The organism is Hydrotalea lipotrueae (genome assembly GCF_019249625.1).
Classification (GTDB): Bacteria; Bacteroidota; Bacteroidia; order Chitinophagales; family Chitinophagaceae; genus Hydrotalea; species Hydrotalea flava.
Genome location: NZ_JAESDL010000001.1, coordinates 288,357 through 403,699, shown reverse-complemented (window position 1 = coordinate 403,699; position 115,343 = coordinate 288,357). Strand labels below are relative to the sequence as shown.

107 protein-coding genes and 1 pseudogene (2 of these 108 cut by a window edge) are annotated in these 115,343 nt (G+C 36.2%); 58 read left to right on the top strand and 50 right to left on the bottom strand.

The window, feature by feature from the left end; translation table 11 throughout:
* Positions 1 to 132: the start of an ornithine--oxo-acid transaminase gene (gene rocD / locus JK139_RS01840; RefSeq protein WP_218330436.1), read on the bottom strand. It extends 1,101 nt beyond the left edge of the window; 132 of the gene's 1,233 nt are visible here — the first part of the coding sequence; it begins with the start codon at positions 130 to 132; the stop codon falls past the left edge of the window.
* 436 nt (positions 133 to 568) lie between these two features.
* Between rocD and rpmB the strand changes: the two genes are divergently transcribed.
* The 4 genes from rpmB to ftsY all read left to right on the top strand — a co-directional run bounded on the left by rpmB (position 569) and on the right by ftsY (position 2,351).
* Positions 569 to 805 carry a 50S ribosomal protein L28 gene (gene rpmB, locus JK139_RS01835; RefSeq protein WP_068248283.1) on the top strand — a complete coding sequence of 79 codons (237 nt, stop codon included), beginning with the start codon at positions 569 to 571 and terminating at the stop codon, positions 803 to 805.
* A 25-nt stretch (positions 806 to 830) separates the two neighbouring features.
* Entirely contained in the window at positions 831 to 1,013 is a 183-nt protein-coding gene (rpmG, locus tag JK139_RS01830) for a 50S ribosomal protein L33 (RefSeq protein WP_068248002.1), read from the top strand.
* 2 nt (positions 1,014 to 1,015) lie between these two features.
* Positions 1,016 to 1,186: a DUF4295 family protein gene (locus JK139_RS01825; protein WP_074417709.1), complete on the top strand. Its 171-nt coding sequence runs from the start codon at positions 1,016 to 1,018 to the stop codon at positions 1,184 to 1,186.
* A gap of 202 nt (positions 1,187 to 1,388) precedes the next feature.
* Positions 1,389 to 2,351 (top strand): signal recognition particle-docking protein FtsY, encoded by a 963-nt coding sequence (gene ftsY / locus JK139_RS01820; protein WP_218330435.1) that lies wholly within the window; start codon positions 1,389 to 1,391, stop codon positions 2,349 to 2,351.
* Between the two features lie 87 nt (positions 2,352 to 2,438).
* Here ftsY and JK139_RS01815 read toward each other — a convergent pair whose 3' ends face one another.
* Positions 2,439 to 2,921: a hypothetical protein gene (locus tag JK139_RS01815; protein ID WP_074419179.1), complete on the bottom strand. Its 483-nt coding sequence runs from the start codon at positions 2,919 to 2,921 to the stop codon at positions 2,439 to 2,441.
* 103 nt (positions 2,922 to 3,024) lie between these two features.
* Here JK139_RS01815 and JK139_RS01810 point away from each other — a divergent pair, with 103 nt between their 5' ends.
* Both JK139_RS01810 and JK139_RS01805 read left to right on the top strand, forming a co-directional pair.
* Complete coding sequence (locus JK139_RS01810) at positions 3,025 to 3,990, top strand: polyprenyl synthetase family protein (RefSeq protein WP_074419178.1); 966 nt, start codon at positions 3,025 to 3,027, stop codon at positions 3,988 to 3,990.
* 41 nt (positions 3,991 to 4,031) lie between these two features.
* Positions 4,032 to 5,720, top strand: a complete 1,689-nt coding sequence (locus JK139_RS01805) for an amino acid permease (RefSeq protein ID WP_074419177.1) — start codon at positions 4,032 to 4,034, stop codon at positions 5,718 to 5,720.
* On the opposite strand, the gene JK139_RS01800 is transcribed toward JK139_RS01805, so the two are convergent.
* Positions 5,721 to 7,391: a M1 family metallopeptidase gene (locus tag JK139_RS01800; protein ID WP_218330434.1), complete on the bottom strand. Its 1,671-nt coding sequence runs from the start codon at positions 7,389 to 7,391 to the stop codon at positions 5,721 to 5,723. It abuts the gene before it with no gap.
* A gap of 109 nt (positions 7,392 to 7,500) precedes the next feature.
* On the opposite strand from JK139_RS01800, the gene JK139_RS01795 reads away from it, so the two are divergent.
* On the top strand, positions 7,501 to 9,075 hold the full coding sequence (locus tag JK139_RS01795; protein ID WP_228733077.1) for an ABC transporter substrate-binding protein: 1,575 nt from the start codon (positions 7,501 to 7,503) through the stop codon (positions 9,073 to 9,075).
* Between the two features lie 36 nt (positions 9,076 to 9,111).
* On the opposite strand, the gene msrA is transcribed toward JK139_RS01795, so the two are convergent.
* A complete protein-coding gene (gene msrA, locus JK139_RS01790) occupies positions 9,112 to 9,789 on the bottom strand; it encodes a peptide-methionine (S)-S-oxide reductase MsrA (RefSeq protein WP_228733076.1) in 678 nt (225 codons plus the stop codon).
* 168 nt (positions 9,790 to 9,957) lie between these two features.
* On the opposite strand from msrA, the gene JK139_RS01785 reads away from it, so the two are divergent.
* Positions 9,958 to 12,099, top strand: a complete 2,142-nt coding sequence (locus tag JK139_RS01785) for an endonuclease MutS2 (RefSeq protein WP_074419185.1) — start codon at positions 9,958 to 9,960, stop codon at positions 12,097 to 12,099.
* Here JK139_RS01785 and JK139_RS01780 read toward each other — a convergent pair.
* The 3 genes from JK139_RS01780 to JK139_RS01770 are packed head-to-tail and all read right to left on the bottom strand — an operon-like array spanning position 12,094 to position 15,303.
* On the bottom strand, positions 12,094 to 12,582 hold the full coding sequence (locus JK139_RS01780) for a GNAT family N-acetyltransferase (RefSeq protein ID WP_074419174.1): 489 nt from the start codon (positions 12,580 to 12,582) through the stop codon (positions 12,094 to 12,096). The two genes, JK139_RS01785 and JK139_RS01780, sit on opposite strands and share 6 nt — an antisense overlap.
* A gap of 3 nt (positions 12,583 to 12,585) precedes the next feature.
* Positions 12,586 to 14,241, bottom strand: coding sequence for a glucose-6-phosphate isomerase (gene pgi, locus JK139_RS01775; protein WP_218330432.1), 1,656 nt, complete (start codon positions 14,239 to 14,241; stop codon positions 12,586 to 12,588).
* Between the two features lie 39 nt (positions 14,242 to 14,280).
* Entirely contained in the window at positions 14,281 to 15,303 is a 1,023-nt protein-coding gene (locus tag JK139_RS01770; RefSeq protein ID WP_074419172.1) for a threonine aldolase family protein, read from the bottom strand.
* A gap of 226 nt (positions 15,304 to 15,529) precedes the next feature.
* On the opposite strand from JK139_RS01770, the gene JK139_RS01765 reads away from it, so the two are divergent.
* The 4 genes from JK139_RS01765 to JK139_RS01750 all read left to right on the top strand — a co-directional run bounded on the left by JK139_RS01765 (position 15,530) and on the right by JK139_RS01750 (position 18,669).
* Complete coding sequence (locus JK139_RS01765) at positions 15,530 to 16,387, top strand: sigma-70 family RNA polymerase sigma factor (RefSeq protein ID WP_068247969.1); 858 nt, start codon at positions 15,530 to 15,532, stop codon at positions 16,385 to 16,387.
* Positions 16,388 to 16,510: 123 nt separating this feature from the next.
* Positions 16,511 to 17,458, top strand: a complete 948-nt coding sequence (trxB, locus tag JK139_RS01760) for a thioredoxin-disulfide reductase (protein ID WP_074419171.1) — start codon at positions 16,511 to 16,513, stop codon at positions 17,456 to 17,458.
* 9 nt (positions 17,459 to 17,467) lie between these two features.
* Positions 17,468 to 17,845 carry a dihydroneopterin aldolase gene (folB, locus tag JK139_RS01755; RefSeq protein ID WP_074419170.1) on the top strand — a complete coding sequence of 126 codons (378 nt, stop codon included), beginning with the start codon at positions 17,468 to 17,470 and terminating at the stop codon, positions 17,843 to 17,845.
* 50 nt (positions 17,846 to 17,895) lie between these two features.
* Positions 17,896 to 18,669 carry a tetratricopeptide repeat protein gene (locus tag JK139_RS01750; RefSeq protein ID WP_074419169.1) on the top strand — a complete coding sequence of 258 codons (774 nt, stop codon included), beginning with the start codon at positions 17,896 to 17,898 and terminating at the stop codon, positions 18,667 to 18,669.
* A gap of 16 nt (positions 18,670 to 18,685) precedes the next feature.
* Here JK139_RS01750 and JK139_RS01745 read toward each other — a convergent pair whose 3' ends face one another.
* The gene (locus tag JK139_RS01745; RefSeq protein ID WP_081298644.1) at positions 18,686 to 20,053 is read right to left on the bottom strand and encodes an MATE family efflux transporter; all 1,368 of its coding nucleotides are present in this window, start codon (positions 20,051 to 20,053) and stop codon (positions 18,686 to 18,688) included.
* A gap of 81 nt (positions 20,054 to 20,134) precedes the next feature.
* Here JK139_RS01745 and JK139_RS01740 point away from each other — a divergent pair, with 81 nt between their 5' ends.
* The 7 genes from JK139_RS01740 to JK139_RS01710 all read left to right on the top strand — a co-directional run bounded on the left by JK139_RS01740 (position 20,135) and on the right by JK139_RS01710 (position 26,707).
* Complete coding sequence (locus tag JK139_RS01740; RefSeq protein WP_074419167.1) at positions 20,135 to 20,980, top strand: DUF3822 family protein; 846 nt, start codon at positions 20,135 to 20,137, stop codon at positions 20,978 to 20,980.
* The gene (locus tag JK139_RS01735; RefSeq protein WP_074419166.1) at positions 20,977 to 21,531 is read left to right on the top strand and encodes an RsmD family RNA methyltransferase; all 555 of its coding nucleotides are present in this window, start codon (positions 20,977 to 20,979) and stop codon (positions 21,529 to 21,531) included. Before JK139_RS01740 ends, JK139_RS01735 begins: the two co-directional genes overlap by 4 nt.
* Before the next feature lie 75 nt (positions 21,532 to 21,606).
* Complete coding sequence (bioD, locus tag JK139_RS01730) at positions 21,607 to 22,245, top strand: dethiobiotin synthase (protein ID WP_074419165.1); 639 nt, start codon at positions 21,607 to 21,609, stop codon at positions 22,243 to 22,245.
* A complete protein-coding gene (locus JK139_RS01725) occupies positions 22,242 to 22,811 on the top strand; it encodes a 5-formyltetrahydrofolate cyclo-ligase (RefSeq protein WP_074419164.1) in 570 nt (189 codons plus the stop codon). The genes bioD and JK139_RS01725 overlap by 4 nt, the downstream gene beginning before the upstream one ends.
* A complete protein-coding gene (gene lpxK / locus JK139_RS01720) occupies positions 22,801 to 23,886 on the top strand; it encodes a tetraacyldisaccharide 4'-kinase (RefSeq protein ID WP_074419163.1) in 1,086 nt (361 codons plus the stop codon). The genes JK139_RS01725 and lpxK overlap by 11 nt, the downstream gene beginning before the upstream one ends.
* Positions 23,879 to 25,900, top strand: coding sequence for a ribonuclease R (rnr, locus tag JK139_RS01715; protein ID WP_074419162.1), 2,022 nt, complete (start codon positions 23,879 to 23,881; stop codon positions 25,898 to 25,900). Before lpxK ends, rnr begins: the two co-directional genes overlap by 8 nt.
* A 33-nt stretch (positions 25,901 to 25,933) precedes the next feature.
* Positions 25,934 to 26,707, top strand: coding sequence for a 3-keto-disaccharide hydrolase (locus JK139_RS01710; RefSeq protein WP_074418457.1), 774 nt, complete (start codon positions 25,934 to 25,936; stop codon positions 26,705 to 26,707).
* Positions 26,708 to 26,730: 23 nt separating this feature from the next.
* Here JK139_RS01710 and JK139_RS01705 read toward each other — a convergent pair whose 3' ends face one another.
* Complete coding sequence (locus JK139_RS01705) at positions 26,731 to 28,521, bottom strand: MutS-related protein (RefSeq protein ID WP_218330431.1); 1,791 nt, start codon at positions 28,519 to 28,521, stop codon at positions 26,731 to 26,733.
* A gap of 5 nt (positions 28,522 to 28,526) precedes the next feature.
* Positions 28,527 to 29,843: a saccharopine dehydrogenase C-terminal domain-containing protein gene (locus tag JK139_RS01700; RefSeq protein ID WP_074419159.1), complete on the bottom strand. Its 1,317-nt coding sequence runs from the start codon at positions 29,841 to 29,843 to the stop codon at positions 28,527 to 28,529.
* A 385-nt stretch (positions 29,844 to 30,228) separates the two neighbouring features.
* Between JK139_RS01700 and gyrA the strand changes: the two genes are divergently transcribed.
* A complete protein-coding gene (gyrA, locus tag JK139_RS01695) occupies positions 30,229 to 32,934 on the top strand; it encodes a DNA gyrase subunit A (RefSeq protein WP_218330430.1) in 2,706 nt (901 codons plus the stop codon).
* A 101-nt stretch (positions 32,935 to 33,035) separates the two neighbouring features.
* Positions 33,036 to 34,412: a hypothetical protein gene (locus JK139_RS01690; RefSeq protein WP_074419501.1), complete on the top strand. Its 1,377-nt coding sequence runs from the start codon at positions 33,036 to 33,038 to the stop codon at positions 34,410 to 34,412.
* Positions 34,413 to 34,713: 301 nt separating this feature from the next.
* On the opposite strand, the pseudogene JK139_RS15940 reads toward JK139_RS01690, so the two are convergent.
* From JK139_RS15940 to JK139_RS01670, 4 genes and pseudogenes are all read right to left on the bottom strand, one after another.
* A pseudogene (locus JK139_RS15940) lies at positions 34,714 to 35,165 on the bottom strand (IS1634 family transposase); the annotation flags it as partial.
* Between the two features lie 304 nt (positions 35,166 to 35,469).
* Complete coding sequence (locus JK139_RS01680; protein WP_218330428.1) at positions 35,470 to 37,917, bottom strand: outer membrane beta-barrel family protein; 2,448 nt, start codon at positions 37,915 to 37,917, stop codon at positions 35,470 to 35,472.
* Between the two features lie 279 nt (positions 37,918 to 38,196).
* Positions 38,197 to 39,483: a prolipoprotein diacylglyceryl transferase gene (locus tag JK139_RS01675; protein ID WP_074419505.1), complete on the bottom strand. Its 1,287-nt coding sequence runs from the start codon at positions 39,481 to 39,483 to the stop codon at positions 38,197 to 38,199.
* A 147-nt stretch (positions 39,484 to 39,630) separates the two neighbouring features.
* A complete protein-coding gene (locus JK139_RS01670) occupies positions 39,631 to 40,047 on the bottom strand; it encodes a BrxA/BrxB family bacilliredoxin (RefSeq protein WP_074419506.1) in 417 nt (138 codons plus the stop codon).
* A 192-nt stretch (positions 40,048 to 40,239) separates the two neighbouring features.
* On the opposite strand from JK139_RS01670, the gene JK139_RS01665 reads away from it, so the two are divergent.
* On the top strand, positions 40,240 to 40,641 hold the full coding sequence (locus JK139_RS01665; RefSeq protein WP_074419507.1) for an Hsp20/alpha crystallin family protein: 402 nt from the start codon (positions 40,240 to 40,242) through the stop codon (positions 40,639 to 40,641).
* A 61-nt stretch (positions 40,642 to 40,702) separates the two neighbouring features.
* Here the strand turns inward: JK139_RS01665 and hutU are convergent, their stop codons facing one another.
* Together hutU and JK139_RS01655 are read right to left on the bottom strand one after the other, a co-directional pair.
* Positions 40,703 to 42,382 (bottom strand): urocanate hydratase, encoded by a 1,680-nt coding sequence (hutU, locus tag JK139_RS01660; protein WP_074418118.1) that lies wholly within the window; start codon positions 42,380 to 42,382, stop codon positions 40,703 to 40,705.
* A 59-nt stretch (positions 42,383 to 42,441) separates the two neighbouring features.
* A complete protein-coding gene (locus JK139_RS01655) occupies positions 42,442 to 42,753 on the bottom strand; it encodes a tetratricopeptide repeat protein (protein ID WP_074418129.1) in 312 nt (103 codons plus the stop codon).
* A gap of 208 nt (positions 42,754 to 42,961) precedes the next feature.
* Between JK139_RS01655 and JK139_RS01650 the strand changes: the two genes are divergently transcribed.
* Positions 42,962 to 43,705 (top strand): electron transfer flavoprotein subunit beta/FixA family protein, encoded by a 744-nt coding sequence (locus JK139_RS01650; protein ID WP_074418119.1) that lies wholly within the window; start codon positions 42,962 to 42,964, stop codon positions 43,703 to 43,705.
* A gap of 74 nt (positions 43,706 to 43,779) precedes the next feature.
* Positions 43,780 to 44,742 carry an electron transfer flavoprotein subunit alpha/FixB family protein gene (locus JK139_RS01645; protein ID WP_074420345.1) on the top strand — a complete coding sequence of 321 codons (963 nt, stop codon included), beginning with the start codon at positions 43,780 to 43,782 and terminating at the stop codon, positions 44,740 to 44,742.
* Between the two features lie 58 nt (positions 44,743 to 44,800).
* On the opposite strand, the gene JK139_RS01640 is transcribed toward JK139_RS01645, so the two are convergent.
* Positions 44,801 to 45,148, bottom strand: a complete 348-nt coding sequence (locus tag JK139_RS01640) for a HesB/IscA family protein (protein WP_074418121.1) — start codon at positions 45,146 to 45,148, stop codon at positions 44,801 to 44,803.
* 150 nt (positions 45,149 to 45,298) lie between these two features.
* Here JK139_RS01640 and JK139_RS01635 point away from each other — a divergent pair, with 150 nt between their 5' ends.
* From JK139_RS01635 to nhaA, 5 genes are all read left to right on the top strand, one after another.
* Positions 45,299 to 45,811, top strand: coding sequence for a DUF7935 family protein (locus JK139_RS01635; RefSeq protein WP_074420339.1), 513 nt, complete (start codon positions 45,299 to 45,301; stop codon positions 45,809 to 45,811).
* Between the two features lie 13 nt (positions 45,812 to 45,824).
* A complete protein-coding gene (locus tag JK139_RS01630) occupies positions 45,825 to 47,396 on the top strand; it encodes an acyl-CoA mutase large subunit family protein (protein WP_074420346.1) in 1,572 nt (523 codons plus the stop codon).
* A gap of 218 nt (positions 47,397 to 47,614) precedes the next feature.
* A complete protein-coding gene (locus JK139_RS01625) occupies positions 47,615 to 47,935 on the top strand; it encodes a Dabb family protein (protein ID WP_074418123.1) in 321 nt (106 codons plus the stop codon).
* 121 nt (positions 47,936 to 48,056) lie between these two features.
* A complete protein-coding gene (locus tag JK139_RS01620) occupies positions 48,057 to 48,785 on the top strand; it encodes a ThuA domain-containing protein (RefSeq protein WP_074420340.1) in 729 nt (242 codons plus the stop codon).
* A 95-nt stretch (positions 48,786 to 48,880) separates the two neighbouring features.
* Complete coding sequence (gene nhaA / locus JK139_RS01615; RefSeq protein ID WP_074420341.1) at positions 48,881 to 50,092, top strand: Na+/H+ antiporter NhaA; 1,212 nt, start codon at positions 48,881 to 48,883, stop codon at positions 50,090 to 50,092.
* Positions 50,093 to 50,134: 42 nt separating this feature from the next.
* On the opposite strand, the gene hisB is transcribed toward nhaA, so the two are convergent.
* The 6 genes from hisB to hisG form a co-directional block, all read right to left on the bottom strand.
* On the bottom strand, positions 50,135 to 51,277 hold the full coding sequence (hisB, locus tag JK139_RS01610; protein WP_074420342.1) for a bifunctional histidinol-phosphatase/imidazoleglycerol-phosphate dehydratase HisB: 1,143 nt from the start codon (positions 51,275 to 51,277) through the stop codon (positions 50,135 to 50,137).
* A 37-nt stretch (positions 51,278 to 51,314) separates the two neighbouring features.
* Positions 51,315 to 51,740, bottom strand: a complete 426-nt coding sequence (locus tag JK139_RS01605) for a c-type cytochrome (protein WP_074418127.1) — start codon at positions 51,738 to 51,740, stop codon at positions 51,315 to 51,317.
* A 112-nt stretch (positions 51,741 to 51,852) separates the two neighbouring features.
* Positions 51,853 to 53,154, bottom strand: a complete 1,302-nt coding sequence (locus JK139_RS01600; RefSeq protein WP_074420347.1) for a PQQ-dependent sugar dehydrogenase — start codon at positions 53,152 to 53,154, stop codon at positions 51,853 to 51,855.
* A gap of 130 nt (positions 53,155 to 53,284) precedes the next feature.
* Positions 53,285 to 54,334, bottom strand: a complete 1,050-nt coding sequence (hisC, locus tag JK139_RS01595) for a histidinol-phosphate transaminase (RefSeq protein WP_074420343.1) — start codon at positions 54,332 to 54,334, stop codon at positions 53,285 to 53,287.
* 31 nt (positions 54,335 to 54,365) lie between these two features.
* Positions 54,366 to 55,649, bottom strand: coding sequence for a histidinol dehydrogenase (hisD, locus tag JK139_RS01590; protein ID WP_074420344.1), 1,284 nt, complete (start codon positions 55,647 to 55,649; stop codon positions 54,366 to 54,368).
* A 12-nt stretch (positions 55,650 to 55,661) separates the two neighbouring features.
* Entirely contained in the window at positions 55,662 to 56,525 is an 864-nt protein-coding gene (gene hisG / locus JK139_RS01585; RefSeq protein ID WP_074420348.1) for an ATP phosphoribosyltransferase, read from the bottom strand.
* 351 nt (positions 56,526 to 56,876) lie between these two features.
* Between hisG and JK139_RS01580 the strand changes: the two genes are divergently transcribed.
* Entirely contained in the window at positions 56,877 to 57,347 is a 471-nt protein-coding gene (locus tag JK139_RS01580; protein WP_074420856.1) for a Dps family protein, read from the top strand.
* A 57-nt stretch (positions 57,348 to 57,404) separates the two neighbouring features.
* Here JK139_RS01580 and JK139_RS01575 read toward each other — a convergent pair whose 3' ends face one another.
* The 3 genes from JK139_RS01575 to JK139_RS01565 form a co-directional block, all read right to left on the bottom strand.
* Positions 57,405 to 57,869 carry a hypothetical protein gene (locus JK139_RS01575; RefSeq protein ID WP_074420857.1) on the bottom strand — a complete coding sequence of 155 codons (465 nt, stop codon included), beginning with the start codon at positions 57,867 to 57,869 and terminating at the stop codon, positions 57,405 to 57,407.
* A 116-nt stretch (positions 57,870 to 57,985) separates the two neighbouring features.
* A complete protein-coding gene (locus JK139_RS01570) occupies positions 57,986 to 59,230 on the bottom strand; it encodes a peroxiredoxin family protein (RefSeq protein ID WP_074420864.1) in 1,245 nt (414 codons plus the stop codon).
* Positions 59,231 to 59,253: 23 nt separating this feature from the next.
* On the bottom strand, positions 59,254 to 60,621 hold the full coding sequence (locus JK139_RS01565) for a GH1 family beta-glucosidase (RefSeq protein ID WP_074420858.1): 1,368 nt from the start codon (positions 60,619 to 60,621) through the stop codon (positions 59,254 to 59,256).
* Between the two features lie 124 nt (positions 60,622 to 60,745).
* Here JK139_RS01565 and JK139_RS01560 point away from each other — a divergent pair, with 124 nt between their 5' ends.
* From JK139_RS01560 to JK139_RS01545, 4 genes are read left to right on the top strand one after another with little or no spacing between them, the layout of a single operon-like run.
* A complete protein-coding gene (locus JK139_RS01560; protein WP_074420859.1) occupies positions 60,746 to 61,372 on the top strand; it encodes a TetR/AcrR family transcriptional regulator in 627 nt (208 codons plus the stop codon).
* A gap of 20 nt (positions 61,373 to 61,392) precedes the next feature.
* Positions 61,393 to 62,439, top strand: coding sequence for an HlyD family secretion protein (locus tag JK139_RS01555; RefSeq protein ID WP_074420860.1), 1,047 nt, complete (start codon positions 61,393 to 61,395; stop codon positions 62,437 to 62,439).
* Between the two features lie 9 nt (positions 62,440 to 62,448).
* A complete protein-coding gene (locus JK139_RS01550) occupies positions 62,449 to 64,035 on the top strand; it encodes a DHA2 family efflux MFS transporter permease subunit (RefSeq protein WP_074420861.1) in 1,587 nt (528 codons plus the stop codon).
* A 56-nt stretch (positions 64,036 to 64,091) separates the two neighbouring features.
* A complete protein-coding gene (locus JK139_RS01545; protein WP_074420862.1) occupies positions 64,092 to 65,375 on the top strand; it encodes a TolC family protein in 1,284 nt (427 codons plus the stop codon).
* A 71-nt stretch (positions 65,376 to 65,446) separates the two neighbouring features.
* Here the strand turns inward: JK139_RS01545 and JK139_RS01540 are convergent, their stop codons facing one another.
* A complete protein-coding gene (locus JK139_RS01540) occupies positions 65,447 to 65,830 on the bottom strand; it encodes an SET domain-containing protein (RefSeq protein ID WP_068244815.1) in 384 nt (127 codons plus the stop codon).
* Positions 65,831 to 65,913: 83 nt separating this feature from the next.
* Between JK139_RS01540 and mgtE the strand changes: the two genes are divergently transcribed.
* A complete protein-coding gene (gene mgtE / locus JK139_RS01535; RefSeq protein WP_218330427.1) occupies positions 65,914 to 67,323 on the top strand; it encodes a magnesium transporter in 1,410 nt (469 codons plus the stop codon).
* A gap of 4 nt (positions 67,324 to 67,327) precedes the next feature.
* On the opposite strand, the gene JK139_RS01530 is transcribed toward mgtE, so the two are convergent.
* On the bottom strand, positions 67,328 to 69,166 hold the full coding sequence (locus tag JK139_RS01530; protein ID WP_218330426.1) for a UbiD family decarboxylase: 1,839 nt from the start codon (positions 69,164 to 69,166) through the stop codon (positions 67,328 to 67,330).
* Positions 69,167 to 69,344: 178 nt separating this feature from the next.
* On the opposite strand from JK139_RS01530, the gene JK139_RS01525 reads away from it, so the two are divergent.
* Positions 69,345 to 70,076, top strand: coding sequence for a pyridoxine 5'-phosphate synthase (locus JK139_RS01525; RefSeq protein ID WP_218330425.1), 732 nt, complete (start codon positions 69,345 to 69,347; stop codon positions 70,074 to 70,076).
* Positions 70,077 to 70,086: 10 nt separating this feature from the next.
* On the top strand, positions 70,087 to 70,608 hold the full coding sequence (gene purE / locus JK139_RS01520; protein ID WP_218330424.1) for a 5-(carboxyamino)imidazole ribonucleotide mutase: 522 nt from the start codon (positions 70,087 to 70,089) through the stop codon (positions 70,606 to 70,608).
* Here purE and bshC read toward each other — a convergent pair.
* Both bshC and rimO read right to left on the bottom strand, forming a co-directional pair.
* On the bottom strand, positions 70,605 to 72,203 hold the full coding sequence (bshC, locus tag JK139_RS01515) for a bacillithiol biosynthesis cysteine-adding enzyme BshC (protein WP_218330423.1): 1,599 nt from the start codon (positions 72,201 to 72,203) through the stop codon (positions 70,605 to 70,607). The two genes, purE and bshC, sit on opposite strands and share 4 nt — an antisense overlap.
* A gap of 66 nt (positions 72,204 to 72,269) precedes the next feature.
* Positions 72,270 to 73,580 (bottom strand): 30S ribosomal protein S12 methylthiotransferase RimO, encoded by a 1,311-nt coding sequence (gene rimO / locus JK139_RS01510; protein ID WP_218330422.1) that lies wholly within the window; start codon positions 73,578 to 73,580, stop codon positions 72,270 to 72,272.
* A gap of 166 nt (positions 73,581 to 73,746) precedes the next feature.
* Between rimO and JK139_RS01505 the strand changes: the two genes are divergently transcribed.
* Both JK139_RS01505 and JK139_RS01500 read left to right on the top strand, forming a co-directional pair.
* Positions 73,747 to 74,751, top strand: coding sequence for a class I SAM-dependent methyltransferase (locus JK139_RS01505; RefSeq protein WP_228733074.1), 1,005 nt, complete (start codon positions 73,747 to 73,749; stop codon positions 74,749 to 74,751).
* Between the two features lie 95 nt (positions 74,752 to 74,846).
* Entirely contained in the window at positions 74,847 to 75,278 is a 432-nt protein-coding gene (locus tag JK139_RS01500) for a hypothetical protein (RefSeq protein WP_218330421.1), read from the top strand.
* 30 nt (positions 75,279 to 75,308) lie between these two features.
* On the opposite strand, the gene coaE is transcribed toward JK139_RS01500, so the two are convergent.
* From coaE to JK139_RS01470, 6 genes are all read right to left on the bottom strand, one after another.
* Positions 75,309 to 75,905, bottom strand: a complete 597-nt coding sequence (coaE, locus tag JK139_RS01495) for a dephospho-CoA kinase (protein WP_218330420.1) — start codon at positions 75,903 to 75,905, stop codon at positions 75,309 to 75,311.
* Positions 75,906 to 75,991: 86 nt separating this feature from the next.
* Positions 75,992 to 76,330, bottom strand: coding sequence for a preprotein translocase subunit YajC (gene yajC, locus JK139_RS01490; protein ID WP_068244790.1), 339 nt, complete (start codon positions 76,328 to 76,330; stop codon positions 75,992 to 75,994).
* A 43-nt stretch (positions 76,331 to 76,373) separates the two neighbouring features.
* Positions 76,374 to 76,823 (bottom strand): DUF1573 domain-containing protein, encoded by a 450-nt coding sequence (locus JK139_RS01485; RefSeq protein ID WP_218330419.1) that lies wholly within the window; start codon positions 76,821 to 76,823, stop codon positions 76,374 to 76,376.
* A 13-nt stretch (positions 76,824 to 76,836) separates the two neighbouring features.
* Positions 76,837 to 77,766, bottom strand: a complete 930-nt coding sequence (nusB, locus tag JK139_RS01480) for a transcription antitermination factor NusB (protein ID WP_218330418.1) — start codon at positions 77,764 to 77,766, stop codon at positions 76,837 to 76,839.
* A gap of 187 nt (positions 77,767 to 77,953) precedes the next feature.
* Complete coding sequence (locus JK139_RS01475; RefSeq protein WP_218330417.1) at positions 77,954 to 78,517, bottom strand: globin family protein; 564 nt, start codon at positions 78,515 to 78,517, stop codon at positions 77,954 to 77,956.
* A 29-nt stretch (positions 78,518 to 78,546) separates the two neighbouring features.
* A complete protein-coding gene (locus tag JK139_RS01470) occupies positions 78,547 to 78,966 on the bottom strand; it encodes a hypothetical protein (RefSeq protein WP_218330416.1) in 420 nt (139 codons plus the stop codon).
* Between the two features lie 290 nt (positions 78,967 to 79,256).
* On the opposite strand from JK139_RS01470, the gene JK139_RS01465 reads away from it, so the two are divergent.
* Together JK139_RS01465 and groL are read left to right on the top strand one after the other, a co-directional pair.
* Positions 79,257 to 79,538 carry a co-chaperone GroES gene (locus JK139_RS01465; RefSeq protein ID WP_068244777.1) on the top strand — a complete coding sequence of 94 codons (282 nt, stop codon included), beginning with the start codon at positions 79,257 to 79,259 and terminating at the stop codon, positions 79,536 to 79,538.
* Positions 79,539 to 79,647: 109 nt separating this feature from the next.
* On the top strand, positions 79,648 to 81,282 hold the full coding sequence (gene groL / locus JK139_RS01460) for a chaperonin GroEL (protein ID WP_218330415.1): 1,635 nt from the start codon (positions 79,648 to 79,650) through the stop codon (positions 81,280 to 81,282).
* Positions 81,283 to 81,490: 208 nt separating this feature from the next.
* On the opposite strand, the gene JK139_RS01455 is transcribed toward groL, so the two are convergent.
* Positions 81,491 to 81,955, bottom strand: a complete 465-nt coding sequence (locus tag JK139_RS01455) for a lysoplasmalogenase (protein WP_262900153.1) — start codon at positions 81,953 to 81,955, stop codon at positions 81,491 to 81,493.
* 417 nt (positions 81,956 to 82,372) lie between these two features.
* Between JK139_RS01455 and JK139_RS01450 the strand changes: the two genes are divergently transcribed.
* From JK139_RS01450 to JK139_RS01395, 12 genes are all read left to right on the top strand, one after another.
* A complete protein-coding gene (locus JK139_RS01450) occupies positions 82,373 to 82,738 on the top strand; it encodes a hypothetical protein (RefSeq protein ID WP_218330413.1) in 366 nt (121 codons plus the stop codon).
* Between the two features lie 10 nt (positions 82,739 to 82,748).
* Positions 82,749 to 83,231: an FKBP-type peptidyl-prolyl cis-trans isomerase gene (locus JK139_RS01445; RefSeq protein WP_218330412.1), complete on the top strand. Its 483-nt coding sequence runs from the start codon at positions 82,749 to 82,751 to the stop codon at positions 83,229 to 83,231.
* Between the two features lie 98 nt (positions 83,232 to 83,329).
* Positions 83,330 to 86,428 (top strand): protein translocase subunit SecDF, encoded by a 3,099-nt coding sequence (gene secDF, locus JK139_RS01440; protein WP_218330411.1) that lies wholly within the window; start codon positions 83,330 to 83,332, stop codon positions 86,426 to 86,428.
* A 163-nt stretch (positions 86,429 to 86,591) separates the two neighbouring features.
* A complete protein-coding gene (locus JK139_RS01435) occupies positions 86,592 to 86,996 on the top strand; it encodes a hypothetical protein (protein WP_074418396.1) in 405 nt (134 codons plus the stop codon).
* Positions 86,997 to 87,095: 99 nt separating this feature from the next.
* A complete protein-coding gene (locus JK139_RS01430) occupies positions 87,096 to 88,376 on the top strand; it encodes a TolC family protein (RefSeq protein ID WP_218330410.1) in 1,281 nt (426 codons plus the stop codon).
* 18 nt (positions 88,377 to 88,394) lie between these two features.
* Positions 88,395 to 89,501, top strand: coding sequence for an efflux RND transporter periplasmic adaptor subunit (locus JK139_RS01425; RefSeq protein ID WP_074418394.1), 1,107 nt, complete (start codon positions 88,395 to 88,397; stop codon positions 89,499 to 89,501).
* A 25-nt stretch (positions 89,502 to 89,526) separates the two neighbouring features.
* Positions 89,527 to 92,718, top strand: coding sequence for an efflux RND transporter permease subunit (locus tag JK139_RS01420; RefSeq protein ID WP_074418393.1), 3,192 nt, complete (start codon positions 89,527 to 89,529; stop codon positions 92,716 to 92,718).
* A gap of 97 nt (positions 92,719 to 92,815) precedes the next feature.
* Positions 92,816 to 93,682, top strand: a complete 867-nt coding sequence (locus JK139_RS01415; RefSeq protein ID WP_218330409.1) for a TraB/GumN family protein — start codon at positions 92,816 to 92,818, stop codon at positions 93,680 to 93,682.
* Positions 93,683 to 93,781: 99 nt separating this feature from the next.
* Positions 93,782 to 95,305 carry a serine hydrolase gene (locus tag JK139_RS01410; RefSeq protein ID WP_218330408.1) on the top strand — a complete coding sequence of 508 codons (1,524 nt, stop codon included), beginning with the start codon at positions 93,782 to 93,784 and terminating at the stop codon, positions 95,303 to 95,305.
* A gap of 71 nt (positions 95,306 to 95,376) precedes the next feature.
* The gene (locus JK139_RS01405) at positions 95,377 to 96,669 is read left to right on the top strand and encodes an amidohydrolase (RefSeq protein WP_218330407.1); all 1,293 of its coding nucleotides are present in this window, start codon (positions 95,377 to 95,379) and stop codon (positions 96,667 to 96,669) included.
* A gap of 12 nt (positions 96,670 to 96,681) precedes the next feature.
* Positions 96,682 to 97,251 (top strand): hypothetical protein, encoded by a 570-nt coding sequence (locus tag JK139_RS01400; RefSeq protein WP_218330406.1) that lies wholly within the window; start codon positions 96,682 to 96,684, stop codon positions 97,249 to 97,251.
* A 302-nt stretch (positions 97,252 to 97,553) separates the two neighbouring features.
* Positions 97,554 to 97,778 carry a hypothetical protein gene (locus JK139_RS01395; protein ID WP_218330405.1) on the top strand — a complete coding sequence of 75 codons (225 nt, stop codon included), beginning with the start codon at positions 97,554 to 97,556 and terminating at the stop codon, positions 97,776 to 97,778.
* On the opposite strand, the gene JK139_RS01390 is transcribed toward JK139_RS01395, so the two are convergent.
* The 5 genes from JK139_RS01390 to JK139_RS01370 form a co-directional block, all read right to left on the bottom strand.
* On the bottom strand, positions 97,775 to 98,443 hold the full coding sequence (locus JK139_RS01390; RefSeq protein WP_218330404.1) for a YggS family pyridoxal phosphate-dependent enzyme: 669 nt from the start codon (positions 98,441 to 98,443) through the stop codon (positions 97,775 to 97,777). The genes JK139_RS01395 and JK139_RS01390 overlap by 4 nt on opposite strands.
* 9 nt (positions 98,444 to 98,452) lie before the next feature.
* Positions 98,453 to 99,577 (bottom strand): hypothetical protein, encoded by a 1,125-nt coding sequence (locus JK139_RS01385; protein ID WP_218330403.1) that lies wholly within the window; start codon positions 99,575 to 99,577, stop codon positions 98,453 to 98,455.
* Positions 99,578 to 99,684: 107 nt separating this feature from the next.
* Complete coding sequence (locus JK139_RS01380; RefSeq protein ID WP_218330402.1) at positions 99,685 to 100,839, bottom strand: acyl-CoA dehydrogenase; 1,155 nt, start codon at positions 100,837 to 100,839, stop codon at positions 99,685 to 99,687.
* An 82-nt stretch (positions 100,840 to 100,921) separates the two neighbouring features.
* Positions 100,922 to 101,734 (bottom strand): N-acetylmuramoyl-L-alanine amidase, encoded by an 813-nt coding sequence (locus JK139_RS01375; RefSeq protein WP_074418623.1) that lies wholly within the window; start codon positions 101,732 to 101,734, stop codon positions 100,922 to 100,924.
* 6 nt (positions 101,735 to 101,740) lie between these two features.
* Positions 101,741 to 102,817 (bottom strand): 3-oxoacyl-ACP synthase III family protein, encoded by a 1,077-nt coding sequence (locus JK139_RS01370; protein WP_074418624.1) that lies wholly within the window; start codon positions 102,815 to 102,817, stop codon positions 101,741 to 101,743.
* Between the two features lie 103 nt (positions 102,818 to 102,920).
* Between JK139_RS01370 and JK139_RS01365 the strand changes: the two genes are divergently transcribed.
* The gene (locus tag JK139_RS01365; protein WP_218330401.1) at positions 102,921 to 103,526 is read left to right on the top strand and encodes an HD domain-containing protein; all 606 of its coding nucleotides are present in this window, start codon (positions 102,921 to 102,923) and stop codon (positions 103,524 to 103,526) included.
* Positions 103,527 to 103,539: 13 nt separating this feature from the next.
* On the opposite strand, the gene bshB1 is transcribed toward JK139_RS01365, so the two are convergent.
* The 5 genes from bshB1 to JK139_RS01340 all read right to left on the bottom strand — a co-directional run bounded on the left by bshB1 (position 103,540) and on the right by JK139_RS01340 (position 107,762).
* On the bottom strand, positions 103,540 to 104,274 hold the full coding sequence (bshB1, locus tag JK139_RS01360; RefSeq protein ID WP_218330400.1) for a bacillithiol biosynthesis deacetylase BshB1: 735 nt from the start codon (positions 104,272 to 104,274) through the stop codon (positions 103,540 to 103,542).
* Between the two features lie 163 nt (positions 104,275 to 104,437).
* Entirely contained in the window at positions 104,438 to 104,689 is a 252-nt protein-coding gene (locus JK139_RS01355; protein WP_068244709.1) for a type B 50S ribosomal protein L31, read from the bottom strand.
* Between the two features lie 190 nt (positions 104,690 to 104,879).
* Positions 104,880 to 105,371, bottom strand: coding sequence for a YajQ family cyclic di-GMP-binding protein (locus tag JK139_RS01350; RefSeq protein WP_074418578.1), 492 nt, complete (start codon positions 105,369 to 105,371; stop codon positions 104,880 to 104,882).
* 71 nt (positions 105,372 to 105,442) lie between these two features.
* Positions 105,443 to 106,504 carry a phosphotransferase enzyme family protein gene (locus JK139_RS01345; protein ID WP_081300521.1) on the bottom strand — a complete coding sequence of 354 codons (1,062 nt, stop codon included), beginning with the start codon at positions 106,502 to 106,504 and terminating at the stop codon, positions 105,443 to 105,445.
* Positions 106,461 to 107,762: an NAD(P)/FAD-dependent oxidoreductase gene (locus JK139_RS01340; protein WP_074419854.1), complete on the bottom strand. Its 1,302-nt coding sequence runs from the start codon at positions 107,760 to 107,762 to the stop codon at positions 106,461 to 106,463. The genes JK139_RS01345 and JK139_RS01340 overlap by 44 nt, the downstream gene beginning before the upstream one ends.
* Before the next feature lie 123 nt (positions 107,763 to 107,885).
* On the opposite strand from JK139_RS01340, the gene JK139_RS01335 reads away from it, so the two are divergent.
* Together JK139_RS01335 and JK139_RS01330 are read left to right on the top strand one after the other, a co-directional pair.
* Entirely contained in the window at positions 107,886 to 109,007 is a 1,122-nt protein-coding gene (locus JK139_RS01335; RefSeq protein ID WP_081301261.1) for a N(4)-(beta-N-acetylglucosaminyl)-L-asparaginase, read from the top strand.
* On the top strand, positions 109,008 to 109,730 hold the full coding sequence (locus tag JK139_RS01330) for a copper homeostasis protein CutC (RefSeq protein WP_074419855.1): 723 nt from the start codon (positions 109,008 to 109,010) through the stop codon (positions 109,728 to 109,730).
* A gap of 17 nt (positions 109,731 to 109,747) precedes the next feature.
* Here JK139_RS01330 and JK139_RS01325 read toward each other — a convergent pair whose 3' ends face one another.
* Positions 109,748 to 110,932: a carboxypeptidase-like regulatory domain-containing protein gene (locus JK139_RS01325; protein ID WP_074417903.1), complete on the bottom strand. Its 1,185-nt coding sequence runs from the start codon at positions 110,930 to 110,932 to the stop codon at positions 109,748 to 109,750.
* A 93-nt stretch (positions 110,933 to 111,025) separates the two neighbouring features.
* On the bottom strand, positions 111,026 to 112,270 hold the full coding sequence (serA, locus tag JK139_RS01320; protein WP_074417902.1) for a phosphoglycerate dehydrogenase: 1,245 nt from the start codon (positions 112,268 to 112,270) through the stop codon (positions 111,026 to 111,028).
* A gap of 119 nt (positions 112,271 to 112,389) precedes the next feature.
* Between serA and JK139_RS01315 the strand changes: the two genes are divergently transcribed.
* Positions 112,390 to 113,613, top strand: coding sequence for a serine hydrolase domain-containing protein (locus tag JK139_RS01315; protein ID WP_218330399.1), 1,224 nt, complete (start codon positions 112,390 to 112,392; stop codon positions 113,611 to 113,613).
* Positions 113,614 to 113,710: 97 nt separating this feature from the next.
* Positions 113,711 to 114,733, top strand: coding sequence for a PorP/SprF family type IX secretion system membrane protein (locus JK139_RS01310; protein WP_218330398.1), 1,023 nt, complete (start codon positions 113,711 to 113,713; stop codon positions 114,731 to 114,733).
* A 20-nt stretch (positions 114,734 to 114,753) separates the two neighbouring features.
* Here JK139_RS01310 and JK139_RS01305 read toward each other — a convergent pair whose 3' ends face one another.
* On the bottom strand, positions 114,754 to 115,343 hold the end of the coding sequence (locus JK139_RS01305) for a M56 family metallopeptidase (RefSeq protein WP_218330397.1). 1,246 nt of this gene lie beyond the right edge of the window; only the last 590 of its 1,836 coding nucleotides appear in the window; the start codon falls outside the window, past its right edge; the stop codon is at positions 114,754 to 114,756.

Sequence of the window (115,343 nt, the reverse complement as noted above, 5' to 3'; positions counted from 1 at the left end):
GTCAACATCGTATACAAATACACCTTCGCCTTTTTCTAAAACTACCGGTAAGGGATGATAGTTGTGTGCACCGTATTTTTCTTCTAAAGAAAGATAGTAAGCACTTTTATGGGATAATTGTTGCGTTAACATAAAATTCTTTTTAAAATTTGAGGAAATCACATAAACCTGTTACATGGTAAAAAATACCAGAACAATAGCTTATAATAAATAACAATAAGATTTGAGAATAATTAGATAGAAGGTTACCCCAAGGGATGATCTAAAAAATCGAGGTTATATTGCAGAAAGTGTTTCATGATTTATTGCTTGCAAGTTACGAATAATTGGTACAGCTCAAAAAAATTTAGTAAATTTCTCTGCAATATTTGTTTTGGTTCTTTGCAAAATTTTTACTGAAAGCGGATAGATTGAATGAAATGAGTAGTAATGTGTATAATTTAGCTTGATTATTACGGCAAAATCTATATTTCCACGGCATGTGTATATTTTCTCTAAAAAAGATGTGATTAATATGGATATTTCATTTGTGTTCCTTACCTTTGCCGTCCCGAAAAAAAATAGCATCATGGCAAGAGTATGTCAGGTTACAGGAAAAAAACCATTAACAGGTAACAGCGTTTCACATTCTAACATTAAAACAAAACGCCGTTTTCTGCCGAATTTACAAACAAAACGTTTCTTTTTTGCAGAAGAAGACCGTTGGGTTACTTTAAAAGTATCTTCAGATGCCATTCGTACCATTAATAAAAATGGTTTGGCCTCTGTTATTAAACAATTGAGAGCTGACGGAGTAAAAATTTAATTAAACCAGTAAATTACCCATTACAATGGCAAAGAAAGGTAATAGAGTACAAGTAATATTAGAGTGTACCGAGCATAAAACATCAGGAATGCCCGGCACCAGTCGTTACATCTCTGTAAAAAACAAAAAAAATACTCCTGAAAGACTGGAGCTGAAAAAGTACAACCCTATTTTGAAAAAAGTAACTGTTCATAAAGAAATCAAATAACCATGGCAAAAGCAGCAAAAACAGCGATTAAGACTAAAGACCAAAAAGCCGCCGCTGAAGCAAAGAACTGGACAAAAGTGATTAAACCCATCCGCAGCCCTAAAACCGGCGCTTATACATTTAAAGAAGCCATTGTGCACAAGGATAAGGTGAAAGATTTTTTGGCCAAATAGTTTGATTGCTATAATATAATTTCTTGTAAAGCTTTCCTTTTAGGAAGGCTTTTTTGTTGTGCTGCCAGAAAACAATCAATACTTTTTTATAAAATACCATTGTACAATATGTTATTGATTTCTTTTAATGCAATTGCACAAAAAATGATTTTTAATCTTACTTTGTGCCTTTAAACATTTTTTGATATTTATTCTATTAACCATGGGATTTTTTGATAAATTATTTGGCAAGAAGGAAAAAGAAAGCTTAGATCAGGGATTGCAAAAAACCAAAGAAGGGTTTTTGTCAAAAATTTCTAAAGCAATAGCAGGAAAAAGTACCATTGATGCATCTGTTTTAGACAATTTAGAAGAGGCATTAATTAATGCCGATGTTGGTATTGATACTACACTTCAAATTATTGAACGAATTGAAGAAAGGGTTAAAAAAGAGAAATATGTGGGTACATCTGAATTGAATCATTTGTTAAAGGATGAAATTCAAAATGTATTACAGGATGCTGATGAAACGTATAAAAATTTTGAAATTCCTGCCGATAAAAAGCCTTATGTAATTTTGGTAGTTGGGGTGAATGGGGTTGGTAAAACAACCACTATCGGAAAATTAGCACACAATTATACCAAAGCAGGTTATTCTGTTTTATTAGGGGCAGCAGATACATTCAGGGCAGCTGCTGTTGATCAGCTTACCATTTGGAGCGAAAGAGTAGGTGTTCCCATTGTAAAACAAGCCATGGGCAGCGATCCCGGTGCGGTAGCATTTGATGCGGTAAAAAGTGCGGTGGCAAAAGGGGTTGATATTGTGATGATTGATACAGCGGGAAGGTTGCATAATAAAACTCATTTAATGGATGAACTTTCAAAAATTAAGCGGGTTATTCAAAAAGTAATACCAAATGCTCCACATGAGGTAATGTTGGTTTTAGATGGCTCAACAGGACAAAATGCAGTAGAGCAAGCCAAACAATTCACCGTTGCAACTGAAGTGAGTGCAATCACCATTACTAAGTTAGATGGCACTGCAAAAGGTGGAGTAGTATTGGCCATTGCCAATCAATTTAAAATACCGGTAAAATTTATTGGTGTGGGTGAGCAGATAAATGATTTATTGGTATTTGATAAAAAAGAATTTGTAGATAGCCTTTTTACTTTGCAGGATGCATAGCCAATAGCATTCAGTAAACTTAAACTATAAAAAAAGTTTGAGGTTAAAACTAACCCCAAACTTTTTGATTAAATGAATAAATTTAAGTTAAAAGGCATAACGAATACCGAGTCCGCCCCAGCCTCCTTCAAAATAAGAATACCCAACCAAATTAAATGAAGGCTGCCAGTCGAAACTAACGTTGATGGGAGCACCTTTAATTTTATAATCCAAACCCAAAACGCCATCAATACCAATGGCTACTGAATTATCACGGTATGGATAGTCTCTTTTCCAGTTATCATTATATGAACCAATATGTGCGCCGGGACCAACATACCATTTTAAACCCGGTGCGCCATTAATATCACCATGTATTTCATACAAACCGGTTAATCTAAAACCATACTGCCAAAAATAACCCAATCCCTCAATAGCATTATTGCCATTTACGAAATGTTTTACAGAAACAGCACCCGGATAAATTTTTAAACCTACTGCTGTTTGATAAGAACTGCTTAAATTTTGGGCTTCTGTTTTAGCAATACCCAGTGTTAAAATAATCAGGCTCAGGATGAATATTTTTTTCATAAATAATATTTTAGCAAAATTATAAAAAAATCGTGCCAAAATTTTGTGCATAAAACTTTGATTCTTACAAGTTTATTTGAATTTTTTCCTGTTAGTTTGCGGTATGCATACATTTGAACAACTTACTGAACAATTTGGTAAATATTTTTCAGTGCATCATTTTCCAAAAACGCCTGAAACATTATATGAGCCCTGCCACTATTTTTTACAAATTGGCGGCAAAAGAATCAGGCCGGTTTTTTGCTTAATGGGTAACGAACTTTTTGGCGAAATTCATGAAGATGCATACCGTGTTGCTACGGCTATTGAACTGTTTCACAATTTTACTTTAGTGCATGATGATATTATGGATGAAGCAGATTTACGCAGAGGAATGGCCACTGTACATGCTAAATATGGTAATAACACGGCTTTGCTGGCAGGTGATGTAATGGTAATTAAAGCCTATCAATATTTAGAGCATATTCAAAATGATTTTCTGAAACACATTTTGTATATTTTTAATAAAACAGCAGTTGAAGTTTGCGAGGGGCAACAATTAGATATGGATTATGCGCATGCAGCACACATTGAATTAACCGATTATTTAAAAATGATTGAATTAAAAACCTCTGTTTTGCTGGCGGCAAGTTTAGAAATGGGGGCCATTATTGGTGGTGCAAGCGAAGGCAGTTGTAAACATTTATATGCTTTTGGAAAAAATTTAGGTATCGCCTTTCAAATTCAGGATGACTATCTGGATGCTTTCGGGAATCCTGAAAAATTTGGCAAAGCGGTAGGTGGCGATATTAAACAAAATAAAAAAACTTTTTTATTGTTACATGCATTAGAAGTAGCATCACCTGCACAAAAAACAGCATTGATGCAACACATGCTGGGTAATGAACCTGATAAAGTTGAAAAAGTTTTAGCCATATTTAAAGATTGCAATGTGCACGAATGGGCCAATGCTTTAAAAGAACAATACTTCAATATAGCACTGCATCATTTAGAAGAAGTTGCTGTGCAAAGTGTGCGCAAAAAACATTTAAAAGAGGTTGCGGCTTTCCTCATACAAAGAGATTACTAATTTAATGCTTATCTTACCTTTTTTATAAAACAGACAATTGCATGTCTACATTGTTTAGAAAAAAATCAATTGAAAAAATTGTTGCTGATTCAGAAGCAGGAATTAAGGATGGTCATCAACATTCACTGAATAAGGTACTAACGGTTAAGGATTTAACATTTATGGGCATTGCTGCCATTATTGGTGCAGGTATCTTTTCAACAATAGGAACAGCAGCTTATAACGGTGGGCCCGGTATAGCATTTCTTTTTATTATTACTGCGGTTACTTGTGGCTTTAGTGCTTTATGTTATGCTGAATTTGCCAGTAGAGTACCCATTGCAGGAAGTGCATACACGTATGCCTATGTTAGTTTTGGTGAATTAGTTGCATGGATTATTGGTTGGGCACTTATTTTAGAATATGCTATTGGAAATATAGTTGTTGCCATTAGCTGGAGTGGCTATTTTAATAATTTATTGGTGGGTTTGGGTATTCATTTGCCTGGTTGGCTGTTAACAGATCCTTTCACAGCAGCTAAAGATTTTCAGGAAGCAACTATTTTAACAGCATCGCATCAACCTTTACCACAACATTTATTGTCTGCAACAGATACCTGGATGCAGGCTCCTGTTCTGTTTGGTAAACACCTGCTCATAAATCTTCCTGCATTTATCATTGTAGTGTTAATTACAACGTTGGCATATATAGGTATAAAAGAGAGTAAAAAATCAACCAATTTTATGGTGATTTTTAAAATCATCGTCATCCTATTTGTAATTGCACTCGGATTTTTTTATGTGAAAACAGATAACTGGGTGCCCTTTCTGCCAAATGGATTTGGTGGTGTGTTAGCAGGGGTATCTGCTGTTTTTTATGCCTATATTGGCTTTGATGCTATTTCTACCACTGCTGAAGAATGTAAAAATCCTCAACGCGATTTACCACGGGGGATGATTTATTCTTTAATTATTTGTACGGTACTCTATATTTTAATAGCATTGGTATTAACCGGTATGGTACATTATTCTGAACTGAAGGTAAATGACCCATTGGCATTTGTGTTTAGTAAAATCAGCTTAAAATGGGTGAGTTATATTATTTCAATTAGTGCAGTAGTGGCAACTACAAGTGTAATGCTGGTTTTTCAGTTAGGTCAGCCGCGTATTTGGATGAGTATGAGCCGTGATGGATTGTTGCCCAAAAAGTTTTCTCAAATTCATCCAAAATTTCAAACACCGGCCTTTGCAACCATTATTACAGGATTATTGGTTTCTATCCCTTCATTATTTTTACCGAGTAGTTTAATGACCGATTTAACCAGTATTGGAACTTTGTTTGCTTTTGTGTTGGTTTGTTTTGGTGTATTGGTATTGCCACGAATGCAAAATACTACACAGGGCCGATTTAAATTACCTTACATCAATGGAAAGTATATTATCCCAATACTGTCCATGATATTTATTATCGGATTTCATGAACGCTTTACTGATGCATTTCAACATCTTAACTCAGAAAGTTATCAGGAAATATTATTTATCGTTTTTGTTTCTATCACAGTAATTGTTTCCGTGTTAAGCTTTATCAGAAATTATTCAGTTATTCCTGTTTTAGGTGCATTATTTTGTTTGTATTTAATGATTGAAATTCCTGCCATTAGCTGGTTGTGGTTTTTTGTATGGATGGGTATTGGTTTATGCCTGTATTTCTTTTATGGAAGAAAACACAGTAAGTTAAGAACCGAAATTTAACTAATGCAGCAATTTCGTTTTTACATAATACAACCGCTCAACTAATGCTGAACGAAATAAGTCGGTCTGATTTTTTTGAATGGAGATTGTTTTCCAATTCGTTGTTGGATATATTTTAATATGTTCACCTGGTGGATTCCATAAACTCAATGGCAAATTGAATGTAGGCAAACAATTACTCCATCTGCAACGAATGGAATGATTTACTGAATCCATCTGATATTCCAAAACAGGTATTTGCGTGGTTCGTAAATATTGATCGAAAACATATTGATAATTAAACCCTGCATGCTGATTGATGTAATTTTCAATTTGAGCCGAGGTAACCGTTTGATGGTAAAAAACTTTATTTAACCCGTGCAGTATTTTCCGAAATAGAACATCATTATGCACAGAGTGGCGAATAGAATGTATTAATGCACTGCCTTTATAATACATATCGCTACTGCCTTCTTTGTTTACCCCATAGGGGCCAATAATGGGTTTATCATTCAAAATATTTTTTCTGCTGCCTACATTATAATCGGTACCTGCTTCTTTTCCGTAATAATATTCGGTAAACAATGTTTCGCTGTAATTGGTAAATCCTTCGTGTACCCACATATCGGCCACATCTTTGGTAGTAATATTATTTCCAAACCATTCGTGCCCGCTTTCGTGTACAATAATAAAATCCCAACGCAAACCCCATCCCGTTCCACTTAAATCGCGCCCTAAATAACCGTTTTTAAAATGATTGCCGTAAGCAACAGCGCTTTGGTGTTCCATACCTAAATGCGGCGCCTGTACCAACTGATACCCATCTTCATAAAATGGATAAGGCCCAAACCAATACTCAAATGCCCGTAACATTGGTTTTACCTGTTTAAATTGCTGCCAGGCAATACTGCTATCATAATCCAAAACCCAATATTGAAGCGTTAATAATCCTTTTGCCCCCAACAGCGTATCTCGTTTGTTTACGTATTTGCCTATATAGGGAATAATGTCATAGTTATTAATAGGATTCACCACTTGCCAGGTATATATTTTTTTGTTGAACGAAGTGTTTCCTGTAAAGATTAATCTTCCATTCCCCACTGCCATTAATGTATCCGGAGCAATGATAGTCAATGTGGCTCCATTATCGGGTTCATCTCCCTGATAATCTTTACACGGATACCAAACACTGGCGCCTAAACCCTGACAGGCAACACTCATCCACGGCCTGTTCAATGAATCTTTCTTCCAAATCCATCCACCATCCCAGGGTGGACGAACGGCTTCCCGAGGCCGGCCATGATAATACACGGTAATTGAATCATGGAATCCCATACGATGCGGAATAGTGTTTTTAATGAAAATTACATTATTGGTTCTTGTAAAATAAAGAATGCGTTTGTGCTGTACAATACTGTCTACTTCCAAAGGCTGTTGTAAATCAATCTGCATGGTGGTAACCGGCTTTACTACAGCATATTGAATGGTAACTTTACCCTGAATGGTTTTCGTTTCAAAATCAGGATTCACTGAAATGGAATAATGTAAAACATTCCACCAGTTTCGTTGTGCATTATCACTGCCTCTTAATGTATCGGCATGGGTAAAATTATTTTTAGCTTGTAATAATTGTCCAAAACCCAATACTGGAAATACGATAATTAGCGTGGCTAATAAAAATTTATTGTGCATCTTTATTATTTAAAAATTTGAAACGCCTATGCGGGCATTAAAGTTCATACAAAAATACGGTTTCACAGAGTGCAGATTTGTATGTTGGATTGCTCTATGTATTTTCCTATTGTCATGCAATGCAGCACATTTAACCAATCAACAGGTTTTTGAATACAATGAAAGTACCGGAATAGCCACTTTAGATCCTGCATTTTCCAAAAACCAATCCATTATCTGGGCAGTACATCAGTTATACAATACATTGGTTGAATTAGATAGCAATCTGCATGTAAAACCATCTGTTGCTAAAAGCTGGGAAATAAGTACCAACGGTTTGGTATATACCTTTCATTTACGAACTGACGTTTATTTTCAAGACAATCCGGTTTTCTCTGGCGGAAAAGGACGTTTATGTACAGCCGATGATGTGGCATTTAGTTTCAATAGAATTATTGATAAAAATACTGCCAGCAGTGGTGCCTGGATATTTAATGGACATGTGGCAGATGAACATCCATTTATGGCATTGAACGATAGTACCTTTCAGCTTACTTTAACACATCCTTTTCATCCAATTTTGGAAATTTTAACCATGCAGTATTGCAGTATTGTGCCCAAAGATGTGGTATTACATGAGGGTAAAAACTTTGGAAGAAATCCCTGTGGTACCGGACCGTTTCAATTGTTTTTATGGCAGGAAGGAGTGGCTTTGGTACTTCATAAGCATCCACATTATTGGGAGAAAGATGCAAACGGAAAGGCATTACCGTACTTAGATGCTGTTAAAATTAGTTTTTATCAGAACAAGGCTACCGAATTTTTACAATTCAGACAGGGAACCCTTTCATTTATCAACGATATAGATCCTGCATTTAAAGATGAAGTATTAACCAAATCAGGTACATTAAGAAAAGAATGGGAGGGTAAAATGCAACTGCAAAAACATCCTTATCTCAATACAGAATATTTAGGAATTTTAATGGATACCGCCAATCCACTGGTAAAACAATCGCCCCTGCGATTTAAGAAAATAAGACAAGCCATTAATTATGCTATTAACAAAGAACAAATGATGCTCTATTTGCGCAACTCCATTGGTTATGCTGCCAATGCAGGGTTTTGCCCCAAAGGGCTGCCTTCCAATAATACCAAATTTGTACATGGCTACACTTACCAACCTGAAAAAGCAAGGCAATTGATAAGTGAAGCGGGCTTTGCAGGCAAAGATTTTCCCGCAATCAAATTACTCACCATTCCAACCTATGCAGACCTTGCCAGTTTTGTTGCAAAGCAATGTGAAGAAGTGGGCATTAACATCCAGGTTGAAGTGGTTCAGAAAAGTGTTTTGCTGGAACAAACAGCATTATCAAAGGTATTATTTTTTAGAGGTAGCTGGATGGCCGATTACCCGGATGCAGAAAATTACATGGCAGTATTTTATGGAAACAATCCTGCACCGCCCAATTACACCCGTTATAAAAATAAATTATTCGATACATTATACACAAAAGCAATAGCCACTGTGAATGATTCAGTACGTTATCAGTTATACCGGCGAATGGATCAAATGGTAATAGATGATGCGCTGGTAGTACCACTATTTTATGACATGGTGATACATCTTGTACAAAATAACATAGCCGGTTTTATGCCCAATGCATTGAATTTGTTGGAATTAAGAAGTACCAGAATACTACCATAAAGCAATTCTAAAAACTTTGCGTTCACAGCAATGCAACTATTCAACCCCTTTTTTTAATTTGTTTTTAAACACTTTTTCAAATTTTTCCAACTTGGGTCTGATTACAAAACGACAATAAGCTGCATCACCATTATTGTTATAATAGTTCTGATGATACTGTTCTGCTCTGTAAAAATTTTTAAAGGGATCAATTGCAGTAACAATCGGTTTATTAAATGCACCACTTTTATCTAAAGCAGCTTTGTATTGTTCTGCTTTTTCACGTTGCATTTCATTGGTATAAAAAATCACGCTTCTGTATTGTGGGCCAACATCTGCACCCTGTTGATTTAAAGTTGTGGGATCGTGGGTTTTCCAAAAAACTTCTAATAATTCATCAAAAGAAACCTCATTAGGATCATAAATAATTTGAGCCAATTCCACATGGCCTGTATTTTTATCACATACCTGTTCATAGGTTGGGTTGGCTACATGACCGCCGCCGTAACCACTATTAACTTCATATACCCCTTTTAATCGTTGAAAAAAAGCTTCGGTACACCAAAAACAACCTTCCCCAAAATAAGCGGTATCGGTTATTATACCGGTTGGTATTTGTTTATTATCCATATTATGTTGTGGATTTACGGTTTTATTCTTTTCTACCGGCTGTGCGCAAGATAGCAGATAGCAGGAAAAGAAAAAACAACTGAATATATATTTCTCGTAATGCATAATCAAATTAATTCATTTTTAGAACAGTATTCACGAAGAATTGTTTGCAAGAGATGTTTATAACCCTGTAAGACAGAAAATTTTTGCTCAAAGTATTCAAAAAATAGCGCTTCGCATTGTATGCACTACCTAATTAACTTTGCTTTATACTATTTGTTTTCCAATATTATGCGATTATACCCCGATTCAGCAGCATTTCAATTAGAGTTTGAAGCAATCCAGCAATTACTGGTTCATTTCTGTAAAACAGCATATGCCGGCCAAAAAGCAGCAGCATTACGTATTCATACAAAAAAAGATTTTATTGTGTTAGAACTGCAACAGGCTTATGAATTTAAATTACTGTTGCAACAAAACCAATATTTCCCTATTGATTGTACGGCCAATTTGCAAAGGGAAATAAAATTATTGGGCATTAGCGGGGCTACTTTATCGGGAGAAGAATTGATACAAATTAAACTGCTGGCTCAAAATATACAATCTGTTTTTCGCTGGTTCGATACAGAACGAAGAGTAGCTTATCCGGGTTTGGCGAAAGTAATTGAACAAAGCTATTTTGAAAAAAACATCATTGAATATATTGATGAAATTTTAGATGATGCAGGTAACGTAAAAGACAATGCCAGCGATGATTTACAAAGTATTCGACTACGATTATATAAAAAAAGAAACGAATTGCGAAGAGTGTTTGATAAAGTGCTGCAAAAACTATCAAAAGCAGGATATACGGCTGATATTGAAGAAAGTTTTAGCAGTGGCAGAAGGGTAGTGGCTATATTTTCAGAACATAAGCGCCAAATAAAAGGTATTTTACATGGCGAAAGTGACAGCAGAAAAACCACTTTTATTGAGCCCGAAGAAACCATTGAATTAAACAATGAAGTATACAGTTTAGAAAATGATGAGCGGGCAGAGGTACAACGTATCTTAAAAGCTTTAACTGCTAAACTAAGTACATATGCACCCTTGCTTTCCAATTACCTGCATCTGATAGGAATGTTTGATTTTATTAGAGCCAAAGCATTATTAGCAATGGATATAAAAGGTGAAATGCCTGATATTGTTGATAAATCAATGCTGGATTTGAAAGCAGCCTATCATCCTATTTTGTTTTTAAACAATCAAAAAAATAAAAAAAACACCATACCGGTTTCTATACAATTAAATGATGAAAACAGAATTTTAATTATCAGCGGGCCAAATGCCGGCGGTAAAACCGTTACTATGAAAACGGTTGGACTGATACAGCTAATGGTACAAAGTGGTTTATTGGTTCCGGTACACCCACATTCACAAATTGGTATTTTTAAACAATTGTTTATTCACATTGGCGATACGCAAAGTATTGAATTTGAGCTGAGTACCTATTCATCCCACCTAATACACATGAAGCATTTCATTGAAATGGGGAATGGGCGTACTTTATTTTTTATTGATGAATTGGGCAGCGGCAGTGATCCCAATTTAGGTGGTGCATTTGCTGAGGTAATTATGGAAGAGCTTTGCCGCAAACATGCTATTGGAATTGTAACTACCCATTATCTGAATTTAAAAATAATGGGGAATAAAACGCCGGGCATCATCAATGGTGCAATGGCATTTGATGAAAAAAAATTGCAACCACTATATCAGTTAATGATAGGAAAACCCGGAAGTTCATACACCTTTTCAATTGCAGAAAGAATTGGTTTGCCTACTGCTTTAATAAACAGGGCAAGAAAATTGGTAGATCAACAACATTTTAAATTAGATAAACTGCTCAACAATACCGAGCAGCATTTACAGCAATTACATTCAGAAAAAAATGAATTGAAACAATTGATGAAAGAAAATGTTGTACTCAAAAAAGAATTGGAAACCACCATTAACAGAGAAAAACACCGGCAACAAATTGAGTTACTTAAACACCAAAACAAACTTTCGGAAGAGAAATTAGAATATCTCAAAAACATGGAACGCAAGTTAAAGCAGATTGTGCTTGACTATAAAAAAGCAGAAGATAAAAACGAGGTAATCCGCAATTTGAAACATTTGTTATTTCATAAAAACGAAGTAGCACAAACCAAACAAGTAAAAAAAATAACCCACCAGTATAAAGAAATTGAAACCAACATTTCTGAAGGCATGTTGGTAAAACTGAAAAAAAATTATCAGGTAGGAACGGTTAAAGAAATCAGGGGAAAAAGAGCCATTGTTCAGGTTGGACTTTTACCCATGAATATAGAACTGTCTGATTTGGTGCCCGTTGAAAAGCAGGCAGAACAGGAAAAAGATAAACCGGCAATAACACAAAAACAGCCAAAATTATAAATCTTTCAGCATCCAGATAGTACAATCCGTATGGCCGGATGCCCCCATTGCAGCATCTAAATACTTAAAGCCAAATTTTTCGTACACTGAAACTGCTTTGCTTAACTCAGGCATGGTTTCTAAATATACCTGATGGTAGCCCATTTCCTTTGCCTTCTGCAAACAGGTTCCAATCAAAAAACGTCCTGTGCCTTTACCTCTGGCATTTTTGTGTAAATACATTTTCACTAATTCACAAACACCTTCAGGTAATCCATTCGTTGGATAAATACCTGCACCTCCTAATATTTCGCCATTACTTTCTGCCACATAATAAATTGCATCTTTATTGGCAGTAAACATTTCGTATAAGTGATCGGTACTCTCATCAAAATAAACCGTTCCGGGTTTATTGGCATTAAACTCTTCTAAAGCATTTCTAATAATTTTTGCAAGTGCAACATTATCTTTTGGCTGAATAAAACGAATTATAATGTCCTGCATTTGTTATTTTCTCATTTGTTTAAAGAGGTTAATTAATGCATTGGTAGAGGAATCATGTGAAGCAACCGGTTTGTCATCTTTTAACTCCGGTAAAATTTTTCCTGCCAACTGTTTGCCCAATTCAACGCCCCATTGGTCAAAACTGAAAATATTCCAGATTACCCCCTGCACAAAAATTTTATGTTCATATAAAGCAATTAAACTTCCTAATGAGTAAGGTGTAATTTCTTTCAATAAGAACGAATTGGTGGGCTTATTTCCGGCAAAAACTTTAAAAGGCACTAACTTTTTAACTTCTTCTTCATTGGGTATTACTTTCATCAGTTCTTCTTTCACTTCAGCTTCGGTTTTACCATTCATTAAAGCTTCGGTTTGGGCAAAAAAGTTAGAAAGCAATTTTGTATGATGATCGCCCAAAGGGTTATGGCTAATGGCCGGTGCAATAAAATCGCAGGGAATAAGCGGTGTACCCTGGTGAATGAGCTGGTAAAAAGCATGCTGACCATTGGTGCCCGGTTCACCCCAAATTACAGGGCCGGTAGCATAATTTACAGGATTGCCCATTCTGTCTACACTCTTACCATTGCTTTCCATATTGCCTTGCTGAAAATATGCCGGAAACCGATGCATGTATTGATCATATGGTAATATTGCTTCGCTTTGCGAACCAAAAAAATTGGTATACCAAATACCTAGCAAAGCCATAATAACAGGAATATTTTTTTCGAATTTTTCTGTTTTAAAATGCTCATCTACTGCAAAAGCACCTTTTAATAATTGTTCAAAATTTTCATAACCAACAGTAAGGGCAATCGATAATCCAATTGCGCTCCATAAAGAATATCGGCCGCCTACCCAATCCCAAAATTCAAACATATTGGCTTTATCAATACCGAATTGCATTACTTCTTTTTCATTGGTACTTAAAGCCACAAAATGTTTGGCTATATGCGCTTCATCTTTTGCATGTTGTAAAAACCAATCTCTTGCCGAATGAGCATTGGTCATGGTTTCCTGTGTAGTGAACGTTTTAGATGCAATTAAAAACAGGGTTTCATCGGGTGTTACATTTTTCAAAATTTCTACCAGCTGGGTAGCATCTACATTACTTACAAAATAGGCTTGAATACCCGCTATCCAATAAGGCTTTAATGCTTCTGTTACCATCACCGGACCTAAATCGCTGCCTCCAATGCCTATATTGACAATATATTTAATTTTTTTGCCGGAATAACCTTTCCAGTCACCACTATGTATTTGTTGACAGAAAGTTTTCATGTGATTCAATACCTTTCTTACTAAAGGCATTACATCTTTCCCATCCACCAAAATGGGTGTATCAGAAAAGTTACGAAGGGCAGTATGTAAAACAGACCGATGTTCTGTTTCATTAATTTTTAACCCGGCAAACATGGCATGAATGGCTTCTTTCAAATGGCATTCTTCTGCCAGTTGCAGCAATAGCTGCTGTGTTTTTTGGTTGATGATGTTTTTAGAATAGTCAAATAAAATATCTTGAAAACGGATTGAAAATTTTTCAAACCTTTCCTTATCGGCCGTAAATAAATCACGCATATGCCTACGATTCATTTCTTCATCGTGATGTTTTTTAAGCAAGAACCAGGCTTGGGTATTGGTAGGGTTTATTTTAGGTAACATAACGGTTAAATTTTATTCAGCAATATTGATTCTCTTCGATTACAATGAATTGATAACATCCATAGTTAATTGTACCATGGATGGATGGATATCTAAATGCAATACCATTCTTACCTGTGTTGGTGAAATGGCCATTACTTTAATATGGTGTTTTTCCATTATTTCAGCAAATGCCTTTGGTGTAAACCGGCCTTTTACTTCAAAAATGATAATATTGGTTTCAACCGGCATTATTTGCCCAACGAAATCTTTCCTCTGCAGGCAAGTGGCAATAGCCTGGGCATGTTCATGATCCTGAGCCATTCTTTTCACATGATGGTCAAGTGCATAAATTCCCGCAGCAGCCAGATAGCCGGCCTGGCGCATTCCGCCACCAAAAACTTTTCTTACCCGTCTTGCTTTTTGAATGAAAGCATTGGTTCCTAATAAAACACTACCCACCGGTGTTCCTAAACCTTTGCTCAGGCAAATAGAGATGGAATCGAATAGCATACCATAGGTAGTGGGTACTTCATTGGTAGCCACCAAAGCATTAAACAAACGTGCTCCATCTAAATGAAGTGTAAGATGGTTGGATTCACAAATCCGTTTTATAGCGATAATTTCCTCTACTGAGTAACAGGCTCCACCGCCTCTGTTGCTGGTATTTTCAAGACTTACCAGCGTACTGACCGGTTTATGCACATCATTGGAATTAATGGCATCGGCAACCTGTTGCGCTGTTATTCTTCCTCTGTTTCCCTGTAATAACCGAACAGAAGCACCGCTATTGAATGCAATTCCGCCCCCTTCATACAGGTAAATGTGCGATAATGCATCGCATATTACCTCATCACCGGGTTGGGTGTGTACTTTAATGGCAATTTGGTTGGTCATGGTGCCACTGGGGCAAAATAATCCGGCTTCCATACCAAAAAGGGCTGCTGCTTTTTGTTCAAGCTCGTTAATGGAAGGGTCTTCTCCAAAAACATCATCTCCAACTTTGGCCGAAAACATGGCTTCTAACATAGCGGGAGTAGGCCGGGTAACCGTATCTGAGCGAAAATCAATAATAGATGGCATAGAATTGCGAAGATAAATGGGTTCAGATAAATTTTGATATTGGGCAGGGAGATTTAATTTTTTTTAAAAAAGCATTTTTTTCAGAAAACATTCGTTCAATAAGATGTTTTAACGTAAATTTGCACACTTTTGAAATTTATGAGGATAACTTTAACGCTACTATTGCAACCAAAATGCAACTTTTAGCGTCTATATGTCGTTAGTAAATAAATTGTAACTATATACTATGAGGCAGCTCAAAATTGCAACCCAGATTACCAACAGAGATTCTCAGGCCGTAGAAAAGTATCTGCAGGAAATTTCTAAAATTCCAATGATTACTCCCGAAGAGGAAACAACACTGGCCCAGAAAATTAAAATGGGTAATCAGAGAGCGCTCGACAAATTGGTGCAGGCCAATTTACGTTTTGTGGTATCTGTAGCTAAGCAGTACCAGCACCAAGGCCTATCACTTAGCGATTTGATTAACGAGGGTAACCTCGGCTTAATAAAAGCGGCGCAACGCTTTGATGAAACAAAAGGTTTCAAATTTATTTCTTATGCTGTGTGGTGGATTCGCCAATCGATACTACAGGCATTGGCAGAGCAGGGCAGATTAGTCCGCTTGCCTCAAAACAAAATTGGCACATACAATAAAGCCAATAAGGCTTATATGGCTTTTGAACAAGAGCATGAACGCGAACCTTCCACCGAAGAGCTGAGTGAAATTTTGGAAATGAGTGAAACTGAAATCAACAACATTTTCCAAAGCAACACCCGTCATACTTCGTTAGATGCACCGGTTCATGAAGCTGAAGATGTAGCAATGGGCGATTTACTGGAGGGTAGTGATGATACCGATGATGATGTGATGAAAGATTCTTTAAGAGAAGAAATCAGAAGGGTATTAAAATCACTCAGTCCACGTGAGGCTGAAATTGTGAACGCTTACTTTGGTTTAGATGGTGAAAATGGTGTAACTATTGAACAAATAGGCCAGAAATACGATCTTACCAAAGAACGCATCCGGCAAATTAAAGAAAGAGCGATTAAACGTTTACAAAAAGCCAGGTATAGCAATGCATTAAAAGCATACCTCGGTTAATCTCTCATAGCGTATTAAAAAAAACTCCCCCTGTTACTATGCAGGGGTTTTTTATTGGTTAACATTTCTCTGCTCTCACATTTCAACACTATCATTCCTTAACTTTGCAAAAATTTTTTAAGTATGGATAACGCACAATCAGAAAAAGTTCATGTATTAATAATAGGATCAGGTCCAGCCGGTTATACTGCTGCCATTTATGCAGCAAGGGCAAATATGAAACCCGTTTTATATCAGGGCATACAACCAGGAGGTCAGTTAACCATTACTACAGAAGTTGAAAACTATCCGGGGTATCCGAATGGTGTACAGGGGCCGGATATGATGATTGATTTTGAAAAACAAGCCACTAGAATGGGTGCCGATATTCGTTATGGTATTGCCACCAAAGTTGATTTTGGTGTACAACCTTATAAAGTATGGATTGATGATGAAAAACTAATAGAAGCTGATGCAGTAATCATTTCAACCGGTGCCTCTGCAAAATGGTTGGGTTTGGAAAGCGAACAACGCTTAAATGGATACGGCGTAAGTGCCTGCGCAGTTTGTGATGGATTTTTCTTCAAAGGTAAAGAAGTAGCTATTGTAGGTGCGGGCGATACAGCAGCCGAAGAAGCATTGTATTTATCTAAACTTTGCACAACCGTACATATGATTGTACGCAGAGATCAGATGCGTGCCAGCAAAATAATGCAGGAAAGAGTTTTGAATACCACTAATATCAAAATTTACTGGAATAGTGAAACAGACGAGATATTAGGCGATAAAAAAGTAGAAGCCGTTCGTATTAAAAACCGTATTAACAATACAGCAGAAACTGTTCCCATCAATGGTTTCTTCGTTGCAATTGGTCACCAGCCAAATAGTGACATTTTTAAACCCTGGATTCATATGGATGAAACAGGCTATATTCAAACCATTCCCGGTACTACCAAAACCAATTTGGAAGGCGTATTTGCTGCAGGTGATGTGCAGGATAAAAATTATCGCCAGGCAGTTACGGCTGCAGGTTCAGGTTGCATGGCTGCATTGGATGCAGAGCGTTATTTAAGTGCAAAAGGCCTTGTTTAAACATAAAATATGCTGTCAATTTACCTGAATAATGTGGTTTTCTGGGCATACCACGGTTTATACAAAGAAGAAAAGATAACTGGAAATGAGTTTGAAGTAAACCTTAGGGTTGATTATAATGCATCCAGACCGGCTTCATTTCAAAGTATTCATGATACCATTAACTATGTTGCATTATTTAAAATAGTGCAACATAGAATGGAAAAAGCCACACCCTTATTAGAAGCTATTGCATTGGACATTGCAACGGATATTTTATCTGAATTTGCAATGGCAGAGCGAGTTATAATTTCTATTAAAAAGTTAAATCCACCCATACCTGATTTTAAAGGTTCTGTAAGTGTTAGTTTTGAAATGGATCGCAACCACTTTAATCAGGCATCATAGCATGGCTTGAAAAAACTTACATATCGGAACCAATACATTCATTAGCAGATATGAAAAAAATTAGAATATTTTCAACAGCTATCTTTCTTTTGGCTGCACTGTTTGTTCAATATGCCGCTGCTCAGAATCTCCCATTATTATTTAAACAAGCCACCAATGCAGAAATTAATTTAAATGAACAGCAGGCTTTAGATATTTATAAGAAAATTCTGGTGATTGCTCCTGACAATCTCAATGCTTTGGTAAAAGCCACCGAGCTAAGTTGTTCTACCGGCGAACGATTACCTATTGCGAATGATAAACGCATTACCTTTCAATCGGCACTAGCATATGCTCAACGCGCTGTTGCAACACATCCGGAAGCTGCAGAAAGCTATTATGCACTTGCTTTGGCTTCCGCTAAAATGACGGAAGTAGAAAAAGATCGAAAACTTTTAGTTCAATATGTAAAAGACATAAAAACCAATGCCGATAAAGCATTAAACATCAATCCCAATTTAGGTATGGCCAATTTTGTAGAAGGCCGTTGGCATTATGAAATGAATAATTTGAACTGGGCTAAAAAATTAGCATTAAAAACCATGTATCCGGGTGGTATTCCACCCACCAGCTACGATTCAGCCATTGTATATTTGGAAAAATGCAGACAAACACAGCCCTACTATGTTATGAATTATCTCATACTGGCGAAGAGTTATCAGGCCAATAATAATCCCTCCAAAGCCATTGAAGTGTTAAAGCAATTGGTAAAATTGCCTGTTAGAACGCCGGATGATGCTGCTCTGAAAACAGAAGGCCAAAAAATATTGGATTCGCTGGAATAATAAGAAGGTTGCTCAACTAAAATTGCTTTTGCTGCCAGCTGCCTTTTTTAATGTACCAATAAGAGGGGATAAACAGTAATATCCAGTACACCCATTCACTTCCCCAACCAACGGTAATGGGTAAATGCCATTTTTCCAATATAAAATAACTGTACAGACAATACATGATGATGGCAAAAAACTCAATCAGCAGATTTACCTGGGTACTACCGGTTCCGGTAACGGCATTTAACCAAATAGTAGATACCGACATCAGTACCAATGCAGTAGAAACCACCCGTAAAACAGGAATGGCATGCGTAATAAAATCATTACCCTGGCCATAAAATGATAAAAATAATGTGGGAAAAATATTGATGATAATGCAAATACTACCTGCAAACAAAACAGACAGTTTCATAATTTTAATGATTAAGCCTTCTACTTTTATGTGCAAACCCTGGCCAATAATGTTACTAACCATTGTATTGGCAGCTGCTGCAAAAGCCCAGGTAAAGCATCCAAAAAAGCCAAAAATGTTGCGCATAATATTTGAAATAGCCAAATCCATTGAGCCATGGTGTTCAATTAAAATATAAAAAAACTCCCAGCTTACAATACTTAAACAGAATTGGGCTATAAGTGGTGCAGATAATCGTAAAATTAATGTAATATTATTTTTGTCAAATTCCCACGATTTAAAAAGTTGCAACTGCCTGTCAATTCCTTTTTTCCGAATAACAAAATAAATAGCCATTAATCCGGTAAACTCAGCAATAATGGAAGAGTAGGCGGCTCCATCAAACCCTAAATTGGGGAATCCCCATTTTCCATAAATCAAAACATAATCAAAAAATACATTGGCAATCGATTCTGCAGCAGTGCCAATAATTAAATATTTACTTTGATTGGTGCCCACCAATACAGCATTTCGTAATTGGTATAGGTATAAAAAAATAAGCCCGAAAATCCGGATACGCAAAAATTTTACAGCCATGCTAACATGCAGTGGATTGCTAAGTGTATGCTCTAAAATTACCGGTACCAAAAACCAGGTAATTAATATTCCTAAAAAGGCTAAAACAAATGAAATTCTAACACCTTGAGCAAATAAATTACCAATGGCTTCAATTTTATTTTCGCCGGCACGTCTGGCAATAATGGCCTGCATTCCATTATTTAAACCAATGCCTATTACTGCAAAAATTAAGTAATATACACCTGTAATACCAGCTACAGCAAGCGGCTGTTCGCCCAAATGCCCTAAAAATACATTGTTGATAATAAAATTTAACTGCGGTACCAAAGTGGCGGCAGCAATGGGTAATGCAATTTTTAATATTTGTTGATTAGAAGTTGTTACCCGATAATCGGCAGTAACAATAGCAGGCTCACTCATATTCATTGCAAATCTACAGTTTTGTTGATATTCGATTTAGACATTCTGAATGTATTCTTTTTTAAACAGTAATTGTATATTTGAACAATGGTTGAAAAAGAAATCAGTCAATACAGCCTTAACAGAGGGGAGCAGCCGGCTATAGAAAAGCAGCTCACTATTGAAGTAGGTTTGCATTATATCGCTTTAACTGAAACATCAATTGAATCTGCCTCTATTAGTGCGTTGGAATTATTTACTTTTCAAAAAATAGAAAGCGACTGGTATTTTATTTTTCAGGAAGTTCGCTTACAATCCATTTTATTTGATTTGCCCTACCACACCAAACAAATATTTTTAAATGGATTTGAGCAAACCATTATTCCTGAAAATTTGTATTCTGAATCTGCTGCTCAATCTTCATTAGAGTTGTTGTTTGGATGGAGTAATATGGAGATGAATACCGATGCCATAACATTACCTGAAACCAACTTGTATATTGCCTGTCAAATTCCGCAAAGTCTGCAACAAATGCTGGCAGGTACCTTTTCAGATACACCTGTTTACAATAGTTTGGGTAAACAAATTCAGCTTGCATTTCAAAGGGCAACCAGCTTTTCAAATTATTGGCTCATTTATTTTTATCCGGGTAGTTTTTCGATTGTAAGTATACAACAGCAACAATTGCAAACGGCAGCGCATTTCAGTTATACCTGTGCTGATGATGTGGTTTATCAAATTGTTGCTTTAGTGAATACCTATTCCAAACCCGAATTTGAACTGAAAGTAGAAATAAGTGGCATTATTAATGAAACAGATGAGGTTTATACTTCGTTACAAAAAATAATTCCTGACATGCAATGGCAGTGTGGTTTACCTGAACAGAAAATTTTAATTGAAAAAAACTATTATCCGTTACATTATTTACTACCTTTTTTTAATATTATTTTATGAGGATCATTTCAGGCCAATGGGGAGGAAGAAAAATTAAACCGCCTGCAAAAATGCCTTTTACCCGACCCACTACCGATATTGCCAAAGAAGGGCTTTTCAATATTTTACAAAACCGCATTAGTTTTGAGGGCATTCATACCTTAGATTTGTTTGGCGGTACCGGAGCCATTAGTTACGAACTGGCCAGCAGAGGTGCTGCATTGCTAACCATTATTGAAAAAGATCCTACAATGGCTGCTTTTATTGAAACAAACATGCAACAATTGGGAGCCCTACCCAATCAGTTTCAAATATTTAAACAAGATGTTTTTAGTTTTTTAAGTACCTGCACCGAACAATATCATTTTATTTTTGCAGGGCCGCCTTATGCTTTAGGCAATATCGATGATTTGCCGGCCATTATTGTAGCAAAAAAAATGATTCTGCCGGAAGGATATTTTGTGTTAGAACATACACCGCGTAATAACTATCAACATTTTAAAGGATACAGGTTTGAACGCAATTACGGCACCACCATTTTTTCTTTTTTTTCAATGGATGATGCAGATTGAGTAGTTGCTGTAAAAGAATTATTGATTCCGCAACATCTTCAAATACATTTTTTGAGTATAGTGTAGTTTTCATTTATGCAAACAAAATCAATTTTTATAACCGGTATTGGTACCGGGGTTGGTAAATCGGTAGTAAGTGCTATTGTAACAGAAGCATTACAGGCAGATTATTGGAAACCCATACAGGCAGGCCTTGACGATGGTACCGATGCAGCTACCATTCAACAATTAATTTCAAATACAGCTACTCAAATTCATAAAGAGGCCTATGTATTAAAAATGCCGGCTTCACCTCATATTGCTGCAGCTGCCGAAAATAAAATTCTGGAAATAAATAACATCCAAAATGCCATGCCCAAAACCAATAATCCATACCTGATTATTGAAGGAGCCGGCGGATTAATGGTTCCCATTAATCACCATCAATTTATGGCAGATGTTATAAAAGCACTTAAGGAACCGGTAATTTTAGTAAGTAGAAATTATTTAGGCAGTATTAATCACTCCTTATTAACGGCACTGGTGTGTAAACAATATAACCTGCCTGTTGTAGGCTGGGTTTTTAACGATCATTATTTGCAATATGAACAGGAAATTGTAAACTGGTCAGGTTTTCCTTATATTGGCAGTATCCCATTTACAGAAAAACCCAACCGGCAGTTTGTATTGGAGCAGGCAACAAAAATTAAAGAGCGATTGATTGAATTATTATGACCAAGTTAGAACTAAGAAATTTGTATTTACAAAAACGAAAATCAATTCCTGAAAAAGAGAAATTGATTGGAGAAGATTTAATGTTGCTGCAATTACAACAACTAAATTTTAACCACATACATTATGTATTGAGTTATTGGCCATTAGCAACCACCAATGAGCCCAATACACATTTATTTACGGGATATCTGAAACATTTTTATCCCAATATACGCATTGCCTATCCGGTTACCAATACAACCAACCACACCATGCAGGCAATATTAACAAATGAACATACCCAATTTGCCACAAACAAGTGGGGTATTTATGAACCAACGGAAGGGGATTTGTTAGTACCGGAAAGGATTGATTTAGTTTTTGTTCCACTAATTATCTGCGATAGGGCGGGTTACAGAGTAGGTTACGGCAAAGGATTTTACGACAGATTTTTAACAGATTGCCGCAAAAATGTTGTTACAATTGGCTTTTCTTATTTTGATCCCATAACTAAAATAAGCGATACCCAATCTTTTGATGTACCTTTAAATTATTGTATTACTCCCCAGAACAGATATGAATTTTAATGCTTTCTTTCTAAAATCATTCAGGGTATTGCTTTTACCCTTTGCTATTGTGTATGGTGCAGTTGTTTTTATCAGAAACAGAATGTATGATAAAGGAATTTTTCAGGAAACAACATTTAATTTTCCGATCATTTGTATTGGCAATATTGCAGTAGGTGGTACCGGTAAATCGCCAATGGTTGAATATTTGCTTACATTTTTGCAACCCCGCTTTAAAATAGCTACGCTAAGTCGCGGCTACAAACGTAAAACCAAGGGTTATGCTTTAGCCAATGAAAACACAACTGCATTAGAAATTGGAGATGAGCCGATGCAGTTTCATTTAAAATTTCCAAACGTGCCTGTAGCAGTAGGCGAGGAGCGTTTGATAGCTATTCCACAATTACTGCATGATGTACCCGATTTGCAAGCCATCATTCTGGATGATGCTTTTCAACACAGAGCTGTGAAAGCAGGTATAAACATTGTATTAACTGAATATAATAATCTGTACATATACGACTTTTTTTTACCTACCGGCGATTTGCGAGATGAATGGGGTTCGGTTAAACGTGCGGATATTATTATTGTAACAAAATGTCCTTCTGATTTGTCGGTTGAAAAAAAACAAAAATTATTACGTAACCTGCATCCATTACCCAAACAACAGGTATACTTTACTGCTATTGAATATGGAATTCCTTATCATATTTCACAGCACACAAAAAGGTCTATAACAGATAAAGATGAAATATTGTTGGTTTGTGGAATTGCCAATCCAAAACCGTTAAAAGACTATTTGGTGCAACGAGCCGCCACCTATTATCAAAAAAACTATACCGATCATCATATTTTTACCATCGATGATCTAAGGGAAATTATCGAAAAATTCAAATCAATTGATGTTCCTCAAAAAATGATTCTAACAACAGAGAAAGATGCAGTACGCCTCACTAAATTCAAACAAGAATTAGTAGATTTACCATTATATGTACTTCCCATCCGTCATCAATTTTTGTTTCATGAAGCCGCATTATTCGAATCTGCCATTGTGAATTACATTATAAATTTTAGCAACAACAAAAAAAATGAGTAAACAAAAAAATAAGAAACATAGTACCACAAAACATACCCATAAAGCATTATTAGAAACAGGCGTTTTAGAAATAACCAGAAGCGGTATTGGTTATGTGGTAATTGCAAACGGAACCGGTGATATATTAGTACGGCAAGGAAATTTTAACACAGCGCTTCATGGAGATACTGTAACAGTAAAAGTGATTAAAGAAAGTAGTACTACGAAAAAAAAAGAAGGAAGAATTGTGGATGTTTTAGAAAGGAGGCAAACAGAATTTGTAGGTCACCTGCAATTATCAACTAATTTTGCTTTTTTTATCCCGGATACAGAAAGGCCAATGCCCGATATTTTTATACCATTAGATAAGCTAAACGGAGCAAAACATAAAGAAAAAGTAATTGCCCGATTAGTAAAATGGGATAAAGACGATAGAAAGCCGGTTGGTGAAATTGTCAGTATTCTATCATCGGAAGATGAAAACGATGCTGCCATGAAAGATATTCTGGCACAGTCGGGCTTCCCTCTTTCATTTGATAAAACTGTATTGCAAGAAGCAGCCAGTCTTCCGGTAGTATTAGATAAAAAAGAAATTGAAAGTAGACGAGATTGTAGAGATATTTTAACCTTCACCATCGATCCCGTTGATGCAAAAGATTTTGATGATGCCATATCTATCAAAAAAATAAAAAATAATCTTTATGAAATTGGTATACACATTGCCGATGTAAGTTATTATGTAGTGCCTGAAAGTATTTTAGATGAAGAGGCTTATAAAAGAGCTACCTCCGTTTATCTGCCCGATAGAGTAAACCCAATGTTACCCGAAAAAATTTCGAATGAATTGTGTTCACTCCGTCCGCATGAAGATAAATTTACTTTTTCTGCAATTTTTGAAATTACTGCTGCAGGTGAAGTAAAAAACCATTGGATTGGCAGAACAGTTATCCATTCTAACCATCGCTTTACTTATGAAGATGTTCAAAGTATTATTGAAAATGAAGAGGGATTGTATGCAGAACAAATTTTATTACTAAATACCATAGCTCAAAAATGGCGAAAACAAAGGTTTCAAAAAGGCGCCATTAATTTTTCATCACAAGAAGTGCGTTTTATTTTAGACGAAAAAGGGAAACCCATCGGTATTACAGTTAAAGAAAGTAAAGAAGCCCATCAGTTGGTAGAAGAATGTATGTTATTGGCGAATAAAACAGTAGCTGAATTTGTTGCCCACACAAAAGTAAAAGATGATAAAGAAATTCCGTTTCCTTATCGCGTACACGACAAACCTAATGAAGATAAATTAACACCTTTTATCGCCTTTGCAAGAAAATATGGTCACCAATTCAATACTTCAACTCCCGAAAAAATAGCACAGAGTTTTAACGATATGCTAAAGGCAGTGCAAGGCTTACCTGAACAACATGTATTAGAGCAACTGGGTATTAGAACGATGTCGAAAGCTATTTACACCGAAAACAATATTGGCCATTACGGATTAGGCTTTACGTATTATTGCCATTTCACTTCTCCCATACGCCGTTATCCCGATGTGTTGGTACATAGAGTAGTAGCATCCATACTAAGAAAAAAACCATTACTGGATAAAAAAATGGAAGAAAAATGCAAACATTGCAGTGAAAGAGAACGAGCTGCAATGGATTGCGAAAGAGCCGGCAATAAATACAAACAGGTTGAATTTATGAAAGAACGATTGGGTGAAACTTTTGAGGGGATAGTGAGTGGTGTAGCCGGTTTTGGTTTCTGGGTAGAAACAGTTGAACACAAATGCGAAGGTTTGGTAACCATAGTAAGTTTGAATGATTATGATGAATTTAGACTGGTTGAAGCAGATTATGCTTTAGTGGGTAGAAGAAGTGGCCGGCAATTTAGAATGGGGGATAAAGTAACAATTAAAGTAGTAGCTGCTAATTTAGAAAAAAGACAATTAGATTATGAGTGGGTACCAGGTAGTGAGGTAAAAGCAGGCAAGGGTTTGGGAAGAAAAGTAGTAAAAGCCAAAAAAAGGAAATAGAAATATATTGTATCATCCTCAAAAACAACCAACATGCTTAACAAAAAAACAATACTGTCGGCGCTGGCTTTGTGTACCGCCTTCAGTTTATTTGCCCAAACCGATCCCAAAGAAACCGAACAATGGTCGCCTGTGCCGCCCATTGTTACGCCAGGTATGTCTGCATTTACCAACCCACCTTCAGATGCCATTATTTTATTTGATGGCAAAAATTTAAATGCATGGGAAAATGCCAATAACCCATCACAACCGGCTGATTGGATGGTATCGAAAGGCATACTTACTGTAAACAAAAAAGCAGGCAATATTCAAACCAAAGAAACTTTTACTGATTATCAGTTGCATATTGAATGGCGAATACCTGCCGATATTGAGGGGGAAGGACAGGCCAGAGGAAATAGCGGTTTATTTCTGGCTTCAACCGGACCGGGTGATGCAGGTTATGAATTACAAATTTTAGATAACTATAAAAATACTACTTATGTAAACGGACAAGCAGGTAGTATTTATAAACAATTTCCTCCGTTGGTAAATGCTTGTCGCAAACCTGGAGAATGGCAGTCGTATGATGTAGTTTGGACCGCACCACGTTTTAATGAAGATGGTTCGCTTGCATCTCCTGCACGGGTAACGGTTTTTCAAAACGGAGTGTTAATACAAAACAATACTGTTTTAAAAGGTCAAACTTTATACATTGGTAAACCTTTTTATAAAGCACATGGACCTGCCCCCATTAAATTGCAGGCACATGGTGATAAAAGTAAACCCATTAGTTTTAAAAATATATGGATTCGTAAGCTGAATTAGCTAATTTTAATTTGAAAAAATAGTTAAATAATGCCCATTTTTTTCATTAAAAATGTGGCATTTTTGTTTTGTGCAATGCCCTTACGCAATACATAATCAAAACTTAAATGGTTGTTTTCTATGGTGCTTTCAAAACAATAATTGGTAATGTTGTTTGGATACATTTCCTCCAATGAACTCAATTTTAAATCGTGTGTAGCAAATAAAACAATACAAGGTTGCTGTATTAACTGCAAAATAAATTGTGCTGAACCTTCATATTTATCACATGAGTTGGTGCCTCTTAATATTTCATCAATTAAAATTAATGCAGAATGACGGGTTGATAATTGTGTTTTAATATCAGCCAATTTTTGAAGCTCAGCCATAAAATAGGAAGTATTTTCCTGCAATGAGTCTGAAATTCTGATACAGGTAAACAAATACATGGGCGTAAATGAAAATTGCGTAGCACAAATCGGCGCGCCTATTTCGGCCAACAAGATATTAATACCTACAGTTTTTAAAAAAGTACTTTTACCACTCATGTTAGAGCCGGTTATTAATAACACACCCGATTGTTGCAATTGAAATGAGTTTTTAACCAATTGCTTCCCGGATATCATGGGATGGCCTAAATTAGCTGCTTTAATGATAAATCCTTCTGTTTCAATTTCAGGATACACAAATGCGGGATGGTTATAAGCAAACAATGCCATACTATTCAGGTATTCAATCTCGCCTATGGCTTCCAACCATGCGTTGATTTTGTTTTTATTATTGTGGTGCCAGTTATCTAATAAAACAGTACAATGTACATCATACATCAATAAGCTATTTAAAAGGGTAGTGGCCAATAAATTGAATCGTTGATGAATCAGATTGGCAATGAATGAAAGTCTGACTATACTTTTACAGCCTTCATTTGCTTTTTCTTTTAGTTGTTGTAAAACAACTGCATCATTTACAGATACATTTTTAAATACATCTAAAAGCTTACTATAAGTATTCAGCACTTCCTGTTGCTTACCTAAAGTAGCAAATGCTTTACCGTTGTATTTTCCAGCAATTCCTACATGTAACCAATTCAATACAATACAAATGGAAAGCCATGCATAATTGCCGGTATCTAAAGTATAGATGAATGCCACAATAGAAAGGGCAGGAAGTATATACCTGATGCTATTCCAATAGGTACGGCCGGTTAATGAAGTAAAATTAGTTATCCATTGCTGAATGCCGTTGGTATGAACTGTTTCATCATTTTTGTACAGCATGGCTGTAGCAATCCAAGTTTCTATAATGCTGTATTGAGTGCTGTAAGTTTTTATGGCAGATTGATACAATAATATTTTTTCTTTTTGCAGCATTGGATTGCTCAATTGATGAAATAATACCTGTTTACCCAAGTAAGTAGTGGTTCTGTTCAACAAATGAAACAATGATTTTTTTCCGAAAATATCCAGATCGGCATAATAAGCTGTATTCATAAAAAATTCGTTCCCATCATCAAATGCATTGTCTTTTTCGTCCAATACATTCCATTCATTTTGTGCCAGCCATAATTTATTCTGGCAAATCTGTTTTTTGTTTTTAAAATTAAAATGAATGGAAATCAATGCCAGAAAACCGGCTAAACCAAGAAAAGACAATAATAGAATTACCTGATTGTTATTTGTAAAATATTGGTATAACAAATACAGCCATGCTACAAAAAATATAGCACGGAAAAATGCAACTGCATTTATTTTATTTTTTAACCGATGTACAGCTAAAGTATAATCCTGAATTTTATTTTGATAGAATACCTGTAACTGATGAATTGAATCACTCATAAATTTTAAATAGCATGCGTTGATGTAGTAAAACAAACTCCTTCCTGTTCTAATAAAGGCAAAACCGTGTTGTAAATGGCAGGATGTGTGGGTATATGCAGCCCTCTTACATTGAGCTGATTGTTTAACAGAAGTGTTGCTGCAATACCCAGTGGTAAACCTACTGTTTTAGCCATGGCAGTTTGCATGGCATTTTCACCTGTTATTTTTAATTCAGCAATATGATAAAATTTTTGGTCTTCAATTGTATACTCAATTTCATGAATCATCATCACCAAATCTTTATCGTTGGGTTGCAATGCCCATTTTTTTTCCAGAATAAATTGTAACACATCAGCAGCACTGCAAGTACCTTTGTTAATTTGAGTAGCAACATCATACCAGCCAATTTGTTGCAACTGACTTTGCATCAGTGGTGTTGTTGGGAGTTGATGGTACAGATCTTCCAAACCAATTTTTTCAAAATGCAGCTGATAAAATTCAGCAATACACATACCATCTGTTGCATATTGTAACTTTTCATCTGTTAATTGCCAATCAACCATCCATTGCCAGCCTTTACAAAAATCAGTATATCGAATGGTGGTGCGTTTAAAGGTTGCAGCATGTGATAACGCATATTTATTCATGTAATGCAAAGAATCTCTGTTTGAGTAATATACCAACCCGGGTATGGATGCATTTTTCAGTGGAGTACAATTGGCAAAAATTTGCTGATAAGGTATATGCACAATGGCATTATTTTCTTTAAATACTGCTCCGGCTTTTCCGGCCATCACTACATTTCGAGGGTTCCAACTAATTTTATAATGCCAGGCATTATCATCACTTTCCGGTGCCACCAAACCGCCACAATGCGATTGAAAGGAAGTAATTTTTCCGCCCTTTTTCTGAATGGAGGCGATCATTTGCATGGCACTCATATGATCAATGCCCGGATCTAAACCCATTTCACACAAAAAAAGCAATTGCTTTTCCTGAATGGCTGTAGCCATTTGCTGCAAATTTTCATCAACATAGCTGGCAGTCAGTAAATGCTTGTTGTGTTCTATACAATCTTTTGCCACAATATAATGTAAAGCCGGAGGAAGCATCGAAATTACAACGTTAGCCTGTTGTATCAGTGCAATACGCTGCGCTGCATTTTCAATAGCAACACCCACAGCTTTCACCAATGCATGCTGCCCAGCTTTTTCTGCTGCAATTGCAGCATTTGCATCTGCAACTGTAACCGACCAATTATATTGTGTGGCTGTTTTTTTTAAATATTCAATCAGTACGGTAGCCGATTTACCCGCACCAAGCAATAAAATATTTTTCATATGTATATGATTTGCTCCAATCCAATTTTATAATTTTATATTTACATCCGGGGTTGCAGCTATTCAAAACAAGCAACTGAAAACTTTCCTGTGTTTATAAAAAGTGAGTATTTAAATGGTTCGAAAGCGTTAGTACTTCCGCCATATTTAAATACCAAAACCTGTCTTTTTTTCAAAGATATGGCCATAAAATGGTTATTAAAAAGTGATACCTGAAATTGCCGGATAGAACCAACAATTTAATGTATATATCCTGTGGAAAAATCTATGAAAAAAGGGCTTTTAATGCCTGATTTTAGCAGCAAAAAAGCTATCTTCGCCATCCTGTTAAACTTGCACTTTGGGTTTACAGGGTTATTCATCTCATTAGTACTACAAAAGATACATGGAAGAAAATTTATTGCCCGAGAAAACAAACGATAACGACCGTATTATTCAGGTAAATATCGAGGAACAAATGAAAACCGCCTACATCGACTACTCAATGTCGGTGATTGTAGGCAGAGCCTTGCCGGATGTAAGGGATGGCTTTAAACCTGTACACAGAAGAGTGTTGTTTGCAATGCATGAATTAGGTAACAGCAGTAACAAACCTTATAAAAAATCGGCCCGTATTGTGGGTGAAGTAATGGGTAAATACCATCCACATGGTGATGCCTCCATTTATGATACATTGGTGCGGATGGCACAGGACTGGACGATGCGCAATGTAATGGTGGACAGTCAGGGAAACTTCGGTAATCAGGATGGAGATCCTCCTGCTGCGATGCGTTATACGGAGGTGCGTTTACATCGCTTTGCAGAAGCCATGCTGGAAGATATTGAAAAAGAAACTGTTGATTTCCAACTCAATTTCGATGATTCGCTTCAGGAACCTACTGTTTTACCTACTCGTATACCGCAATTACTTGTAAATGGCAGCAGTGGCATTGCCGTTGGTATGGCTACCAATATGATGCCGCATAACCTGAGTGAAGTAGTGGATGGTTGCGTAGCATACATTCAAAACCGGTACATTACAATTGATGAATTAATGCAATATATTAAAGCACCCGATTTCCCGACAGGTGGTGTTATTTATGGCATGGAAGGCGTAAAGCAGGCATTTTTAACAGGCAGAGGCAGGGTAGTTGTTCGCGGGAAATGCCATATTGATACTAAACCCAGTGGCAGAGAGCAAATTGTGATAACCGAAGCACCTTATCAGGTAGGATTGGATGCGCTTACAGATAAAATTGGTCAATTGGTGAACGATAAAACCATTGACGGAATTGCACACGTCAACAATGAAAGCAACAGCAGGGAAGGAACCAGAATTGTATTGGATTTAAAACGCGATGCAGTTGCCAATGTCATCATCAATCAACTGTATAAATATACCGAACTACAAACCAGTTATGGTATTAATAATGTAGCTATTAGTCATGGTCGGCCTAAAATCATGAATTTAAAAGACCTTATTAGCGAATTTATTCAATTCAGGATGGAGGTGGTAACCCGCAGGGCTAAATTCGATTTAAGGAAAGCAGAAGAAAGAGCACATATTTTAGAAGGGTATCTGAAAGCATTGGATCATTTAGATGAGGTAATAGCACTGATTAGAGCCAGCCAAACCCCTGATGAGGCCAAGGCTGCTTTAATGCAAAAAAGCACCGAAGAAAAATGGTATCTGGCACAAGAATTATTTACAGATGTTTCATTAGAATTATACCAACAGGCAATTGGATTATCAGAATTACAGGCCAAAGCAATTTTAGAATTACGTTTACAACGCCTTACCGGCATGGAACGCAATAAAATTATTGAAGAATTCAATGGCCTGATAAATACTATCCGGCATTTAAAAGAACTGTTGGCCGATGAAGGTCTTCGATATGATTTGATTTCGAAAGAACTGATTGAAATTAAAGAAAAATTTGGTGATAAAAGACGCTCCGAAATTCAGTATTTGGCTGAAGAGATGAACATGCTCGACTTTATTAAGGAAGAAGATGTTGTAATTACCATCTCACATTTAGGCTACATTAAACGTACTACAGCAACAGAGTACCGTCAGCAAAAAAGAGGTGGAAGAGGAGCCATTGGTACTAAAACACGAGAGGAAGATTTTGTAGAACATCTTTTCGTGGCATCTACGCATGATACCATGCTCATATTCACCGAAAAAGGCCGTTGTTTTTGGTTGAAGGTTTACGAAATACCCGAAGGTGAAAAGCAAAGCAAAGGAAGAGCCATTCAAAATTTAATTCAAATTCCGCAGGATGATAAGGTAAAAGCCATTCTGAATGTGAATAATTTGGATGACAAAGCCTCGCTTCAGGATAAATTTATAGTGCTTTGTACCAAAAGAGGCATTATCAAAAAAACACATCTGGAAGATTTTAGTCGCCCCCGTGCTACCGGCGTAAATGCCATTACCATTAATGAGGGGGATGAATTATTAGAAGCCAAGATGACCAATGGCAATCATGAAATCATGTTAGCGGTAAAATCGGGCAGGGCAATACGTTTTCCGGAAATAAAAGTAAGACCTACCGGACGCGGTGCCATTGGTGTACAGGGTATTGAAGTAGATGATGCCACCGATGAAGTGGTTGGCATGGTATGTGTTGATAAAGCCGATAAAAGCAAAACCATTTTGGTAATTAGTGAAAAAGGGTTTGGTAAAAGAACGCCTTTAATTGATGCAGACGGAGAAGATGTTTATCGCATTACAAATAGAGGAGGAAAAGGGGTAAAAACCATTAATGTTACCGAAAAAACCGGTAAATTAGTCGGTATAAGAGCAGTGGAAGATACAGAGGATTTAATTATCACCTGCAAATCGGGTATTACCTTGCGTACGCCAATTGCCAATATTAAAGAAGCTGGCAGAGCAACACAAGGGGTAATTTTAATCAGATTGGATGCCGATGATGCCATTGCAGCCATATCAACTATTGAAGAACAGGATGCAGAACCCGATCCTTCAACTGAAAATACCGTGCTTTCAAGTGAGGTTAATTCGAATGCAAATAAACCCAATGATGATGCCTCAATCAATAACCTGGAACCAGATATTAACCCGAACGAACCTATTTCAGAAAATTAAAAATAAATTTAAAAATATCAGACACATATTCATAAAATCATTAACGCATAAAAAGTATGTAAAACTGATATATGATTTTATAAAACAATAAACATAAACACATGAAAAAACTTTTATTGGTTGCCTTTTTTGCAGTAGGCTTAACAGCTTTAAAAGCGCAGGATTTTAAAAAAGTGCAAACGGCATTGTTACTGAACCAGGTAGAAAATGCCAAGACAGAAATTGATAAATTAATGCAGGAACCCAAAGCACAAGCCAAAGCAGAAGGCTGGTTCTGGAAAGCCAAAGTGTATGCTGCCTTGTTTAAAGATGATAAAACCAGAGAAAAATATCCCAATACAGAGGTAACTGCTGCAGAAGCTTTTAAAAAATACAAAGAAATGGATCCGGACTATAAAATTTTAAAAGAAAATGGTGGTCAGGATATTCCATTTAACCTCTACGTTACTTCATTTAGCCAGGGTGTAAAAGAATTCAATTCCAAAAAATGGGATTCGGCCGCTTTTTATTTTGGTTATGCAGTTGATTACAGTGATGTAATTTTTGAAAACAAATGGAGTACCGCCAAAATGAATTTTGACACTACTTCCATTTTATATGCTGCTTATGCCAATCAGAATGACAAAAAATTAGATAAAGCGTATCAATACTATGGCAGACTTGCAGACAGCTCTGTTCATGGAAAAGAATATGAGGATATTTATAAATTTTTATTGGTAAGCGCCAGCAACAATAAAAACAAAGCCGATTTTGATAAATGGCTGGGCATGGCCAAAAAATTCTATCCAAATGGGGAATGGGATGATTATGAAGCCGATTATTTGAATAAAAATTATACCCTTCAGGAAAAAGCTGATTTATTTGATAAGGAAGATGCTGCCGGGACATTAACCGCTGCAAAATACCTTCAGTTTGGTGAGATGTTTGCCAATATACCCAAAGATGAGAAAGATAAATTAGACAGTACACAGGAAGTTTATTACAAAAACAAGGCAAGATTGGCTTTTGAACGTGCTTATACAAAAGATACTGCCAATGGTATTGCCGCTTACAATGCCGGTGTGTTGTATAATTTAGAGTTTAATGCATTAGATGATAAAATGAGAGACAATATTCGTTCACTCCAAAAATTAAATGCCGCAAAAGCCGATATTAAAGATCCAAAGAAAAAAGCAGCGTATGATGCACAAATTAAACCACAGGTAGATGCCATTAAAAAAGCCAATGCAGAATTAGATAAACCTGCTGCATCAGCTGCCGATAGCACTATTACATGGTTAGAAAACGCTTATAGGGCTTTAAAAGCTGTTCCTGATAAATCATCAGCAGAAAAAAATTGTTACAATAAGTCGTTAGATATTTTATACAATATGTATACTTACAAGCGTGATAAATCGAAGGCTGACCAAAAATTATTTGATGCCTACGATGCAAAAGTTAAATTCTATGATCAGTTAATTTCTGCAAACGGAAATTAATTAATATTTCAATTTCTCACTAAAAAAACTCATAAACATTTGTTTGTGGGTTTTTTTATGACTATGACTTATCAAAGTAACTTGATTTTTTGTTAGATATCCACCGCATTAAATAAGGTGATGGCCTTCCAATTTGTAATGCTATATTAATTTCTTAATTGTTTTATCCTGTTTAACATAATATAAATTATAGGATAAAATATAGCTGCACGAAATCCAATGCTCATTTTGTCAGCTATAATGTATATTATGTCTCCGCTTCGCTGCGGGCTGCGCCTAAATAAAAAGTGTTGTTGTTGTGGATAATATGTTTTGCTTTTTCAATTTGTTTTTCCATTTCATACTTATCCTTGCGGTATCGAATCGAAGAGTAGCTGCAAATCAGGTATCCATTATCTGTTTTTATTCTAATATTTTTACCATCTTCACGAGTGATGCTTTTGTCAATTTGTTTCATCAGTTCATTTGACAAATTACCCAATCTCGCACCTACAATGTAATTGATTTCATTTTCCTTTAAAGCCTGAATATTTTCAGTGCTAATCATTGCTGCATCGGCAACTACCGTACCGGAATAATAGTATGTCCCTCGAAAGTGTTGCCTGCAAATACTTCATCAGCTATCGGAAAGCCTTCCTTTGTAACCATCAGGACAACTAAAATCTGTGGTTGCTGGGATTTGTTGTTTTTGGAAAACCCATCTTTGCATAACTCATCTTCGTCAAAGGTTTCAAAGTACAAAGTCGTTACATCTGTTGTGACATTTATTCAATAAGATCTTTGGCAATAAACAGCAAATCGGATTGCTCCTGCTCGTTATATGTGCAGTTCCAATATGCCTTACAATTACTCTCTTCCTGTTTTCTATCTTATAAACTTGAATCGAAACTGAGTTTGTAGCATACTTTATTTGCCTGATTTTGTACATTTTGACCCATTAGGTCAGCAAATTATCAAAAAAATTAAAATAAATATCATATTATCAGTAACTTATAAATTAGCGAAAATATGGGTGGACAAGTCGGGCGCAATGCATGTACAAACTTTGTAACTTAGGTTAATTATTTGATTTAACTCTGGATGCTTCATCAATAGCACCGGCACTTTTACGGGGTGCTACACCGGCCTTTCCCTTGGCAAAGCGATAGGTAAAACTGATATTGAATACACGGTTATCCCATCTATTATATAATTGAACATCAACGTTTTGAAAATAGCTATATCCACTAAAATGTTGAAGGTTCAGGAAGTCGCGGCAATTTAAACGTATGGTACCTTTATTTTTTAATACTTGTTTGCTGATGGCAAAATTTAACTGGCTCATTTCATTGGCAACTATGGTACCTTCCTGCGTTTGCGTTCTATAGAAGCCACCCAGTTCCATATTCAATCCTTTTTTTACCTCAAAACTACTGGTAAAGTTGGTATTGTAATTAATGCCTGAAACATGTATGGGTCCCTGATTAACAAAGCCATCATATTGGTTGATATTCAATTGATTATACCAGTTTATCTTCCAAAATTTAGTGATTGGTAAAGCCACATTTACACTTAGTGTATAATTCTGTACTTTAGCAATATTATCATTCTTTACATACGTAGTATGTGTGCTATCAACCTGGTTAAATACCTGCGTGATTAAATCATTAATCACTCCATAACTTAATCCGGTTGTCAATAATCCTTTGTAAATATGATTCAACTCAATATTCTGGCTGATTTGTGGCAGTAAATAAGGGTTACCTACACTGTATGTGTACTTATCTAAGAAATAATAAAACGGATTTAAATCTTGATAATCAGGACGTTGTATACGTCTTCCATAATTTAAAGAGAATTGATTCTTATCATTGGGTTTATAACTTAAAAAGAAAGTTGGAAATAATTGAGTATAATTCCTATCAAATGATACACCGTTAAACAATTGAATACCTTTTGCATGAGTGTTTTCAACCCTCGAACCCAATTGTATACTCCATTTTTTAGACAATTCCTTACTAAATGAAACATAAGCGGCATTAATATTTTCTTCATAAATAAAATGATTGCTTTGTGTACTATCCATCACCCACTGATTGTTTTGCTGATTATAGTAGCTGGAAACATTATCGGTTTTTACATAACTAAGCTTGAACCCGGCCTCCATTTTAATTTTATGCTTTAACATTTGTGTATAATCAGCTTTGGCTGAATATATATTGATATCTGAGGGCAAATTACCTTTCAATAATTGATCTGGCAGCATTTTATTGCCAGTATTATCGTAAAAAGAATTGATGAACATTTGGTCGTTTAGCGTATTATAATGCACATAATCAACATCCATGGTTAATTCCTTGCCGGTACTATCAAAAACATGTCTGCCATTTAAATTAAGGGCCACATTATTCAAATTGCTGTTTATTTGAGAAGCTGCTTTCGTGGTACTTTGTAATATACTATTCGGATCTAAAATATTGGTGGTATTTCCGTTATTTTCTGTTGATGGGTTAATAAAACCATTTACAACGAATCCCAATGTTGTTTTTTTAGAAGCATAATAATCCATGCCCACTTTATAGGAAACATTAGTTTGCCGGCGCTTCATGTTTGTTTGTTGTTTAAAGATGGAAAGAATATCTTCCCCATTATTGGTACGAAAATTTCGGGTAATATTTAACTCCTGATATCCGCCATAATAGTTGTACCCAAAATTTCCGAACAAATTCACCTTATTTCTACGATAATTCAGGTTAATACTGTTGTTGCTTTTGGGGTACACACCCTGGCCATAACCAACTGTTACACTACCATTATAACCCATCGTTTTTGATTTTTTGGTTTTAATATTAATGATACCGGAGTTACCGGCTGCATCATATTTGGCGGGTGGGTTGGTCATTAATTCAATTTGATCAATTGAACTACTTGACATGCTTTTCAATAAGTTAGCTAAATCTGTTGCACTTAAATAAGAAGGTTTTCCATCTATCAAAACCAAAACACCAGGCTTCCCTTTCATGCTGATATTGCCATCTTTATCTACTAATATGCCGGGCGACTTTTCCAACACCTCCATAGCAGTTAATCCGGTATTAGAGGGTGAAGCCTCTACATTGATAACAGTTTTATCTAATTTCTGCTCAATAAATGGCTTTTTTGTGGTTACAGTTACGCCAGTCAATTCCTTTTCTTCAGGTTTTAAACGGATATCAAGGGTTTGTGCAAATGCCAATTTAATTGGATTAGAATAATAAGTTTCATACCCAATGGCCATTACTTTAATGAGGTAGTTTCCTGTTTTGAGTTGCTGAAACATAAACTCGCCTGATTTATCTGAAACCGTCATTTTAATGGTTGCTGAATCTGATGCATTTAATACCATAATATTAGCAGCTTCAATAGCTCTTTTCTGAGCCGATACCTGGCCTTTTATGGTGAAGCTGGCAGTAGTTTGGGAACGTACAGTAGCAACAAAACCTGCTATTATGCTCACTAAGATGAATAAAAATGTATTTTTTTTCATGATGTTTATTTTTTTAGTTCTGGTATATAAATATTACATAACAAAACTAAGTAGCATGTTAAACATAGTACATTGTTTTATATCGGAAGGCATATTTTAAAGGATGAATGGCAGAAAGGTAGGAAGAAAGAAAAAGGACGATAGCATCATCAGTAGTTTAACGAAATACTTCTGCATTCGTTACACCCTTGTAAACAAAATCTGTTAAAAAGATGGAGAAAAAAATGCCATCCCAAAAATAAATCGAAATGGCATGCATGTAATAATTATAAATGCGGTTTAGCTATGGGCCGGGTATTGTGGTAATTTAATTTTCTTTGAATAAAAATACAATACTATACCTGAAACAATCAATGCGGATGAAATAAGCTCGGCTTGTGTTGGTTGAAGTCCCCAAAAGTGGTATCGGGTATTTACCCGTATTTTTTCGATGAAAAAACGTTCTAACCCGTTCAAAATGAGGTATATGGCAAATATTCTGCCGGGCGTAGTAATTTTTTTGCGGATTATCCACAATACTGCAAACAATATCAAACACATTACTATTTCATACAAGGGTGTAGGGAAAACTCCAATTGGTAAATAAGAACAATAATTACCGGTACAATCAGCAAAACGAACGCCTTCATTTACTACATTGTGTGGATAATTATAAGCAAACAACCAATTGGGTAAACCCCAAAATGAATGCACAGAAAGGTGTTCTATTTTAAAGGTAGTAAACTGCTCGCTGTAATAATGCTGATTGGCTTGTAATGCCCTGGTAAACTGATCTACTGTTGCAGTCACCAATTTACCCTGAGCATTGCTTACATAAGCACTGTTCAAAATTCCCCAGTCCCCATCACCGGCAACCTGGCAACCAATTCTGCCCAAACCATACGCCAGCATTAAAGCAGGTGCTGCGGCATCGCAAAGGGCAATAAAAGGAATATTGTGTTTTTTGGTATAGAAATACAAAGCAATGGTTGCACAAATTAATCCACCATAAAAAGTAAGTCCGCTGAAAGATATAAGAGAACCAATAGGGTCACTGATAAAATCATCCCAGGTTTCAAGGCTATTAAAAATTTTAGCTCCTGCAAACCCAAATATGGCAGCATAAATTACAATATCACCCACCCGATCCTGCGGCCATACTCTAATAATTCTTTTTTCAGGTTTTGCTAATTTTTCTTTGTTTTTTTCCCGCCATTTTAATGCTGCAAATAATACACCCAACAAAATACCCATTGGTAAATTTCCCTGAGCAGATAAAATAAAACTTTGCGGATCCGTCAGAGCTGTTGGTATCAAAAATGCACCCACAATTTTAAATCCCATGATGAATCCAAGAAAAAAATTCAGCAATAATTCCTGCGTCGTGGCTGCCCCTCCTACTAAAATTGTTTTTTCTGTATAAGTTAAAATGCCTGCTGACTGTTTACGTTTCAATTCCAATGTTAATATCCATGCAGATATTACAAAAGAAAGGGCTACAAAAAAACCAAATGAATTAATTAATTTCAATCCGTTCCATTCAACCCCAAATAAGTCTTTGAATACATAATACAGGTTTGGATACATAGCCTTTTTTTGATGTGAAAATTTGAATTGCAATGTTAACTAGAAAATGCCAAAACTTTAAATTATTCTGTATGGTTGCATAAAGAAAAGTCCCGTAGAAACGGGACTTTGTACATTACTAACACATCTATAACAAAGTACAAAGAATTAGTTGCAATATTGTTCAAATTCATGAATTAAATATTGAGCAATCACTTGTGCCGGTCTTCCTTCAATTTGATGGCGCTCAATCATACTCACTAATTTGCCATCTTTAAAAAGCGCAATAGCAGGTGATGATGGCGGATAAGGCAATAAATGTTCTCTGATCTTGTTTACTGCCTCCATATCAAAACCTGCAAAACTGGTTACCAAACGAGTGGGTTTTTTGGTTGCATTATGCACTGCCATTAAAACCCCGGGTCTGCAGCTACCTGCTGCACAACCGCAAACAGAGTTTACAACTACAAGTGTTGTTCCTTCTTTTTGAAGGGTGGCATCTACATCGACCGCTGTGAGCATTTCCTCAAATCCACTTTCGGTTAATTCAGCCTTCATGGGTATTACAATCTCTTCGGGATACATATTTTCTGTTTTAGAAAGCAAAATTAATCAAAAACCGCATCATTGAATCAGTCAATTATTGCTTTTTACCTGAATCGAAAATGCCACAAAGACATACGAAATAAAAAAATAATGCCATTATGGCATAAATTATTTATATTTTTCTATTGGAATAAGATTTGAAAAGCTTTGTAAGAAAAAAAATTAAAAATTATGCACAATCGCACAACACAACACAGTTATATAAACCACGATCCATTTTTGAATACTTTAAATGGAATGAGTAGAAATTTTTCTGTTCCTGTTAATATTTATGAATCCTCCAATGCATTTGAAATTGAATTAATGGTACCAGGTAGAAATAAACAAGATTTTCAATTGAAAGCAGATAAAGGGCTATTGACAATTGAATACCAACCTACACCTGTTGAAAATGAAAAAAAGAAAATTGTACAACAGGATTTTACTGCCCACGCCTTTAAAAAAGTATTCAGTTTAACCGATGACATTCAAACTGATACTATTCAGGCAACTTATCAGGATGGTATTTTAAAGGTAGTATTGCCCATAAAAGCTGAAAAGACACCTATAACAAAAACCATTGCGGTTCAATAATTCAAAAATCATTATTTTTAAACTGCCTGTTGAAATGAACATTTTAGAACAGGCAGTTTTTTTAATGCAGGCGGTCTGTAATGCTCAAACCATTTTGTCGAAGCATTTCCAGCGCAGTATCGTAACCTGCATCTGCATGCCGAATTACGCCCATTCCGGGATCATTTCTTAACACCCGTTGTAATCTTTTTGCTGCGGCATCTGTACCATCCGCCACAATCACCATTCCCGCATGAATGCTATAGCCCATTCCTACCCCGCCGCCATGATGCAGACTTACCCAACTGGCTCCGGCAGCAGTATTAATTAATGCGTTTAAAACAGGCCAATCGGCCACAGCGTCACTTCCATCTAACATGGCTTCCGTTTCTCTGTTAGGCGAAGCAACAGAACCGGTATCCAAATGGTCACGTCCAATAACAATTGGTGCTTTCACAATACCCTTTCTAACCATTTCATTAAATGCTAACCCGGCCTTTTCTCTTTCGCCTTGTCCGAGCCAACAAATTCTGGCGGGCAACCCCTGAAAGGCAATGCGTTGTTGTGCCATCATAATCCATTTTTTTAAGCCTGCATTTTCAGGAAACAATTCAAGTATACATTGGTCGGTTGCAGCAATATCGGCAGGATCACCGCTGAGTGCTGCCCAACGAAAAGGGCCTTTCCCTTCACAGAACAATGGACGAATATAGGCAGGGACAAACCCCGGAAAGTCGAATGCATTTTGCAAACCTGCTTCCTTTGCCCTAGCTCTGATATTGTTGCCATAATCGAAAGTAATGGCACCATTTTTTTGCAGGGTTAGCATGTAGGTAACATGCAATTTCATGCTTTCATAACTTAAAGCAGTATAAGCCTCGTGGTTATCATGACGCAATACATTGGCCTGCTCATTAGTTAGGGTATGTGGAATATATCCGATTAAAGGATCATGGGCCGAGGTTTGGTCGGTTAAAATATCAACCGGAATATTTCTTTCAATCAATCGTTCCAGCAAATGAACTGCATTGCAAAGCACCCCAATACTTAAAGCTTGTTTATTCTTTTTTGCGTCTAAAGCTTTATCTATTGCTTCATCAATTGCCAGGCATTTTATATCCAGATAACGGGTTTGTAATCTTTTATCAATACGCCATTCTTCCACTTCGGCTACCAGACAAACACCATCATTCATAGTAACAGCCAGAGGTTGTGCACCACCCATACCGCCTAAACCGGCTGTAATAGTTAAAGTACCTGAAAGTGAACCATGGAAATGTTTTTTAGCTACAGCAGCAAATGTTTCAAATGTACCCTGTACAATTCCTTGTGAACCGATATAGATCCAACTACCGGCAGTCATTTGACCATACATCATCAATCCCTTCTTCTCCAGCAAATCAAAATGTTCCCAGGTAGCCCATTTGGGCACTAACTGCGAATTTGAAATTAAAACCCTGGGCGCATCTTCATGTGTGGTTAAAATTGCAACCGGTTTACCGCTTTGTATCAAAAGGGTTTCATTGTTATTTAAATCTTTCAGCGCTTTAATAATCAAATCGAGTGATGGGATATTTCTGGCAGCCTTTCCTCTCCCGCCATATACAATTAATTCTTCCGGCTTTTCTGCTACTTCAGGATTTAAATTATTCAATAACATACGCAAAGCAGCTTCCTGAACCCAACCTTTGCAGTTTAAATGATTTCCGACGGGTGTTTTATATTTCTCCGGATGAAATACAGCAGATTCAGTTGCTAACATGACAATCGTTTTAGCATTAAAGTTATAAAAAATTATATAGTCAGCACTTTTAAAATACCTTAATAAATCAAATCTTCATAAGCAGATTGCAATTCGTTATAAGTATGCTGATCATTGGCATTTTTTGCAGCCAGCATTCCTTTTTCATACCATTCAATAGCTAATGGCGTTTGTTCCAGCCTTTCCAGCAGTTTTGCCAGATGATAGTAACTGCCTACATAATCGGGCGAATCGGCTAAGATTTCTTCAAACAGTATTCTTGCTTTCAGATCATCTCCCATTTTTATGTATTCCAATGCAAGTGAATGTCTTAAAAAATTATCCTTTGGATTTTCTTTCAAAAAGTTCTTTAACTGCTCAATTCTATTCATTTTTAAAAATTTTGTGCAGCAATTTATTGGGTTAGAAAAAATAACAGGTACAAATTTTAAAATTAATGGAAGTTTTTTTGAACGGCACATGCTTTGTATAAAAAGCTTATTATATTTGCTAATAGTTGCATAAACAACTAATTTATTGAATTAGTGCACAAATGTAACAAATGGTTGAAAAATATTGTTTCATCTAAAAAACGCACATATGAAAATTTTGGTTTGTATTAGTAAAACACCTGATACTACTGCAAAAATTGCTTTTAAAAACAACAATACGCAATTTGAAGATGCAGGTGTTCAATGGATCATCAATCCTTATGATGAATGGTATGCATTGATAAAAGCGATTGAATTAAAAGAAAAAGATCCTTCTGTTATTTTACATTTAATTACGGTTGGTGGCGCTGATTGTGATGCCATTATTCGTAAAGCACTGGCCTTGGGTGGAGATGAAGCTATTAGAGTAGATACAGAAAGTGATGATAGTTATGTAATTGCTACACAAATTGCTGCTGTTGCAAAAGAAGGGAGTTATGATTTAATTTTTACAGGAAAGGAAACCATTGATTACAATGGCTCTGCATTAGGTGGCATGGTAGCTGAAATGTTGCAGATGCCCTACATAGCACTTGCTACACAATTTGAGTTGAATGGAAGTCAGGCAAAAGTTACGAGAGAAATAGAAGGTGGTGAAGAAGTTGATGAAGTAACACTTCCTGCTGTCATTAGTTGTCAAAAAGGAATGGCCGAACAACGCATCCCTAATATGCGTGGCATTATGGCTGCCAGAACCAAGCCGTTAAAAGTGGTTGCACCTGTTGCCACAGAGGCATTAACCCATATTGTTCAATATGAATTACCACCTGCAAAAGCCGGTGTTAAATTGGTGGCAGCAGATGATGTGGCTACGTTGGTTAAACTATTGCATGAAGAAGCAAAAGTAGTTTAAGTATTCAAATACATCCAAGGCATTGAAAATGCACTTGGATGCCAAATATATTTCATTCGAAAAATAAAAAAAATATGTCAGTTTTAATATTTATCGATCAGTCAGATGGTCATTTAAAAAAAGCATCTTTTGAGGCCGCAGCCTATGGGGCAGCTATCGCAAAACAATTCAATACCAATGCATTGGCATTGGTGTTGGGAAATGTGGCAGACGATCTAACGCAATTGGGTAATTATGGTATCAGCAAAGTATATCAGGTCCAAAATGACAGTTTCAATCATGTAGATGCGCTGGTATTTGCGCAAGTAATTGCTGCAGTTGTTAAACAATTAGAAGCTTCAGTAGTAGTATTCAGCCATACACAAACCGGTAAAGCGGTTGCACCCAGAGTGGCCGTTCAGTTAAAAGCAGGCTTGGTTGCAGGCGCCTGTGCATTGCCCGATACCACCAATGGTTTTGTAGTTAAAAAAACAGTATTTAGCGGAAAGGCATTTGCACTGGTAAATATTATTTCTCCAATTAAAGTGATATCATTAAATCCAAATAGTTTTGGTATACAAACCTTCTCTGGCATTGCTTCTATTGAATTATTGGATATTCCTGTACCACCTGCTTCAGTAAAAGTATTGGCCACCAACAAAATAAGTGGGGAGGTTCCATTAAGCGAAGCTGATATTGTTGTAAGTGGCGGGCGTGGTTTAAAAGGTCCCGAAAACTGGGGAATGATTGAAGATTTAGCACATGTATTACATGCTGCTACGGCTTGCAGTCGACCAGTAGCAGATGCACACTGGAGGCCACATCATGAACATGTGGGACAAACTGGCGTTCAAATTGCACCAAATTTGTATATTGCTATTGGTATTTCCGGAGCCATTCAGCATTTAGCCGGTGTAAACAGAAGTAAAACCATTGTGGTAATTAATAAAGATCCTGAAGCACCCTTTTTTAAAGCAGCTAATTATGGCATTGTAGGTGACGCATTTGAAGTAGTGCCCAAATTAACAGCTGCCATAAAGGAAATGAAAAGCAAATAACTGTTAATAAAAAAGCCTCGTTGCAATAACGGGGCTTTTAAATGCAATAGCTATAATGCTACACAGCAAATGAACTTCCACAACCACAAGTAGCTGAAGCATTGGGATTCGAAAAAGTAAAACCTCTGTTGTTCAATCCATCCTGCCAGTCAATTTGCATACCATACAAATACAATTCGTGGCTTTTATTCATTAAAAATGGTAAGCCCTCCACTTCATAAATATGATCTGCAGGTTCTTGTTTATCAAATCCTAAAACATAAGTCATGCCGCTGCACCCCCCTCCTTTTACGCCCACCCGCAAAAGTTTGCTGTTATCAAAACCTTCTTCCTGCATCAAACGCTTAATTTCCTGCAAAGCACTTGTTGTAAAACTTACCGGTACAGATGTTGTTACTGTTGACATACTAAAAATCAATTTCTATAAATACAATACAAATTTACATTCGTTTCACAATTTAATGAATCAAAGCATTTACGTTTAACGAAATTTAGTATATAAGTGAATGGTGGTATTCCATTTACTTTCATCTATTTTTGTTTAAAATATGACAGAATGAATAACACAGTGATTTTTAGTATATTAATAGCCCTTTTAATTTTGAATGTGTTGTGGAATAACTGGCCGGATAAAAATAAAACGAAGGAATCTGCATCCGGCCAAAATCTCGCAAATGATGCCAACACAAAACTAATGCAACTGCAGGCCTATGAAAGACTTGTTTTACTTGTTGAAAGGATTGCACTTCCCAACTTAATTGCCCGATTAAATACGCCGGGTATTTCTGCAAGAGAAGCACAAGTATTATTAACCCAAACCATCAAACAGGAATTTGAACATAATATTACGCAACAAATTTATGTAAGTGCCGATGCCTGGAAAGCTGTTAAAAATTTGAAAGATCAAAATATTTATATCATCAATCAATTGGCGAATAATTTACCACCCAATGCTTCGGGAGTAGACCTAAACAAATTATTGTTAGAATATTTAATGACAGATAAAAAAGGCAATTTATATGAAGTAGCCAGTGAAATTATTAGCCACGAAGCCAAACAGGTTTTGTAATAAAATGAATGCTATGAGTTTAGAAGAAAAAAAAACAGATGCAGGCATTACCATACAACCGGTGTATAGCGCAAAAGATATACTTCCACTAAAAGATAAAATAGTAACTGAAATGCCGGGGAAATTCCCATTTACCAGAGGAATTCAACCGGATATGTACCGGGGCAAATTATGGACAATGCGCCAATATTCCGGATTTTCAACGGCAGAAGAAAGCAATAAAAGATACCATTATCTATTGGCACAGGGTGTTAGTGGTTTAAGTGTGGCATTTGATCTTCCCACACAAATTGGGTATGATAGTGATCATCCATTAGCTGAAGGCGAGGTCGGGAAAGTGGGTGTTGCCATTAATAGTATTGAAGATATGGAACAATTATTTGCTGGCATTGCACTTGAAAAAGTATCTACTTCCATGACCATTAATGCAACCGGTTTTATTTTATTGGCTTTGTATGTAGCGCTTGCTAAAAAACAAGGGGCCGATTTGACAAAAATTTCAGGAACCATACAAAACGATATATTGAAAGAATATGCTGCCAGAGGCACTTACATATACCCCCCTAAACCCTCCATGCGCATTATTACCGATATTTTTGAATGGTGCTCAAAAGAATTACCTAAATGGAATACCATATCAATTTCAGGATACCATATTCGCGAAGCCGGCAGCACTGCCGTTCAGGAAATTGCTTTTACACTCAGTAACGGTAAGGCCTATGTGCAGGCTGCTTTAGAAAAAGGATTGGATATTAATGTATTTGGAAAACGGCTCTCCTTTTTCTTTAATGCACACAATCATTTATTTGAAGAAGTAGCCAAATTCAGAGCGGCCAGACGGATGTGGGCGCAAATCATGCAATCGCTGGGCGCAACCGATGAAAAAGCAATGATGCTTCGTTTTCATACACAAACAGGCGGTAGTACACTCACTGCACAACAGCCTGTCAATAATATTAGTCGTGTTACTTTACAAACAGTTGCAGCCGTTTTAGGTGGCACACAAAGTTTACATACCAACGGGTATGATGAGGCGTTAAGTTTACCTACAGAAGAAGCAGCCAGAACTGCTTTAAGAACCCAGCAAATTGTAGCGTTTGAGAGTGGTATTGCTGACACGGTTGACCCGCTTGCAGGTAGTTATTTTATTGAATCGCTTACCAATGAAGTGGAGCATAAAGCTTGGGAACTGATACAACAAATTGATGCTATGGGCGGAAGTGTTGCTGCCATTGAAGAAGGATTTATTCAAAATGAAATAGCAAAAAGTGCATACCATTATCAACAACAAATTGAATCGGGTGAAAAAGTTATCGTAGGCGTTAATCAATTTACAGTAGCAGATGATACCACCATACCTGGGTTTAAAATTGATGATAGTATTCGCTTAGTTCAGATAAAAAAACTAGAACAGTTAAGAGCAAAGCGCAATGCTGCTGACGTAGAACGTTGTTTGAATAATATTAAAACCGCAGCCATACAAAACACTAATTTAATGCCGGTAGTAATTGAGGCCGTTGAACATTATTGTACTTTAGGGGAAATTGCAGATACACTACGAGCTGTTTTTGGAGAATTCAAATAGAAAATTTCAATTGATATTTGTTAAAAATATTGGAACTATACAAAAAGGATTGTCTTAAAGTTTTAAGTTGTTCAATAAATGCCATAATTTAAATTGTTGAAAAATGATTAATTATACTGTTGAATTAAATTTGAAGCTTTTAAAAAATAAACCGGTACACCATTCAATACAATTAGATTACAATATTTTTAAACCCAATAAACATTAAAGTAACAACAATGATACCATCTAATTATTTTATTCACCATGTATATTTTTGGTTAAAAGAACCGCAGAATACTCAGGCACATCAGGAATTATACAAAGGTTTACAGGCACTCAGCAAAGTTCCTGAAATTAAAAGTTTTCATATAGGAGTGCCTGCTGCAACCAATAGAAGTGTAATAGAAAGAGGCTATCATTTTTCATGGTTGGCCATTTTTGAAAATATAACTGATGAAGAAATTTATCAAACCCATCCTATTCATTTACATTTTATTGAAACCTGCAGCCATTTGTGGGAAAAAGTAGTAGTATTTGATTCAGTAAAACCCGAATGAAAGCAATCAGTATTTTAAACTTTACACATTTCTATAAACTTGGGCAGATTTAATTTAAAAATTTCCAAACAAAATTATCATATCTGGCAACTCAATTTCATCATAATCTATTCATTGCAATATGAAAACGTTTTTTAAAAATATCATTTATTTATTCGCATTTGTATTCATAAGTTCTTTTTCAAAAAAAGAAGCGAAAGTTTTGGTATTCAGCAAAACAATGGGATATCACCATGAATCCATTGCTGCAGGTATTAAAGCCATTGAAAAGTTGGGAAAAGAGAATCATTTTATAGTAGATACTACTACCGATGGTGCTGCGTTTACAGAACAAAATCTGAAACAATATAAGGCTGTTATTTTTTTAAGTACAACAGGTACTGTTTTAAATGCTGAACAAAAACAGGCATTTCAACAATATATTGAATACGGAGGTGGTTTTGTGGGTGTACATGCAGCTACCGATACGGAATATGGCTGGCCTTGGTACAACCGATTAGTGGGCGCCTATTTCAAAAGCCATCCCGCACAGCAAAACGCTGAACTAAATATAGTAGATAAAAAATTCATTGCTACCAAACATCTACCGTCAACATGGAACCGTTGGGATGAATGGTATAATTTTAAAGATACACATTGGGACAGTGTACATGTATTGATAACCATTAATGAAAAAAGTTATAAAGGTGGTGAAAATGGCGATTACCATCCTATGAGTTGGTATCATTCATTTGATGGCGGCCGAGCATTCTACACTGCTTTAGGCCATACCGATGCATCTTATAGTGATCCACTATTTCTGGGGCATTTGTTGGGAGGTATTTTGTATGCCATGCATCAAAAACAATAACCATTTTTCTGCTTCATTGAATTCTAACATTACCTAATTGAAATGATGCATATAAGATCAGCTTCATTTCAATTAACTGCTTAAATAATTTGTATATGAGTGTTACCCACAAAAAAGAAACACAAAAATGGTTTTATCCGCTATTAGCATTTATGCATGATAGCAGGTCAATTGGTATTATATTATTGGCATGTACTGCACTTTCATTATTACTCAGCAATATTCCAAATTTAGGAGTGCACTTTACACATATCTGGCATATTCATTTTAATGGAACAGAAGCACACAGTTTCAATATATTCGGTATTCATTTACCCAATTCGCCTGTTTTGATAATCAATGATTTCTTAATGGCATTTTTTTTCTTCCTGGCAGGCATGGAAATAAAAAGAGAAGTTGTACAGGGCGAATTGAATACATTAAGAAAAGCTTTACTTCCTTCTTTAGGTGCTGTGGGCGGCATGCTGGTGCCGGCCATTTTATTCATTCAGTTTAACCGCGATACGGCATTTATGAGCGGATGGGCTATTCCAACTGCAACAGATATTGCTTTTTCATTAGGTATTGCTTCTTTATTAGGCAATAAAGTACCGGTAAATCTTAAAATATTTTTAACGGCATTGGCTATTATTGATGATTTGGGTGCTATCGTTGTTATTGCACTTTTTTATGGTGGAAAATTACATTTAGGCTATTTATTAGGCTGCACAATAACCATTGTTTTGCTCTGGTGGTTACAACGTTCCAATAAAAAATTTGGCTGGATGCATATTATATCAGGAATTTTACTCTGGTATTTTATGTTTAACTCAGGTATACATGCAACGGTAGCAGGTGTACTATTTGCATTTTTTATACCCATTAAAGACATTGTAAATTTTGAAGTTAAATTGCATCTTCCGGTTTATTTTATCATCATACCCATCTTTGCACTGGCCAATACTGCCATAATATTACCCAGCCACTTTACTGACGCATTGGATAGTTCATTAAGTTGGGGCATCATTGCCGGATTGGTGATTGGAAAGCCATTAGGTATTTGCGGTATTTCCTATTTAATTGTAAAACGAGGCTGGGCAGTTTTACCGGCCAAGGTAAACTGGCATCATATGATAGGTGCCGGAATGTTGGCAGGCATTGGCTTTACCATGAGTATTTTTATTGCGACACTTGCTTTTAAAACAACTACAGAACAAGATGTGGCTAAAATATCTGTATTGCTGGCCACCATTATTGCCATGCTGTTTGGTTATTTTTGGTTGAAAATAAACGGGAAACCTGTTATTATAAAAAAAACAAGTAAATAGGTTACCACATTTTAATGGCTACTATTTCAATAAAAATTATCATTACAAAATCCCTTTTGTGCTGGGTAAATAATTACTAAACGGATCTCTTTTAATAGCCATTTTAATGGCTTTTGCAAAGGCTTTAAAAATGGCTTCAATTTTATGGTGCTCATTTTCTCCTTTGCAGGAAACATTTAAGTTGCATTTAGCTGCATCTGTAAACGATTTAAAAAAATGAAAAAACATTTCAGTGGGCATGTCACCAATTTTTTCACGTTTAAATTCAGCATCCCAAACCAACCAGTTTCTACCGCCAAAATCAATCAACACTTTCGCCGAAGCGTCATCCATGGGTAATGCAAAGCCGTAACGCTCCATGCCTCTTTTATCCTGTAATGCCAAGGCAAATGCTTCGCCCAGTGCAATGCCTGTATCTTCTATGGTATGGTGTTCATCAATATGTAAATCGCCCTGTGCATTAATTTTTAAATCAATTTTGCCATGTCTGGCCACCTGATCTAACATATGATCAAAGAAACCAATGCCTGTATGAATTTCTGAAGTGCCATTCCCATCCAGATTTAACTCTATAAAAATTTTTGTTTCATTGGTTTTACGCTCATGAATAACAGTTCTGCTTTTTAATTTTAAGAATGCATAAATATCACTCCAGTCTAATGTTTTCAATGCAATACAGGGTTCTAACTCAGTACTGGCATGCTGTTGTATTTCATTACTTCCTAAGGTTTCATCCATATTCAGCCAAATAGCTTTGCAACCTAAATTTTTAGCCAACTGTACATCGGTAATTCTATCACCAATTACATATGAATGTTCCAGATCGTAGTTACTATTATTGATGTATTCAGTTAACATTCCAGTGCCGGGTTTTCTGGTTGGGGCATTTTCTTCAGGAAAACTTTTATCAATATGTACCGCACTAAATTCAATTCCCTCCTGTGATAAACATTCCATTATAAAATCTTGCACCGGCCAAAAACTATTTTCCGGAAAAGCAGTTGTACCCAGGCCATCCTGATTGGTTACCATCACCAATTCAAAATCTAATTCTGTTGCAATTAAACCCAAATAACGAAATACCTTTGGGTAAAAACTTAATTTTTCAAAACTGTCTATCTGGTAAGTGGGTGGAACTTCATTAATAATCGTACCGTCACGATCAATAAATAATATTTTTTTCATGCATGAAGAGATATAATCTGAAAAGAATAATTTGTAATTACTGTTTTTTAAATCTTACTAATCTCACTTCACTCGGAGTAATGGCACTGGCTTTGTTACCAAAATTGTTGCGTACAAAAGTGAGTACATCTGCAATTTGTTGATCTGTTAAATCATTATGAGGTGCCATATTATTCGAATAATAATCACCATCAATAGCAACTCTGTCGGTCATGCCATGCAAAACAATTGAAATCAATTTTGTTTTATCACCCAGTACATAAGAAGTTTGAATGAGTGGCGGATTCATATTAGGAACACCTCCCCCATCGGCCATATGGCAGGGAAGACAAACTTTATTATACACTTTTTCTCCGCGCTGCATGGATGCTTTATTGCTTGTATTTTGAAATGGGGGGATAGCAGCGGAAAATATCCAAATAAAAAACAAACCAATAATTAAAAAACTATATTTTTTTAACATGTATAAAAATTAATAATTTGGAATTCAGTAATTTTTTCAAACATCATGAGCACCCATCCTTAGTAAAGCATATTTTATGTCTTACAAAAAATCTATTATCATGTATATGGCATTATTCCTTACCGGTATAAATAATTCTGTAAATGGCACCTTTATTATCGTCGGTTACATATAAAGAACCATCAGGGCCTTGCGCTAAACCACAGGGACGGTGTGCATTTCGAGCCGATGTGATGGGTGCTTTTCCTGCAAAACCATTTGCAAATACTTCCCATTTTCCAGTAGGCTTTCCATCTTTAAAAGGTACAAATACTACATAATAGCCTTCCTGTGGTAAAGGTGCCCTGTTCCAACTACCATGAAATGCAATGAAAGCGCCATGTTTGTATTTTTCAGGAAACATATTTCCGGTATAAAATAATAAACCATCCGGGGCTAAATGACCGGGAAACGCAATAACAGGATTGATGGCATCTTCACCTGCTGTTTTTTTACCATCGCCACCATATTCGGGCGCTAAAATTTTTTTGTGTTGTATTTGATCGTAATAAATATATGGCCATCCGGCATTCGCACCTTTATACAATTCATACATACATTCAGCCGGTAATTCGGCACTTTGTTGTATGGTATATAAATTGGGCCAGTTATCATGCAACTGATCACGACCATGTTGCATAACAAACAGTGAATTGGTTTGTGTATTCCAGTCTAGCCCTACTGTATTACGCACACCAGTAGCATAATGTACACCGTTACCGTAAGATTGATGGAGTTGATCGGCTTTAAATTGCCAAATACCTCCGGCAGAATCTAATATGGGGCAGGGCTTCATACCCGGACTGCCGGCTACTCTGTCTTGTACCTGGCAGGCATTGGAGTAAGCACCAACATTTACATAAATATTGCCATCATTATCTAATGTAATGGATTTAGATTCATGTTCTCTTCTGTTCAATAACCCATGAACAATTTCTTCAGGTTGATTGGATGTTAATACCTCATGCTGATTATTTAGTTTATAACGATAAACATTTTCATCGGATGAAGCGTATAAGTAATTGTTTTTCAATGCTATACCAGTACCTATATAATTTCCAAAACCGGTACCTTCATCCACCCTTCCATCACCATTTTTATCTTTCAGTAAATAAATACCATTGCCGTTAAATAAACGAGCCAATTTTACATAAATATATCCTTCCGGAGTTACAGCAATATGCCTGGGCTTACCATAAGTATCAGTTACTTTTAAAGCACCAAATCCTTTGGGTAAAATCAGGCCTGCATTATCCGGATCAGGCACAATAGTACCCGATTTTTGTATGGTGGAATCACTGTAAACAGCATTGTGCGCCTGAACAAACAATACTGAGAGAGCAGTTACCGCTAATGATAAAATTAATTTTTTCATACGCATATATTTTATATTACAAGTGAGAAAATGCGAGAAGATAGTTTTTAAATGATTGAAATTAGCTTCAATTGTTTTTGGGCTTCTAAAGATAGATAAAGATTTTAGTTTTGAAGCGAATAATTCAATGTTATTCAATGGCTGCAAGGGCATCTACCAATAAAGTGTTTTCTTTTTCAGTACCAATGGTAATGCGCAAACAACCTTCGCACAGCTGCACATTACTTCTATCACGCACCACAATGCCTTTTGTTAATAAATAGTTATAAACCGATGATGCATTTTTTACCTTAACCAATAAAAAATTAGCATCCGATGGATACACTTTCTCTACCACCGGTATTTGTTGAAACACTTTGGCCAATGCTCCACGCATGGCTACTAATTCTTTAATCATATCATTTACCATACCTACTTCCTGCAATGCATCTGTTACCAAATCCTGTGTAACCTGATTGATATTATATGGCGGTTTTACTTTATCCATTATTTCCACAATCGGTTCATGTGCAAAGGCCATTCCCAATCGTAAACCGGCCAGTCCCCAGGCTTTACTAAAAGTTTGCAGAATAACAAGATTAGGATAATTGGATAGCTCCTGAATAAAAGATTTTTGGCGCGAAAAATTAATGTATGCCTCATCTATTACAACAATGCCGTTGTAATTGTTGAGAATGGTTTCAATATCAACCCGATTCAATGAATTACCGGTTGGATTGTTGGGAGAACAAAGCCAAATAATTTTGGTATGGATATCTACCAAATTTTCCAAATGAATGGTGTCTAACTGAAAATGCTCTGTTAAAGGTGCTTTTCTTATTTCAATATTATTAATGGCAGCCGATACCTCGTACATGCCGTAGGTAGGCGGGCAAATAATTACATTATCAACTCCCGGTTCACAAAAAGTTCTGTATAGTACATCAATACATTCATCACTACCATTCCCTAAAAATATTTGTGAGGCGGGAACTGATTTTACAGAGCTAATGGCAGCTTTTAATTTTTTTTGATGCGGATCGGGATAACGGTTATACCATTTCAGTAATGGAGAACCCAGACTGTTTTCATTGGCATCTAAAAAAACCGAAGCGTCCCCGCTAAATTCATCTCTTGCAGAGGAGTAGGGTTTTAATGCAGCAATATTTTTTCTAATTAATTTTTGTAATGAGAATGACATGATCTATGAATTTATGCGTTTGCGAGAAACATTATTCCATCGTATTTAATCGGATTTGAACAGCATTACGGTGCGCATCCAATCCTTCTGCCGCTGCCATTAATGCTACTGATGGGCCAATTAATGCCAATCCATCCTGTGTTAGTTGCTGATAGGTAATTTTTTTTACAAATGAGTCTACACTTACGCCACTATAGGCTTTTGCAAACCCGTTGGTAGGTAAAGTATGATTGGTACCACTGGCATAATCACCCACACTTTCAGGAGAAAATACACCTAAAAATACAGAACCTGCATTGGTAATTTGTTCGGCAATCAGTTCCGGTTGCCGGCAGTGCAGAATTAAATGTTCGGCTGCATAAGCATTTACAAATGCTATGGCTTCCTCCATTTTTTGAAGTACAATACATTTGCTATTATCCAAAGATTTTTTAGCTAATGTTTTACGAGGCAGCATCTTTAGTTGCTTTTCAATTTCCTCCAAGACCAAGGTTACCAATGAAGCATGTGTTGTTACCAACATTACCTGACTATCTGGTCCATGCTCAGCCTGCGATAATAAATCTGCTGCAATAAATGCTGCATTAGCCGTTTCATCGGCCAATACGCATACTTCGCTGGGGCCGGCAGGCATGTCAATAGCAACACCCTCCTGTTGTATCAATTGCTTAGCAGCGGTTACATACTGATTACCTGGTCCAAAAATTTTATATACCTGCGGTATGGTATTGGTGCCGTATGCCATGGCGCCAATAGCCTGTACTCCTCCAATACTGAATACTTTTTTAATTCCAAGTAAGGATGCCGTATATAATATTACTTCATTAACGGTACCATCTTTACGTGGAGGCGTACACAAAACAATTTCTTTACAACCGGCAATTTTTGCAGGAATAGCTAACATCAATAAAGTTGAAAATAATGGCGCTGAACCTCCTGGAATATATAATCCAACTTTATCAATAGGTACTGATTTACGCCAGCATACAACACCTGGCATTGTTTCAATTTTCTCAACTGGTTGTAATTGCTTTTCATGAAATAATGTAATGTTATTGGCCGCAACCTGAATGGCATTTTTAAGTTCAGGTTTTATTTTGAAGCTTGCAGATGCAATCTCAGCTTCCTGCACTGCTATATCTTCCAATAAAACTTTATCTAATGAAAGTGTAAATGAACGTATGGCTGCATCTCCGTTTAGTTTTACTTCTTTTAAAATATTTTGTACGGTAGCCTGTAAACCGGTATTATCAAAAACGGGACGTTGTAATAATTCTTTCCAAACTTGAGGAGCAGGATTTTCAAAAACTTGCATGGTAAAATTTATTTAAATAATCATTTTTTCAATGGGTACTACTAAAATGCCCTGAGCGCCGGCATTTTTTAATTGTTCAATAATATCCCAAAATTGATTTTCACTTAATACACTATGCACACTACTCCACCCTTGTTCTGCCAAAGGCAGTACCGTTGGGCTTTTCATACCCGGCAACAAAGCAATGATTTCAGTTAATTTATGGTTGGGTGCATTTAATAAAACGTATTTGTTATTCTTAGCTTTTTTTACTGCCTGTATACGAAACAATAATTTGTTCAGTAATTGTTGTTTGTGCTGTGGCAATTGTTCATTTTGAATTAATACTGCCTGTGAATTTAAAATTACTTCCGATTCTGCCAATCCATTCATAAATAAAGTTGAACCGCTGCTTACCAAATCACAAATAGCATCTGCTAAACCAATTCCCGGCGCAATTTCAACACTGCCGCTAATTTCATGTATTTCGGCATCGATATTTTTTTGTTGTAAGTATTGTTGTAATAAAACGGGATAACTGGTTGCAATTTTTTTACCCTGTAAATATTCGGGGCCTGCATACACATCACCTTTTTTAACGGCAATAGACAAACGGCATTTACCAAATCCTAATTTTTCAACCACCGCTACTTTTTTATTTTTTTCATATACCACATTTTCACCAACAAATCCAATATCTGCAACAGCATCTTCTACATATTGCGGTATATCATCATCTCTCAGAAAAAATACTTCAATCGGGAAATTACTTGCTTCGGTTTTTAATTTATTTACACCATTGGTAATATCAATACCACATTCTTTCAATAATTTCATTGAATCATCATGTAGTCTTCCACTTTTTTGAATAGCCAATTTTAATTTTTCGTTTTGCATATCATTTTTGTTTTTCACCTATTTGTCAAGGTTTGTAAAATAAAAAAAGCTTACCGGAGTAAGCTTCTAATGTTATGGAAAGTATAAACACAAAACATCATCTGCTTACAAAGGTGGCAGTGTATGATGATGCATGTATACGTTATTTAAATTCATTTGTTTTTTATTTCGCTGCAAAGCTAAGGCATTGATTGGAATAGAGAAATTTTTTTTTGAAAAAACTCAAACACCGGTGTTATAAATTGAACAATAACCATTGCAATGAATGATAGTTGCAAAATATAGCAATCTTATAACAAGATATTTCAATTTATTCAATAAATTTGTAAGGAACCATTAAAAATAAAATTTATGAAAGCAAATATTGGAATCAACGATCAACATGCACAATCAGCAGCCAAAAAATTAAACCAGATATTGGCCGATGAATATGTACTATACACCAAAGTACGAAATTGTCATTGGAATATTGAAGGCAGTAATTTTATGGAAATGCACAAGTTTTATGAGGATATGTACAATGGTATTGATGAAATAATTGATGAAATTGCAGAAAGGGTAAGAATGTTGGGCCATTATGCTGAAGGAAGATTAAAAGATTTTTTAGCCTTAACCAACTTATTGGAAGAAGAATATACCAATAACCAAAAGAAACAATTAGAAAATTTGTTGAATGATCACGAAACCATGATTCGCAGTTTACGCAACGATATTGTTTTATTTTCTGACGAATACAAGGATTTGGGAAATGCAGATTTTTTAACCGGTTTGTTGAAAATGCACGAAAAATGGGCATGGTTTGTAAGAAGTTATCTTAAATAAAAGTTGAAGCAATTTTAGCGCATAAAAGCCGGGACACTACCCGGTTTTTTTGTGAAACTACTTTTTATGTGAAGCTGTTTTTTTACCGCGATGCTTGTGTTGGTGGGTTTGTGGTGGGTGGTGCGTAGGTTGTAACATTTTTTTGCGTAACAGATTGCCTAATAAAATAAGGGCAAGTGCAAACAATGCAAACAAAATAATAGGGAAATTAATGTTACCGGTAATGGTAATTTGTATTATAATCCAAATAGCAAAAATAATTCCTTCTGCCATAACAAGAATAGGATGAAATGCAATATGCTGTATGCAGCTCCAGGCTGCAATCAGGCTTCCCAAGCCAATAAAAACAACCAATAACCAACCCGGTGTGCTATAAGATGAAAATGGAGTGCCTTGTAAATCATCGTATGACAATCCTAATGAACGGCCACTGGAATCGTTGATTAAGCTAAATCCAATATACAATGCAGTAAGTGCTGCAATAATTAGTATAGCAATTAAAAATTGACGAATTGTTTTCATATAGCAATACAGTTTTAGTGAATGAATGAAATAATTATTTACATTATTTTATATACCCGGAAATGTTGATAGATAAAGTTACAATCCGTTGCTTAAAATTTCACAAATACTTAGAATTATTCTGTAGTACTATTTTGCTGCAACAAATATTGTATGGTATGTTCAAAATCTTCCTGAAATTTTTTATAATATTCACCTGAACCCGGGCCATAAAAGCCGGTATCTATTTTGGCAACTTTCCCATCTTTACCAATAAAGATAAGCGTTGGAAATACTTTAATGGACTGTAAAGCCGGTAAAGTTTTCTCTGTTTTCAAACTATCATTTACCGCAGCGCCTGTAATTAAAATGGGATATTGTACATTAAACCGATGCTGAAATTTTTCAAGACTGGCTTTTGATCGGTTAAAGTCAGTACTCAATTCATAAGCCAAAGCAATTACTGCAACGCCTTTATCTTTATAGGCATCATAAAACTTACTGAGAAATTGTGTTTCATCCATGCAGTTAGGGCACCAGGAACCCATAATTTGCAAAACCACTACTTTATTTTTAAACGCAGCATCCTGCAAAGAAACCGGATGATGATTTAAATCGGGAAAAGTAAAATGCAATGTTGTTTCACCGGGTTTCATATAAGTGGCAGCAATTGAATCGGGCAATTGTGCGTTTCTGTTTTTAACAGCAGAAAATTTTTCAGTAGCCGTAGCATCAGAATAAAAAAAGCCATTTTTTAAAATGCTGTCGTTTTCAGCAATGGCATGAAAAAGATAAGCATGGCCTCCATCAAAAGTAGAGAGCTTTAATGTATCGCCGGTTACAATTCCGCTCAGGTATCTGTAATCGCCACTGGGTGTTAAGAATGTGCCCGTTATAATATTACCGGTTTGTTTAAATTCGGCAATGGCAGGCCGTAAAGTTCCATTGGGTCTGGTGAATGTTACCTGCCATCTGCCCGATAAATTAGCGGAAGCAGGGCTTGTTTGTTGAAATTTATCTGGTTGAACCGTTGCTGTAAAAGGTAATTCAACAGGTATTGCAGAGGTTCCTTTTTTCCAAACCCCCTGCCATAAATCAGGTGCCAGTACTTTGGCTTTAAACTGCGATTCAAATACGGGCATCTGTATAAAAACAGAATCGTTTCTGAATTGAACACTGTCCACCAAAAATTTATCCGAACCATTTAACAGATACAAAACGGTTTTGTGCTGCAGGGTAGCTAATTGAAAATTAAATACTATAGTATTCCCATCCGGACGTTTCATACCTGCAGTCCAAATACTTTGGGCATTTACTTGTTGTGTAACAAAAAAAGTAATGAAAAGAAAAATTAAAATGAATTTTCGTTGCTCGTTTTGCATTATTGCTTTAATCATTGTTTTAATCATTGATTTGTGTTCAATAAAAATTGCTGCCACCAGAAACCTGAATTTTTGATGGTACGTTGTTGCGTTTTAAAATCAACATGCACCAACCCAAATGGAGCCTGAAAACCTTCTGACCATTCAAAATTATCGGTTAATGTCCATACATAATATCCTTTTATAGGTATTCCATCTTTTTTTGCTTGTAACAGTGTCCTTAAATAACTCTTAAAATATGCAATACGCTGCACATCATGAATCATACCATTGTGCAGTTTATCTTTAAAGCAGGCACCATTTTCAGTTATAATCATTTTATTTACATTCGGATAATCTGCGAACTGTTTTAAAATATTATAAAAACTTTTTGCATTAATTTCCCAGCCTAAATCAGTATGCGGTACTTTACGTTTGGCAGCTTTCACCTCAATAGCCTGCACATAAGGAATCATAGCCTGATGGGCTACCGTAACGGGAAAATAATTTTGAAGGCCGATAAAATCAAAATCAAATTTCATCCTTTCCGTATATTTCCATGCTTTGGTATATAGGTGCAATCGATCCATTAAAATAAAATCATCCGAAGGATAACCCATACCCAAGGCAGGTTCAATAAATAATCGGTTAAATAAAATATCAATTTTTTTGGATGCCACAATATCTTCTTTTTTTTCTGAAGCCGGTACAACTTCACTGCACGAAAATGTGGTTCCAATCATTGCGTCCGGCACCATTGCACGAACAATTCTGCCGCCTTCAGCCTGAGCCAATACTGCATTGTGTACAGCAGCAAAAAATTGTTGTATACCCGATTTTCCTGGTGCATGTTTACCCAGCATATATCCCAATGAGGTAAAGCCCATTGGTTCATTCAGAATAATCCACTGCTTTACTTTGTTGCCATATTCGTGCATACAAACCGTAACATATTTTGTAAACCATTTTAGTAAGGAATGAGAAGTCCATCCACCCTCCTTTTGTAATGCCAATGGTAAATCCCAATGATAGAGCGTAATACAGGGTGTTAACCCTAAAGCAATGCATTCATCTATAACATGATGATAAAAATGAATTCCTTCTTTATTCACAGAACCGGTTCCATTCGGTATAATTCGGCTCCAGGAAATTGAAAAACGAAATACTTTAAATCCCATCTGTTTTACCAACTGCAAATCATTTTTATAACGGTGGTAAAAATCGCAACACTCATCAGGTTTGGCATTCCCCTTAATTTTTCCGCTACGAATTGCAAACTGATCCCAAATGGAAGGGCCGCGTCCATATAAATTATGAGCACCTTCATTTTGTGCGGCTGCAATGGCAATGCCCCATAAAAAATCAGAACCAAAATCAGCTGCATTGAACGATGTAGATGTAGGTGTATACATATTAGTTTGAATGTCCTAAAATTCCATGATTATTTTGATATACACATTAAAATTTGATAAAAATAAATCAAACGTTTGTTTAAATCAAACATTTGTTTAAAATTTGCATTTTAATAGTTACACTATGAGTATAGACAAGAAGGAATTGATTATACAAACCGCCATTTCCCTTTTTTCAGAAAAGGGATTTGAGGGCACTTCAATTCGTGATTTAGCACAGAAAGCAGAAGTGAATCTTGCTATGGTAAACTACTATTTTGGTTCAAAAGAGAAATTGTTCGAAGCCATAGTAGAAGAAAAGGTTCGTTATATAAGGGGTCGTATTGAGGATTTGGAAAATGATAAAAACCTTAGTGAAATTGAAAAAATTGATTTAATTATAGAAGCTTATGTAGATCGCTTTTTATCCTATCCAGATTTTCATAAGGTGATGGAACAGGAAATGCTGGTTTCGCAGCGAAAAGATTTGCATAAGAAAGTGATTGAAATAGTAACGCAGAACATCAACAATTTTACAAAAATTATTGAAAAAGGTATTCGAAAAAAAGTATTTAAAAAGGTAGATGCTCCTCTCCTTTTTGCCAGCATTATCGGTACCATTAATCAGGTACTGAAATCGAAACAAATTTGTTGTGTATATATTTTCAGAGAAAGTAATAAAGATTTTAATCCTTACTCCGATGAACATTTTAGGAAACGACTCGTTACACACATTCAACAAATGGTTCATTCTACATTATTACAATCATAAAAAATAAATCATCAAAATACATGGAACAGCAAGCACAGGAACAAAAGAAAAAATCACCCATCAGATTAATTATACTCATTGCGGTTTTATTGATAGCAGGGTATTTTATTTTCGATAAAATAAAATTTGCACTAACCCATGAAACTACCGACGATGCTCAGGTTGAGGGGCAAATTACCCCTGTTTTACCCAGGATTTCAGGTTATATTAAAACATTGTATATAAGAGATTATGACAGTGTAAAAGCCGGACAATTGGTAGCAGAAATTGATGATGCAGATTTATTGTTGCAACTGAAAGAAATGGAGGCTACTTTGGCTCAAACAAAAATAGATATTGTAAATGCCAGAGCTACTTTAAATAATGCATTGGTTACTTTAAAAGTAAACAAAGGGAATATTGACTTAAGCGAATTAAGACTGAAGAAAGCGCAACAGGATTTGAATAGAGATAAAAATTTATTTGTAGCTGAAGCCATTACCAAAAAACAATTAGACGACACACAGTACAATTATGAAACAGCACTTCAGCAATATCAAAACTCGCATAGAGATTATAATGCGGCCGATAGCAGACTGGCTGTGTTAAGAGCATCAGTTGAAAAAGCCGAAGCATCTATTGCTGTGCAACAAGCAAAAATTGACCAACAAAAACTTAAATTAACTTACACTAAAATTTTTGCGCCACAATCGGGGAAAATTGGCAAACGAAATGTTAGCGAAGGCCAGTTTGTGCAAGAGGGCACCCCATTGTTTTCGATTGTTGACAATAGTACTTATTGGGTAGTGGCCAATTTTAAAGAAAACCAGCTTCGCCATTTATATAGGGGCAAAAGAGTTGAAATTAATATAGATGCTTATCCGAATTTAAAAATTACAGGAACCATTGCCAATTTAAGTGATGCTACAGGTGCCAAATTTGCCTTGCTTCCTCCAGATAATTCTAGCGGCAACTTTGTAAAAGTTACCCAACGTGTGCCTGTTAAAATAAATTTCGACAATATTGATCAATTCAAAGATTTATTGAGGGCCGGTTTAAGTGTATATGTAGTTGCTAATAACAAATAAAAAAAATTCATGGCTACACCAAAAGGATTTGCCCGTACCATTATTGTGTTAACTACCGTTACAGCAGCCGTAATGGAATTAATTGACACATCTATTGTAAATGTGGCTTTAAATGATATGAGTGGAAGTTTGGGCGTAAGTATAGAAGATATTAGCTGGGTAATTACTTCTTATGCCATAGCAAACGTAATTATTATTCCCCTAACCGGATTTTTAGCCGAATATTTTGGCCGTAAAAATTATTATCTGGTATCCATGATCATTTTTACAGCAGCATCGTACATGTGCGCCCAATCTTCCTCGCTGGTTGAAATTATTGCTTGGCGCTTTGTGCAGGGCATTGGAGGTGGAGCGCTACTATCTACCTCCCAAGCCATTTTATTTGATGCATTTGAACCACAGGATCGCCCAATTGCTTCCGGATTGTTTGGGATGGGTATTGTACTGGGGCCAACGCTGGGGCCAACACTTGGCGGATATATTATAGACCACGCTTCCTGGCCTCTGATTTTTATGATTAATATTCCTATTGGCATTATTGCTACCATGCTTACTTTCTACTTTATTGAAAAAAAGGAAGGCGAAGGGAAAAAGAAAAAATCCATACATATCGATTACAACGGTATACTATTGCTGGCAGCAGGTATTGGCTGTTTACAATTTGTATTGGAACGGGGTGAAGCAGATGATTGGTTTAGTAGTTCTGCCATACGTATATGTTCTGTTATTGCAGTGGTAGGTATAATAGGCTTTATTATTTATGAGTTAAGTATTAAAGAACCTGCTGTTAATTTAAGGGTATTGGGTAATCGTAATCTGGCATTTACCACCATTTTTACTTTCGTTGCAGGATTGGGATTATTTACTTCTGTATTTGTATATCCGGTATTGGCACAACGTATATTGGGTTTTACTGCATACGATACCGGCATTTCACTACTGCCCCCTACACTTGCTGCTGTCGTAATGCTGCCCATTGTAGGAAAAATAATGAGTAAAGGCGTATCACCCATTCCATTTGTTGTAGCAGGTTTTTTACTGTTTGCAGCTTATAGTGTATTAACCTCAGAAGTAAGTTCGGATGTAGGTAAATGGGACTTCTTTGTACCATTATTATTGAGAGCAATTGGCATTTCAATGGTACAATTACCACTTATTAATCAGGCAGTAGCCGGACTTGAACCCAAAGATTATGCTGCAGGTATTTCATTAAATAATATGATCCGGCAATTAGGTGGCGCATTTGGTATTGCCATGGCCAACAATTATATATCACACCAATATGCACAACACAGGAGTGATTTGGTAAGTAATATGCCATCAGGTTCTCCTTTACTATTACAGCGTGTGCAAATCATTGCACAGGATTTAATCAGTAAAACAGGCGCCAGTTTACAGGATGCAACCCATCAGGCTTATGGTTTTATCAATGCTTCAGTAGAAAGGCAATCCTATTACTTAGCTTATCTGGATACGTTTAGATTAATTGCTATATTTTTTGTAATGGTAATTCCTTTAGTGGCATTTTTAAGAGTAAAAAAACAAAATGCAGCAGAGAAAGCAGCGATGATGAAAGCAGCCAGTGAAGCGCATTAAGTCAACATCCAGTATTGTTTAAACGTACCATAACAATTGAATTAAAATAAGGAAAGATGAAAAAATATAATTTTTTAATATTATTTACTTTAATAGCTGTTTTTTGCCAGGCACAAGTGCAGGTAAACACAGAATTAAAAAATTTGATTAATCAATCTTTTACTTTTTATCCCAAAGTAAAAGAAGTAAATAATACCATTAGTACTGCACAACAAAAATTAGAACTTACCAAACTGAATAATATGCCGGAAATTACCGGTAATGCCAGTTATGCATATGTACAACCAAAAATCACCATCCCATTAGGTGGTACCGATTTTCAGTTTGCGCCTGTTAACAGTATGAATGCCAGTATGAATGCGCAATATGCATTATTTGATTTTGGAAGATTGAAAGCCAATATTGAAAAATCGAAAGATGAATTGCAAACTGCCACACATAATCTTGCAAATGTAAAATCGCAATTAGCCAATCAGGTTTCCATTATTTATTATAATATGGTTTATTTGAAAAAAGCAATTGCAATTCAGGATAGTGTTTTAAAGTTTTTAAATGACAATAAAAAAATAGTAGATGCAAAATTAAAAAATGGCGATGCACTTAAAATTGATGTAATGAATATACAAGCCGCAATTGATAATGAACAAAACAGAAAAGTTGATCTTCTAAATTCATTACAAAAGCAACTAAATTTACTGGCATATACTACCGGCACCAATTTTGAAAATGGAACAACATTCGATTTTGATTTAACAGCTACCAATAATATTGATGATTTAATCAGCATTGCACAAGCCACCAATATGGATTTTGTTATTATGAAAGATAAAATAAAAGAGGCTTTAAGCGATGTAAATATTGCCAAACTTTCCAATAAACCAATAGTAGGTTTACAGGCAGCAGCAGGTTACAAAAATGGATATGTTCCTGAAGTTGAAAATCCCCGTTTTAATTATGTTGCAGGTGTTGGAATCACCATTCCTATTTATAATGGCGGTAAAACCAAACAGCAGGTTAAACTGGCACAAAATATTGTAAAACAAAATGAATTGGCACAGGAAACATTAAATAATAATTATCGAAAAGATATACAGCAAGCCCTTACCGATATTAAAAGTAATATGGAACGAATTCAAAATACAACCGGACAAATTGAAGAAGCTGTATATGCAGAAAAATTAGCCGCTTCCCGGTTTTTAAATGGTACAGGCACCAATTTAGAGTTAACCAATGCCAGTACCAACGTGCAAAGGGCTGCTTTAACCAGATTGCAATATGAATACCAATTATGCCTGGCTAAAATTGAATTAGCACGATTAATTGGCTATAAGTATTGGTAATTTTTTTATAGTTGGGTTTTGGTGAATTACGGGGCTGTATTCTTACAGCCCCTTTTTATAACTGTATCAAATTATTTTGCATCGAACCAAATTTTTGTTGTATCATTTGGATTTGCATTGTAATTAATAAAAATCTCATCGCCTTTATTAATTTTTTTTACAGTAGTAATCGTCATTAATGCGCTTTCAAAATCCATCGTATAATCAGCATTAGCATCATAATCATGATTGTATAAAGATAGATAGCCTAACCCTAATGCTGCCAGCTTCCGCGACCTACCCCACTCAAAAATGTAATTATATAACAAAGTTTGCTCTACAATCAAACGTTCCTGTTTACTAAAAACCAACACCGGTGAAATTTCAATAATGGTTCCGGATGGTATAACGGCTAAAGCAAATACTCCTCTCCCTCCTTTTGGGGAGGGTGCTATGATTAAATCTGGTAATATCATTTCTTATTCACTAATGCAGGCGAAGTTAGCAGAATTCAGTATCTCAAATTTTTTCTTCCTCTGTTAAAGGCTTAAATTGCAATATGGCTGAAATTTCAAAAAAAAATATTTCCAAAGAAGACCAATTCTTGCATTATTTGCAATCTGATAACAAAGAAGGGCTTTCCTATTTTTTAAATAACCTGCATATCAGCGATGTTGTTGAATTGGTAAACCAATTTCCGGATGAAGAGGCTACCATCCTCTCTAACATGTCTATTCACCGAGCCATCAATGTTTTTAAAATTTTAGATATTGCGCAACAGAAAGACATTATTAAAACCTTACCACCTGCCAAAACTGCTGAATTACTGAATGAATTGCCACCCGATGACAGAACTGCTTTTTTAGCAGAATTGCCCAATCATATTATTCGCGATTTAATTAAACTACTCAATCCAGAAGAAAGAAAAATTACATTGGCTTTATTAGGTTATCCGGAAGATTCTGTAGGCCGCTTAATGACACCCGACTATGTGTATGTATATGAATACAATACCATAGAAGAAGTTTTTGCTACTATCCGAAAATTTGCCAAGAATAGCGAAACCATTGATGTGATTTATGTCATTAACCACAAAGGGGAATTATTAGATGATATACGTATTAAGGATATTTTATTGGCAGTACCCAACGCTTTGGTTTCAGAAATTATGGATGGAAGAGTCATTACATTGAATGTACATGACGATCAGGAATATGCCGGTAAAATTTTTAAAATGAATAACCGGGTAGCTTTACCGGTAGTGGATGACAATAATATTTTATTGGGTATTGTTACCATTGATGATATACTTTGGGTAACCAATGAAGAATTTAGTGAAGACATACAAAAAATAGGTGGAACGGAGGCATTAGATGAGCCTTATTTGGATATCTCTTTTTTAAAACTCATCAAAAAAAGAGTAGGATGGCTTATCGTTTTATTTTTAAGTGAAATGCTAACTGCAACAGCGATGGCCTATTTTGCCGATGAAATTGAAAAAGCTGTTGTTTTATCCATATTTGTTCCACTCATTATGTCGAGTGGCGGCAACAGCGGCTCGCAGGCCTCTACCCTTATTATTCAGGCAATGGCAGTGGGCGAAGTTTCTTTAACCGACTGGTGGCGGGTAATGCGCAGAGAAATTAGCAGTGGAATTATTTTAGGAAGTATCTTGGGACTCATTGGTTTTATCAGAATTGCATCCTGGCATGTTTTAATGCAGCATGGCATTATTCAGAACTTATATGGTACCCACTGGTTGTTAATTGGATTTACGGTTGGGGTAAGTTTAATTGGAGTAGTTTTATGGGGAACCCTATCCGGCTCAATGTTGCCTATGCTGCTTAAAAAATTGGGGGCCGACCCTGCAGTTTCTTCCGCGCCTTTTGTGGCAACATTGGTGGATGTTACCGGTCTGATTATTTATTTCAGTGTAGCCTATCTTTTTTTAAGAGGCATATTATTGTAACAGCTTATACAATTCCATATAAACTTCCGCCTTTTGCAAAAATCGGATCGATTTTTTTTTGGATTTCCGGCAATACTTCAACCGGAGGAGCATGATGTGGTTTAATGCGTGCATCAATTACCAATGGTCCTTTGCAACCCCAATGTTTGTTTTCAATAAAGGCACCAATACCATGTATATCATGCGATGGATTGGAACGCGTAAAGGTAACCCACAAAAAATTGTTGAGGGTAGCCGCAGTAAATACACTGCTGTCACAGAATACAATACAAGCCACATCAGACAATGTATTCCATCTCTCTTTGAGTTGTGTTTCTAAAATTTCTAAAGTTTGTTTTGCTGCATCTGTATCTGTATAAGGCTGTGCTGTTATGGCAATAACCCCGGGTATTACCAGTTGCGCATTTTCAAAAGAATGGAGTTCTTTTAATTGAACAGGCACCTCAGTGCATAAGCGCCTAATTGGATTTCCGTATGCAGCAAATACTACCTTACTGCCTTTGTTGAATCCTGCTCCGCTGTAATCCAATGTATCAATACTGGTATTGGTATAAAAATGCACATCCCGGGTAAAATCAATTCGCTCCATTACAAACTGCATAAATTCAGGTACGTTAGATGTAGTTAACTGTTTGGTATCATCAGCAGTAATGAATAAAAATTTAGCCAGACTCAATTGGCCGGTTCCCAAAATATGATTGGCAATGGTTAAAATTTCCGCAGGCTCTCTGGCAGGATTAAATGGCGTATATCTTTCGCTGCCAATAGCCAGCAACAATGGATGTACACCTGCAGCATCCACTGCATGAATTTCACGCACACCCGGAATTTCCTTTGTAACAGCATTACCGGTAAGTTCATGAATTAATGCTCCAAAACTGGTATCTTCCTGTGGTGGCCTGCCTACAACCGTAAATGGCCAAATGGCATTTTTCTTTGCAAATACCTTATGCACTTTCATTACAGGAAATGGATGTTTCAAACTATAATAACCTAAATGGTCACCAAATGGTCCTTCCGGTTTGTTTTCTCCCGGCATTACTTCACCCGTAATTACAAAATCAGCATCAGTACTAATGGCAAATCCATCTACATAGGTATAACGAAATCTTCTGGCACCCAATGCCCCTGCAAAAACCATTTCGCTTATGCCCTCTGGTAATGGCATTACTGCTGCCAAACTATGTGCCGGCGGGCCACCCACAAAACAGCTTACTTTTAATGGAACGCCTTTTGCATTGGCTTTTGTTTGATGAATACCAATACCTCTGTGTAATTGATAATGCAACCCAATTTCTTTATTCCATACATAATCATTCCCTGTTAATTGAATGCGGTACATGCCAAGATTAGCATGCATAATGCCAGGTTGTTCAACATCTTCCGTATACACTTGCGGAAGCGTAACGAATGCCCCGCCATCATTGGGCCAGTGCCGTATTAACGGCAAATCACTGATTTGAATTTGATTAGCTAATACCGGCTTTAGAATGGGATTTTTTAAGGGCAATGCTTTCAATGCAGCCCATCCGGTGTATAAATATTTAAAAGGTGATTGTAGTGCTTTAATGGGATTATCTTTCAGCTCAATTAACTGTTGTACCAATTGAAAAGTATCTCGAAAAATAAATTTACTTCTTTCCACTGTTCCAAAAATGTTGGAAGCAGCTCTATACGGTGTACCCTTTACATTTTCAAACAACAATGCCGGCCCACCTGCAGCATGCACTCTTAAATGAATAGCAGCCATCTCCAAATTGGGGTCTACGGCTTCTTTAATACGCACTAAGTGACCATTTTTTTCTAAATCATTGATGCAGGCTTCTAATGTGGCATACGACATAACAGTAAGAACAATTGCTCTTTTACAAAGTTCTATGCGAAGTTACTGTAGTTTTCAAATGAACCATACAGTAATTCAACTTCTTTACTTTCAACATAATTAAAGAAAATATTCAATACTGACCAATATTGCGGCATTGCATTTTTTATAATTACTTTGCATAAAATAACTCAGTTGTATGAATACACGGTTAAGTGTCAATATTAATAAATTTGCCACTTTACGCAATGCCAGGGGTGGCAATAATCCCAATGTAGTCAAAGTAGCTATCGATGCACAGCTTTTTGGTGCAGAAGGTATTACTGTGCATCCGCGACCTGATGAACGGCATATTACTTACCAGGATGTGTTGGATATTAAAAAAGTAATTACTACTGAATTTAATATAGAAGGAAACCCATCTGAACAAAAGTTTGTTGAGCTGGTGCTGGCTGCTAAACCAGATCAGGTAACATTAGTACCCGATGCCACAAAACAATTAACCAGCGACCATGGCTGGGACACGATTCAACACAAAGATTTTTTAATAGATATCATCGGCACATTTAAAAAGGCAGGAATCCGGGTATCAATTTTTATAGACCCGGATTTAAAAATGGTAGAAGCCGCAGCCAAAACCAATACCGACAGAATTGAATTGTATACAGAAATGTATGCCCGTGAATTTGCTGCAGGAAAAAAGGAAATGGCTATTCAACCTTATCAGTCAGCTGCAAAATTAGCGTCCACCTTAGGTTTGGGTATTAATGCAGGGCACGACTTAGATTTATATAACCTTCACTATTTCAGGCAACATATTTCGCATTTGGATGAAGTGAGCATTGGCCATGCCTTAATTTGCGATGCATTGTATTTGGGTTTTGAAAACACCATTCAACTATATAAACGGCAATTACAAATTGCAGTATAAAAAAAATGATATGGAAACAGGAAACATTAAAGTAGGTATTGTAATGGGAAGCGACAGCGATTTGCCCGTAATGCAGGCTGCTGCAGATATATTGACACAATTTAAAATTCCATTTGAATTAACCATTGTTTCGGCACACAGAACACCGCTGCGCATGGTTGAGTATGCACAAAAAGCAAAACAAAGGGGATTAAAAATTATTATTGCAGGCGCCGGCGGAGCTGCTCATTTACCCGGTATGCTGGCTGCCATTACGCCATTGCCGGTTATTGGCGTACCCATCAAATCATCTAACTCAATAGATGGGTGGGACTCTATTTTATCCATTCTCCAAATGCCCAACGGTGTGCCGGTAGCCACAGTTGCCTTAAATGCTGCAAAAAATGCCGGTATTTTGGCCGCAGAAATAATTGGTACTTTTGAACCCATTACAGGTACTTTGGTAGAACAATATAAAATTCAGTTAGAACAGGAAATAAAAGAAAAAATTTCTAAAATAAAATCAGACTGGGTAAATCAGTTTGATATTTAAGACATTGCAATAATGCCCATTTGCTGCCCAAATGATTTTGAAGCTGCATAAATATGATGAAATAATTCAGGGCCATGTTTTCCATATAATACAGAAAAATTCTCCACACGCTCCTGCAGATTATTATTAGGAAATAATTGTGTTTTAATGTTGGCAATTCGTTGCATATCAGTTGCATATTTTCGCCTTTCTGCTCTTGCCATCTTTTTCTCTAATTGTTCAATTTTTTCAATGGCCCGATGCTGTAATACCTGAACATGTGTAGTTAAAGCACTATCTGCTTTAGCAGCATGCGCCGAAATGAGCGCATAAATAGCTCTGATTTGCGCTATCTCATCATTTAATGATAAAGAATAATCGCTATGTCTTTTTGCATATTCATTTTGCAAATGCAATACCGGTTTAAATAAATCTTCTACACTAAATTGCAACGAACGCCATATTTCCAACTGACGTTCTTGTATTAAAACAAACGAATTGCGTAACAATAACATAGGATAAGGCACGCCTGCCGATTCAAAAACCCGCTTTAATTCTAACCAATAAGCCAATTCGCCACCGCCACCAATAAAAACAATATTGGGTAACACAGTTTCCTGAAATAACCCCCTTAAAATAACATTTCCACTAAATCGTTCGGGATGCTGCTGCAGTTCTTCCAATATGGCTTCTTTACTGAATTGCAAGCCGGCTTTTTTTACAACAAATACATTGTTTTCACATTCAATACGTTCCCGATAGGTATCCATCAAATAAAATAAATTAATGGTGCGCCCTTGCGTTTGAATGGGATAATGCTGCTGCATTTCGCGGATAGTAGCTTCCACTGCCTGATGCGAAAATTGTTCGGACAATTCTTTAATGATAACCGGTTCAAATACTTTTTTTAAACGGGCATTATCGGGTATTAATATCAGCAAACCAAAATTAGCAAATAAAGTATGCACCAGTTCCAAAGTAGCCTGCTGTATTGTTTTACCTAACGTATAAGCATTGGCGAATAAAGTGCTTAATTGCTTACCATGTGGCAATACATCAATTTGTCCTTTTATTTCCGCTATCAGTTGCAGAAAAGACTGATCTACCTTCATCCTGCCTACTGCACCTGTTTGTTTGGTTTGCCAGGTAAGTTGTTTCCCATCAATTGTAATTGTCCCTAATTCATCCAAATCAGCATCTTCACTACCCATATAATAAAATGGAATAAAATGATATTGGGGTAATTGTACTTTTAAATAATCAGCCAGCTGAATAGCATGTATAATTTTGTAAATAAAATACAATGGGCCGGTAAAAATATTGGGTTGGTGGGCCGTTGTAATGGTAAAGGTATTTTCACTCAGAATAGCCTGCAAGTTATTTTGCTGCAGAGTTGTAAGTGATAAACCTGCAGATTGTTCCACTAAAACATCATACAATAATTGGCGATGATTGATAGTTTGTTGCCGCGCCTGAATGGCTGCCTGAATGCCTTCTATTGAAACGGAGTGTCGATAAAAAGGGCTTAAACCTTCATGTTGTTGAACATACTCTACTGCAATTTTAGAAAAAAAACCGGTGGACTCAATAGGTAAATAACTATACTGTGCTTCCATGTATGAATACTTGTTACTATTTAAAAAAATTGATGAGGGCAAACTGCTCAATCATTCAAATTCATTTTACAACACCAGTTCCCCTTCTATATCATAATCATACGCTTTTGTAATACGTACGTTAACAAATTCTCCAACAGAAAGTTTTTGATCAGTTGCTATAATTACTTCATTATCCACTTCAACACTATCAAACTCTGTTCTGCCTATATAGCGGCCTGCTTCTTTTTTATCAATCAATACTTTAAATATCCACCCTACTTTTTCCTGATTTTTTTCCAGACTAATTTCCTGCTGCACTTCCATTATTTCCTGTGCTCTTCGTTGTTTTACTTCAGCAGGTATATTGTCTTCTAAAGTATAAGCGCCGGTATTTTCTTCATGGCTGTATGTAAAAATTCCAACTCTGTCAAAGCGGTGCTCTTCCAGAAAAGATTTCAGTTCTGTTACATCTTCTTCCGTTTCTCCCGGAAATCCGGCAATTAACGTTGTTCGCAAACAAATACCCGGTACTTCCTGCCGTATGGTTTTAATCAATGCACTCATTTCTTCTTTAGTGCTGTTTCGGCGCATGGCCTTTAGCATGTTATTGCTGGCATGCTGCAAGGGCATATCTAAATAATTGCAAATATTTTTCTTTTCACGCATTACAGCCAACACTTCCAACGGAAATTTATTGGGATATGCATAATGCAGCCGAATCCATTCCAACCCTTTCACATCGGCCAGTTGCTTCAGTAAAACATGCAATGAACGTTTTTTGTATATATCTAAGCCATAATAAGTTAACTCCTGCGCAATCAGCATAATTTCTTTAACACCTTTTTTAACCAAGGTTTCTGCTTCTGCAACAATGGCTTCAATGGGTTTGCTAACATGGCTGCCCCGCATAAGGGGTATGGCACAAAAAGCACAAGTTCTGTTACAGCCCTCACTAATTTTAAGATAGGCATAATGTTTTGGCGTACTTAATAAGCGTTCGCCCAATAATTCAGATTTGTAATCGGCACCTAATTGTTTTAAAATTAATGGCAGTTCCATGGTTCCAAACCAGGCGTCTACTTCGGGTATTTCTTTTTCCAAATCGTTTCTGTAACGTTCACTCAGGCAACCGGTTACATATACTTTGTCTAATTTTCCCCTGCGCTTTAATTCTACCTGATTTAAAATTGTATCAATACTTTCTTCTTTGGCTTTATCAATAAAACCGCAGGTATTTACCACCACAATATTATGGTTGGTTTTAGTATTTTCATGCACTACGGGAATAGCCTGGGCCGATAACTGCCCACTCAGCACCTCACTATCCACCAGATTTTTACTACACCCCAGCGTAATAATGTTGATTTTATTTTGTTTCAGTGTTTTTGACTTCATATTGGGCGCAAAGGTAGTTTTTATTCCAAAGCACTTCATGAAGAATCAGATAATTTGGTAGCCAGCTTTTGTAATGCTATTAAACACCGGTTGCGTCGCACACTGCAACGTTCCCATCATTATTCAACAACGCTGCCGTAGAAAAATTTCGGACAAATATTTGGCAATGCACTTAATTTTGGCCAATATGGATACCCCGAACGATCAGCCATTCAACCCCATTCTTTCACCTCAAAAAGCTGCAATGTTTGAAAACCGCTTGATGAAGGTTTTTAAACACAAATATAAAATTGCAAAAAAACAAAATATTACCTGCTGGCGAGTTTATGATCATGATTTACCTGAATTCCCTTTTTGTATTGACTTGTATGAGGATAAAGTGTATTTAGCCGAATACCAGCGCAGGCACCAGATGACAGAGGAGCAGCATACGGAATGGTTAGAGGCTTGTGTTGCTTTGATAAGCAAATATCTTGGGATAGCCAACGAAAATATTTACATTAAAGAACGCAAAAGAAAGGCCAACCGAAACAATCAATATGAAAAAACAGGCGATACCAAACAATATTTTACTGTTACAGAAAATGGGTTAAAATTTTTAGTAAACCTAACCGACTACTTAGATACCGGCTTGTTTTTAGACCACCGCATTACCCGCCAAATGGTTCGCAACGAGGCTGGTGACAAACGTGTTTTGAATTTATTTGCATATACCGGTTCTTTTTCAGTGTATGCGGCAGCAGGAAAAGCTGCAAGTGTTACAACGATTGATTTATCGAAAACATATTTACAATGGGCTCAGGATAACTTTTCGATTAACCGATTGAAAAATGCAGACGCATTTCATTTTATACATGCTGATGTAAAACAATACTTAAAAACTTTACCACCCAACAGTTTTGATTTGGTAATCATGGATCCGCCCACTTTTAGTAACAGCAAAAGAATGAAGGATATTTTAGATATACAACGTGATCATGTGGAGTTATTGAATGATGTGCTGACTGCATTACCCACAGGCGGTAAAATATATTTCAGCACCAATTTTACCCGATTTGTGATAGATAAGGACAATATTAAAGCAGCTGCTATTAAAGACATTACAAGAGCCACAACACCATTTGATTTTGAAGGGAAATTAAAAAGATGGTGTTACCTTATTGTAAAGTAAATGTATAGCTTAGCACATTTTAATTTTAAAAGCAGCGGCACATTCTTTAATTTTACAAAATAAACAGCATGTCAATCAATTTTAAAAATTAATGTATGGAGTACACATATCAACAAACCACACTCTCAAAACATTTATCAGTAGGCGTTTTGGCAGGTTATCTGTTAACAATTTTCAATCTGTTTTACGATTTTTTATTGCGTTCATTAACCAATTTTACTTATTCAGAAATTGTAAATGTTTCGTCAATCATATTCTCTTCCATGTTGTTTATGATTATTGCCAGTTTAATATACCATTTCTTGTTTGTAAATTTTAAAATGGCCGGTGCCGCTATTTATATGATTGGTTTTGGAGTATTAACCATTTTTCTTTTTATAGCTGCCAGCCATATTGGCAACAAGTTTGCAATTCCAATTTATAATGATGCATTTCGTATGCAGTTTATGGGTTATGCAGGAATAACAGGCGGATTTGCAACATTGGTCATTCCTTTTATTTCCCGGGCATTCAAATACATATTTTAAACAATCCAATTGGAACATTATACTTCTGAATTACACAGTTGTTTTTGCTAATGCTAAAAAATGGCTGTGTAATTTTATTATCTGTGGCAATAGTAGTTGTGTTTCATCGTTTTGCAGTACAAATTGGCAGCGTTTTAATTTTTCATTTTCATCCATTTGTTGATTCATCCGTGCCAGTACGGCAGATCTTGTGGTTTTATCTCTTTTCATTACCCTTGCAATTCTTAATTCCAAAGGGGCTGTAAGCCCAACCATATAGTCCATTTCCTTATCTGACCCCGATTCAAAAAACAAAGCAGCTTCTTTAATTACGTAGGCAGATTGCTGTTGTGCCATCCATTGTTGGGAAAAAGCAATGGTTGCCGGATGTACAATAGCATTTAGGGCATGTAACTTATTTTCATCCTTAAAAACAATTCCAGCTAAATAAGCTCTGTTTAATTTTCCATGCAGATACACTTCATTGCCAAAAACTTTACGAATGGCAGTAACAACTGTAATATCTTTCTCCATTAATTCCTTTGCAACAGTATCTGCATCCAACACGGGTATATCAAATACTTTAAAAATATTTGCAACGGTTGTCTTACCACTACCAATTCCTCCTGTTAACCCTATTTTAAGCATGGTTAAAATTAGTATTTCTCTTTTGATATAATTGCATAAAAAACCCGGCCATGTTTGCACAGCCGGGTTTTACTTACTTAAATTAATTATTTTTTTTCGGCAACTGCAGTTGCTTTATTCAGTGCTGCTGTCCATTCCATACTAATGGCAGATTTTTCAATTTTTAAATAGCTGCCCGGGTTTACTTCAATTTGCAGGGTACCATCTTCATTTACCTTGTTAACAGTGGCATGTATGCCGGCAAGTGTAACAATTTTATCCCCTTTTTGCAGATTATCGATAAATTTTTTTTGCTCTTTGGCTTTTTTTGCCTGCGGACGAATCATGAAAAAGTAAAATACGGCAATGATGGCAATCATTAAAAACAATTGAATAGATCCACCACCCTGCTGTGGATTACCGGCCATTAAAATAACATTGAACATGTGATTCTGTTTTATAATTGATTAAATAGATACAAAGTAATGGTTAATGGTTGGCAACACTATCTGCAATAACCTGCCCTTCAAAAAACAAATAATGTTCCGTTCCATTTTTGGTATTGGTATTGGCAATAACCGTTTTACGCACATTTCCCACCGGCACATGTTCACTGTTAAACGCTGCTTCAATTAACCCTTCAGAACCCGGCATTATGGGATGTTCTGTATAACTGGTTACTGTACAACCGCATTCAGACCTTACATTCACCAATATTAATGGTTCATTACCGGTATTTTTACACCGAAAACGCACCGTAATATGTTCACCTTTAGGTATACCGCCAAACTGAACCGTGCTATCTAACCATTTTACCGTTGTATAATGAGCAGTATCTAATGCTGCTTTCATATCGGTATTCGCTTCTTTATGATGCGTACTGCAGGCGAATATAGCAAAGAACAATAAGGTTATAGTAACTAATGGGAATAATTTCATAGCTGCAAATGTATTATTGCCCGGATTTAAATTCTACTTTTTCAATTTTACCTACAAACACCAGCTCTTTGTGAATAGAATCTAAAATGCCATTTACAAAATGGCCGCTTTGCGGCGTACTATATTCTTTTGCAATATCAATGTACTCATTAATGGTTACTTTGGTTGGAATGGTTTCAAAATAAAGAAATTCACATACACCCAAACGCATAATAATCATATCTAATAATGCAATTCTTTCTGCATCCCAATTATTTAATTTGGGTTTAATGATGCTCAATGTAAAATCTTTTTTTTCTATGGCTGTCATCAGCAAATCTTTGGCAAATTTCCATTTATCTTCTGATAATAATTGCGGAAAATTGCTTGCCGCCGGTTTTTGAATGATTTCTGTAATGAATTGCATCATCATATCGCCATCATCCTGCCAATTGGGGAAATAATCCTCTACATGTGCTTCAAAATCTTCATTCGGTAAAATGAACTGATTAAAAATATAGAGTAAAATGGCTTTTTCCTTCTTTAAATCGCGACCTTGTTCCAGAATATAGGTTTTATACTCTGAAGAGACGATCATATTCTGATAAATTTTCTTTACCAGTTCCCTGTCAATCATTTTATCTGGTTGATTGGATTTGATGGCCTCCTGAATGGCTGGTAATTCTAAAATATTCCACAGGATTTGATTTCCTGCAATTTTAGTATTGACATTCAAATCTTCAAAACTGGTAATATTTTTACTGGCTTTTAAACGAGCATCCTGCTCTGCATACTTTGCAACTTCGGTTAAAAAATAAAGCAGGTAAACAAAGAGTTCGCCGGTTTTTTTAAAATTATTTTCAAGTTGTTGTACCGGATTTTTAAAGCACTCAGGATCTTTTGCACTCTCAATAATGTAGAGTAACTGCATTACTTTAACACGTATATTTCGTCTGCTAATCATTGCTGAAAGAACTGTTTTAGTGGCAGCAAAAGTAATGGTTTATACGTAGTTTCCAAATGTGATTGAGTAACAGATGTACACTTTTACAATATTACAATATAGGTATAAAAAAAGTCCGCTATTATCCTTCCCCGGAAATAGCGAACTTACCTCGCAAAATTTACATAACTATAGTACCAACTATGTTTTATGCCTGCACCACTTGCGAACGCAGTGAATTAATAATGGTACCTAATCTTGCAATCAAATAATCGGGTAATCCATTTTTCTTGGCTGCCACAACCACATCCTTAATAAATGAATCAAAATCATCGTTCATTGCTTTGCCATTCATACGTGGATTGGTGGCAGGATTATGGGCAGATACCATATCTTTCCCACCATAAGTAAAGTTTTTAGCACCGGTGCCTACACAGAAAAAATCAGTTAAATTCTTGCTCAAAGCCTTAAATCCACTCAAATTTCCGGATGAAACTTCCTGTAACAACACTTTAAAGTAGACATTAATGTTTGTATCGGCAGCAATTACAAAAATGGCGCTATCAACTACCGAACGAATACCCAAACGCCCTTTTTCAATCATGGCACCCTGAACTGCCGGATCAGGTACCATTGTTGTTCCACCTAATGAATCATATAAAGTTTTTGTCATCATAGGCGGTGTGGTGTCACTTTTTTTACACGAACTGCCCAATAAAGCGATGGCTGCAAAAAATGCGGTTACCAGAAATACGGTTTGTACTTTTTTCATTGTGTTGAATTTTTATTGTTTAAGAATGATTAAAAAACAGATTGAACCATTTGCACCAGCTTTTTCTCAGTTGAATTAGGCAATACCGGACAACCGGAAGCCATTTCTTCCGAAGAAGGTAAATAACGGCTGGCCGGTAGTGCCATTGATTTTGATAATTGCGCCGTTAATTGAGTGGCATTTATTTGAGCAGGATAAAAGGTAAACACTGCAATCCTGGTTTTAGTATTACATAAAACATGTGAAACCCCTTTTTGGGCATACAACCACTCGGTAATGGCGGCACCTTGTTGATCGGTTAATGGCGTTTTAAAATCTATCCGCGCCATTGCAATGCTGTTTACATCTATTTTTTGGGGCCGGGTCACCCAATAAATGTGAACAAATAAAACAACCACTAAAACAGAAAGGGTAATGGCCCCTATACGAAGTATTTTTGTTGTTTTCATAAATGACAGTTTAATGACACTTACGAATTGTGATTTCATTTGGATTGAAAAAAAGTTTTTTTTCTTTTATCCGGGCAGTCGATAATAAATGGGTTAGGGCGTGAAATTTTGACACTTAGTTTATTTCATGAAGGTTACTTAACCAAAGATTGCTGCCAAGCTGGGAAATTTACTGAAAAGAAAATAGGCAAAGTCTGCAAATTTGACTTGTTATGTCGCGGTGGCATAAAAATAGCAAGTAACGTTTCATTAAAATCAGTTTTCTTTTAACAACTAAAAATCTATAACGTATGGCTAAAAAAGTAAACGTTACTCCACTACATGACAGGGTAATTGTTAAGCCTGCTGCGGCAGAAGAAAAAACAGCAGGTGGAATTATCATTCCTGATACTGCAAAAGAAAAACCCCAAAAAGGAACTATTGTTGCTGCCGGGGCCGGTAAAAAAGATGAACCTTTAACCGTAAAAGTAGGCGATACCGTTTTATATGGTAAATATGCCGGAACTGAAATTCAAATTGAAGGAGAAGATTTATTAATTATGCGGGAAAGCGATATTTTGGCGATAGTTTAATCCATCAGCCATTCAAACATGCTTACCGAATGATGCATTAATTGCGAATCTTAGCCTTTTCCGAAAAAATATTCAAACAAAATATTTCCAAACTTTTAAAAAATAAAAGATGGCAAAACAAATTTTCTTCGACATTGAAGCAAGAAATAAAATGAAAAAAGGTGTTGATGTATTAGCCAACGCCGTAAAAGTAACATTAGGCCCTAAAGGCAGAAATGTTGTAATTGAGAAAAAATTCGGTGCACCTCAGGTAACTAAAGATGGTGTTACTGTTGCAAAAGAAATTGAATTAGAAGACCCTATTGAAAATATGGGTGCACAAATGGTAAAAGAAGTAGCTTCCAAAACCGCCGATCAGGCCGGTGATGGTACTACTACCGCTACCGTTTTGGCACAAGCGATTATTAGTGAAGGTTTAAAAATGGTTGCATCCGGTGCCAATCCAATGGATTTAAAACGTGGTATTGATAAAGCTGTTAGCTTAGTGGTTGAAAACCTGAAAGCACAAAGCCAAACTGTTGGAAACGATTCTAAAAAAATACAACAGGTGGCTACCATTTCTGCCAATAACGATGAAACCATCGGTAAATTAATTGCAGAAGCATTCTTAAAAGTAGGTAAAGAAGGTGTTATTACCGTTGAAGAAGCCAAAGGAACCGATACTACAGTTGATGTTGTAGAAGGTATGCAATTCGATCGTGGCTACATCTCTCCTTATTTTGTTACCAACAGCGAAAAAATGGAAGCAGAATTGCAAAATCCTTACATATTAATATATGATAAGAAAATTTCTGCCATGAAAGATATTTTGCACATACTTGAAAAAGTTGCGCAAAGTGGCCGTCCGTTATTAATAATTGCAGAGGATTTAGAAGGGGAAGCATTGGCTACATTGGTGGTGAACAAATTGCGTGGTACCATTAAAGTGGCTGCTGTAAAAGCTCCCGGATTTGGCGACAGAAGAAAAGAAATGTTGAACGATATTGCTATTTTAACTGCAGGTACTGTAGTAAGCGAAGAACAAGGATTTAAATTAGAAAATGCTGATTTAAGTTACTTAGGACAGGCTGCTTCTGTTACCATCGACAAAGACAATACTACTATTGTTGGCGGAAAAGGTAAAAAGCAAGATATAACCGCAAGAGTGAATCAAATTAAAGCACAAATTGAAAATACTACCTCTGATTACGACAGAGAAAAACTGCAGGAACGTTTGGCTAAATTAGCCGGGGGTGTTGCAGTATTGTATGTCGGCGCAGCTACCGAGGTGGAAATGAAAGAAAAGAAAGACCGTGTGGATGATGCTTTACATGCTACAAGAGCAGCCGTTGAAGAAGGTATTGTTCCCGGCGGTGGTGTTGCTTACATCCGCGCCATTGAGGTATTGGAAAACAAAATTAAAGGCCAAATTGCTGATGAACAAACCGGTATGGCCATTATTCGCCGTGCTTTGGAAGAACCCATCCGCATCTTAACTACCAATACCGGTGTTGACGGTTCAATTGTAGTGCAAAAAATTAAAGAAGGCAAAGGTGATTTTGGTTTCAATGCCAGAACAGAACAATACGAAAACCTGTTTAAAGCCGGCGTTATTGATCCTACAAAAGTTAGCCGCGTAGCTTTAGAAAATGCCGCATCTATTGCAGGTATGTTCTTAACTACCGAATGTGTAATTGCCGACAAACCAAAACCTGAGGCACCTGCAGCACATCCTGCACCCGATATGGGCGGAATGGGTTACTAATCCTTCTAACCATACAACATATAAAAATCCCGAAACGAATAGTCATTATTTTTTTCGGGATTTTTTTCCAATCAATCCCTTTATTGTTTCATGACAAAACAGTTGAACTATGAAATGGATACAATTGTGGAAAAAAGTTTTGGATTATTTTTTACTCAAGAAAGATGATGACTTTAACAATCCTTACCTCATTTTATGAGGTATTTTTTTATCCCCTAAAATAACGGGTAAACCCATCTGCCAATAAACCCAGCGCATAACCATAACTTACCATTACTACTACACCAAGAAAAGATACATCAGAATATAAAATCATTTTTAATGCCAGTACCGAATCAAAAATCATGAACAATGCAGCGCCGGGTATAAAAAAATTAATGACTAAATTTTTCTTACTTCTACTACTTAATAAATTAACCGTACTAACAGCCATTGTACTAATTATCAACATATATATTAGTATAGGCCATTTCATGCCTCCTAAATTGGCACCAATAAAGCGAAAGACTAAATAATTCCAACAAAACAAAATAGCCACACCAATAAATGCTTCCTGGCTATGTTTTAGTTCAGGCTGGTGCATTCTTAAAAAAGTAATGATGAAAAAAATGAGTGCAACAATAAATGCCACCATTCCGAAAATAAAGAAAAGGGTTTCTTTCCCCATTAACAAAATATCGCCTATTCAGGCAAATACGAACGCTAAAAACACAATGTTTTAGTATGTTTAAACAAATTATGTTTTGCGTTTAAAAAATAAAAAAAAGCAAAATGGGTATTAACAAGGGTTTAGTAAATATCCGCAATTGCTCTTTTTCTGTATGAATGAGGTAACAATCGGCCAATAAAAAAAACCAGAATACCAATATGCCATGCTTTTTAAGTAAGCGCATGCAGTTAATTTTAAGTGTATGCTACGAAAATAAGCCGATTCAGGAATATAATTTCTGTTTTAAAAAAATGTATGCTAAAAGTAAAGTAATGTCAGGTAGATACAATATGTAATACCTGATTTTGACATTTTAACCCAAAAAATCGATTTTTTATACCATAGCAGCAATTTTGAAAGCTTAAATATTACATTTGCGACATGTTAACCGAGGAGGAAGAAAAATTTATTGCTTATTGGTCTGCTAACGGGGAGAAGCAAAAAACCAGCGTCCGCACATTATTGAAAGGATTTTCATCAGGAATCAGTCTGGGTGCAGGCATCATTTTGCTGATAGCTGCCGGATGGTATGAACGTGCAGATATGGAAGCGCATACCAAACTAAATCCATTTTTTTTATTGTTGATCATTCTCATCATTTCAATAGTTATGGCTTTTTTGTACAGGAATTACCGATGGGAAATGAACCAGCAGCATTATTTAGAATTACTATCCAAAAAACGAAAACTTGAAAAAAACAATACAACAACTGGTTCTAACAACCCAAACAATTCTACTCATTCATAAAAAAACAATGATGGTGAAGCAACTGTTAACAGCCGCTTTTATTTCAGTAATCTTTTTTTCTGCCTGTTCAAAATCCAATTCCGGTGGAGGTGCTCCTTGCCAGTCAGCAACGGTAGCTTCAGAAAAAAATGCCATGGTAGCCTTTTGTGTGGCCAATGGCGTTACCTACCAAACTGATACCAGTGGCATTTTATATCAAATTATCACATCAGGAACAGGCGCAACCCCTTCACTCAATTCAAAAATATATATAACATATACCGGAAAATTATTAAATGGTACCACCTTCGATATGCAGCCCAATGCCAGTCAAACAGGATGGAATTTGTATTCACTGATTCAGGGCTGGCAAATTGCCATTCCGCTGATTAAGAAAGGAGGCGAAATTAAAATGGTTATTCCTTCTGCTTTGGCTTACGGATGTATTGGCAGTGGCCCGATACCCCCCAATGCGCCGCTATTTTTTGATGTGAATCTGGTGGATGTACAATAATTTTTTTTAAACAATTTTACTGTTGTTAATTTCTAATTAAATATCATTTTCATTCCCCTATCTTTGCCCACTCTAAAATTTTATAAACCCTTACTAGTATGCAACTGAAAGGTTTAGTGCGATTTTTTACGATTGCTCTTATTTTAATTTGTATTTACCAGCTCTCTTTTACATGGATTGTAAAGAGCCACGAAAGTGCCATGGAAGCCAAGGCCGAAAAATATGTACAGGCCTACCCTGCCCCATCAGTAAAATATCCTGATAATACTAACTTGCGGGATTTGTATGCCGATACTTTAAAACAGTTAAAAGAAGCTGAATACAAAAGGTTATTGGACAGTACCCAAGATTTTAAAATTGGGCCATTCGGTTTAACAACCTACCGCAGCGCAAAAGATAAAGAACTATTATTGGGTCTTGATTTGCAGGGAGGTATGAGTGTTACTTTAGAAGTACAGTTAGATGCTTTAATCAAATCGTTGGCCGATTATACCAAAGACCCACAATTTAATCAGGCTTTAGCAGCTGCAGTCAATAAAAAAGCAAATAGTGGAGCAGATTTAATTACCCTGTTTATTGATGAATACAAAAAAATTAATCCCAATGCACAGTTGGCACCATTCTTTGTAGCCAGAAGTAATGGCAAATTAAAATACAACACATCTAATGATGATGTTACCAATTATTTAAGAGAACAGGCTACTGCTGCTTTTAATAACACATTACGGGTTTTAAGAACACGTATTGATAAATTTGGGGTTTCTTCTCCCAATATCAACCCCGATCCTGCAAAAGGGATTATCAATGTAGAATTGGCCGGCATTACCGATCCGGAAAGGGTTAGAAATTACCTGCAATCTACTGCCAACTTACAATTCTTTGAAGTGTATACCGCCGAAAATTCGGAGTTAGTGAATGGTTTATTAAGTGCAGACAAAGCTTTACAGGATTATTTAAATGGCATCAAAGCTACTGATACTGCAAAAGCAAAATCGGAAACTGCACCTGTAGCAAAAACATCAGAAAAAACAGATACAACACAAACCGCTACATTATCGCAATTATCATCTGCTTCAAATAGCAATACCACTACAACCGATTCTACCACATTCAAAAACAATGAAAATCCGTTAAGAAGGTTGTTGTTACCCGGCCCTCAACCCTATCGTAATGCTACCGGCAAAGTAGTATATCCGGGTGTTATTGCCATGATTCAGGTAAAAGATACAGGCACGTTTAACAGGTACATCAATATGGATATTGTGAAAAGCAAATTTCCATCTAACCTCGTATTCATGTATGGTAAACCCGATAATACCAGTGATGATCCTAAGGCAAAAAATTTCCTGAATCTATATGCTATCAAAACTTTAGACAACGGACAGGCTGAATTAGAAGGTGAGCATGTTACCAACGCACGTCAGGATAATGATGAAAGAGGCCGTGTGGTAATCAGCATGTCAATGGATAATGTGGGTACCAATATCTGGGCAAAAATGACTGCCAGAAATATTGACAAACCTATCGCTATTGTATTAGATAATTTTGTTTACTCTGCACCCAATGTAAATGATGCTATTACAACCGGTAATTCACAAATTTCCGGCAACTACACTGTTAAAGAAGCACAGGATCTTGCAGAAATATTAACCAGTGGTAAATTAACTGCTCCGGCAAAAATTGTACAGGAGCAAATTGTTGGGCCTACTTTGGGAAGTGCAGCCATTAAAGGTGGTGCTTTGGCATTCTTTATCGCCTTCCTGGTTATATTCTCTTTAATGCTTATTTATTATAACAATGGTGGTTGGGTAGCCAATATTGCATTAATCCTAAACTTACTATTTACCATAGGTATATTGAGTGCATTAGGATTTACACTTACCGCAGCCGGTATAGCAGGTTTGGTATTAACGGTGGGTATGGCGGTAGATACGAACGTTATTATATTTGAAAGAATTAAAGAAGAACTTACCAAGGGTAAAAGCTATCAAAATGCAATTAACGACGGTTATAAACGTTCATTGGCACCTGTATTAGATGCCCACGTAACTACTTTGTTAACCGCTATTATTTTGGCTTATTTTGGATTGGGTCCTGTGTTAGGATTTGCTACCACACAAATTATCGGTATTTTATTATCACTGTTCTGTGGTATTCTGGTTTCCAGAATGATTACCGATATATACATGACCAGGAAGCGCCACTTTAACTATTTCACTGCCATCTCCAGAAAAATATTTAAACATTCTGCATTCAAATTTATTGAGTATAGAAAAATTACTTATATCATTTCTGCCATTGTATTTACCTTGGGAATTGCCTCTTATTTCAATGGTTTTGATGAAGGCGTTGAATTTGAAGGGGGTCGTAGCTATACCGTTAAGTTCGATAAACCGGTAAACCAGCAAAAATTAGCCGATGAATTGCGTCCTGTTTTGGGTGGTGAATTGCCGATTATTAAAACAGTTGGAACCAATAATCAGTTAAATATTACAACAGCTTATCTGATTAAAGAATCAAAACCCAATACTGATTCAATTATAGAACATACTATATTTGAAGGATTGAAGAATTATTTACCGGCCGGTACTACTTTCTACGATTTTGATAAAAAATACAAGCAAAGTTCTCAAACTGTTCAGCCTTCTATCTCAGATGATTTGAAAGCAGGTGCCAAAAAAGCAACCATCATTGCAGTGATTATTATATGTTTGTATATTTTCATCCGTTTTAGAGACTGGAGATATTCGCTGGGTACTATTTTCTCTTTAATGCATGATGTATGCGTTACTTTAGCTGTTTTCTCTTTCTTTAGAAAAATTGTACCATTCCCATTAGAAATTGATCAGCATTTTATTGCGGCCATCTTAACCGTAATTGGTTTCTCTATGAACGATACCGTAATTGTGTTCGACAGAATCAGGGAAAACAGTCACTTAATGAAAGGGGCCACAAAAGGAGCCATTATCAATAAATCAATTAATGATACATTGAGTCGTACCATTATGACATCATTAACCGTATTTCTCACCTTGTTAATATTATTCATATTTGGTGGTGAGGTTACCCGCGGATTTTCTTTCGCAATGTTAATTGGTGTAATTACCGGTACTTACTCTTCCATATTTGTTGCCGCACCTATATTGGTTGATATGGCAAAAGATAAACCACTGGGCGATTCTTCTGAAAAGAAATAATTGCAACATCAATATATTCAATTTAAAAACCTGTTGTACCCATGCAACAGGTTTTTTATATAATCAGTTGTAGAAGTAAAGCAGCCTAAATGTTCTACGTTAAAAGATTATTAAAGTATGCTCATATAATCGAATAGCCTGTATTATAATTAAATTTGCAATCGTGGATGTATTATTTAAAAATAGAATAAAAAATATTGTAGCAAAATTCCTCTTATTGGTAGTAGCCCTACAGGTTCTAAATTTCAGTATGGACTCTATCGACTTTCATCCGCATAAACACAGAAATACCATCAGCGACTTCAATTATTTAAATTCAATGGTAGAATATTTCGATGAAATTATTTTAGGCAATAAAGATGCCTTCCCGGAATATTGTAAACATAATGCAAGAGAATCACAAAACATCAAACATTTTGATGTAAAAATTTGCCAGCAACTACCTGTTAAATTAATTCCGCTTCAATATGTGAAGGATAATACTTACCGTAGAAGCAGAAATGAATTTTTTACTTTACTGATCATCCGCGAAATCACACCGCCTCCTCCAAAGCCATTCATAGCATAAAATTATTTTTACAATTATGGTGTGTATTTGGTTAAAATATTGGCAAATGCTTAGTATTTTAACGGATATAATTTATTCATAGAATATTACAGGTTGTATATGCAAAAACTAAAAACGATTTTTTTGTTTGGAGTAATATTGCTTTGTTCCCGTATTGCAATGGCACAATGGCAACCTCCCACTAGTGATACTGTTCATTTAAGTATAGATAGTGCTGAAAGTATCTTCTTGCAAAATAATTTGCTGCTTTTAGCCCAACGCTATAATGTAAATGCACAAAAGGCATTAATTATACAGGCCAAACTGTATCCCAATCCAAATATCAATATTTCGCAAATGATGCTGCAGCCGGTTTCAAAAAAAGTGCTGCCCTTTGGTTCGGAAGGCGAAATTCAGGCTACACTTTCACAAATGATTATTTTGGCCGGCAAAAGAAATAAGCAAATTAAACTGGCCGAAACCAATGCCAAATTGGCTGAATATCAGTTTTATGATTTAATGCGCACCTTGCGGTATACACTAAGAACCGATTTTTATAATATTTATTATTTAACGCAATCCTCTAAAGTATACCAACAGGAAATTCAATCGCTGCAGCAAGTGGTAAAAGCCTTTGAAGAACAGCAATCAAAGGGATATATTGCCGAAAAAGAAGTAGTTAGAATTAAAGCGCAATTGTACAGCTTAGAAAGCGAATACAACGATTTAATCAATCAAATTAATGATACAGAAAGTGAATTGCGGCTGGTATTGCAGTTAAAAGACAGTTTTATACAACCAGAAGTTAATGAAACCAAACTGGCAAAAATCAGCCCTGCCAAATATCCTATTGCAATATTAATCGATTCAGCTTATCAGGCCAGAACCGATTTAAAAATTGCAAAAGCTTACACAGACATGAATAAACAAAATTACGAACTTCAAAAAGCCTTAGCAGTGCCCGATCTTACCCTTCAATTAGGATACGACCAGCAAGGCAACTATATTCAAAACTTTAACAATATAGGTTTTGGTATAGATATCCCAATTTTTAACAGAAACCAGGGTAATATTAAATCGGCCAAATCGATGATTGATTACAGTGCCACTACCCAGAAAAGTGCTGAAGCAAGTATTGAAGCGCAAATATATCGGGCTTTGCAAAAGGCTTACGACAATACGGCATTGTACCAAAAAATAGATCCTGCTTTTGGAAAAGATTTTGACCGGTTGAAGGAAGAAGTTTTATCGAATTACAAAAAACGAAACATCAGCCTGCTCGATTTTTTAGATTTTTATGATGCCTATAAACAAAATACATTACAAATAAATTCTATTAAATTCAACCGCATCAGCGCATTTGAAGATTTAAATTATTATACCGGAACATCACTTTATTAAACCCTGAATTATTGATTTATGAAGCATATTTTTAAAAATAAATGGGTATTGCCCGCATTTATTATTGCAATTACTGCATGCAGCATGAGTGCCTGTAAAGATGAAACAGCAAAAAAAGAAACGAGGCTACAATATGTAATTCCCGACTCGTTATTGAAAACATTGAAAATAGATACTGTACAAAAATGTCCGCTCGTTGAAGCATTAACATTAACCGGAACAGTAGATTTTAATCAAGATAAGCAGGTAAATATCTATCCGTTGGTGAGTGGTAATGTGGAAGATGTAAAAGTACAGTTAGGCGATTATGTACAAAAAGGCCAGGTATTGGCTATTGTAAAAAGTAGCGAAATGGCCGGTTACAGTAATAGTTTAGTAAATGCAGAAACAAATCTGGCAGTTGCCAAGAAAAATTTAGATGCACAGCGCGACTTGTTTAAAAGCGGACTTGCTTCGCAATTGGATGTGAATGCTGCCGAAGCAGCTTACCAGCAGGCAGTTGCCCAATTAGAAATGGTGAATAGGATTTTAAAAATTAATGGCAACAATACACAGGGTAATTATGTGATTAAAGCACCTATCAGTGGTTTTATTGTTCAAAAAAATATTACCAACAATACAGCTATCAGAACTGATAATGGTAATAATCTTTTCACCATTTCTGATTTGAAAGATGTATGGATTTATGCCAATGTATATGAATCAAACATCAGTAAAATTCATCTGGGCGATCCCGTTGACGTTACTACCATATCCTATCCCAACAGAATTTTTAAAGGAAAGGTTGATAAAATGATGAATGTATTAGACCCGGCCAATAAAGTAATGAAAGTTAAAGTAGTATTGCCAAATAATGATTATGCATTAAAACCCCAAATGTTTGCAAGTATTTTAATTACCAATAAAGAAAATAAACAAGCCATTTGTGTTTCATCCAAAGCATTGGTATTTGATAACAGCAGGTATTATGTGCTAAAGTATCAGGGTAACGGTGTAGCCGTGATTACACCTGTAGAAGTAATTAATACGATTGGAGATAAAACTTATATCGCTTCGGGTATTGAAGTGGGAGATCGCATTATTGCATCGCAGGCCATTTTAATTTACGATACCCTAAACAATTAGTTTTCATTTATTTCAAACTAAAGCAATGATTAAAATATTAAAAAGCGTAATTGGATTTTCGCTTAAAAATAAATTTTTTATACTATTGGCATCGCTGGCTATGATCATAGTGGGTATTGTAACATTTAAAAATATGCCCATTGAAGCATTTCCTGATGTTACCAATACTGAAATCAGCATTATTACCCAATGGCCGGGCAGAAGCGCAGAAGAAGTAGAAAAATTTGTTACCATTCCCATTGAATTGGCCATGAATCCGGTACAGGATAAAGTGAGTCTTCGTTCCTCTACCATATTTGGTTTATCGTATGTTAAACTGATATTCGATGATAATGTAAAAGACCCACAAGCCCGTCAGCAGGTAATGAATTTGTTGGGTAATGCCAATCTTCCTGCCGGCGTTAATCCTTCAGTTCAACCTCCTACTGGGCCTACCGGCGAAATTTATCGCTATACTCTCAAAAGCAATATCAGAGATGTAAGAGAATTAAAAACTATGCAAGACTGGGTCATTGATCGTCAATTGCGCTCCGTTCCCGGCGTTGGCGATATTGTAAGTTTTGGCGGAAAAACTAAAACTTATGAAATACAGGTAAACCCGGAAAAACTCACCAATCTGGGTATTACTCCGCTCGATGTATTTACTGCTGTACAAAAAACAAATATTAATATTGGTGGAGATGTTATTATTCAAAATAACCAGGCTTTTGTAGTGCGAGGTATTGGTTTATTGAATGATATTAATGAAATCAAAAACATCATTATTGAAAACATCAACGGAGTACCGGTACTGGTAAAAGATGTTGCTAATGTTGAAATTTCCAACTTGCCCCGCTTAGGCTGGGTAGCTCGTTCAAATGGCTTGATAAACAAAGATGGAACAAGAGTTGAAACCGATGAACCCGACGTGGTAGAAGCCATTATCTTAATGCGAAAAGGTGAAAATCCTACTAAAGTATTGAATGCAGTTAAAGATAAAATAGATAAACTGAATCAGTTTATTTTACCTGCTGATACACAAATTGTTCCTTATTACGATAGAACTGATTTAATTAATTATGCAACACATACTGTACTGCATAATTTGGTGGAAGGCATATTGCTGGTTACCTTATTGGTTTCGCTCTTCATGTTTAACTGGCGTACAACTTTAATTGTTTCCATTATTATTCCCATGGCCTTGTTGTTTGCCTTTATTTGTTTGCGCTTAATGGGCATGAGTGCCAATTTGTTATCATTGGGTGCAGTTGACTTTGGTATTATTATAGATGGTGCGGTCGTCATGGTAGAAGGTATGTTTGTAATACTTGACCATAAAGCCAAAGAAATGGGTATGGAGCGATTCAATAAAATTGCCAAACTAGGGTTAATCAGGAAAAATGGAGCCCAATTAGGAAAAGCTATTTTCTTTGCAAAAGTGATTATTATAACAGGCCTCTTACCCATTTTTGCTTTTCAGAAAGTGGAAGGGAAAATGTTCTCTCCATTGGCTTATACATTGGGTTTTGCCTTATTGGGTGCACTGATTACTACACTAACACTGGTACCTGTTTTAATAAACTTATTGCTTAGAAAAAATGTGCACGAAAAACACAATCCTTTTGTAGAAGCCCTCACTGGTTTTATGCAGAAAGGATTTGCAGGTGCTTACAAAAGAAGAAAATGGGTTGTACCCATTGCATTGGTAATTATGGTAGGTGGTCTTTATTCTTTCAAATACCTGGGATCTGAGTTTTTACCTGAATTAGATGAAGGTTCTATCTGGTTAAGGGTACAAACACCTTACAGCATTTCCTTAGATAAATCGGTTGAAATTTCAACACAGATTCGAAAAATATTAATGGGATTTCCTCAGGTAAAATATGCCGTATCACAAACCGGCCGTCCAGATGATGGTACCGATGTAGCAGGTTTTTACAACAATGAATTTTCTGTGATGCTGTATCCAGAAGATTCCTGGAAGCCGAACATCACTAAGGATCAATTGATTGAAGAAATGAACAAATCCTTATCCAATATACCAGGTATTGATCTAAATTTTTCGCAGCCCATTATGGATAATGTAGAAGAAGCTGTTTCCGGTGTAAAAGGTTCCATCAGTGTAAAAGTATATGGTGATTCTTTAAATTATATGGAAGGCAAAATTCAGGAAGTATATAATATTTTAAAAAATGTTCGTGGCATTACCGATTTGGGTGTGATCCATAACATTGGGCAACCGGAGTTAGATGTAAATCTTGATCAGAACAAAATGGCCATGTATGGCGTTGCCACTGCCGATGCCAATGCAGTGGTTGCTATGGCCATAGGTGGTTTAGCAGCCTCAACATTGTATGAGGGTATTAAAACATTTGATATTCGTATTCGCCTTCCGGAAAATTTCAGAAAAACACCGGAAGATATTGGGAACCTTTTGGTGCCAACACAAAGTGGCTCTAAAGTGCCCATTAAAGAAATTGCCACCATCACAGAAAAAACAGGCCCCTGCTTAATTTTCAGGGATGATAACCAACGTTACTCTGCACTTAAATTTTCTGTACGCGATAGAGACATGGGCAGTACGATTGCAGAAGCACAGAAAAAAGTTGATCAGGCTGTTCAATTAAAACGTGGTTACACCATGGCATGGCAGGGCGATTTTGAAAATCAGAAAAGAGCCGAACATAGACTGGCACAGGTAGTTCCCATCAGCTTATTATTAATTTTTCTATTGCTGTTTACCATGTTTGGCAATTTAAAAGATGCCGGGCTTGTCTTTTTAAATGTGCCTTTTGCAATAGTGGGTGGAATTGCAGCACTGCATATAACGGGTACCAATTTCAGTATCTCCGCAGGTATTGGTTTTATAGCCTTATTTGGTATCTGTATTCAGGATGGGGTTTTACTGATAACGGTATTTAAGCACAATCTTGAAAACATAAAGGGTGCGTCCAATACATTATACTCAGCCATTAAAGAAGGGGTTAAATCGCGCATACGCCCTGTAATGATGACCGCCTTAATGGCAGCCATTGGTTTATTGCCTGCGGCCATTTCGCATGGTATTGGTTCTGAAAGTTCCAGACCTTTGGCCAGAGTTGTAATTGGAGGTATTTTATGTGCCATGATCTTCTCGCTATGGGTATTCCCATTAATCTTTGGATGGGCTTACAGAAATGTAGATAATAAACATAAGTCACTTACAGATAATGATAATTCTACTGAAACAAAGAGCTAATGCTCTATATTAATTTTAGTAGAAATTAAAAGCCGCTTCTTATCTTCACGAAGCGGCTTTATTATGCTCTATTGCTTCCTCATCAAAAAACTATTACATGAATACAAAATGGAAATATTACCTCTTTTTATTTTTATTACCATTGCTATTACAGGCACAAGAGCCGCAACAACAATCATTGCTCTGGCGCATATCAGGCAATCATCTTCCAGCCAATGCCTATATCTTCGGTACCTTCCACTTATTATGCCCTAATGAATTTATACTTCCAGATACCATTTCCAGCATCATTCAAAAAGTTGATACCGTTTATTTTGAAATTAAATTAGACGACCCTGCTCTATTTAATAACATGATGCAGGAAATGACCATGCAAAACAATCAAACACTTAAAAATTTTGTATCCACACCTGCTTATGATTCTATGAATCATATTTTTCAAGAGAAGACAAATATTAATCTCAGTTTTTTTCAATTTTATAAACCCATTCTAATTACTTCGTTCTTATATCCTGCATTAATGGGCTGCACTCCCATTTCTTTAGAAACTTCTATTCAAAAAATTGCAGAACAGTATCATATTCCAATTGAGGGTTTAGAAACAGCCGGTTTTCAATTTAAAATATTGGATGACATACCTTACCAACAACAAGCCAATGTGTTAAAAGAAACGCTGCTGCATTTCAATCGGTCGAAAATAGAACTTATAAATATGGTGGCAATGTACAAACGTATGAACATAGATAGCATTCAACAAAGTCTGACCACGGAGGATGATTTACTACAATATCAAAATGAACTGGTGGTTCAGCGCAATAAAAATTGGGTAGCCAAAATAACACAATTAATGCAAGCAACTTCCTGTTTTATAGCTGTTGGTGCCGGACATTTAGGTGGAAATGAAGGATTAATTGCATTATTCCGTAAACAAGGTTATGCTGTTGTGCCAATATTATTCCAATAAGAATAGATGCTATGATAACTGATGAAAACGAATATTTTTAAAGTAATTTGAAACAGTTCACTTTGCATGTAGTACCTTCCAATCTATATTTTAATTTTTATGAGAAAATTGATCAGCTTTCTAAGTTTCATTTTGCTTTGTACCGGCACAACCAAGCTAAATGCGCAACCTACTTTTATTAAAGATAGTTTAAATACCTACATTGAGCAGGGCATGCAGGACTGGAATATTCCCGGTTTAGCCATTGCGATTATAAAAGATGGTAAAATAATAGTAATGAAAGGCTTTGGCGTAAGAGATGTTACAACAAAAGCGCCGGTTGATGAAAACACGCTTTTTATGATAGCCAGTAACTCAAAACTATTTACAGCTACCTCACTTGCACAATTGGCTTATGATCATAAGCTTTCGTTAAATGATAAGATTATAAAATATTTTCCCGATTTTCAATTGTATGATTCTGCCGTAACCAAAATGGTAACCATTCATGATATGCTATCGCATCATTTGGGTACCAAAACATTTCAAGGCGATTTTTCTTTTTGGGACAGCAAAAATTCGCGGCATGAAATCATGTACAAAATGCGCTATTTAAAACCATCGGGTACTTTCAGGCAGGATTTTGGTTATTGCAATAGCTGCTTTTTAACTGCAGGTGAAATTATACCAAAAGTTACCGGAAAACCCTGGGAAGTTTATGTATACGATAGTTTAATACAACCATTAGGAATGGAGCATACACAAACCTTAGGCTATGGTATCAGCAGAATGCCCAACGCTGCTAAGCCACATACGACTGCATTCGCGGGCAAACTACAGCTGCTCCCCTACGATCAGGTAGATAATTTAGGCCCGGCAGGAAGTTTGTTAAGTTGTGTTTCCGACCTTTCCAAATGGCTGATGATGCAATTAGACAGTGGCAGGTATAATGGCAAAAGAATTGTTCCCTGGGAAGTTCTAAGAACAACCCGAGATATGGCTACCATCATCTCCAGCCGTAAAAGAGGTGATTCACATTTTAGTGGTTATGGACTCGGTATATTCGAAACTGATTATCATGGCAAACAGATTTTCTGGCATACCGGTGGGGCATTTGGATTTGTAACCAATACCTGTTTTGTTCCCGAAGAAAATCTGGGTATCACCATTCTTACCAATCAGGATAATCAGGATTTTTTTGAATTACTACGCTATCAAATTTTAAATGCCTATTTAAAATTACCTTTTGAAAATTTAAGTAAAACAGTATTGCCCGGATTTTTAGATGAAGAAACAAGGGAAATAAAAAAGATAGATGGATGGAAAGATCGAATTAAAGGCAATACACCACCGTTACCTTTAAAATCCTATACCGGTCAATATGAAAATACATTATATGGAACGATCACTATTTCTGAAGAAAGAAATAATCCAGGCAATTTATTGATCAAATTCAACAGCCATCAAAACTTACTGGCAACACTGCAATATTTGGATAATGATGAATGGCTGCTCACATATAACAACCCGGCTTTTGGCGTTTTTACCACTTCCTTTTTAACCAAAAATAATACCGTAACAGGCATTCCAATTAAAGCCAGCGATTTTGTTGAATTTGATCCCTATCTGTTTATAAAAAAATAATGTAACCAGCAGTAAGTAATTTTATACCAAGCAATCATTACATTTGAATACCAACCATCAAAACGAACATTATGAAAGTTGCCAAACTACTGTTTTTACTAATGCTGCCTTCACTGGCATTTGCGCAAAATGAAACAAATACCATTAATACTTATGCAAATGCTCTAAATGATTCGGTAATTGCCTGGCGAAGACATTTCCATCAATTCCCTGAATTATCGAACAGAGAATACAATACAGGCGCCTACATTGCAGCTTATTTAAAAAAATTAGGATTAGATGTACAATATCCTGTTGCTAAAACCGGTGTAGTGGCCATCTTAAAAGGCGGCAAGCCCGGCCCCGTTGTAGCATTAAGAGCTGATATAGATGCACTACCTGTTGTTGAACGCATTCAATTGCCATTTGCCAGTAAAGTTACCGGAGAATATGAAGGCAATAAGGTGGGCGTAATGCATGCCTGTGGGCATGATTCTCATATTGCTATTTTAATGGGAACGGCTACAGTGCTTACAAAAATGAAAAATGAAGTACCCGGTACCGTTGTTTTCATATTTCAACCTGCCGAAGAAGGCCCTCCCGGTAATGAAGAAGGTGGTGCACCTTTAATGATTAAAGAAGGGGTAATGGACCATCCGAAAGTAGATGCTATTTTTGGTTTACACATCAATTCTCAAACCGAAATCGGAAAAATAAAATATAAATCTGGAGCTACCATGGCTTCCAGCGATTGGTTTACCGTAAAAGTAAAAGGTAAATCATCGCATGGCTCACAACCCTGGAGCGGAATTGATCCTATTGTAATAGCTGCACAAATTATTCAGGGCTTTCAAACCATTGTAAGCAGACAGGAAGAATTAACCAAAGCACCTGTTGTAATTACTGTTGGTAAAATTAATAGTGGTGTGCGCAGCAACATTATTCCGGAAACATTAACAATGGAAGGCACCATTAGAACTTTAGACAGTAAAATGCAGAAAGATGTGCATGAAAGAATGATACGCACTGCAGAAAAAATTGCAGAAGCATCCGGTGCTACTGCAACAGTTTCTATTGATACAAAAACAGAAGTTACTTACAATAGCCCCAATTTAGTGAAAGCAACTTTACCGGCATTAGAACTGGCTGCAGGGAAAAATAATGTATCAGAATCTGACTGGACTACCGGAGCCGAGGATTTTTCTTTTTATGGTGATAAAGCGCCTGCATTCTTTTTCTTTTTAGGTGGAATGCCTAAGGGAATGGATCCTGCTAAAGCGCCACCACATCATACTCCGGATTTCTATATTGATGACAGTATGTTGTCTGTAGGTGTAAAAGCTTTTTGTCAGATTGTATTTCAATATGCAAACACACACAAATAATACAAACATAGAATGAAATTTTTGGGCAGGATTTTTTCCAGATGCTTTGCAGTTATTATGCTTTTGGGTTGCAACATTCAGTTAAATGCTCAAAGCCTTCGCTTTTTTTCAGCCGATAATCCAAAATTTCAATATCTTGGGAGAATAGATTTTAGCAATCCGGCGCTTCCTAAATATTGGGCGCCGGGTGTGTATGTAACAACTTCATTCAATGGCTCATCGTGCAAATTCATTGTGCAGGATGAAGTACCCAACCCCAATGCCCATAATTATGTTGAAGTGGTAATTGATAATTACATTTATCATCGTATTCGTTTACAGCAAAAAAGAGATACACTTTCTTTTTATAATTTAAAAAATGGTGCTCATAAAATAGTGTTGTGTAAAAATACAGAAACCAATATTGGTTACATGGAATTTGCAGGGATGCTTTGCAATGCATTGCTTGAACCACCACCATTACCCAACAAACGGATAGAATGTATTGGCAACTCCATAACCTGCGGTACAGGTAGTGATCAATCGGTGGTGCCTTGCCATGCAGGAGTTTGGCAAGACCAGCACAACACTTATTTTGCTTAGGCCCCACAACAGCAAGAAACCTGAATGCACAGTGGCATTTAACCGCTTACTCGGGCATTGGATTGGTGCATAGCTGCTGCAATATTGCATTTAATATTAAAAACATATTTAATCAATTAAATCTCCAACCGAACGGAATTCCATGGTAATTTTCAAAATATCAGCCGGATGTTGTAACCATTTGTTTAGGTCAAAATGATGGCAAACAAGATTCTGCTTACTATTGTAAACAATATCTTTATCTTTTGCAAACTATCAGAACTCAATATCCGAACGCGCAGATTATTTGTTTATCCAGTCCGATGGCGGATAGTAGTTTGAATGCAAATTTACAACGCTACATTACTGCTGTGGTTCAAAATAACTGGTGTGTGCAAGATGGAAAAATCAGTAAATATTTTTTAAAACAGGCTTATAATGGCGGATGTGATAATCATCCCGATTTACAACAACAACTGATTGCAAAACAACTTACCGATTATATTGCAAATGATCTGATGCACTGGAAGCAAATCGCTTTTCATTAAGCACGTTTCCCAAATAACAAACTGCCAATACGCACCATATTGCTGCCACATGCAATGGCAATTTTATAATCGTTACTCATTCCCATAGAAAGAATGGTGAAATCTGATAACTTTTGATATTTTTTTTTACAGCTTTCAAACAAATGCTTCAAATATTGAAACTCTGATTCAATTTGAGATTGATTTTCAGTAAAGCTTGCCATACCCATTAATCCCTTTAACCGAATACTTGAAAAAATACCTGATTGAACAGTTGATAGTATTTCGATTAGTTCCTCCGCATTCAATCCAAACTTTGTTTCTTCTTTTGCAATATAAATTTGTAATAAACAATCAATAACCCGATTACATTTTTGCGCTTGTTTATTAATTTCAGCCAGTAAAGACAAACTATCTACCCCATGAATTAAATAAACAAAAGGTGCAATGTATTTTACTTTGTTTTTTTGCAAATGACCAATAAAATGCCATTGAATATCAGTTGGCAGTTTAGTAGCTTTATCTACTAACTCTTGCACATAATTTTCACCAAAGTCTTTTTGGCCTAAATGGTATAAAGTTAAAATATCTTCACCCGGTTTGGTTTTACTTACTGCAATTAACCTGGTATGCCTTGCATTTAATTCTTGTAGAATATTTTGATATGTTTCAATAGCTACTGCCATAATACAAAATTAAGGATGTGCCTGATTGTATTGTTGTTGCAACAAAAGATATTCTAATAACAAAACAATATTGTATGCTGGTGAAAAATAATTAAACTGCCCAATATTCAGTTTTTCAAATATCATTTTAAAAGGATTAGGTAATATAGAACACATATTGGCCTTAAAAAATACAAATTGATTATTCCTAAAAAAGTTTTGGATTTGAGGTACACCCATTTTTAAGGGAGCATTAATATTTTCACCCCATCTTAATAAAGCGGTTGCAACAATTATTTTATCAAAATAATTGGTAGATGGATTTGATAACATTTGATGCGCTGTTTGCACGAGTACAGGTTTAAATTCGTGAAGTAAATCAAAACCAGACAAACTCATTAAACGGGCCAAATGATATAAAACTACCGGAGTTCTTTGATAATGTGGGGATAGGATCGCACTGCTTTTTAAAATGTATTTTTTTTCAATACTTATTTTTAAAAGTTCTACTGTAGCACTATCTGCTTTTGCGAAAAGTAAATGATAGTTCTGAACAAAATAGAGTATGTTGGCCAACACACATACATCAAAGTCAATGGGCATTTTTTTTCCAAACCATGTAGAATATGCCGGTAATTTTTTAAGTGACTTCTTTGTATTGCGAATTATTTTACCATTTAAATGATTGGTATATTGTTGCATCAGTAAATGTACTGCACTGGCAGAAGTGCTATCTGTGCCTAAAGCCAACAAATCAATTACCGTATCATCCATATCATCGGGAAGCGCCATAGATCGGTTCATCAGATTTAAACAACCACCATTCGGAAATACTTCAGGAGGATAGGTTGACCAGAAATTATAAGTATTTCTCCCCGTTTTATTTTTAAATTTTTTGAAAGCAGGCTTTGCACGTTCAATGATGGAATCAATTAAAATTTTATCGGCACTGTCTGCTAAAGGATATAATTGTTTTAGAGTGAATACAATGAGTCCCGTAAAAAATATATTATCATCTGGTTTAGATATATTGTACCGGTATGTTCTGTATGATGGAAAAGTGCCTGTTGTAAAAAACTTTGCAGACTGCACCTGTTGTTGAGCTAATAAATGAATCAGCATGTGAGCACTAATCGTATCAGTTGATGCAGCCATCAACCCGGTTGGCAAATGGCTGCAAAAAAAGATAAATAGTATGAAGCTGATTTTTTTCATTGCAGTTATATAAACTTACTCAAATAACTGCAAAAAAACGGATTTGCTTATTTTAAAATATTTCTGCTAATTACAATCCGCTGCACCTCACTGGTGCCTTCATAAATTTGGGTAATTTTTGCATCACGCATCAATCGTTCAACATGGTATTCTTTCACGTAACCGTATCCACCATGAATTTGAACCGCCTCAACAGTAACCCACATGGCCGTTTCACTCGCATATACTTTGGCCATTGAGCTGCTAATGTCATAATTCATTCCATGGTCTTTTTCCCAGGCAGCTTTTAAACAAAGCAAACGGGCAGCATCAATACGGGTGGCCATGTCAGCAAGTTTAAATTGAATGGCCTGATGTTTGGCAATTTCTTTTCCAAAAGCTTTTCTTTGTTTGGCATATTGCAATGCCAGTTCATAAGCCCCACTTGCAATACCCAATGCCTGAGATGCAATGCCAATTCTGCCACCTGCCAGTGTTTTCATGGCAAACTTAAATCCAAAGCCATCTTCCCCAATTCTATTGGCTTTAGGCACTTTTACATCATTAAACAAAATACTATGTGTATCGCTGCCCCTAATACCCAGTTTATTTTCTTTGGCACCAACTGTAACACCTGGCCAGTTTTTTTCAACAATAAATGTATTGATACCATGCGCACCTTTTTCAGGATATGTTTGAGCCATTACTAAGTAAACGCTGGCACTTGAACCATTGGTAATCCAATTTTTTGTACCATTCAATAAATAGTAATCACCCATATCTTCAGCAGTTGTTTGCTGTGAGGTAGCATCACTACCCGCTTCCGGTTCACTTAATAAAAATGCGCCAATATATAGTTCACCATCTTTTTTCCCCTGTGCAAGCGGTGTGAGGTATTGTTGTTTTTGGGCTTCTGTACCAAATTCCTGTAAACCATAACATACTAAGCTGTTGTTTACACTCATACACACACTGGTACTGGCATCAATTTTACTAATTTCTTCCATGGCCAAAACATAACTAATGGTATCCATTCCTGCACCGCCATATTCTGGTTTTACCATCATGCCCATAAAACCTAAATCGGCCAACTGTTCTATTTGTTCTTTCGGAAATTTTTGGTGTTCATCGCGTTCAATTACACCGGGTAAACAATGGTTTTTGGCAAAATCACGAGCAGCTTTTTGAATCATCAAATGTTCTTCGCTCAACTTAAAATCCATAGCGTTTAATTTAATGCACACAAAAATAAGCTAACGATTGTTAGTAACCATTATTTGTACAAAGGAATTTTATTTTCAATTGTTACATATACTTTTTTTGAAGATTGTAAAGTACTAATCTTGCCGGTGCGGTCATGCCGGGTGTTGTATCCTGCAGAAAATGACGTTTAAAAGCAATAATGGCTGCAGCAGTATCTTTTACATTATAACCAATAACCCTCAATGCCGTTAAGGTATTAAATGCATCGGGTATAGTGTCAGTAATTATTGCATCATACCAATTGCCAAAACCATGTTGCGCCAATAATTGCCATGGGAAACGGTAGTTGGGATCGTTTTTACGTGTGGGTGCAATATCGCCATGCCCAATAAAATTGGGTGTTGGGATATGATATATTTGTTTTAAACGGCTTAACAAACTTAACAAACTGTTGATTTGTGCACTGTCAAATGGCTCAAAGCCATTGTTATCTAATTCAATTCCAATAGAAGATGAATTGATGTCTTTATCATTTCCCCAACTGCTTACTCCTGCCTGCCAGGCTCTTAAATAATCGTTCAACATATGGTATACTGTTCCATCTTTACATATTACATAATGTGCACTAACCTGTGTTGCAGGTTTGGTAAAGGTTTTAAGTGTTGCAGGACAGCTATTTTGTGCGGTATGATGTATAATAACGTAATTGGGTTTACGTAAATTAAAGTTGGTGGTTCCAACAAAATAAGGTGGCTGTTGAATGGTATCATTTGCAGGAACTGCAGGAATTATTTTTAGCTGTCGGCTAAAACGAGATACTTCTTTTTTATAGGTTCTGTTGGTTAACTGATAAGGATTGCGGGAACAAGCACAGATACCAACTATAAAAGTGCAAAGAATAAGATATTTTTTCATAACCAATTAATATTTATAACAAATAGCATTAATGTTCATTCCTGCACCTACAGAAGCAAAAAGAATGGTATCGCCCGGCTGAAGATGGTGATCCGGAATTTGCCCCTTCCGAACCCAATCTAATAATGTAGGAATTGTTGCAACAGAACTATTGCCTAATGTATGAATACTCATGGGCATAACACAGGGTGGTAATTCATGTATGCCATATAACTCATACAATTTTTTAACAATGCCTTCATCCATTTTTTCATTGGCCTGATGGAGAAAAATCATTTTTAAAGTTTTGATATCCACTCCACTTTTATCTAAACAATCTTTCATAGCTGCGGATACATAACGCATGGCATATTCATACACTTTTCTTCCTTTCATTTTAATGAAACGAATACGTGGATCAGAATGCGGAAAGTTAGATTTACCCATATATAAATAATCTAATTCTTCTAATGCATGCGACTGGACACTGTAGGATAAAATACCCACAGCTTCATCTGTTTCCTTTGCACTTACAATACAGGCTCCTGCGCCATCTGAAAATATCATACTATCCCTGTCATAAATATCAATTACTCTCGATAAGGTTTCCGCACCAATTACTAAACATGTTTTTGCAACACCTGCTTTTATAAATGCATCGGCCTGAATAATACCTTGCAGCCAACCCGGACAACCAAACACAATATCATAAGGAATACATTGTGCATTTTTAATTCCTAAACCGTGCTTTACTCTTGAAGCCAATGCAGGCATGGTATCTGTTTGTATGGTATGTTGAATAACATTACCGAAATTGTGCGCCAGGATAATTTGATCGATGGATTCTTTGTTAATTCCGGCATCTGCAATAGCGGCAGTGGCTGCTGCAATAGCCATATCAACATTATTCATATTACCCGGTGCATAACGCCGTTCTTCAATCCCGGTAATATTTTTAAATTTTTCGGCAATAATATTAGATGGCAAAGCGATGGGTTGTCCATTTTCATCATAAAAATGGTTTACATAAAAATCTTTATTCGATTTTATTACCTCAGGTATATAACATCCCGTACCGGTAATTACTGTTCGTAATGCAGGCATTATAGTTGGTATAATAGTGAACTTTAAAAGTAAGGATAGTTCACACACAAAAGTACAGACCTTAAAAAATTATTCAGGATTGTATCTTTACCCAAAAAAATATATGTCGTTATATTTAGGCAGAACTGTTTTTGGCAATCCGGCCAATCAGGATAATGTTTTAACAAAAGAAGATGCCATGCAACTAATGCAGGCTTGGGTATTGAATCCTAAACTGCAATTGCACATGTTGCAAGTAGCCCATTTAATGCAATGCTGGGCTGCAGAAATTGAACAACTGCCTGAAGCAACACAATGGAAATGGGAAATGGCGGGATTATTGCATGATGCAGATTGGGATCAGTGGCCTGAACTGCATTGCAGCAAAATTATTGAAGAGTTAGAAATCAGAAATATTGATCCTGAAATTATACATGCCATTGCCTCACATGGGCCTGCACATTTTGGGATAGTACCTGAAACCAGAATGGACAAAATGCTGTATGCATTTGATGAACTTTCCGGATTAATACATGCATATTCTTTAATGCGCCCCAATGGTTATGAAGGCATGGATGTAAAAGGCGTAAAAAAGCGATTAAAAGAAAAATCATTTGCAGCAAATGTTTCCAGAGAAGATATACAAGATGCATGCACCCGTGCCGGTGTACAGTTGGATGAACTGATTGCTTTTATTATTGCTAAACAACAAGCGGTTACGTTACCTTAATACTTTTATTGTATTAGGTAACATTTTTCACAATAGCATCAAAAGAACGAATGCCCAATACCTTTTCGGAAATAAAGCCTTCGGCATATTCCACTCCTATTCTTTTACCCAGCATCATAGCTCTGGCTTTTACGGTTTCTAAAAATTGTGGAGATGAAATATATGTTTGAGGTTCATTTAAGTTTACATCGGGTTTATAAAACTGGGTAGCATATGCCAATACTGCCTCAATTTTTTGGGACATATAAGCAGATATATCTATAACAAATGATGGTTGAATAAACCGGTCTTGTATATAATGAAAAACATAAGTTGGACGCCATTTTTCCTGTGGTATTTCATTATCTGTTGTTTCAATTTTTCGCAGCCCTGCTAAAAATGCTGCATCAGCTACTAATTTTGCGCTTCGACCATGATCCGGATGACGATCTTCAGGTGCATTACATAAAATAATTTCGGGTTGATATTTTCTAATAACGGTAATTACTTTGCGCAGATGAGCTTCATCATGTACAAAAAAACCATCGGCCATTTCTAAATTTTCTCTCACTAATACACCCATTATTTCTGCAGCTTTTGCAGATTCCTGCAAACGGGTTTCTGCCGTTCCGCGGGTACCTAATTCACCTTTTGTTAAATCTACAACACCTACTTTTTTCCCTTCTGCAGCTGCAGCCATAATGGTGCCTGAACAACCTAATTCCACATCATCGGGATGTACACCAAAAGCTAAAATATCTAATTTCATCTTTTACAATTTTATTCAAACGTTACAACTTTCAATCATTTCAACAGTATTCTATTTGAAAGGTTGCATATTTATTATAAATTTAAGCAAAGCTATTGTTCAATAAAACAAAAAACCCAGTCAGTTTAAAAGACCGGGTTCTTGCTCTATTCTCACGTGTAAATTAACTTTTCTTCGCATATCTTTTCTTGAACTTATCAATACGGCCTGCAGTATCTACCAATACATTTTTGCCGGTATAAAAAGGATGCGAAGTATTAGAAATTTCTAATTTAATTAATGGATATTCATTGCCATCTTCCCATGCAACAGTTTCTTTAGAAGCAGCAGTTGAACGACTTAAAAATGAGTACCCGTTACTCATATCTTTAAATACCACTAAGCGGTAACTTTCGGGATGGATACCTTTCTTCATAATGAATGATTTAGGTGGTACGGTTTGGCCGTACGATTATTAATTTTTTTTGAGGGTGCAAAAATAAGGGTTGGGTAAGTTTTTACCAAAATTAAGATGGTTGTTACACAATTTTTTAGCATTTAGATGAGTAAAAACTCCAACAAACCTCTATATTAAGCTATTAAACTGTCAGAAAAACCAAATTTATTTAAGATTTCATGTTTTCAAACTGAAGTGGAACACCAAAATCCTGCTCATTACACAATTTAATAACCGCCTGCAGGTCATCAATTTTTTTACCCGTAACACGAATAATGGTATCCATAATAGCCGCTTGTACTTTTAAACCGCTGTCTTTGATTGATTTTACAATTTTTTTGGCATTATCTTGCTTTAGGCCATTTTTTACGGCCACTTCTTTTTTGATCACTTTTCCGCTTGGATAAGCATCTTTTTCAAAATCAAAAGCATTGGCAGAAATACCTTGTTTCATGCCACGGCTAATTAAAATATCAATCACCTGCTTCATTTTCATATCGCTTTCCACCTCCAGCATAATTGTAAAATCTTTTTTATTAAGTTCAATGATTACCGGAGAATCTTTAAAATCGAAGCGCCCCTGAATTTCTTTTTTAACCGCATTGATGGTGTTATCCAACAATTGTAAATCTACTTTACTGGCTATATCAAATGAAGGCATAATAATTTTTTTACAAAGATAAAAATATGCCGCAAATATTGATGATTTACATCTGGCAGAACATAAGTCAGTTATTTTATAAAATACTGCTTCGGTTTTGGAGTACTTATGTTTTGCATCTGAGCCAATAATTGTAATTGATTGGCAGTTCGCACTAAATTTTGATCTGCATAACTACAGGCATAATAACAGTTATGTTGCAAATAATCTGTTAAGAACCGCAAGGCCTGCATATATGTCATTATCTGGCCAGAATACAACAAATGTTCGTTCTCAAAATCAGTCAACACATGCACCATTGCTGAAAGATACCCTTCGGTTACAGCTTGCAAAAAATCAGGTCTTACTTCAATCAATGAGATATCTTTTTCTTCTTCGCCAACCGGACTTAAATAGGTGCGCATCATATCACCCATATCACTGAAAAAAAATCCGGGCATTACTGTATCTAAATCAATTACCGCCACACCTTTTCCTGCTTCATTGAATAATATATTTGAAATTTTTGTATCATGATGCATGGTTCTTTGCAGACAAGTATTTTTGTGAATGAAATAATTGAACTTTTCTATAATTTGTGTTTGTCCGGCAATTTGAGTGGCATATTTTTGAGCCTGCTTTTTTAACCCATCATCAGCCTGTTGCCAGGCTTGTTTAAATTGCCAATAGCGAAATGAAAGATGGTGAAAAAAAGGGATGGTAATTTGTAAATGATTGGTATTGAAATGTGCCAATGCTGCGGTAAACTTTCCAAATTGCTGAGCAGCTTCAAATGCATCTTCCGACCTTGATAAGATTTCCTGGGTATGTGAACCTTGAATAAAAGGAAAAACCCGGTAAAATGTATTGTCAACAACCATCATTGTTTTCCCATCAACATTTGCAATCGGGCCAACAAATAAATAATCCGGCGCTTCTTTAAAAAAATAGGCAGCAAGCATTTGCAGGTTTACATCCATTTTTTCCGGATGTGGAAAAACATGGGTATTGATAGCCTGCAAAATAAAATCACCAGTATTGGTAATCACTTTCCAGGTATGATTAATGAGTCCGTCAGATATTTGCTGAACCTGAATATTTCCTGTCCAGTTATATTTCTGTTGAAGTTGTTGTAACAGATGAGGTGGTAACATGTATCGGATGCTTTGGCTTATAAAATTCTCTAAATATTAAACGAAGGTTAGGATCTTTTGTAAAATAATTGTAAATCCAGTTTATAAAAACCTGAATCCTGTTTTTTACACCTACTAATAGAAAGAGATGCAATCCCATCCATACCAACCAGGCTAAAAATCCACCAAAATGTAATCGGGGTTTTGGAATATCTACCACCGCTAAGTTTCTGCCAACTGTTGCCATACTTCCTTTGTCGTGATATTCATACGGTTGAGGATTGCCGGGGTGTAATAAATTTTTAGCCAATTGCAGCCCTTGTGTTATTGCTACATTCGCCACCTGTGGGTGACCATGCGGATACAGTGGTGTTTCCATATAAGCTACATCGCCTACTGCATAAATATTCGGTACACCAATTACTTCATTCAATCGATTTACTTTTATACGATTACCATGCACAATAAGGCTTTCGTCAAGCCCAGTGGGTACATTACCTTTAATACCTGCTGCCCAAATTAATGTATTAGAAGCAATACTGTTACCGTTGTTTAAAACTACTGTTTCGCCATCATAATCAGAAACAGATATTCCGGTTAACACATCCACTCCTAATTTTTTTAAATATTGCTCTGACTGAATCCTGCTTTTTTCAAACATGGCAGCCAGTGTATGTACATTATTTTCAATCAGAAAAATTTTCATTAACGAAAAATCTAATTCAGGATAATCTTTCGGTAATATCAAATTGCGCATTTCGGCCAAAGCACCACACAATTCCACCCCCGTTGGCCCGCCTCCCACAACAACTACCGTTAGCAATTTTGCCAAAATGGCTCTGTCTGTGATTTGAAGTGCTTCTTCTAAATTGTGCAGAAAACGATGACGTAATTGCAACGCCTCAACAGTACTCTTCATGGGTAATGCTGCTTCCTGAATTTTTTTATTGCCGAAAAAATTGGTGTCGGCCCCTGTAGCAATAATAAGTTTATCATAATGAAAATTACCAATATCTGTATGCACTTTTTTAAAATGCGTATCGACGGATAAAACGTTGGCCATCCGAATATGTATATTGCTACTGTTCTGAAACACTTTTCTGAGCGGAAAAGAAATATTACTGGCATCAAGGCCAGCAGTTGCTACCTGATAAAATAAAGGTTGAAACTGATGGTAATTGTATTTATCCAAAAGCAATAATTCAATCCCTTTTTGATTGTTGAATGTTCGTGCAATTTTTAAACCTGCAAATCCTGCTCCAATGAGTACCACTTTCATAATGATTCCGTTTATGATGAATAATCAGTTGCTTGCCACACTCCGCTGCTTTTGTAAAGGTACACCTGTTTAAAAGGGTTCATTTACCTTTTCAGAAAAGAAAATCATGAAAACATTGCTGACATGCATCAATATCCCGATGATGATAGTACTGAATGTGTTATCTTTAAATCAACAAATTACTACTTCAGACAAACTAAATTTTTTATTGTGGAAAGAAGAAATTTTTTATCGCTGAGTTCTTTAGGATTGACTGCATTGGCTATGCCGAAAAACAGGCTGTCGGGCTTTGCCGGGCCGGTTAAAAAACCAATTGTTATTGCTACCTGGGATGCGGGTATTGCCGCCAATAAAGCCGCATGGCTTATTTTAAAAAATAACGGACGTGCATTGGATGCAGTTGAAAAAGGGGTAATGGTTACTGAATCATCCATCAATTGTTGTGTAGGGTTAGGTGCCAATCCTGACAGAGATGGCTATGTTACATTAGATGCCTCTATTATGGATGAAAATTTTAACTGCGGTGCGGTTGCCTGTTTGCAACGCATTAAGCATCCCATTTCAGTAGCCAGAAGGGTAATGGAGAAAACACCTCATGTTTTATTGGCTGGTGAAGGAGCCCAACAGTTTGCCATTGCCGAAGGCTTTATTTTGGAACCGGAGCAACTTAGCAATGAAGCCAAAAAAGCTTATGAAAACTGGCTGAAAAAAAGTGAATATAAACCTATTATCAACATTGAACGGAATGAAGGAAAAACTTCTTTTGTGCCCACTTCGGTTCCCGCAAAATTAGAAACCGGACAATGGAATCATGATACCATTGCTATGTTGGCGTTAGACAGTGCCGGCAATTTAAGCGGTAGCTGTACCACCAGTGGTCAGGCCTTTAAAATGCATGGCCGTGTAGGCGATTCGCCGCTAATTGGTGCCGGCTTATTTGTGGATAACGAGGTAGGCGCTGCTGCTGCTACCGGCCAGGGGGAAGATATCATTAGAATTTGTGGTTCGCATACAGTGGTTGAACTGATGCGGCAGGGATGGCCGCCGGAACAAGCCTGTAAAATGGCGGTTGAAAGAATTGCAAAAATTAAAGGCAGTAAAGCAAAAGAAATTCAAATAGGTTTTGTGGCTCTGAATAAAAAAGGAGAATATGGCGGCTATTGTTTACAGAAAGGATTTAATTATGCAGTTTGTTTTGCAGATGATAAAAACTTTTTAGAAGACGCAAAATTTATATTACCATAAATGAAACTAATTGAAATAGCGGTTTTCTCAATTGAGTCTGCTATCGCTGCTTATAAAGCCGGTGCCAATCGACTTGAATTATGTGAAAACTATGAAAATGGCGGCACTACTCCTTCCTATGGATATTTAAAAACGGTTCGACAAAAGATTGATCTGCCACTTTTCGTAATGATTTGCCCAAGAGCCGGAGATTTTGTGTACACTGATGCAGAGTTTGCAGCCATGCAGGCAGATGTTAAACTTTGCAAGCAAATGGGTTTTGATGGCGTAGTAATTGGCATTTTAAAAACCGACGGCAGTATTGATATAGCAAGAACACAGCAATTAGCAGCGTTGGCTTACCCAATGGAAGTTACCTTTCACCGGGCATTTGATCGGTGCAAACAACCATTGGAAGCCATGGAAAATATTATTCAATGTGGTTGTCAGCGTATTTTAACCAGTGGACAACAGCCCAATGCTTTATTGGGAAAAGCATTAATACAAAAACTAATTGTAGCAGCGTCAGACAGAATTGTGATTGTGCCGGGAGGAGGTATTAGAAGCAGTAATCTGGAGGAGTTGCTTTTATTTACCGGAACAGATGAAGTGCATAGCAGTGCAAAAAAATTGGAACCATCGCCCATGCAATTTTGGGTAGATGCCATGCAGGACAAAAGCGAAAGAATAATGGTAGATGCATCAGAAATTGCAGCATTAAAACAAATACTGCAACAATGTTAACACATGCTAATTAATTTTTACAACCCATAATCATAAGGCATGGCAGTGGATAAGCCCATCCAGTTCCAATCACCAATTACCCAATAATCAGAAGATGGAAAAGAATATCCGGTATTGGCAATATAAACCGGATTATCAGAGAAAATAATGTACGAATAGCTTTCTGCTAATGAGCTGGTAAATGGATTAAACCCATTGGATCTGTCAATCGGTTCCCATGCATCTGTTTTTTTATATTTTACCTCCATAATGTGCTGTGAGGCCAATAATACAGCAAGATTATCTTGATTCTTTTTCAGGAAATTAGATAACAAATTCTGTGCACCGGTTGCAGCAACATCAACAAACTTTTTCTTAACAATGGTATTTCCTTCTTTTAAAGATTGCATACCTGTTGTATTTTTTTTATTAGCAACAGCACTGGCATAACCAGATTCATTTTCAAAAATGCGTTGTATAAATTGAACAGTAAAACCATTTTGATGCAAACTGTCATTATACAGGCTTTTCCAAAAAGCAATCTGACTGGTTGGATAGTTTTGTTTTCTATTTTCTATCCATTTATTTTTAATATCTAAACTTTGTGAATGCAGCGGCTTAAATGCAATCGTGCCATCATACACCATGTCGCCATTTTTATTCATCTTAAAACTTTCCAAATTCATCAATAACATATAACCCAGCGCCTCATTACTCACCATGAGGGGGCCATCAGCCAGCACATCTAAAATTTGTGTAGAATCGTTCCATTTAAATTTCAATGCATCAGAATTCAAAATTTCACATTGAGCAGCATAGTCCGCATGGCCCATAAAAAAGTTTTGGAATAACTGAAACCACTCTTTCCCATTTGCAGTACCGGAACCTATCCATACATTAAAACGGGCAGTATCCAACTGCGTCATTTCAAATCGGATTTGCGTTGGAATTTTTTGAGTGGTAATATGATAAGTTAAGGTTTCAAAACCTGCTTTGGTAGCAATCAAATCAGCTTCAATACCAGTAATATTATCCAAATCAAACTGACCGGCACTATTGGTGATGGTAAGATAGGTTGACTGATTCACATAAATATATACACCACTAACTGGCTGATGTGTAACAGCATTGATAACTATACCTTTAAGGGTATAGGCCAATGCATTCCGGCTGATTATACAACCTAAAATGATACAAACTACAATAGCAGCAATACGTTTCATAAAAAATTTAAGTATTGTAGATGCTGAAGCTCGCAGGTAAGCCTGATTATCCGTTTGCTACCATCATCTGTTCCTCATATCGTGGTGATGATATTAGTACAACATTCTCACTTTAATGGTATCTTTTACCTCTTTTAATAATGCCGCTGCTTTATTAGATAATTTTTTATCTACATCCAATACAACATAACCAATGGCATCATTTGTTTTTAAGTATTGGCCAACGATATTAATATGATGACTCGCCAAAGCACTATTGATGGCACTTAATACACCAGGTTTATTTCTGTGAATGTGTAAAATACGATGTGCGCCATCTATAGGAGGCAAACTAATGGCAGGAACGGTATGTGAGCCATTGGTAATACCTCTTTCAAGGTAATTAAACAATTTAACACTTACATCTTCACCAATGTTTTCCTGCGCTTCTTCGGTGGAACCACCAATATGTGGCGTTAGAATTACATTGGGTAACCCCTGCAAAGGCGTTTCAAAATGATCGCCGCTTTTTTCTGGTTCCCATGGGAATACATCAATGGCAGCTCCGCCAACTGCACCGGCTTTTATTGCTTCTGCCAACGCTTTCAAATCAACCACTTCACCACGTGCATAATTAATTAAAATGGTGCCCGGTTTAAAATTTTTAATGACCGCTTTTGTAATCAGATTTTTGGTTTGTGGTGTTTCCGGAACATGCAGGGTAATAATATCGGCTATACCCACCAATTCTTTCATGCTTTTACAGGCAATGGCATTACCTAATGGCAACTTGTTTTCAATATCATAAAAACGAACCTGCATACCCATTGCTTCGGCCAAAACGCTTACCTGCGAACCAATATTTCCATAGCCAATAATACCCAATGTTTTACCCCGTAATTCAAAACTGCCCTTCGACTCTTTGAGCCAAATACCTTCATGAGCTGCTTTATTTTTATCCGGAATTCTTCTTATCAACATAATTGATAATGCAATTACCAATTCGGCCACACTTCTTGTATTGCTGTAAGGCGCATTAAACACTACTACCCCATTATCGGTTGCTGCTTTCAGGTTTACCTGATTTACGCCAATACAAAAACATCCTATGGCCTGTAATTTTGTTGCGGCTTTTAATACATTTTCTGTTATTTTGGTTTTAGACCGAATGCCTAACAGATGTACATTTTTTACCGCATCTATTAATTGTTCTTCACTTAAAGCACCATTTAATTTTTTAACGTTTACATACCCGCTTTGTTTAAAATATTGCACTGCTTTATCACTGATGTTTTCTAAAAGCAGTATGTTAATTTTTTCTTTGGGGTAACTGGTTGGGTTGGTTGTTTGCTTATTCATAGCTGCTAAATTAAATTATATTCTCCAATTAATAGTTGATGCAAATTTTACTTTTGTTTTTGCTTAACGAAACTCGGCACATTATCCTTTATATTTGCGCCTTTTGAAACCATTGAGGCATGCACAAATTATTGATACTTTCATCTCTGTTTACATTGTTGTTTTTATCCTGCAAATCGCAGAAAGAAAAAAATGCCATACAGCAAGCTATTGCACCAGTTACTTTTCATTTCGATACACTGACCCCGCAACAGAAACAAGCCTATGCAAATGCCATTTCCTCATTGTATAAAAAAAATTTATTAGATAAAGATTTTAATGGCGCCATTTTAATGGCGAAGAACGGCGAAGTGGTTTTTGAAGATTACAATGGTTATTACAATTTTAAAACAAATGAAAAAATAACACCCGATGATCCTTTTCATTTGGCCTCAATTTCAAAAACTTTTACTGCCATGACACTTCTGCGATTATGGGAGCAAGGCAGAATTGAACTAACCGATACCATACAAAAATTTTTCCCAAGTTTTCCTTATCGTAATATAACCGTAACTGATTTACTATCGCACCGAAGCGGACTTCCCAATTATGTTTATTTCATGGATGAAAAGAAAGCAGTGGTTTCTTATGCAAGAAACAAAAGAGGGAAAAGAATTAAAATTGTACATCTGGTTCCTTCCGGGAATGAAGTAAAAGGCTTTCAAACCAATCAGGATGTATTAAACTATATGATTGCACATCAACCCGCTATCCTTTCCTTGCCCAATAAAAAATTTCATTACTGTAACACCAATTATGCACTACTGGCATTGATTATTGAAAAAATTACCAAAATGCCTTTTCCGCAATACATGAAAGACAGTGTGTTTAATGTTTTGGGCATGAAGCATACGTATGTATTCAGTATTGCAGATACCAATCGGTATATACCTTCTTTTCAACCCAATAAAGCACCATTTAAATTAGAAAAATTAGATTGTATTTATGGTGATAAAAATGTGTACAGTACGGTAAGAGACATGCTTTTATGGGATAAAGCCTTGTATGAAGGCAGTTTTGTAAAACCACAAACACTCTCAATGGCATTTGAGCCAAGAAGCCTTGAAATTAAATCGAACCACAATTATGGTTTGGGATGGCGTATGTTGTTAGATGGCAGTAATGGCCCAATTATTTACCATAATGGCTGGTGGCATGGCAATAATACCGTATTTACCCGATTAATTAATGATACGGCCACTTTAATTATATTAGGAAATAGGTATAATCGAAACATTTACAGTGCCAGAAAAATGACTTCAGTTTTCTCCGGCCAGTCAGACACTTCCCGCATTGAAGAATAATTTGATGATTTAGATTTTTTGTATTTGATTCTCATCAGATTATTGTTTTTTTGTAGATAATTCCCTGAATTTATAATACATTCGGGTCTGAATAATAATGAAGCTTCGCCTATTCATTTTAGTAGCATTTCCTTTTTTCTTTGTTGCAGCATCAGCACAACAAAGACCCTATTATACGCAATACATTTTAAACAATTTTATTATTAATCCGGCAGTTGCCGGAATTGAAAATTATACCGATGTAAAATTGAGTCACCGTATTCAATGGGAAGGTTTAACAGATGCACCTGTTACTACTTATTTCACCATTCAGGGGCCATTGCATAAAAGCAGCTTTCCTGAAAAAACTGCAACCGGCTACCATACCCCTGGCGAAAACCCTCGTGGCAATGCCTATTGGCGAAATTACACCAGCGCACCCGCCCATGCAGGCGTTGGTTTAACCATTCTGAACGACAAGGCCGGATCACTGAACCGTTTTGCTGCTTATGCTACTTATGCCTATCATGTAGGATTAACTCCTAACACCAATTTGTCTGCCGGAATATCAGCCGGCATTTCGCAACTCAGTTTAAATACGTCCAATCTAAATTTTGCTGTACCGATTGATCCGGCAGTAACCAATGCCAACACCATTAACCGGATAAAACCGGATATCAGTGCCGGTTTGTGGTTATATGCAGCCAATTATTTTTTGGGATTATCTGCACAGCAAATGATTCCCGACCAGATTTATTTTTCCAATCATCCTGTTGGTATTGTTCCGGGCAAATTGGTGCCCCATTTGTTTTTTACCGCCGGCTATCGGTATAGCCTTTCTGACGATATCAGTGCACTTCCTTCCTTCCAAATCCGATATATTCTACCATTGCCATTGGGGATAGATGTGAATGTGAAATTGCAATACAAGGATTTATTGTGGGCAGGCGCATCATTGCGTTATAAAAATGGATTTGCAGCCATGTTAGGCATCAATTTAAATCAATCTGTAAATATTGGTTATTCATATGATTACACTACCTCAGCATTAGGAACTATTAGTAGTGGTACCCATGAAATTTTGATTGGCTTTTTATTAAACAATCGTTATGCTGACTGGTGCCCCAGAAGACTGTGGTGAGCGATATTAAATTTTATCATTTAATTGAATGAAACAACATCATAGGCAGTATCATTCATGATGGGCAATGGCTCTTCAAACCCATCAGATTGATTAGAAAACCAATACACATAATCCTCTTCAGGCATTTCATTATTAGCAGGATTCATAATCAGTAACATAAAATATCCAGGCTCAAATTCTTTGCACCAATTACTTTTTTGTACTTGAACCAAAAACACCTGACATGCAGAAATATTTAAAATACAGGCATTTTCATTAGAAATGTATTGATGAGCCATAACGGGAATGAATTGATGTATGGATTGTAACTCAATCTGTTGCTGTTGCATTTGATACAAGAGTGCTTTCATCCACCATTTCAGAGCAGTAGTCTTTATTAAATGCCGTTGATGTTGAATACTTGCGAAAAATTTCAGTGCATGCTGGTTTATATCATCTGCGGCAAACAATTTTAAAATGGATTGTGAAGTAGTGAGCCTGAATAGATTAAAATATATTTTAGCACTATTTTGTTGGTTTGAATTTGTAGAAAACAAATTTTTTGTTTGAATGAATGAAGTGCCTTCAGGCAATGTTGATGCAGCTTTATTTTCTGTTTGAACAACAG

Bases quoted from the DNA above. Each gene is read 5' to 3' on its own strand.
- rpmB (WP_068248283.1), top strand. From the start codon at position 569: ATGGCAAGAGTATGTCAGGTTACAGGAAAAAAACCATTAACAGGTAAC.
- rpmG (WP_068248002.1), top strand. From the start codon at position 831: ATGGCAAAGAAAGGTAATAGAGTACAAGTAATATTAGAGTGTACCGAG.
- JK139_RS01825 (WP_074417709.1), top strand. From the start codon at position 1,016: ATGGCAAAAGCAGCAAAAACAGCGATTAAGACTAAAGACCAAAAAGCC.
- ftsY (WP_218330435.1), top strand. From the start codon at position 1,389: ATGGGATTTTTTGATAAATTATTTGGCAAGAAGGAAAAAGAAAGCTTA.
- JK139_RS01815 (WP_074419179.1), bottom strand. From the start codon at position 2,921: ATGAAAAAAATATTCATCCTGAGCCTGATTATTTTAACACTGGGTATT.
- JK139_RS01810 (WP_074419178.1), top strand. From the start codon at position 3,025: ATGCATACATTTGAACAACTTACTGAACAATTTGGTAAATATTTTTCA.
- JK139_RS01805 (WP_074419177.1), top strand. From the start codon at position 4,032: ATGTCTACATTGTTTAGAAAAAAATCAATTGAAAAAATTGTTGCTGAT.
- JK139_RS01800 (WP_218330434.1), bottom strand. From the start codon at position 7,391: ATGCACAATAAATTTTTATTAGCCACGCTAATTATCGTATTTCCAGTA.
- msrA (WP_228733076.1), bottom strand. From the start codon at position 9,789: ATGCATTACGAGAAATATATATTCAGTTGTTTTTTCTTTTCCTGCTAT.
- JK139_RS01785 (WP_074419185.1), top strand. From the start codon at position 9,958: ATGCGATTATACCCCGATTCAGCAGCATTTCAATTAGAGTTTGAAGCA.
- JK139_RS01780 (WP_074419174.1), bottom strand. From the start codon at position 12,582: ATGCAGGACATTATAATTCGTTTTATTCAGCCAAAAGATAATGTTGCA.
- pgi (WP_218330432.1), bottom strand. From the start codon at position 14,241: ATGTTACCTAAAATAAACCCTACCAATACCCAAGCCTGGTTCTTGCTT.
- JK139_RS01770 (WP_074419172.1), bottom strand. From the start codon at position 15,303: ATGCCATCTATTATTGATTTTCGCTCAGATACGGTTACCCGGCCTACT.
- JK139_RS01765 (WP_068247969.1), top strand. From the start codon at position 15,530: ATGAGGCAGCTCAAAATTGCAACCCAGATTACCAACAGAGATTCTCAG.
- trxB (WP_074419171.1), top strand. From the start codon at position 16,511: ATGGATAACGCACAATCAGAAAAAGTTCATGTATTAATAATAGGATCA.
- folB (WP_074419170.1), top strand. From the start codon at position 17,468: ATGCTGTCAATTTACCTGAATAATGTGGTTTTCTGGGCATACCACGGT.
- JK139_RS01750 (WP_074419169.1), top strand. From the start codon at position 17,896: ATGAAAAAAATTAGAATATTTTCAACAGCTATCTTTCTTTTGGCTGCA.
- JK139_RS01745 (WP_081298644.1), bottom strand. From the start codon at position 20,053: ATGAATATGAGTGAGCCTGCTATTGTTACTGCCGATTATCGGGTAACA.
- JK139_RS01740 (WP_074419167.1), top strand. From the start codon at position 20,135: ATGGTTGAAAAAGAAATCAGTCAATACAGCCTTAACAGAGGGGAGCAG.
- JK139_RS01735 (WP_074419166.1), top strand. From the start codon at position 20,977: ATGAGGATCATTTCAGGCCAATGGGGAGGAAGAAAAATTAAACCGCCT.
- bioD (WP_074419165.1), top strand. From the start codon at position 21,607: ATGCAAACAAAATCAATTTTTATAACCGGTATTGGTACCGGGGTTGGT.
- JK139_RS01725 (WP_074419164.1), top strand. From the start codon at position 22,242: ATGACCAAGTTAGAACTAAGAAATTTGTATTTACAAAAACGAAAATCA.
- lpxK (WP_074419163.1), top strand. From the start codon at position 22,801: ATGAATTTTAATGCTTTCTTTCTAAAATCATTCAGGGTATTGCTTTTA.
- rnr (WP_074419162.1), top strand. From the start codon at position 23,879: ATGAGTAAACAAAAAAATAAGAAACATAGTACCACAAAACATACCCAT.
- JK139_RS01710 (WP_074418457.1), top strand. From the start codon at position 25,934: ATGCTTAACAAAAAAACAATACTGTCGGCGCTGGCTTTGTGTACCGCC.
- JK139_RS01705 (WP_218330431.1), bottom strand. From the start codon at position 28,521: ATGAGTGATTCAATTCATCAGTTACAGGTATTCTATCAAAATAAAATT.
- JK139_RS01700 (WP_074419159.1), bottom strand. From the start codon at position 29,843: ATGAAAAATATTTTATTGCTTGGTGCGGGTAAATCGGCTACCGTACTG.
- gyrA (WP_218330430.1), top strand. From the start codon at position 30,229: ATGGAAGAAAATTTATTGCCCGAGAAAACAAACGATAACGACCGTATT.
- JK139_RS01690 (WP_074419501.1), top strand. From the start codon at position 33,036: ATGAAAAAACTTTTATTGGTTGCCTTTTTTGCAGTAGGCTTAACAGCT.
- JK139_RS01680 (WP_218330428.1), bottom strand. From the start codon at position 37,917: ATGAAAAAAAATACATTTTTATTCATCTTAGTGAGCATAATAGCAGGT.
- JK139_RS01675 (WP_074419505.1), bottom strand. From the start codon at position 39,483: ATGTATCCAAACCTGTATTATGTATTCAAAGACTTATTTGGGGTTGAA.
- JK139_RS01670 (WP_074419506.1), bottom strand. From the start codon at position 40,047: ATGTATCCCGAAGAGATTGTAATACCCATGAAGGCTGAATTAACCGAA.
- JK139_RS01665 (WP_074419507.1), top strand. From the start codon at position 40,240: ATGCACAATCGCACAACACAACACAGTTATATAAACCACGATCCATTT.
- hutU (WP_074418118.1), bottom strand. From the start codon at position 42,382: ATGTTAGCAACTGAATCTGCTGTATTTCATCCGGAGAAATATAAAACA.
- JK139_RS01655 (WP_074418129.1), bottom strand. From the start codon at position 42,753: ATGAATAGAATTGAGCAGTTAAAGAACTTTTTGAAAGAAAATCCAAAG.
- JK139_RS01650 (WP_074418119.1), top strand. From the start codon at position 42,962: ATGAAAATTTTGGTTTGTATTAGTAAAACACCTGATACTACTGCAAAA.
- JK139_RS01645 (WP_074420345.1), top strand. From the start codon at position 43,780: ATGTCAGTTTTAATATTTATCGATCAGTCAGATGGTCATTTAAAAAAA.
- JK139_RS01640 (WP_074418121.1), bottom strand. From the start codon at position 45,148: ATGTCAACAGTAACAACATCTGTACCGGTAAGTTTTACAACAAGTGCT.
- JK139_RS01635 (WP_074420339.1), top strand. From the start codon at position 45,299: ATGAATAACACAGTGATTTTTAGTATATTAATAGCCCTTTTAATTTTG.
- JK139_RS01630 (WP_074420346.1), top strand. From the start codon at position 45,825: ATGAGTTTAGAAGAAAAAAAAACAGATGCAGGCATTACCATACAACCG.
- JK139_RS01625 (WP_074418123.1), top strand. From the start codon at position 47,615: ATGATACCATCTAATTATTTTATTCACCATGTATATTTTTGGTTAAAA.
- JK139_RS01620 (WP_074420340.1), top strand. From the start codon at position 48,057: ATGAAAACGTTTTTTAAAAATATCATTTATTTATTCGCATTTGTATTC.
- nhaA (WP_074420341.1), top strand. From the start codon at position 48,881: ATGAGTGTTACCCACAAAAAAGAAACACAAAAATGGTTTTATCCGCTA.
- hisB (WP_074420342.1), bottom strand. From the start codon at position 51,277: ATGAAAAAAATATTATTTATTGATCGTGACGGTACGATTATTAATGAA.
- JK139_RS01605 (WP_074418127.1), bottom strand. From the start codon at position 51,740: ATGTTAAAAAAATATAGTTTTTTAATTATTGGTTTGTTTTTTATTTGG.
- JK139_RS01600 (WP_074420347.1), bottom strand. From the start codon at position 53,154: ATGAAAAAATTAATTTTATCATTAGCGGTAACTGCTCTCTCAGTATTG.
- hisC (WP_074420343.1), bottom strand. From the start codon at position 54,334: ATGTCATTCTCATTACAAAAATTAATTAGAAAAAATATTGCTGCATTA.
- hisD (WP_074420344.1), bottom strand. From the start codon at position 55,649: ATGCAAGTTTTTGAAAATCCTGCTCCTCAAGTTTGGAAAGAATTATTA.
- hisG (WP_074420348.1), bottom strand. From the start codon at position 56,525: ATGCAAAACGAAAAATTAAAATTGGCTATTCAAAAAAGTGGAAGACTA.
- JK139_RS01580 (WP_074420856.1), top strand. From the start codon at position 56,877: ATGAAAGCAAATATTGGAATCAACGATCAACATGCACAATCAGCAGCC.
- JK139_RS01575 (WP_074420857.1), bottom strand. From the start codon at position 57,869: ATGAAAACAATTCGTCAATTTTTAATTGCTATACTAATTATTGCAGCA.
- JK139_RS01570 (WP_074420864.1), bottom strand. From the start codon at position 59,230: ATGCAAAACGAGCAACGAAAATTCATTTTAATTTTTCTTTTCATTACT.
- JK139_RS01565 (WP_074420858.1), bottom strand. From the start codon at position 60,621: ATGTATACACCTACATCTACATCGTTCAATGCAGCTGATTTTGGTTCT.
- JK139_RS01560 (WP_074420859.1), top strand. From the start codon at position 60,746: ATGAGTATAGACAAGAAGGAATTGATTATACAAACCGCCATTTCCCTT.
- JK139_RS01555 (WP_074420860.1), top strand. From the start codon at position 61,393: ATGGAACAGCAAGCACAGGAACAAAAGAAAAAATCACCCATCAGATTA.
- JK139_RS01550 (WP_074420861.1), top strand. From the start codon at position 62,449: ATGGCTACACCAAAAGGATTTGCCCGTACCATTATTGTGTTAACTACC.
- JK139_RS01545 (WP_074420862.1), top strand. From the start codon at position 64,092: ATGAAAAAATATAATTTTTTAATATTATTTACTTTAATAGCTGTTTTT.
- JK139_RS01540 (WP_068244815.1), bottom strand. From the start codon at position 65,830: ATGATATTACCAGATTTAATCATAGCACCCTCCCCAAAAGGAGGGAGA.
- mgtE (WP_218330427.1), top strand. From the start codon at position 65,914: ATGGCTGAAATTTCAAAAAAAAATATTTCCAAAGAAGACCAATTCTTG.
- JK139_RS01530 (WP_218330426.1), bottom strand. From the start codon at position 69,166: ATGTCGTATGCCACATTAGAAGCCTGCATCAATGATTTAGAAAAAAAT.
- JK139_RS01525 (WP_218330425.1), top strand. From the start codon at position 69,345: ATGAATACACGGTTAAGTGTCAATATTAATAAATTTGCCACTTTACGC.
- purE (WP_218330424.1), top strand. From the start codon at position 70,087: ATGGAAACAGGAAACATTAAAGTAGGTATTGTAATGGGAAGCGACAGC.
- bshC (WP_218330423.1), bottom strand. From the start codon at position 72,203: ATGGAAGCACAGTATAGTTATTTACCTATTGAGTCCACCGGTTTTTTT.
- rimO (WP_218330422.1), bottom strand. From the start codon at position 73,580: ATGAAGTCAAAAACACTGAAACAAAATAAAATCAACATTATTACGCTG.
- JK139_RS01505 (WP_228733074.1), top strand. From the start codon at position 73,747: ATGCACTTAATTTTGGCCAATATGGATACCCCGAACGATCAGCCATTC.
- JK139_RS01500 (WP_218330421.1), top strand. From the start codon at position 74,847: ATGGAGTACACATATCAACAAACCACACTCTCAAAACATTTATCAGTA.
- coaE (WP_218330420.1), bottom strand. From the start codon at position 75,905: ATGCTTAAAATAGGGTTAACAGGAGGAATTGGTAGTGGTAAGACAACC.
- yajC (WP_068244790.1), bottom strand. From the start codon at position 76,330: ATGTTCAATGTTATTTTAATGGCCGGTAATCCACAGCAGGGTGGTGGA.
- JK139_RS01485 (WP_218330419.1), bottom strand. From the start codon at position 76,823: ATGAAATTATTCCCATTAGTTACTATAACCTTATTGTTCTTTGCTATA.
- nusB (WP_218330418.1), bottom strand. From the start codon at position 77,766: ATGATTAGCAGACGAAATATACGTGTTAAAGTAATGCAGTTACTCTAC.
- JK139_RS01475 (WP_218330417.1), bottom strand. From the start codon at position 78,517: ATGAAAAAAGTACAAACCGTATTTCTGGTAACCGCATTTTTTGCAGCC.
- JK139_RS01470 (WP_218330416.1), bottom strand. From the start codon at position 78,966: ATGAAAACAACAAAAATACTTCGTATAGGGGCCATTACCCTTTCTGTT.
- JK139_RS01465 (WP_068244777.1), top strand. From the start codon at position 79,257: ATGGCTAAAAAAGTAAACGTTACTCCACTACATGACAGGGTAATTGTT.
- groL (WP_218330415.1), top strand. From the start codon at position 79,648: ATGGCAAAACAAATTTTCTTCGACATTGAAGCAAGAAATAAAATGAAA.
- JK139_RS01450 (WP_218330413.1), top strand. From the start codon at position 82,373: ATGTTAACCGAGGAGGAAGAAAAATTTATTGCTTATTGGTCTGCTAAC.
- JK139_RS01445 (WP_218330412.1), top strand. From the start codon at position 82,749: ATGGTGAAGCAACTGTTAACAGCCGCTTTTATTTCAGTAATCTTTTTT.
- secDF (WP_218330411.1), top strand. From the start codon at position 83,330: ATGCAACTGAAAGGTTTAGTGCGATTTTTTACGATTGCTCTTATTTTA.
- JK139_RS01430 (WP_218330410.1), top strand. From the start codon at position 87,096: ATGCAAAAACTAAAAACGATTTTTTTGTTTGGAGTAATATTGCTTTGT.
- JK139_RS01425 (WP_074418394.1), top strand. From the start codon at position 88,395: ATGAAGCATATTTTTAAAAATAAATGGGTATTGCCCGCATTTATTATT.
- JK139_RS01420 (WP_074418393.1), top strand. From the start codon at position 89,527: ATGATTAAAATATTAAAAAGCGTAATTGGATTTTCGCTTAAAAATAAA.
- JK139_RS01415 (WP_218330409.1), top strand. From the start codon at position 92,816: ATGAATACAAAATGGAAATATTACCTCTTTTTATTTTTATTACCATTG.
- JK139_RS01410 (WP_218330408.1), top strand. From the start codon at position 93,782: ATGAGAAAATTGATCAGCTTTCTAAGTTTCATTTTGCTTTGTACCGGC.
- JK139_RS01405 (WP_218330407.1), top strand. From the start codon at position 95,377: ATGAAAGTTGCCAAACTACTGTTTTTACTAATGCTGCCTTCACTGGCA.
- JK139_RS01400 (WP_218330406.1), top strand. From the start codon at position 96,682: ATGAAATTTTTGGGCAGGATTTTTTCCAGATGCTTTGCAGTTATTATG.
- JK139_RS01395 (WP_218330405.1), top strand. From the start codon at position 97,554: ATGGCGGATAGTAGTTTGAATGCAAATTTACAACGCTACATTACTGCT.
- JK139_RS01390 (WP_218330404.1), bottom strand. From the start codon at position 98,443: ATGGCAGTAGCTATTGAAACATATCAAAATATTCTACAAGAATTAAAT.
- JK139_RS01385 (WP_218330403.1), bottom strand. From the start codon at position 99,577: ATGGCTGCATCAACTGATACGATTAGTGCTCACATGCTGATTCATTTA.
- JK139_RS01380 (WP_218330402.1), bottom strand. From the start codon at position 100,839: ATGGATTTTAAGTTGAGCGAAGAACATTTGATGATTCAAAAAGCTGCT.
- JK139_RS01375 (WP_074418623.1), bottom strand. From the start codon at position 101,734: ATGAAAAAATATCTTATTCTTTGCACTTTTATAGTTGGTATCTGTGCT.
- JK139_RS01370 (WP_074418624.1), bottom strand. From the start codon at position 102,817: ATGCCTGCATTACGAACAGTAATTACCGGTACGGGATGTTATATACCT.
- JK139_RS01365 (WP_218330401.1), top strand. From the start codon at position 102,921: ATGTCGTTATATTTAGGCAGAACTGTTTTTGGCAATCCGGCCAATCAG.
- bshB1 (WP_218330400.1), bottom strand. From the start codon at position 104,274: ATGAAATTAGATATTTTAGCTTTTGGTGTACATCCCGATGATGTGGAA.
- JK139_RS01355 (WP_068244709.1), bottom strand. From the start codon at position 104,689: ATGAAGAAAGGTATCCATCCCGAAAGTTACCGCTTAGTGGTATTTAAA.
- JK139_RS01350 (WP_074418578.1), bottom strand. From the start codon at position 105,371: ATGCCTTCATTTGATATAGCCAGTAAAGTAGATTTACAATTGTTGGAT.
- JK139_RS01345 (WP_081300521.1), bottom strand. From the start codon at position 106,504: ATGTTACCACCTCATCTGTTACAACAACTTCAACAGAAATATAACTGG.
- JK139_RS01340 (WP_074419854.1), bottom strand. From the start codon at position 107,762: ATGAAAGTGGTACTCATTGGAGCAGGATTTGCAGGTTTAAAAATTGCA.
- JK139_RS01335 (WP_081301261.1), top strand. From the start codon at position 107,886: ATGCATCAATATCCCGATGATGATAGTACTGAATGTGTTATCTTTAAA.
- JK139_RS01330 (WP_074419855.1), top strand. From the start codon at position 109,008: ATGAAACTAATTGAAATAGCGGTTTTCTCAATTGAGTCTGCTATCGCT.
- JK139_RS01325 (WP_074417903.1), bottom strand. From the start codon at position 110,932: ATGAAACGTATTGCTGCTATTGTAGTTTGTATCATTTTAGGTTGTATA.
- serA (WP_074417902.1), bottom strand. From the start codon at position 112,270: ATGAATAAGCAAACAACCAACCCAACCAGTTACCCCAAAGAAAAAATT.
- JK139_RS01315 (WP_218330399.1), top strand. From the start codon at position 112,390: ATGCACAAATTATTGATACTTTCATCTCTGTTTACATTGTTGTTTTTA.
- JK139_RS01310 (WP_218330398.1), top strand. From the start codon at position 113,711: ATGAAGCTTCGCCTATTCATTTTAGTAGCATTTCCTTTTTTCTTTGTT.